At 58.3% G+C, this 98,654-nt stretch carries 85 protein-coding genes and 2 tRNA genes (1 of these 87 only partly in view); 50 read left to right on the top strand and 37 right to left on the bottom strand.

Features of this window, described 5'->3' with window-relative positions; genetic code table 11:
* On the top strand, window positions 1–109 hold a 109-nt coding region (locus tag P4L78_RS21570; protein WP_309328651.1), incomplete at its 5' end, for an IS3 family transposase.
* On the opposite strand, the gene P4L78_RS21565 is transcribed toward P4L78_RS21570, so the two are convergent.
* Entirely contained in the window at window positions 99–347 is a 249-nt protein-coding gene (locus P4L78_RS21565; RefSeq protein WP_309330641.1) for a hypothetical protein, read from the bottom strand. The two genes, P4L78_RS21570 and P4L78_RS21565, sit on opposite strands and share 11 nt — an antisense overlap.
* A gap of 235 nt (window positions 348–582) precedes the next feature.
* Window positions 583–1,005, bottom strand: coding sequence for a helix-turn-helix transcriptional regulator (locus P4L78_RS21560; RefSeq protein ID WP_309330639.1), 423 nt, complete (start codon window positions 1,003–1,005; stop codon window positions 583–585).
* Between the two features lie 346 nt (window positions 1,006–1,351).
* Here P4L78_RS21560 and dinB point away from each other — a divergent pair, with 346 nt between their 5' ends.
* Both dinB and P4L78_RS21550 read left to right on the top strand, forming a co-directional pair.
* Complete coding sequence (gene dinB / locus P4L78_RS21555) at window positions 1,352–2,407, top strand: DNA polymerase IV (protein ID WP_283147648.1); 1,056 nt, start codon at window positions 1,352–1,354, stop codon at window positions 2,405–2,407.
* A gap of 190 nt (window positions 2,408–2,597) precedes the next feature.
* Window positions 2,598–3,647, top strand: coding sequence for a porin (locus tag P4L78_RS21550; RefSeq protein WP_309330636.1), 1,050 nt, complete (start codon window positions 2,598–2,600; stop codon window positions 3,645–3,647).
* A 52-nt stretch (window positions 3,648–3,699) separates the two neighbouring features.
* Here the strand turns inward: P4L78_RS21550 and P4L78_RS21545 are convergent, their stop codons facing one another.
* A complete protein-coding gene (locus P4L78_RS21545; protein ID WP_309330634.1) occupies window positions 3,700–4,827 on the bottom strand; it encodes a YbdK family carboxylate-amine ligase in 1,128 nt (375 codons plus the stop codon).
* Window positions 4,828–4,930: 103 nt separating this feature from the next.
* Window positions 4,931–6,127, bottom strand: a complete 1,197-nt coding sequence (locus tag P4L78_RS21540; RefSeq protein ID WP_283147645.1) for a cation:proton antiporter — start codon at window positions 6,125–6,127, stop codon at window positions 4,931–4,933.
* A 404-nt stretch (window positions 6,128–6,531) separates the two neighbouring features.
* Here P4L78_RS21540 and P4L78_RS21535 point away from each other — a divergent pair, with 404 nt between their 5' ends.
* From P4L78_RS21535 to P4L78_RS21505, 7 genes are all read left to right on the top strand, one after another.
* The gene (locus P4L78_RS21535; RefSeq protein ID WP_309330631.1) at window positions 6,532–7,959 is read left to right on the top strand and encodes an ATP-binding protein; all 1,428 of its coding nucleotides are present in this window, start codon (window positions 6,532–6,534) and stop codon (window positions 7,957–7,959) included.
* Window positions 7,946–8,506: a hypothetical protein gene (locus P4L78_RS21530; RefSeq protein WP_283147643.1), complete on the top strand. Its 561-nt coding sequence runs from the start codon at window positions 7,946–7,948 to the stop codon at window positions 8,504–8,506. The genes P4L78_RS21535 and P4L78_RS21530 overlap by 14 nt, the downstream gene beginning before the upstream one ends.
* A gap of 8 nt (window positions 8,507–8,514) precedes the next feature.
* On the top strand, window positions 8,515–9,879 hold the full coding sequence (locus tag P4L78_RS21525; protein ID WP_283147642.1) for a sigma 54-interacting transcriptional regulator: 1,365 nt from the start codon (window positions 8,515–8,517) through the stop codon (window positions 9,877–9,879).
* A gap of 245 nt (window positions 9,880–10,124) precedes the next feature.
* Window positions 10,125–10,271 (top strand): hypothetical protein, encoded by a 147-nt coding sequence (locus P4L78_RS21520; protein ID WP_283147641.1) that lies wholly within the window; start codon window positions 10,125–10,127, stop codon window positions 10,269–10,271.
* A gap of 173 nt (window positions 10,272–10,444) precedes the next feature.
* Window positions 10,445–11,077, top strand: coding sequence for a 4'-phosphopantetheinyl transferase superfamily protein (locus P4L78_RS21515; protein WP_309330628.1), 633 nt, complete (start codon window positions 10,445–10,447; stop codon window positions 11,075–11,077).
* Window positions 11,074–11,769: an N-acetyltransferase gene (locus P4L78_RS21510; protein ID WP_283147639.1), complete on the top strand. Its 696-nt coding sequence runs from the start codon at window positions 11,074–11,076 to the stop codon at window positions 11,767–11,769. Before P4L78_RS21515 ends, P4L78_RS21510 begins: the two co-directional genes overlap by 4 nt.
* A gap of 574 nt (window positions 11,770–12,343) precedes the next feature.
* Window positions 12,344–12,613: a hypothetical protein gene (locus P4L78_RS21505; protein ID WP_309330626.1), complete on the top strand. Its 270-nt coding sequence runs from the start codon at window positions 12,344–12,346 to the stop codon at window positions 12,611–12,613.
* Between the two features lie 237 nt (window positions 12,614–12,850).
* Here P4L78_RS21505 and P4L78_RS21500 read toward each other — a convergent pair whose 3' ends face one another.
* On the bottom strand, window positions 12,851–14,596 hold the full coding sequence (locus tag P4L78_RS21500) for a DUF885 domain-containing protein (RefSeq protein ID WP_309330624.1): 1,746 nt from the start codon (window positions 14,594–14,596) through the stop codon (window positions 12,851–12,853).
* Between the two features lie 207 nt (window positions 14,597–14,803).
* The gene (locus tag P4L78_RS21495; protein ID WP_283147637.1) at window positions 14,804–15,280 is read right to left on the bottom strand and encodes an Lrp/AsnC family transcriptional regulator; all 477 of its coding nucleotides are present in this window, start codon (window positions 15,278–15,280) and stop codon (window positions 14,804–14,806) included.
* A gap of 146 nt (window positions 15,281–15,426) precedes the next feature.
* Between P4L78_RS21495 and phhA the strand changes: the two genes are divergently transcribed.
* From phhA to P4L78_RS21480, 3 genes are all read left to right on the top strand, one after another.
* Window positions 15,427–16,317, top strand: coding sequence for a phenylalanine 4-monooxygenase (gene phhA / locus P4L78_RS21490; RefSeq protein ID WP_309330622.1), 891 nt, complete (start codon window positions 15,427–15,429; stop codon window positions 16,315–16,317).
* Between the two features lie 35 nt (window positions 16,318–16,352).
* Window positions 16,353–16,739 carry a hypothetical protein gene (locus tag P4L78_RS21485; protein WP_309330620.1) on the top strand — a complete coding sequence of 129 codons (387 nt, stop codon included), beginning with the start codon at window positions 16,353–16,355 and terminating at the stop codon, window positions 16,737–16,739.
* 476 nt (window positions 16,740–17,215) lie between these two features.
* Window positions 17,216–17,503, top strand: coding sequence for a 4a-hydroxytetrahydrobiopterin dehydratase (locus tag P4L78_RS21480; protein WP_309330618.1), 288 nt, complete (start codon window positions 17,216–17,218; stop codon window positions 17,501–17,503).
* A gap of 33 nt (window positions 17,504–17,536) precedes the next feature.
* Here the strand turns inward: P4L78_RS21480 and P4L78_RS21475 are convergent, their stop codons facing one another.
* On the bottom strand, window positions 17,537–26,254 hold the full coding sequence (locus P4L78_RS21475; RefSeq protein ID WP_309330616.1) for a GH36-type glycosyl hydrolase domain-containing protein: 8,718 nt from the start codon (window positions 26,252–26,254) through the stop codon (window positions 17,537–17,539).
* Between the two features lie 572 nt (window positions 26,255–26,826).
* On the opposite strand from P4L78_RS21475, the gene serA reads away from it, so the two are divergent.
* Window positions 26,827–28,056 carry a phosphoglycerate dehydrogenase gene (gene serA / locus P4L78_RS21470; RefSeq protein WP_309330614.1) on the top strand — a complete coding sequence of 410 codons (1,230 nt, stop codon included), beginning with the start codon at window positions 26,827–26,829 and terminating at the stop codon, window positions 28,054–28,056.
* A gap of 151 nt (window positions 28,057–28,207) precedes the next feature.
* Here the strand turns inward: serA and P4L78_RS21465 are convergent, their stop codons facing one another.
* From P4L78_RS21465 to P4L78_RS21435, 7 genes are all read right to left on the bottom strand, one after another.
* The gene (locus P4L78_RS21465) at window positions 28,208–31,249 is read right to left on the bottom strand and encodes an FAD-binding and (Fe-S)-binding domain-containing protein (protein ID WP_309330612.1); all 3,042 of its coding nucleotides are present in this window, start codon (window positions 31,247–31,249) and stop codon (window positions 28,208–28,210) included.
* A 350-nt stretch (window positions 31,250–31,599) separates the two neighbouring features.
* Window positions 31,600–32,643 carry a DUF1338 domain-containing protein gene (locus tag P4L78_RS21460; protein ID WP_309330610.1) on the bottom strand — a complete coding sequence of 348 codons (1,044 nt, stop codon included), beginning with the start codon at window positions 32,641–32,643 and terminating at the stop codon, window positions 31,600–31,602.
* A gap of 163 nt (window positions 32,644–32,806) precedes the next feature.
* A complete protein-coding gene (gene astA, locus P4L78_RS21455) occupies window positions 32,807–33,844 on the bottom strand; it encodes an arginine N-succinyltransferase (protein WP_309330608.1) in 1,038 nt (345 codons plus the stop codon).
* Entirely contained in the window at window positions 33,841–34,893 is a 1,053-nt protein-coding gene (locus P4L78_RS21450; protein WP_283147629.1) for an arginine N-succinyltransferase, read from the bottom strand. The genes astA and P4L78_RS21450 overlap by 4 nt, the downstream gene beginning before the upstream one ends.
* A 205-nt stretch (window positions 34,894–35,098) precedes the next feature.
* On the bottom strand, window positions 35,099–36,331 hold the full coding sequence (locus P4L78_RS21445) for an aspartate aminotransferase family protein (RefSeq protein ID WP_309330606.1): 1,233 nt from the start codon (window positions 36,329–36,331) through the stop codon (window positions 35,099–35,101).
* Between the two features lie 100 nt (window positions 36,332–36,431).
* Window positions 36,432–37,418 (bottom strand): GlxA family transcriptional regulator, encoded by a 987-nt coding sequence (locus tag P4L78_RS21440; RefSeq protein ID WP_309330604.1) that lies wholly within the window; start codon window positions 37,416–37,418, stop codon window positions 36,432–36,434.
* A gap of 126 nt (window positions 37,419–37,544) precedes the next feature.
* Window positions 37,545–38,315, bottom strand: coding sequence for an ABC transporter substrate-binding protein (locus tag P4L78_RS21435; RefSeq protein ID WP_309330602.1), 771 nt, complete (start codon window positions 38,313–38,315; stop codon window positions 37,545–37,547).
* A gap of 650 nt (window positions 38,316–38,965) precedes the next feature.
* Here P4L78_RS21435 and P4L78_RS21430 point away from each other — a divergent pair.
* The gene (locus P4L78_RS21430) at window positions 38,966–39,439 is read left to right on the top strand and encodes an Lrp/AsnC family transcriptional regulator (protein ID WP_283147625.1); all 474 of its coding nucleotides are present in this window, start codon (window positions 38,966–38,968) and stop codon (window positions 39,437–39,439) included.
* 108 nt (window positions 39,440–39,547) lie between these two features.
* Here the strand turns inward: P4L78_RS21430 and P4L78_RS21425 are convergent, their stop codons facing one another.
* The 4 genes from P4L78_RS21425 to P4L78_RS21410 all read right to left on the bottom strand — a co-directional run bounded on the left by P4L78_RS21425 (window position 39,548) and on the right by P4L78_RS21410 (window position 42,527).
* Complete coding sequence (locus P4L78_RS21425; protein WP_309330600.1) at window positions 39,548–40,057, bottom strand: DUF1993 domain-containing protein; 510 nt, start codon at window positions 40,055–40,057, stop codon at window positions 39,548–39,550.
* Window positions 40,058–40,199: 142 nt separating this feature from the next.
* A complete protein-coding gene (locus P4L78_RS21420) occupies window positions 40,200–41,018 on the bottom strand; it encodes a DNA-3-methyladenine glycosylase I (RefSeq protein ID WP_309330598.1) in 819 nt (272 codons plus the stop codon).
* Window positions 41,019–41,041: 23 nt separating this feature from the next.
* Entirely contained in the window at window positions 41,042–41,359 is a 318-nt protein-coding gene (locus P4L78_RS21415; protein ID WP_283147622.1) for a hypothetical protein, read from the bottom strand.
* A 193-nt stretch (window positions 41,360–41,552) separates the two neighbouring features.
* On the bottom strand, window positions 41,553–42,527 hold the full coding sequence (locus P4L78_RS21410; RefSeq protein WP_309330596.1) for a threo-3-hydroxy-L-aspartate ammonia-lyase: 975 nt from the start codon (window positions 42,525–42,527) through the stop codon (window positions 41,553–41,555).
* 34 nt (window positions 42,528–42,561) lie between these two features.
* Between P4L78_RS21410 and P4L78_RS21405 the strand changes: the two genes are divergently transcribed.
* The gene (locus P4L78_RS21405) at window positions 42,562–42,792 is read left to right on the top strand and encodes a hypothetical protein (RefSeq protein WP_309330594.1); all 231 of its coding nucleotides are present in this window, start codon (window positions 42,562–42,564) and stop codon (window positions 42,790–42,792) included.
* A 78-nt stretch (window positions 42,793–42,870) separates the two neighbouring features.
* Here the strand turns inward: P4L78_RS21405 and P4L78_RS21400 are convergent, their stop codons facing one another.
* Complete coding sequence (locus tag P4L78_RS21400) at window positions 42,871–43,908, bottom strand: purine nucleoside permease (protein ID WP_309330592.1); 1,038 nt, start codon at window positions 43,906–43,908, stop codon at window positions 42,871–42,873.
* 427 nt (window positions 43,909–44,335) lie between these two features.
* On the opposite strand from P4L78_RS21400, the gene P4L78_RS21395 reads away from it, so the two are divergent.
* Window positions 44,336–45,016 (top strand): NAD(P)H-binding protein, encoded by a 681-nt coding sequence (locus P4L78_RS21395; protein WP_309330590.1) that lies wholly within the window; start codon window positions 44,336–44,338, stop codon window positions 45,014–45,016.
* On the opposite strand, the gene P4L78_RS21390 is transcribed toward P4L78_RS21395, so the two are convergent.
* Complete coding sequence (locus P4L78_RS21390; protein WP_309330588.1) at window positions 45,013–46,896, bottom strand: methyl-accepting chemotaxis protein; 1,884 nt, start codon at window positions 46,894–46,896, stop codon at window positions 45,013–45,015. The genes P4L78_RS21395 and P4L78_RS21390 overlap by 4 nt on opposite strands.
* A gap of 458 nt (window positions 46,897–47,354) precedes the next feature.
* On the opposite strand from P4L78_RS21390, the gene P4L78_RS21385 reads away from it, so the two are divergent.
* Entirely contained in the window at window positions 47,355–48,023 is a 669-nt protein-coding gene (locus P4L78_RS21385; RefSeq protein WP_309330586.1) for a tetratricopeptide repeat protein, read from the top strand.
* Window positions 48,024–48,066: 43 nt separating this feature from the next.
* Here P4L78_RS21385 and P4L78_RS21380 read toward each other — a convergent pair whose 3' ends face one another.
* From P4L78_RS21380 to P4L78_RS21360, 5 genes are all read right to left on the bottom strand, one after another.
* Window positions 48,067–49,677, bottom strand: coding sequence for a methyl-accepting chemotaxis protein (locus P4L78_RS21380; protein WP_309330584.1), 1,611 nt, complete (start codon window positions 49,675–49,677; stop codon window positions 48,067–48,069).
* 120 nt (window positions 49,678–49,797) lie between these two features.
* Window positions 49,798–50,955: a GNAT family N-acetyltransferase gene (locus P4L78_RS21375; RefSeq protein ID WP_309330582.1), complete on the bottom strand. Its 1,158-nt coding sequence runs from the start codon at window positions 50,953–50,955 to the stop codon at window positions 49,798–49,800.
* Window positions 50,952–51,533, bottom strand: coding sequence for a thioredoxin family protein (locus P4L78_RS21370; RefSeq protein WP_309330579.1), 582 nt, complete (start codon window positions 51,531–51,533; stop codon window positions 50,952–50,954). Before P4L78_RS21370 ends, P4L78_RS21375 begins: the two co-directional genes overlap by 4 nt.
* 121 nt (window positions 51,534–51,654) lie before the next feature.
* Window positions 51,655–52,485 carry an undecaprenyl-diphosphate phosphatase gene (locus P4L78_RS21365; RefSeq protein WP_283151432.1) on the bottom strand — a complete coding sequence of 277 codons (831 nt, stop codon included), beginning with the start codon at window positions 52,483–52,485 and terminating at the stop codon, window positions 51,655–51,657.
* 413 nt (window positions 52,486–52,898) lie between these two features.
* Window positions 52,899–53,336, bottom strand: coding sequence for a DciA family protein (locus P4L78_RS21360; protein ID WP_283147612.1), 438 nt, complete (start codon window positions 53,334–53,336; stop codon window positions 52,899–52,901).
* A 48-nt stretch (window positions 53,337–53,384) separates the two neighbouring features.
* Between P4L78_RS21360 and P4L78_RS21355 the strand changes: the two genes are divergently transcribed.
* From P4L78_RS21355 to P4L78_RS21325, 7 genes are all read left to right on the top strand, one after another.
* A complete protein-coding gene (locus P4L78_RS21355; protein ID WP_309330577.1) occupies window positions 53,385–54,284 on the top strand; it encodes a M23 family metallopeptidase in 900 nt (299 codons plus the stop codon).
* A 310-nt stretch (window positions 54,285–54,594) separates the two neighbouring features.
* Window positions 54,595–57,342 (top strand): preprotein translocase subunit SecA, encoded by a 2,748-nt coding sequence (gene secA / locus P4L78_RS21350; protein WP_283147610.1) that lies wholly within the window; start codon window positions 54,595–54,597, stop codon window positions 57,340–57,342.
* A gap of 122 nt (window positions 57,343–57,464) precedes the next feature.
* Window positions 57,465–57,540, top strand: a tRNA-Ala gene (locus tag P4L78_RS21345).
* 192 nt (window positions 57,541–57,732) lie between these two features.
* Window positions 57,733–58,971 (top strand): phage integrase central domain-containing protein, encoded by a 1,239-nt coding sequence (locus P4L78_RS21340; protein WP_309330575.1) that lies wholly within the window; start codon window positions 57,733–57,735, stop codon window positions 58,969–58,971.
* 102 nt (window positions 58,972–59,073) lie between these two features.
* On the top strand, window positions 59,074–60,150 hold the full coding sequence (locus tag P4L78_RS21335) for a hypothetical protein (RefSeq protein WP_309330573.1): 1,077 nt from the start codon (window positions 59,074–59,076) through the stop codon (window positions 60,148–60,150).
* A gap of 102 nt (window positions 60,151–60,252) precedes the next feature.
* A complete protein-coding gene (locus tag P4L78_RS21330; protein ID WP_309330571.1) occupies window positions 60,253–60,507 on the top strand; it encodes an AlpA family phage regulatory protein in 255 nt (84 codons plus the stop codon).
* Window positions 60,508–60,517: 10 nt separating this feature from the next.
* Window positions 60,518–60,856, top strand: a complete 339-nt coding sequence (locus P4L78_RS21325) for a helix-turn-helix domain-containing protein (RefSeq protein WP_309330568.1) — start codon at window positions 60,518–60,520, stop codon at window positions 60,854–60,856.
* A gap of 65 nt (window positions 60,857–60,921) precedes the next feature.
* Here P4L78_RS21325 and P4L78_RS21320 read toward each other — a convergent pair whose 3' ends face one another.
* Together P4L78_RS21320 and P4L78_RS21315 are read right to left on the bottom strand one after the other, a co-directional pair.
* The gene (locus P4L78_RS21320; RefSeq protein WP_309330565.1) at window positions 60,922–61,359 is read right to left on the bottom strand and encodes a hypothetical protein; all 438 of its coding nucleotides are present in this window, start codon (window positions 61,357–61,359) and stop codon (window positions 60,922–60,924) included.
* On the bottom strand, window positions 61,360–61,845 hold the full coding sequence (locus tag P4L78_RS21315) for an ImmA/IrrE family metallo-endopeptidase (protein WP_309330563.1): 486 nt from the start codon (window positions 61,843–61,845) through the stop codon (window positions 61,360–61,362). It lies immediately after the preceding gene.
* 69 nt (window positions 61,846–61,914) lie between these two features.
* Here P4L78_RS21315 and P4L78_RS21310 point away from each other — a divergent pair, with 69 nt between their 5' ends.
* The 8 genes from P4L78_RS21310 (at window position 61,915) to P4L78_RS21275 (ending at window position 67,977) form a co-directional block, all read left to right on the top strand.
* Window positions 61,915–62,235, top strand: a complete 321-nt coding sequence (locus P4L78_RS21310) for a hypothetical protein (RefSeq protein WP_309330561.1) — start codon at window positions 61,915–61,917, stop codon at window positions 62,233–62,235.
* Window positions 62,232–62,528, top strand: a complete 297-nt coding sequence (locus P4L78_RS21305) for a hypothetical protein (protein ID WP_309330559.1) — start codon at window positions 62,232–62,234, stop codon at window positions 62,526–62,528. The genes P4L78_RS21310 and P4L78_RS21305 overlap by 4 nt, the downstream gene beginning before the upstream one ends.
* A gap of 69 nt (window positions 62,529–62,597) precedes the next feature.
* Entirely contained in the window at window positions 62,598–65,213 is a 2,616-nt protein-coding gene (locus tag P4L78_RS21300) for a DUF3631 domain-containing protein (protein WP_309330557.1), read from the top strand.
* Window positions 65,210–65,620, top strand: a complete 411-nt coding sequence (locus P4L78_RS21295) for a hypothetical protein (RefSeq protein WP_309330555.1) — start codon at window positions 65,210–65,212, stop codon at window positions 65,618–65,620. Before P4L78_RS21300 ends, P4L78_RS21295 begins: the two co-directional genes overlap by 4 nt.
* A complete protein-coding gene (locus P4L78_RS21290) occupies window positions 65,617–66,261 on the top strand; it encodes a hypothetical protein (protein ID WP_309330554.1) in 645 nt (214 codons plus the stop codon). The genes P4L78_RS21295 and P4L78_RS21290 overlap by 4 nt, the downstream gene beginning before the upstream one ends.
* A gap of 138 nt (window positions 66,262–66,399) precedes the next feature.
* Entirely contained in the window at window positions 66,400–66,771 is a 372-nt protein-coding gene (locus P4L78_RS21285) for a hypothetical protein (RefSeq protein ID WP_309330552.1), read from the top strand.
* A gap of 171 nt (window positions 66,772–66,942) precedes the next feature.
* Window positions 66,943–67,455 carry a hypothetical protein gene (locus P4L78_RS21280; protein ID WP_309330550.1) on the top strand — a complete coding sequence of 171 codons (513 nt, stop codon included), beginning with the start codon at window positions 66,943–66,945 and terminating at the stop codon, window positions 67,453–67,455.
* A gap of 375 nt (window positions 67,456–67,830) precedes the next feature.
* The gene (locus P4L78_RS21275; protein WP_309330548.1) at window positions 67,831–67,977 is read left to right on the top strand and encodes a hypothetical protein; all 147 of its coding nucleotides are present in this window, start codon (window positions 67,831–67,833) and stop codon (window positions 67,975–67,977) included.
* Window positions 67,978–68,070: 93 nt separating this feature from the next.
* On the opposite strand, the gene yicI is transcribed toward P4L78_RS21275, so the two are convergent.
* The 8 genes from yicI to P4L78_RS21235 all read right to left on the bottom strand — a co-directional run bounded on the left by yicI (window position 68,071) and on the right by P4L78_RS21235 (window position 78,177).
* Window positions 68,071–70,392 (bottom strand): alpha-xylosidase, encoded by a 2,322-nt coding sequence (yicI, locus tag P4L78_RS21270; RefSeq protein ID WP_309330546.1) that lies wholly within the window; start codon window positions 70,390–70,392, stop codon window positions 68,071–68,073.
* Between the two features lie 97 nt (window positions 70,393–70,489).
* Window positions 70,490–71,563: a sn-glycerol-3-phosphate ABC transporter ATP-binding protein UgpC gene (locus tag P4L78_RS21265; protein ID WP_309330544.1), complete on the bottom strand. Its 1,074-nt coding sequence runs from the start codon at window positions 71,561–71,563 to the stop codon at window positions 70,490–70,492.
* A gap of 125 nt (window positions 71,564–71,688) precedes the next feature.
* A complete protein-coding gene (locus tag P4L78_RS21260; RefSeq protein WP_283147591.1) occupies window positions 71,689–72,501 on the bottom strand; it encodes a carbohydrate ABC transporter permease in 813 nt (270 codons plus the stop codon).
* A 1-nt stretch (window position 72,502) separates the two neighbouring features.
* Complete coding sequence (locus P4L78_RS21255) at window positions 72,503–73,405, bottom strand: carbohydrate ABC transporter permease (protein WP_283147590.1); 903 nt, start codon at window positions 73,403–73,405, stop codon at window positions 72,503–72,505.
* 75 nt (window positions 73,406–73,480) lie between these two features.
* Window positions 73,481–74,695: a sugar ABC transporter substrate-binding protein gene (locus P4L78_RS21250; protein WP_309330542.1), complete on the bottom strand. Its 1,215-nt coding sequence runs from the start codon at window positions 74,693–74,695 to the stop codon at window positions 73,481–73,483.
* A gap of 327 nt (window positions 74,696–75,022) precedes the next feature.
* A complete protein-coding gene (locus P4L78_RS21245) occupies window positions 75,023–76,057 on the bottom strand; it encodes a substrate-binding domain-containing protein (RefSeq protein WP_309330540.1) in 1,035 nt (344 codons plus the stop codon).
* A gap of 180 nt (window positions 76,058–76,237) precedes the next feature.
* Window positions 76,238–77,032 carry an SDR family NAD(P)-dependent oxidoreductase gene (locus P4L78_RS21240; RefSeq protein WP_283147587.1) on the bottom strand — a complete coding sequence of 265 codons (795 nt, stop codon included), beginning with the start codon at window positions 77,030–77,032 and terminating at the stop codon, window positions 76,238–76,240.
* 131 nt (window positions 77,033–77,163) lie between these two features.
* Entirely contained in the window at window positions 77,164–78,177 is a 1,014-nt protein-coding gene (locus P4L78_RS21235; protein ID WP_309330538.1) for a zinc-binding alcohol dehydrogenase family protein, read from the bottom strand.
* A gap of 171 nt (window positions 78,178–78,348) precedes the next feature.
* Here P4L78_RS21235 and P4L78_RS21230 point away from each other — a divergent pair, with 171 nt between their 5' ends.
* Both P4L78_RS21230 and P4L78_RS21225 read left to right on the top strand, forming a co-directional pair.
* Window positions 78,349–79,266 (top strand): LysR family transcriptional regulator, encoded by a 918-nt coding sequence (locus P4L78_RS21230; RefSeq protein ID WP_309330651.1) that lies wholly within the window; start codon window positions 78,349–78,351, stop codon window positions 79,264–79,266.
* 95 nt (window positions 79,267–79,361) lie between these two features.
* Window positions 79,362–79,437 (top strand) — tRNA-Lys (locus tag P4L78_RS21225).
* 200 nt (window positions 79,438–79,637) lie between these two features.
* Here the strand turns inward: P4L78_RS21225 and P4L78_RS21220 are convergent.
* Together P4L78_RS21220 and P4L78_RS21215 are read right to left on the bottom strand one after the other, a co-directional pair.
* Window positions 79,638–81,152: an EAL domain-containing protein gene (locus P4L78_RS21220; RefSeq protein ID WP_309330536.1), complete on the bottom strand. Its 1,515-nt coding sequence runs from the start codon at window positions 81,150–81,152 to the stop codon at window positions 79,638–79,640.
* A 376-nt stretch (window positions 81,153–81,528) separates the two neighbouring features.
* Window positions 81,529–82,422, bottom strand: coding sequence for a LysR family transcriptional regulator (locus tag P4L78_RS21215; RefSeq protein WP_309330534.1), 894 nt, complete (start codon window positions 82,420–82,422; stop codon window positions 81,529–81,531).
* A 109-nt stretch (window positions 82,423–82,531) separates the two neighbouring features.
* Between P4L78_RS21215 and phnD the strand changes: the two genes are divergently transcribed.
* The 15 genes from phnD to glpD form a co-directional block, all read left to right on the top strand.
* Complete coding sequence (gene phnD / locus P4L78_RS21210; RefSeq protein ID WP_309330532.1) at window positions 82,532–83,407, top strand: phosphonate ABC transporter substrate-binding protein; 876 nt, start codon at window positions 82,532–82,534, stop codon at window positions 83,405–83,407.
* Window positions 83,404–84,216, top strand: coding sequence for a phosphonate ABC transporter ATP-binding protein (gene phnC / locus P4L78_RS21205; protein WP_309330530.1), 813 nt, complete (start codon window positions 83,404–83,406; stop codon window positions 84,214–84,216). The genes phnD and phnC overlap by 4 nt, the downstream gene beginning before the upstream one ends.
* Window positions 84,213–85,022, top strand: a complete 810-nt coding sequence (gene phnE, locus P4L78_RS21200; protein WP_283147581.1) for a phosphonate ABC transporter, permease protein PhnE — start codon at window positions 84,213–84,215, stop codon at window positions 85,020–85,022. The genes phnC and phnE overlap by 4 nt, the downstream gene beginning before the upstream one ends.
* Before the next feature lie 41 nt (window positions 85,023–85,063).
* Window positions 85,064–86,170, top strand: a complete 1,107-nt coding sequence (gene psrA / locus P4L78_RS21195) for an iron-containing alcohol dehydrogenase PsrA (protein ID WP_309330528.1) — start codon at window positions 85,064–85,066, stop codon at window positions 86,168–86,170.
* A gap of 12 nt (window positions 86,171–86,182) precedes the next feature.
* Complete coding sequence (gene phnX, locus P4L78_RS21190) at window positions 86,183–87,010, top strand: phosphonoacetaldehyde hydrolase (RefSeq protein WP_309330526.1); 828 nt, start codon at window positions 86,183–86,185, stop codon at window positions 87,008–87,010.
* 179 nt (window positions 87,011–87,189) lie between these two features.
* On the top strand, window positions 87,190–89,151 hold the full coding sequence (locus P4L78_RS21185; protein WP_309330524.1) for a helicase-related protein: 1,962 nt from the start codon (window positions 87,190–87,192) through the stop codon (window positions 89,149–89,151).
* A gap of 254 nt (window positions 89,152–89,405) precedes the next feature.
* Window positions 89,406–90,446 carry an FtsH protease activity modulator HflK gene (hflK, locus tag P4L78_RS21180; RefSeq protein WP_283147577.1) on the top strand — a complete coding sequence of 347 codons (1,041 nt, stop codon included), beginning with the start codon at window positions 89,406–89,408 and terminating at the stop codon, window positions 90,444–90,446.
* Window positions 90,443–91,318 carry a protease modulator HflC gene (locus P4L78_RS21175; protein WP_309330522.1) on the top strand — a complete coding sequence of 292 codons (876 nt, stop codon included), beginning with the start codon at window positions 90,443–90,445 and terminating at the stop codon, window positions 91,316–91,318. The genes hflK and P4L78_RS21175 overlap by 4 nt, the downstream gene beginning before the upstream one ends.
* 15 nt (window positions 91,319–91,333) lie before the next feature.
* Window positions 91,334–92,587, top strand: coding sequence for a divalent metal cation transporter (locus P4L78_RS21170; protein WP_309330520.1), 1,254 nt, complete (start codon window positions 91,334–91,336; stop codon window positions 92,585–92,587).
* A gap of 30 nt (window positions 92,588–92,617) precedes the next feature.
* Entirely contained in the window at window positions 92,618–93,751 is a 1,134-nt protein-coding gene (locus P4L78_RS21165; RefSeq protein WP_309330518.1) for a YjbE family putative metal transport protein, read from the top strand.
* A 304-nt stretch (window positions 93,752–94,055) separates the two neighbouring features.
* Window positions 94,056–94,826, top strand: coding sequence for a DeoR/GlpR family DNA-binding transcription regulator (locus P4L78_RS21160; RefSeq protein WP_309330516.1), 771 nt, complete (start codon window positions 94,056–94,058; stop codon window positions 94,824–94,826).
* A gap of 450 nt (window positions 94,827–95,276) precedes the next feature.
* On the top strand, window positions 95,277–96,773 hold the full coding sequence (gene glpK / locus P4L78_RS21155) for a glycerol kinase GlpK (protein ID WP_309330514.1): 1,497 nt from the start codon (window positions 95,277–95,279) through the stop codon (window positions 96,771–96,773).
* A 58-nt stretch (window positions 96,774–96,831) separates the two neighbouring features.
* Complete coding sequence (locus P4L78_RS21150) at window positions 96,832–97,539, top strand: MIP/aquaporin family protein (RefSeq protein WP_309330512.1); 708 nt, start codon at window positions 96,832–96,834, stop codon at window positions 97,537–97,539.
* 123 nt (window positions 97,540–97,662) lie between these two features.
* On the top strand, window positions 97,663–97,929 hold the full coding sequence (locus P4L78_RS21145) for a hypothetical protein (RefSeq protein ID WP_309330510.1): 267 nt from the start codon (window positions 97,663–97,665) through the stop codon (window positions 97,927–97,929).
* A 137-nt stretch (window positions 97,930–98,066) separates the two neighbouring features.
* On the top strand, window positions 98,067–98,654 hold the beginning of the coding sequence (glpD, locus tag P4L78_RS21140; RefSeq protein ID WP_309330508.1) for a glycerol-3-phosphate dehydrogenase. Its footprint extends 945 nt past the window's final position; only the first 588 of its 1,533 coding nucleotides appear in the window; it begins with the start codon at window positions 98,067–98,069; its stop codon lies off the right edge, out of view.

The following is a 98,654-nucleotide window of genomic DNA, read 5'->3' as shown; positions in this document are numbered from 1 at the left end:
GGATGTGTTCGATTACATCCGGTTTTACAACCATCATCGCCGCCATTCGACGCTGGGGTATCTGACCCCGGCGGAATTCGAGCTGCGTAATTCAGCACTCAGTGCTTAACCCGGTGTCCGTTGAGGCCGGGCCAGACCAGGTCGCGCTCAAGTACCAGGCAGTAGTCCGCCTCTAATTGGCTCTCGAGGGCAACGGTAATACCATTTTTCCTACTCGGAAACAGGGCGGTTCGTCGCCCTCGTGTGCCCTGATGGATTTTCCTGACGCCATGGACCAGCATGGCTGTATTTGGTGTTTTGAGGAAAGCGGCTTCGGCTTGTGCGGCAATGGAAGAAGCGGTTTTCATACGGCATGTTCTCGATTTTCTAAACCGAAGGCGTGCAGCCACCCCTTCGATATCACGACCGAATTCTGAAATCTCCGGAAACAGGCATAAAAACGCCCCTCATCAGTGAAAACTCATGATCCGGAGAACTAACAAGGAGGTAAGAGGCTTGACGCGAGAGAGGTCGGTGGCGATACTGATTTTGCGCACAGAGTCGCCAGACTCTCACGGGGCAAGCCGCAAGGTTTGTCCCGTTTTACATTTGTGCCTCCGCTTTTCGTGGACTGTCCGGACTATTCTTTTGGGCGAATGAAGTTCCTGCGCGTTCGCGCATTAATCTCAGGAATCCCGTGAGCAATTTCGCTTCATCAGTGGGTAAACCGGGCAGGCATGTGCGAAGCTCTCTGAACAAATAAAACACCTCTTCAGAGCAATCAACGGGCAGTACGTAGCGCCGCTGAGACGCCTCGACAATATCCTGCAATTCATTGATCTGCGATTCAGTGAGCTGAAGCGCCAGACTTAGACGCGAGACAAATTCTGCGGTGGGCGGGCCTTTAACTCCGGCTTCAAGTGCCGACAGGTAACTTTGTTCGTAGCCAACCAGAGCCGCCAGTTCAGACTGGCGTAGCCCACTACAAGATCTGAGCTGTTGGAGATGGCGCGAAAATGGGTTCACGAGAGGTGACCAGATCGAGTAGTTAAACCTCGAAAAGCCTACTGCGAAAAATATGAGAAGTCAACTCTAAGCTATTGATGTGCAATGGTAATATAAAAAATGTATGTGCATCTTAAAGGCAAAATTCCGCCGACGGAAATGGCATAAAAATCTCGGGTTATATCGAGAGCACTTGCGGAGTTGATGAAGAGTTATGTGTCGTTTCAATGAACGTTTATGTGTCGTAAATGCAGACTTATCTGTCGCCTGACGGCGCACAGTTCAGCCAGATGAACGCCAGCCGGTTCTTGTTCCTCATATAGAACGATCGTACAATTTGCGCTTTCCCCTTTAGCGCCCGGCTGGCATGCAGCGCAAGATCATTCACATCGATTGCGATTGTTTTTACGCATCTGTCGAAATGCGCGACAACCCGGCGCTGCGCGATGTGCCGCTGGCAATTGGCGGCGCGGCGGACAAGCGCGGGGTGGTGTCGACCTGCAATTACCCGGCGCGCAAATTTGGCATTCATTCGGCCATGCCTACCGCCACGGCCATGAAGCGTTGCCCCGATCTGATTCTGCTGCCGCCGCATTTTGACAAGTACCGCGAGGCATCACGGGCGGTGCAGCGCATCTTTGCCGATTACACCGACCGCATTGAGCCGCTGTCGCTGGATGAGGCGTATCTGGATGTCACCGGCTCCACGCACTGCAAAGGCAGCGCCACGCTGATTGCGCAGGAAATCCGCCAGCGCATTGAGGCCGAAGTGGGGATTACCGCCAGCGCGGGCATCGCCGCCAACAAGTTATTGGCCAAGATTGCCAGCGACTGGAACAAACCCAACGGCCAGTTTGTGGTGCGTCCGGATCAGGTGGATGAGTTTATCCAGCCCTTGCCGGTGGCCAAATTGTGGGGCGTGGGCAAGGTCACGGCGGCGCGGATCAACAAAATGGGCGCGATGACCTGTGCTGATCTGCAGACCTGGCCGCTGGAAAAACTGGTGGCAGCGTTCGGCAAATTTGGCGGGTCATTATATAAACAGTGCCGGGGGCTGGATGAGCGGCCGGTACAGCGTGATGGCCGTCGCAAGTCTTTATCGGTGGAATACACCTACAACCAGGATTTGCCTGATCTGGCAGCCTGCATGGCCAAATTGCCCGCGCTGATAGAGGACTTCACTGAGCGCTTTGCCCGGCTGCGCGACGGCGAACCGCCGCACAAGACCTTCGTGAAAATCAAATATCACGACTTCACCCAGACCACGATGGAATGCATCTGCAGCGAACCCCGGGCGGAGATTTTTGAGCAGCTGTTAACCCAGGCGTGGCCACGCGGGCATAAAGCGGTCCGCTTGCTGGGTGTCGGGGTGCGCTTTGCCGATACGCCGTTGGCGGGGCCGGTCAATCTGACTTTGCTCTGATCACGGCCTTGATTTGGCCGCAGCCGGTTGCTGTTGCAATTACAGTACATTTTCTTCAAAAAGATACCACTCGTAAGTCAGACCCCGCCGAAACCAGCGCGCATAAGGGTTTTGCACTATCACCGGGTAATACCACTTTCCTTTTTCTGGCTGGATATTTGTACCTGGCCACAACTTGCGGAGAACACCGATGAAAACAGTGCAGATCACCCTTGCGCTCGCCGCGATGAGCCTGACCGGCGCAGCCATGGCCGACGTTACGCTCTACGGCATCATCACGGGCGACGTGGATACGGGTAATAACGGCAAGCAAGGCACCAGCGTCATTTACCAGGATGTGGGTACGCGGATTGGTTTCAAGGGCACCGATAAATGGGATGGCGGCGCCAAAACCATCTGGGAAGTGGAAAGCGGAGCGCTCACCGGCAGTAGCGGTCAGTGGGGTAGCCGGGAAGCATGGATCGGGGTGCAGGATGACACTTGGGGCACCTTGCGTTCCGGGCGCGGCAAGAGCCGTTACGATCTGATCGTGGAAGAGTTTGATACTTTTGAATCCAACGTCACCATGGCCAGTACATTCGATGACGCCACGTATGTCACTCGCAATACCGGTGCGGTGATGTACACCAGCCCGTCGCTGGGCGGGCTGACGCTGGATGGCGAATACAACTTTGTCAGCGGCGGCAATCACGATTACACAGCCATTGGCGCCGCGCACTTCAAACAGTCTGCGTTTCAACTGTACGGCGCGTATATCTTGCAAAGCCACAAGGTTCGCACCGGTCTGGCGGACGTGACCGACTTTACCGGAACGACATCGGCTGATGGCGACTTGCAGGCGTATATGCTGGGCGGGCAGTGGTATCCCACGGACAGCGCCTTTGTGGGCTTGCTCTACCAGCATGCGACGCAAGACACCACTGACCCGCGCGGCGCTTTCAAACGCGATTCCACCATGTTGATGGCCCAATACAGCGTAGGCGTGTGGACGCCTCGGGCCGGTTGGGTGCATCAGTTTGAAGGCAAATTTGATAATGGCGGCAAGATCAAAACGGCGGATCAGTTCGAGATCGGCACTGACTACAACCTGAGCAAACACTCGATCCTGTACGCGGAAGCGGCGTACATCAACAACAACGATCAGAACGGTTTTGTCACCACTTCCGGCACCACCGGCTGGACGCCAACGCAGCCGGGTAACGGCAAGGTGCTGTCGATCGGCTTGCTGGCGTTCTTCTGATCCGCTCAGTAGTTGGCGTGGCGAGCAGGCGCGATGCCGGTTCGTCACGCGATCAACCCGGCTGCGGCTGCATCCAGCGCTCGGCCTGCAGACGCACCACGTCGCTCATCGCCTGCTCACGTTGCAGTACCTCACGCAACCACTGACTGTCAGCCTGACCACCTTGTACTTCCGCCTGCAGCGCCAGCAATGCGGGTTGGCACTGCAATCGTTCCGCCTGGGGCCGCATTTGCGCCAGCGTCTGGGCGATATCGGCACCAAGTTCGCTGTGCACGCCGGTATACGGGTTAATGAAGTTCCCCTGCGCGCCAAAGCGGCAGGCCTGAAAGCGGTTGTAGGCGTATAGCTCGTAGACGTCGGGCGAGGGTTGCTGCGGTCGCTCCGTCAGATAATAACGAGCCAGACATTGCGCAAAGGCCGCCAACGCTGCGGCTTTTTCCACGGTAAGCGGGGTGTCGCAAATGCGTAGTTCCACCGTGCCGTAGCCCGGTTTGGGGCGGATATCCCAGTAAAAGTCTTTCATGCTGCCAATCACGCCAAAGCTTTTCATGCGCTCAAAAAACGCCGTGAATTCAGCCCAGCTTTGCACAAACGGCATATGCCCGGATAACGGAAAAGCGTTGATGGCGTTCAGCCGCGAGGTATGAAACGCGGTGTCTTCGCCTTGCGAGAATGGCGATGCGCCGGACAACACAATGAATTGCGGGATATGCCGCGACAACATATGCAGCAGATACACCGCGTCGTCGCCATTGGGGCAACCCAGATGCACATGCTGGCCGAACACCACAAACTGCTTGGCCAGATAGCCGTACAACTCGGACAACTGATGAAACCGTGGCATATCAAAGATGCGCTGCTCGCTCCACTGGTGAAACGCGTGCGTACCGCCGCCAGCCACCGCCAAATTGAGCTTGCCGCACTGGCGGGCGATCTCGTCGCGGATGCCGCGCAGTTCTTGTACCAGCTCGTCGTGGCGGGTGTGGATCGAGGAATTAATCTCGATCATGCTCTCGGCAATTTCGGGTTTGACGGTGTCCTTGTAAGGCGTTCTGGCCAGCAAACGCAGCAAATCCGGCGCGCCGCGGGTCAGGTTGTAGTCGCGGGTGTTAAGCACTTGCAACTCCAGTTCCACGCCCATGGATAACTGCGGGGAACTCTGGAAATCCATTTCATCCATCGATACGAGGCCTTGTCGAGTTGAGTCGCAGGGTGGATGTGTCCAGCCCTCCCCCTTCCCGGGTTTGGCTGGCATCCATGTCACTCGGTTCCGTTTATCCCGCTCAACGGGTTTCGCGTGCCAGCCGCAATGCCAGGAGTGTGACTACCGGACCAACCAGCTCCAGCAGCGCCACTGATCCCAGCACAATGCCGCGCAAGGTCATGCCGAATTCCGGATACAGCCGGGCCATATCTTCGGCCAGCACCAGCGCTGTGCCCGATACCGGTAACAGCACCAGTCCCAACCAGGCAGATTTACGCAGCCCGAGGCCACTGAACGGGCTAATCAACATGGTGCCAAGAAATTTGCCAGCAAAGCGCGCCACGGTGAAAGCCAAAGCCGCCCAGCCACCGGCCATTAACGCGGGCCAGGACAAACTGGCGCCGGCAATCACAAACAGCACAGCCAGGAACAGATAGCCGTAACGGCCAATATCCACGGCAGCGACGCGGCGATCGCGGTCCATGTTCTTGATAAACACACCCAGCACCAGCAAGGTAATCAACACAGAAAAACGCAAAACTGAGGCGAAGCCCACGGCCGCCAACACCATGCCGATCAAAATCGCCAATTGGCCGTCGCCGGTTTTGCTGGTCAGTCCCACCAGAAACAAGGTGCTGCGCGCCATCAGAAAGCCCAGCAAAATGGACCCGGCTACCAGCCACAACGGGTGCAGGATCGCCAGCTTGAGCGACGCGCCTTGATCCAGATGCAGCATGACCAGCAACATGGCCACGGTGATGAACGCGATGACGCCATTGGCGGCGATCAGGTTCATGGCTCGATCAGTCACCTGGCCTTCGGCATGTTCATCGCGGGCAATCATCCAGAACACAGCGGGCGAGGTGGAAATTCCGATCGCCGCCGCCATGCCCGAAACCAGCGGCGACAAGCCCAGATACAGCAGAGTGCCGAAAGCGAGCGCAAAGCCAAGCACACTTTCGGTGACGCAGCTGACTGCAAGCCAGCGATCTTGCCGCCACCATTTGAAGTCCAGCCGCTGACCGAACTCAAACAGCACCACGCCCAGCGCAATATCGAGCAAGGGCCGCAACTTGAGCAGCGTGGCGCTGTCGATCAAACCCAGGCCACTTTGGCCCAGCAATATACCCACCAGGGTGAACCCGGTAATGCGCGGCAAGAACTTCAGCCGCTGAACTGCGCCGCCGCCAATATATGCGACGACCAGCAAAATGCCGAAAAGAGCGACTACATTGAATTCAAAGGGAAAGGATGGCAGAAAATCCAGATCAAGCATGCCAGGCTCCACAAGTGATTTGCAGTTCGGGGCGCGGTATCCGCAGCAACCGGCCAGGCCGGGTAACGGCGGGTGCCAGCGCAATGACGCAAGGTGAACTGACTGGACTAAGGGTTGCCGCAGATACAAAGCACAAGCACTGTGCACCGGCGGCCAGAATAACGATGCTGATTGAAAATGCGTGCACTGCACGCATGCGACGAGGGTGTCCAGGTGATATGGTCTGATCCTCGTGTTCTACGATTAAACTACAAAACGATCAGAAAAGCCTCTGCCAATTCGTTACCGGCCGGAGGCCAACAGCAAGTCAGAACAGCCGGAAGCTTGTCGGGGCGGGACTTTGCGGCGCGTGGTTGCGCCATTGAAAAACTCCACACCAAGGCATACAGGCCGGAGCACTGCCCATGTTGAAGTTCTTCCCGCAATCGTTGGGATTCTGGTCGGCAACGCTGTTCCTGATTACCGTGCTGCTGCTGGGCGGCACCTCGGTGAACGCTCTGTGGATGATGGAACATCTGGGCCAGCAAAGCCGCAGCACCTCGCAAAGTGCGGCCACGCTGACCGAGCAGGCGCAGCGATTGCAAGAGCGCTCGCTGGCCATGGAACGCAGTGCGCGCCAGTTCCTGATCCTGAACGATCCGTCATTTCGCGACCGTTATATGGATGCCTGGAAAGAGGCACAAACCGCGTTACGTGCCATCAAGGTGGCTTCCGGCTCGCAGGCGCCAGTGTTTAACGAGTGGCTGGAAACCGCAGAAACTGCGGGTTCCGTGCTGGCCCGCTCTTTCGACGAAGCCCAACTGCAGCAGCACTATCTGTTTGCGCAGCTGGAGCATCTGCGCGAACTCAATGACGAGATCGTGCAGGACACGCGCAATGGCATCGCCAGTCGTAACGACTCATTCTTGCAGGAACTGGACCGCCAGCGCACCTTGCTGCTGTGGCAACTGATCACCGTAGGCGCCATCGCATTGCTGCTGATCATTGCGTGGAATCTCGGCTTTGCCCGACCACTGCGCCGGGTGGCGGCCGCCATTCATCAGCTGGGCGAGAACCGGCTGGCCGATCCGGTAGTCATTGGCGGGCCGGGCGATTTACGGCAACTGGGCGTGCAACTGGACTGGTTGCGGCGGCGCTTGTTATCTTCAGATGAAGAAAAAACCCGCGTGCTGCAGCATGTTTCGCACGAACTCAAAACGCCGCTCGCTGCATTACGCGAAGGTGTCGCCTTGCTGGACGAGGGTATCATCGGCCCGCTGGAACCACGCCAGCGCGAGATCACCGGCATCCTGCAGCAGAACGTATTAACGCTGCAGACCCGCATTGAAGATTTGCTGCGTTACCAGACCATTGCCTGGCAGGCGCGCCGACTTACTCGTGCCAGTACCGATGTGCGCACGGTGATTGAATCCGCCGTAGAAAACCAGAAACTGCAGTGGCAAGCACGCAATCTGCAAGTCACGGTGGCTGGCCCCAATGCGGTGATTACGGCCGATGCAGAAAAACTGGGTATGGTGGTCGGTAACTTGTTATCCAACGCCATCCGCTTCAGCCCGGAAAACGGCACGGTGGCTCTGTCTTGCATGCAGGCTGATGGCACCACGCTGATTGAATGCGCCGACGAAGGGCCTGGCGTGCCCATTGCAGAAATACCCCGGATTTTCGACCCGTTTTATCGCGGCGGCGGGCAGCCGCCATCGGCCACTCCTGGTCACGGCATTGGTTTATCCATTGTGCGTGAGCTGGTAGAGGCCCATGGCGGCGCGGTTGAATTACTCGCAACCGGCCCCGGCGCCCGTTTCAGGATTACGTTGCCCGATGATCATCATTAAGTCCTCCCGCTTTACCCCACTGTTGTTGTGCAGCGCACTGCTGGCCGGTTGCGCTGGCGGCTGGGGCATCCGCAAGCCGATTCCGGCTCCGGTTGCCTCTGCCCCGGCGGTGACGCCCACGCCAGCCCCGGCACCACCGCCTGACCCGATTCGCACCAGCACCGAGTTCTATCTGCAAACGCGCGCGCTGCCGCCAGCAGAACTGACCCGTCGCGCCGCAGAACTGGCCAATGGCTTGCAGACCCCGGAAACCTCGTTGAAACAAGCCATTTTGTTATCGCATACCCGTAACCCCAATGACCTGACCCGGGCGCTGGCGCTGGTCGACAACATGACGCGCACCGACAACGCGTTGCGACCGCTGGCGCAATTGCTGAGCCAGCAATGGAACGATCGCCGCAAACTGGAAGACCAACTGGATAAGCAAACCACCGCCGGCAAAGATGCCCAGCGCCGTGCCGACCAGCTTAAAACGCAGCTGGACGCGCTCAAGAACATTGAGAAAGACATGGCCGACAAAGCTTCCGCCCCGGCGCGCAAGGAATGAACAAGCCCATGGAAAAAGCCCACCTGCTGTTTGTTGACGACGACGCAGACATGTTGCGGCTGATGGCACTACGGCTGGATGCCGCAGGTTATCGCGCCACCACAGTGGCCTCGGCCGAGCAGGCTTTGGCGCAAATCGCCGTGGAATGTCCGCAACTGGTGATCAGTGACGTACGTTTGCCTGGCCAGGATGGCATGGCGCTGTTTGAAGAAATTCGCCAACGCCACCCTGGCTTGCCGGTCATCCTGCTAACCGCACACGGCACGATCCCCGATGCGGTCGAGGCCATGCAGCGCGGCGTGTTCTGCTATCTGACCAAACCGTTCGACGCCCACGTGTTGCTGGATAAAGTGGCGCAAGCGTTGAACCTGAGTTCAACCGGCGGTGGCTCGCCACAGCAAAACGACCAGAACTGGCGCAGTGGTTTGATCAGCCGCAGCCAGATCATGGAAGAGTTGCTGGGCGAAGCGCGGCTGGTGGCCGCCAGCGATGCCAGCGTGCTGATCCAGGGTGAAAGCGGCAGCGGCAAAGAGGTGCTGGCTCGCGCGCTGCATCGTGCCAGCCCACGCGGACGCGGCCCGTTTGTGGCAGTCAACTGCGGCGCCATCCCGGAACAACTGCTGGAGTCCGAACTGTTTGGCCATATCAAAGGCGCCTTTACCGGCGCGCTGGCCAACCATCGCGGGCTGTTCCAGACCGCCAATGGCGGCACCCTGCTGCTGGATGAAATTGGCGATATGCCACAGCCTTTGCAGGTCAAACTGCTGCGCGTGTTGCAGGAAAAAGCCGTGCGCCCGGTTGGCGCCAATGAGGCAGTGGCCGTGGACGTGCGCATTATCTCCGCCACGCACCGCGATCTGGATGCCGCCATCGCCCAGGGCCAATTCCGCGAGGATTTGTACTACCGGCTCAATGTGGTGTCGCTGACCCTGCCGCCGCTGTCGGCGCGGCGCGAAGACATCCCGCTGCTGGCCACGCATTTTCTGGGCCAGGTGGCAGCGCGTTACAGCAAGGCCGTTTCCGGCTATGCGCCCGACGCCATGGAGGCGCTGGTTTGCGCCGCCTGGCCGGGCAATGTGCGCCAGTTGTACAACGTGGTGGAGCAAGTGTGTGCACTCGCCACGGCTTCGATCATCCCGCTCACGCTGGTCCAGCGGGCCTTGCGGCTACCGGCGCAGGGCATTCTGAATTACAACGATGCCAAAATCCGCTTTGAGCGGGACTATCTCACTCAACTCTTGAAAGTGGCGGATGGCAACGTTACCGACGCCGCCCGCATCGCCGGGCGTAACCGCACCGAGTTCTATCGACTGCTGCAAAAACACGGGCTGAATCCGGGATTATTTCGCCAGTCCGGCGAGGGTGTCGCCTGACAGCGACAGCGCCGAAAGGCCGTGAATATGACCATTTCTGCCCTGCATTTCATAAGCGTCGCCAAATGGCGACGTTTTTTCATTTTTATACTGGCCCAATTACACCAAAATCCATGACATCAAACGCAACACATTGAAAAACAATAAGTATTTAAAGATGGCACGCCACTTGCATTAGTAGCCTTACCTCCAGATTGAGGTTGTCTTTTAAACATCCAGATTTCACATTGGAAAGGAGCTTACCGATGCAAATCCGAAAACTCATGCTTAATCTCGCACTGATTGCCGGCACTGTCATGCTCGGGTCTGTGGCTTATGCCGCAGGCACTTCCACCTCAACCACTGGCGCAGACCCGACTCCGGCGAGCGCTCCGCAAAGTTTGACGAAGTAAGCTTTATCTCCCGTGACCGACTGACCCCGAGCTGGCCTGTTGCAATAGCAGGTCAGCCCGGGTCTGACATCGGCGCTACCCCCCCCCAGCGCTGACGTAACGCCCACCCCTTGATGGGGTGGGCCTCTTTTTGTCCACGATCATGACAGTGTGCTGCGTGTAAACTGAGCGGCATGCCAGCGGTAACCCTCTTTCTTCTTGCTGATGATCCATCCATTACCGATGTCGCGCTGTCCGCCCTGCCCTGGTCGGACGATGCCGTCGCACGGATGAGTCAGATCGCCAACGTCCAACGCCGGCGCCAGTTCATGCTGGGCCGCTGCTTGCTAGCTCAGGCCGCTGGCGAACTCAGTGGCGTCGCGCTGACAGTCAACAACATCCTGGAACGGGCGCAGGCGAGCCCGATAATCGACCGCCAACCCGATCTGGCAGTATCGCTATCGCACACCGGCCCATGGCTGGGGCTGGCATTGGCGCAAAACACCCGCCTCGGACTGGATCTGGAACTGGGCCGCCCGCGCAACGTACTGGCGCTGGCGCGGCATGCTTATGCGGCAGCTGATCTGGCGTGGGTGGAACAGGCCAGCGCGACCGAACAAGCAGAACGCTTCTATCTCTTATGGACGCTGCGCGAGGCGGGTTTCAAGGGTGGTCTGCGTGAACATGTCTACGGTGAACCAGCCGCGCTGCCATTGCTGGACGACGCTTGTGCGGCGAGCGGGGTCGTTGAGCCGAATCTGTATTGGGCTGTGGTCGCGGCACACCCCATCAATGTGACCATTCGCCCTTTGGTGCTGCAGTTATGAATGCGCACGACGTCATCGTTTATCCCACAGCCAGCAGCTTGCAGCCGTTCCACTCCAGCCAGTTGCGCTACCGCCAGGCCTCGGCTGGCGATGCGACGGTATTGGCCCAATTGATCTACGCCGCTGGTGAAGCCGAGTTTGCCTATTTTCTGGGCGCTGATAGCCAGACGTGCATCGCATTTTTACAAGAAGCGCTGGAAGAACCGCTGGGCCATTTCTCCTGGCATCACCACCAGGTCGCCACGCTGGCGGACCAGCCAGTCGCGGTGATGAGCATTCAGGACGGGCGCGGTAGTTTGCTCAATGGACCCTACCTGGCCGCGCAACTCACCCGCCATTTTGGCTGGCGGCAGACTGGCGCCATCCTGCGTCGTGGCCTGGTGCTGCAACGGGAAATCCCCTCACCCGCCCGCGACCAAACCTTGATCGCCCACTGCGCGACAGTGCCGGAAATGCGCGGGCTCGGCGTGTTCTCGGCGTTATTCAGCCACGCCATGACCTGCGGACAACTCCCGGCACGTAAAGGTCAGGACATCATTCTGGATGTACTGGCGAGCAATACCCAAGCGTTTGCGCTGTATCGCCGGCTGGGGTTTGTACAGATGTCCACGCATCCGTTTGTGGCAGCCGGTGTGCCGGAGCATTTGTTTGCCAAGCGGATGCGGTTTCGGGCTACGCCTCGGAGTTGTTGAGTTCATGACGTTTACCGGGAACTTGTTGCCTGGATCCGGTGGGGCCATACCAGGCAAAGTCAGGAACGGTGGCCAATCGAGGCATTGCAACCCCGGATTCTCGCTTCGCTTCATCCGGGCTACATGCTGCAAAAGCCTGGTTGTTAGTGCCTTCGGCACGGCTTGGTTTTGATACCCGGGGTGCCGGGAGCACGTTTCTTTTTCTTGCGTCGCCAAGAAAAAGAAACCAAAAAGAAGGCGACCCCAAGCCGTCGCCCGGTCTGCGACCGGATACCCTGCGCTATGCAAGATTGCCCCGGCAGGTGCCCAGCTAGCCCGTAAACGGGCGTCGAACAGTGGGGCCCCGAAACCCCGGGCCAATCGTGCTTCGCTTGGCGACTTCAGGGGAGGAAAAACAAATCCTCTGTTGGCCGCCGATTACGATTCAATTCCTCGCCCACCATTTGTCCACCACCATTTCGTCATTCCCGGCCTAGGCGGCCCCCTTGACGGTAATCCGATGGGGCCGCCGGGGCTGTCATGGTGAACGTAGCAGCTGGATTCCCGCCTTCGCGGGAATGACGAGCTGGTTGGTATGTCAGAGGCACCCACTATTGCTGTTGCTGTTGCTGTTGCTGTTGCTGTTGCTGTTGTTGTTGTTGTTGTTGTCGTTGTTGTTGTTGTTGTTGTTGTTGTTGTTGTTGTTGTTGTTGTTGCTGTTGCTATTGCTGTTGCAACTGACCCAAGCATTCCACCCAGCAAACCACGCCGACCGAGAGTCGGAGACCCAGGCTCCGACCGACCGAGGGAACGACGGAGTCGCGCAAAAACACCAGGCAGACAGTCTGTTCGTTTCGGCTTTTGACCGTGGGCCCCGTCAGGTGCTTGCACCCGGGTCGCCTTTTGCTATCCCGCTCTGCGGGACTTTGGGACACCTTTCTTTGGCGACGCAAAGAAAGGTGTTGTGCTCCCGGGCACCCCCGGGTATCAAACGCCTTTCACATCCGTGCCGAAGGCACTAACCACACAAGCTTTCGATTTCCAAGTTACCGCCAAGCTAACAGAGGCCACGCACCTGCAGCCTCTTCCCGGGAATACCCCGTCACTTCCCCGCCACCTTCCCCTTCGCCATCAAAGCCAACTGCTCCGGCACAAACTCCTGCTCAATCGCCACCTTGAGCAAAGTCGGCGGCAACAAACCCTGGTCAACAATAAAGTCGTTGAACGCCTGCAAACTAAACCCCTTACCCAACGCCAGTTGGGTTTGCGTCAGCAGGCTGCGCAGTTGGGTGTAGCCGTAGTAATAAGCCGTCGCCTGCGCCGGGCTGGAAAAAGCATAGCGATCGATTTCCGATTGGGCAGTGGGTTCGGACATCAAAACGTCGTCCATCAACATCTGCTTGGCGCGCGCGGGGGTGATGCGACCGGTGTTGACCATGGGGTCGAGGAAAGCTCGGGCCACGCGCAGCAGGCGCGACTGCAACGAGATCAACTGCCCATCCAGCGGCATGTAGGGTTCGATCATGGCTTCGCAATACACCGCCCAGCCTTCCACGTTGGCACTGTTTTCGGCAAAGATGGCGCGGGCGATGGAAGTGCCTTTTTCCACCATCGAATCAAACTGCAACTCGTGCCCGGGGCGGGCTTCGTGGGCGGTTAGCGTCCAGGATGCGGCCTGATGGGTGTCGTCATCCATTTTGGCGTCAGACTGCGCATGCGGGTTGGTCACCGTAATCACAAATTCGCCATATTCGCCGGTATTGCCAATCAAGCGGGGCGGATTCATGAACGGCGAGCCGACACTGGCCGATTCAGCATCGGTCGCCAGCCTGATGTGGGCTTCGCGTGCTGGCAACGTCACCAGATGCTCACGACGGATGATGGCTTCAATCTGTTTCAGACGGCTTTCGTAGTGCGGCAGCATGTCGGCCGGGGCAATCTGCTGCTTTTTGAGCATGCGGATCACATCGCGGTAATCACTCGAAGGCAGGTGCTGTTCAGCGGCTATGCGCCCGGCCACGGCGTTCATCTGGCCCAGCACTTCCTGGTAATCCGCCCCGGCGCGCTGGATCAGTTCATCCGGGCCAATCGGCACGCCAACCTGCTTGAGCTCGTCGGCGTAGATGGCCGGCGGTTGTCGCGCCTCGGTACGGGCACGCGGCAACACCGCCTGGCGCGCCCACTCGGTATAGGCGTGCAGTTGTTGTTCTAGCGCGGCGTAGGGTTGCTCCCAACCCTTGACCTTGGCGTTGGTGAAGTCTTCGCGGATGCCTTTAAGCATCGCGTCGGTGTTTTCCAGTTGCTGCTTGATGTCTTCAATATATGGTCCGGTCAGACCACGCCGTTTGAGATCATCCTCAGTGCGTTCGCGCGCCAGGTCCGCCAGCGGGCGATAACCCGGCTCCAGCCCGGCATAACGATTGAGGCGGACCAGCGCTTTGGCTTGGCGTTCTGGCTTGTTGCGCGGTTCCAGCACCGCATCCAGCCCGTAGTAAACCACCTGTGCCACATTAATGAACTGCAACAGATTCTGCCGTTGCAGCAACTGTGTTTGCTCGTCGTCTTTGACCGCGCCGATCAGGATATCCAGATCCTCGCGCACTTTCGGGTCGGTTTCGACCGTCCGCTCGGCCTTGAGTTTAAGCAGCAATTTGTCGGAATCCGCCTTGCGCCGCTCGTACAGATGCGGACCCAGATCGGCCACCGCAGTATCGAACTCTTCCTGGCCATTGGCCGATGCTTGCTCCGGCGAATAACGCGCCTGGGCTTGCAACACGGGCTGTGCCAGCTCGTTACTGCGCACGACCCAGGCGGGCTGGTTAGCAACACTGAACGGGGTAACAAACATAAGCGCGAGCAATCCCGCACGAGGCCTTGTGAGCATCGACGATCTCTCTTTGGAAAGTGGTTGGGTAAGCCAGATCAAGCGCGGCACCGGGTAGGGCCAGTCGCTATGACAACGGCAAGCTGAAGACGGTAAAGCGGCGGCGGCAAGAGCGTCAACAGCGGCCGTGTTTCAAGTGCGTACAAGCTGCAGTCGGCCAAACCGGCAGAGTCAGGCCTTGCTCACTGGCATGGGCAACGGCAGTGTCGCCGTACGTTTGACCGGGTCCAGCGCCACGCTGGACTTCACGCTGCGCACGCCCGGCAGCCCGGTGAGCTTGTGCATGACAAAGCGCGACAAGGCGGGAAGATCGGGCACGATCACGCGCAGCAGGTAATCCGCATCGCCGGTAATGCCGTGGCCTTCCAGCACCTCGGGCATGGCTTGCACGGCGGCGGCAAATTCACGGATCGCCGCTTCGCCATGGCGCTCCAGAATCACGCTGACAAACGCCTGCACCGACAAGCCCAGCAGTTCGGGATCAAGCGCCACACGGTAACCGCGAATTACCCCGGTTTCTTCCATGCGCTGGATGCGTCGGCCAATTTGCGATGGCGACAACGGCACTTGCTGCGACAGGCTCTGATGCGAAGCGCGTGCGTCACGCTGCAACTCGGCCAGAATCAGGTAATCGAACTTGTCCAGCATATCCGTGCAGACTCCATGCAGATCACGCTCAATGATTGCACGAATCCTGCATTTTCTCAGCAATATCGGGCCGACTCTGCGCCAACTGCGCACCCTACCCGACTTAGACTGTATGCATAGATGCACATGCCTCGCAGGAGCCGCTCATGGACAACACCGAAGAATTCGTCGCCCCCGACGTGACCATGCGTAAAAACGCCGGGCTCACGCACGCGGCCGACTACACCATGCGCCAGCCGCTGGAACGCTACACCGAAGAAGACCACGCCACTTGGGCCAAGCTGTATGCCCGTCAGCTTGCGCTGCTGCCTTGCCGCGCCTGTGATGAGTTCATGGACGGCATCCAACAGTTGGAGGTTGATCCGTTACGCATCCCCGACTTCAAACAACTCAATCAACACCTGATGCAGGCGACCGGCTGGCAGTTGGTGGCAGTGCACGGCCTGATTCCGGGCGATATTTTCTTTGAACACCTGGCTAACCGGCGCTTTCCGGTGACCTGGTGGATTCGCGAACCGCAGAATCTGGATTACCTGCAAGAACCGGACATCTTCCATGACCTGTTTGGCCACGTGCCATTGCTGATGAACCCGGTGTTTGCCGATTACGTGCAGGCCTATGGCAAGGGCGGCGTGAAGGCCCAGGCGCTGGGCTCGCTGGATATGCTGGCGCGGCTGTACTGGTTTACCGTGGAGTTTGGCCTGATCAACACCCCCGCCGGTTTACGCATTTATGGCGCGGGGATATTGTCGAGTGGCTCCGAGTCTATGTACGCGCTGGAGAGCGACAGCCCCAACCGGTTGGGGTTCGATCTGCTGCGGATCATGAAAACGCGGTATCGCTATGATTCGTTTCAGAAAACCTACTTTGTGATCGATAATTTTGAGCAGTTGTTCAAAGCGACCGAGCCGGATTTCACGCCGTATTACGAAGAGATCGCCAACAAAGACGAGATCCCGGCTGGGGATGTGCTGGATGGGGATTTGGTGATTCATCGGGGGACGGGTGAGGGGTGGGCGTTGACGGAGGATGCGTGATTGGGTGTTGGGTGGGAGCAACCCACCATGCTGGGATGGCTACGGCTTCAAAAGCTTTTTTTGTTAGTGCCTTCGGCACGGGTTTTAAAGGCATTCGATACCCCGGGGTGCCGGGGAGCACGTTTCTCTCTTTTGCGTCGCCAAAAGAAAGAAACCAAAGAAAACGCGACCCCGCTGCCGCAAGGGGGCCCGAAGTCAAAAGCCAAAGCAAACCGTTTGTTGGCCAGGATTCTTTGCGCGGCTCTGTCGTTCCCTCGGTCGGTCGGAACCTGGGTCTACGACTCTCGGTCGGCGTGGTTTGCGGCATAACATTAGCAACAGCAACAGCAACAGCAACAGCAACAGCAACAGCAACAGCAACAGCAACAGCAACAGCAACAGCAACAGCAACAGCAACAGCAACAGCAACAGCAACAACTTAGCGCATACCAATTACACCGTCATTCCCGCGAAGGCGGGAATCCAGCGGCTACGTTCACTATGGCAGCCTAGGCGACCCGACAGGATTCCCGTCAAGGGGACCGCCGAGGTTGGGACTGACGAAATGGTGGCGGGCAAAAGCAGGCAAGAGTTGAATCGCAATCGCTGGCCAACAGACGGGGTGCGTTTCCTCCCCTGATAGGCGCCAAGCGAAGCACGATTGGCCCGGGGTTTCGGGTGACGCTTGTCCGACGCCCGTTTACGGGCTAGTTCGTCACCCGCCGGGGCAATCTTGCATAGCGCAGGGTACCCGGTTGCAAACCGGGCGACGGCTCGGGGTCGCTTTTCTTTGGGACACCTTTCTTTGGCGACGCAAAGAAAGGTGTCGTGCTCCCGGTCACCACCGGGGTATCTAATGCCTTTAACGCCGTGCCGCAGGCACTAATACACTTAGGTATTACAAGGAGCCCACATCACCATGACCAAACAACTCACCCCCGACGAACGCACCACGGCCCTGCAATCCCTGCCCGACTGGCAAACCGTCGCCAACCGCGACGCCATCACCCGCAAGTTCAACTTCAAAGACTTCAACGCCGCCTTTGGCTTCATGAGCCGGGTCGCCCTCAAAGCCGAGCAGATGAACCACCACCCGGAGTGGTTCAATGTCTACAACCGCGTAGAAGTCACCCTCACCACGCACGATGCCAACGGCTTGTCGGCACTGGATGTGGAAATGGCCCGGTTCATGGATAGCCTGGTTTAATCCAAAACCTCGCTGCCCGGGTACCGCGCCGGGCTACGACGGTGCCACGCCAGCATCTGCGGTGATACTCACCACCTGCACCTGTACTTTGTGCTCGCGCCGGTCATCCACCAACTGCAGCGCGTCGCCCTCTTGTCGCACGCCATCCAGCATCAGTACGGCAGAGTCGCCGCGTAGCACGCTGATGCGGTAGGTGGTCTCGCCAAAGCGGTAGTCCATATCAAAACCCGGCCAACCGTCTGGCAAGCAGGGCACCAGCCGCAAGGTATCGCCCTCGCGGCGCAGGCCAAGCAACGACTCCACTACCAGCCGGTACATCCAACCGGCCGAGCCGGTGTACCAGGTCCAGCCACCGCGCCCGGTATGTGGCGCCACGCCGTAGACATCGGCAGCGGCAACATACGGTTCGACCTTGTATTTCGCCACCTCCGCCGCATTGCGTGCGTGGTTTACCGGGTTGATCAGGCCCATCAACTCCCAAGCGCGTTTGGCGTCGCCCAGGTGGGCAAACGCCATGGTCGCCCAGACTGCGGCGTGGGTGTACTGGCCGCCGTTTTCGCGCACGCCTGGCACGTAGCCTTTGATATAGCCCGGTTCCAGCGTGCCTTTGTCGAATGGTGGTTCCAGCAACTGGATCAGCTTGTCTTCGCGGCGGACCAGGTTTTCGTCTAGCGACTGCATAGCCCGCTGCGCCCGCTCGCTGCCGGCCGCGCCCGACAGGACCGACCAGCTTTGCGCGATCGAATCGATGCGGCATTCATCGTTGGTGACCGTGCCCAGCAGCGTGCCGTCGTCAAACCAGGCGCGGCGATACCAGTTGCCGTCCCAGGCATGCGTTTCCAGCGAGCGCTGCAGTTGTTCCGCCTCATTGGCGCAACGTTCGGCAAAGCCGATATCGCCATGCCGCCGCGCTAGCGCGCCGTATTGATTGAGCACTTCGTACAAGAAAAAGCCCAGCCAGACGCTCTCGCCCACGCCTTTGTCACCGACCAGATTCATGCCGTCGTTCCAGTCGCCCGATCCCATCAATGGCAGATCATGCGGGCCAAAGCGCAAGCCGTGCAGAACGGCCCGAACGCCATGTTGGTACAAGGTTTCGTGCAGATCGCTCACGCCCGGCTGGTCGTACCAGGATTCTTCGTCGGGATTCAGCAAACGGCCTTGCAGATAGGGAGCTTTTTCATCGAGCACGCCGATATCACCGGTCACCTCGATATACCGGCACAGCGCCATGGGCAACCACAGATAGTCATCCGAACAGCGCGTGCGCACGCCCGCACCGGTGGGTGGATGCCACCAGTGCTGCACATCGCCTTCGGCAAACTGGCGGCTGGCGCACAGGATCAGATGCTCGCGCATGCGCTGCGGTTCAGCATGCACCAGCGCCATGGTGTCCTGAATCTGGTCACGGAATCCATAGGCGCCGCCGGACTGGTAATACCCGCTACGGCCCCACAAGCGGCATGCAAGTACCTGATAAACCAGCCAGCCATTGGCCAGCAAATTGATGGCCGGATCTGGCGTTTGCACTTGCACCGCGCCCAACGTGTGGCGCCAGTATTCGTGCACTGCATCCAGGGTATCGGCGGCCACAGTGGCACCACGCAAGCGCTGAACCAGCTCGGTGGCCTCGTTCAGATCGCGCCCCGCGCCCAGGCGGAAGGTGATTTCGCGCTCCTGACCATCCACCAGCCCGAAAGGGACCTGGATCGCGCCGCAAGGGTCCAGCGCTGCACCGACCTTGCCCGACAACCGGATGCGTTCCAGCGCAGCAGGACGAGCATGCGAGCCATTGCGTCCAATAAATTCACGCCGGTCGCAGGTCACCTCGCGCAGCGGGTCATCCACATCAAAGAAAGCGACCTGGGTACCCGAACTACTGCTGTAGCTGTTGCGGGCCAGCAGCGCTCCGTTATCGGCGGCGATTTCGGTCACTACATAGGGTGCGGTTTTTGGGCGCAGATCGCCCAGCACCCATTCCACGTAACCGGTGGCCGAGAGTTTGCGGGTGCGGCCAGATACATTGCTCACCCGCAACCTGGAGAACTTGACCGGGGCATTGAGCGCCACAAAGATCGTCAATTCGCTGCGGATGCCGTTTTCTTCATGCTCGAACACGCTGTAGCCAAAGCCATGGCGGGTGATGTATTCACCGGTACCGCGGCACGGCAATGGCGCGGGCGACCAGACCTTGCCGGTTTCTTCATCCCGCAGGTAGAACGCTTCGCCGCCGGTGTCCTGGACCGGGTCGTTATACCAGGGCGTTAACCGGAATTCATGGGCGTTGCCACGCCAGGTATAAGCCGAGCCGCTTTCCGAGATCACCGTGCCGAAATCGGCATTGGCCAGAATATTGCACCATGGCGCGGGCGTGCGCTGGTTGCCATTGGTGACAATCACATACTCACGCCCGTCTGCGGCAAAGCCACCGGTGCCGTTAAAAATGGCCAGATCGCTGGTGCCGCGCCGCGACGGGGTTTGCCCGGCGCTGTCGCTACTAACCGGGCCTGCCAGCAAGGCCGGAGGTGTGGCCAGCAAGGCGCCACGGCGGGTTACTTGATCCTGCAAACTGCCGCGACTATCGGTGATGATGATGCGCGCCACCGATTGCAACAGCGTACGGTCTTCGGGCGACATTTGCTCCCCATTGCGCACAAACACGCCGCCCGGGCGATCGGCAATATTGGCTTCGATCCCGGCAGAGATCAGCCCCATGATCTGTTCCTGCAATTGCTGGCGATAACCGGCGTGGTCTTCGTTCAGAATCACCAGATCCACGGCCAGCCCTTTCAGCCGCCAGTAAGCGTGAGCCTGCACCAGTTGCCGCACCAGTTCGATACGGCCCGGATCAGCAATGCGCAACAGCACGATCGGCAGATCGCCGGAGATGGCATAACCCCACAACCCGGACTGGCCGCGCCGGTTGTTCATCAACACGGTGACTTCGGCACGTTGCGCTGCATTGGCGTACAGCACGGCACCGGCCATGCGCCCATACAACTGGCCGTCGGCTTCATTGGCGTTGATTTGCCGCAGCAGCACCAGGTTATGGGTCCACGCCAGTTCAAACACCCGGTCAGCCAGGCGGCGATCCCGGTATTTTTCGATCAGGCCCAAGGCGCCTTCGCGGGTATCGGACATCCCCAACACCAGATCCAGCGTGACGGTGGCTTCGGGCTCCAGCGTAATGTGGTGTCGCACCGAGACAATCGGGTCCAGCACGGCGCCTTGGGTATTGGATAGATTGCCGGTCGCCGTCAGCGCAGTCGGGGCCGCCAAGGTGTTACCGCGCCCGATAAAGCGCGAGCGATCGGTTTCGCAAGAGAACTGATCGACATCCGCGCCATGCACTGCCATCAAATGCAGTAAAAATGGCCGCGGTTCGTGTTGTTCGCGCGGGCGGCGGCTGCACAGAATGGCTTGTTGTTCGGGCAGGATTTCGCTTTCCACAAACAACTTGCTGAAAGCCGGATGCGCGTTGTCTGCATTGGCCGGGGCGATCACTACTTCGGCGTAGCTGGTCACTTCCAGCACGCGTTTGCGACGCGAACGGTTGGTGATGCGCATGCGCCGCAGTTCAATATCGTCTTCCGGCGAAACCACGATTTCGCTATGCACATCGTAGCGTTGATCGTGGCGATGAAATTCAGCGTGGGCTTCGGAGAAAATCGCTTTGAAGTGTTCGCCCAGCATGCCGCATGGGCGGGCTGTGGCCGACCAGAACAAGCCACTTTCCAGATCACGCAGATAGCAAAACACGCCCAGTTGATCGAAGGTCGGGTCTTCCTGCCAGCGGGTGACCGCCATGCCTTTCCAGCGGCTGTAGCCACTCCCGGCGTTGTTGACCATGACGTGGTAACGGCTGTTGGACAACAGCTGCACCTCCGGCATCGGCGTGTCGGGCCGGTCGTATTCGCGAATCGACGCTTCTCCAGTTTCGGCCGAAACCGTGCTGTTGGCAAACTGGCCGGCGCGGGCATACACCGCTATGGTTTTCGGCACGCGTTCTTGCAACAGCAGCATGGTGGCCTGGCATTGCGCATCGGCCGCAAAGCGCCGCAGCATGGGTTGACCCAGCAGCGCATATGACAATGACAGAAAACTCATGCCCTGGTGATGCGCCATAAACGAGCGCACCAGCGCGCTACGCTGACCGCGCGGCAAACGCGAGGCGGTGTAATCAATGGCTTCGTAATAGCCAAATGCACCTTCCGCGCCCATCGCCGACAGCTTTTGCAGGTTCTGGCAGGCCGCTTGTGGTGCCACCATCAGCGCCATCACGGTGGCATATGGCGCGATCACCAAATCGTCGACGAGCCCGCGTTTGAGCCCCAAACCAGGCACGCCAAACGCGCGATATTGATAATTGAGGTGGGCATCGGTGGTGTTGTAGCCGGATTCAGAAATCCCCCACGGCACGCCACACTGTTTGCCGTATTCAATCTGCGCCCGCACGGCCGCACGGCACGTGGTATCGAGCAGCGTTTCCGGATACCCAGGCATGACCAGCATCGGCATCAGATACTCGAACATCGAGCCGCTCCACGACACCATCACCGGCTGGTTATCCACCAGCGTTAACAGGCGCCCGAGTGCGAACCAGCTTTCTTGCGGCAACTGCCCCTGGGCAATCGCCACAAAGTTGCATAAGCGATTTTCCGAGGTCAGCAAATCGTAGCGACCGCTATCGCGGCGGTTATCATCCACGTTGTAACCCACCGCCAGCAAATGCACGGACGGATCGTACAAAAAGCCGTAATCCATTTGCGCCAGACCCAGTGCCTGGACCGCCAGCGCATTCATCAACGCCAGTCGATCCCGCGCCTGGCGACTGGCTTCAATGACTTGAGCGGCCAATGGTGTCGCCATGCCCCACTCGTCCACCGCCAATGCGCCAAAGCCCGGAATATCGCGGAGCAATGGCATGGTTGCCAGCAGCGGCACTGCGGCAATTTCCGCGTCACTCCAGGTGACCCATGGCATCAGCGATTTGATGTCGTTCAGCGTGCTGAAACACTGCCGTTGCAACGAAGCCGCCGCGCGTTGCAGGTCTACAGTCTCCGGGACATCCGCAATCAGCGAGCACAACTGATCCGTCTGGCCGGTCAGCGCGGCGATGACCTTGTACACCGCAGCAGGACTGGATGGCGGAGTGACCAGCGCACTGGCGATCACGCCTTGCATGGACGTCAACACAGCCGGTGGATCGCCCTCCCAATGGATGGTGACCAGCCCCAGGCCATCGCTCAAGCCACGCCACAAGCGTGGATGCACTACCGGTTCGTCGGGCAGCGCCAGCAACCCTTGACGCAGGGTCAGCAAGTGTCCGGCCAGATTGCCACTATCGACAGTGGAAACGTAACGCGGTGCCAGTGGTTGCATGGTGCGGGTGTCGTACCAGTTGTACAGATGGCCGCGATAGCGTTCCAGCGTCAACATGGCGTTAAGCGTATTGGTGGTGCGTTCCAGCAACGAACCGCACGGCAAATAGCCAAAGTCGTAGGCGGTGAGATTGGCCAGCAGCGCCAGCCCGATATTGGTGGGCGACGTCCGGTGGGCGATGATGCCGGTCGGTACTTCCTGGAAGTTATCCGGCGGCAGCCAATGCTCGCCCGCCACCACAAAGGTCTCGAAGAACAACCAGGTTTTGCGGGCAGTCCGGTGCAGCAGGCGCGTTTGTTCGGCATCCAGTTCGGTGGCGAATGGCTGCGGCGGCTGGCTGATCCACCAGGCCAGCAACGGTGAAACCAGCCACAAACCGGCCAGCAAGGCGGCAAACAACAGCCAGCTGACGTCAATAATGGGCGCGCTGACGGCGATGACAATGGCCAGCGCCGGCCCCATCCACATGGCACGGGCAAAGGTCACCAGATCATATTTAGCCGCATTGCTGACGCTTTCAGCGGTGGACCATTCCAGTAAATGCTTGCGCGAGACATGCACCCGCCACAGGGTACGCACCACGGCGGTGGTGTTCACGGCGGCTTCATGCGGCAAGGTGGCCAAGCGCAGCGCCAGTTGGGTGGCTTGAGTCCAGATCAGATGGCTATTGGTAAACAGATGCTGGCGCCAGGTAATCTCGCCGGGTTTGCGAATCAGATCAATCAACGCGGAGAGGACCGCCGGAGCCCACAACACCAGCAGCACCGTACCTAGCCAGATGCGTGGCAACGGCAAAACCGTGGCACCCAATCCGATCAGCACCAGCAAAGCCAGCGGCACCAGGCTGCGGCGCAGATTATCCAGCAGCTTCCAGCGCGACAAACTGGTTAGCGGGTTCTTGCTGCGTACGCCGTCGGCCTGACGAACTCTGGGCCACAGCCAACTGGCCAGCTGCCAGTCGCCGCGAATCCAGCGACTGCGCCGACGCATGTCACTCAGGTAACTGGAAGGGGATGATTCATACAGCGCCACATCGCTCAGCAGGCCGGACCTGGCGTAGCAGCCTTCCAGCAAATCGTGGCTGAGAATGCGGTTTTCCGGAAAACGTCCGGCCAGCGATTGCTCGAAGGTGGCAACGTCGTAGATGCCTTTACCAATAAACGAGCCTTCACCAAACAGATCTTGATACACGTCCGAAACCGTGCGGGTATACGGGTCAATGCCCGGTTCGCTACCGCTCAGGCGGGCATAACGGCTGGGGCCATTGGCGGGTAGGCTTTCGGCCACGCGCGGCTGCAAAATGCCGTAGCCCTCGACCACGCGCTGGCGTTTTTCGTCAAAGCGCGGGTGATTGAGCGGGTGCGCCATGGTGCCGATGAACTGGCGGGCGGCGTCACGTGGCAATTGGGTATCGGTATCCAGCGTAATGACATATTTGACGTTGGACAGCACGCCGGTATGGCCGACCACCAACGAGAATTCGTCCGCTTTGCCTTCCAGCAACAAGGCGTTGAGCGCCGCCAGCTTGCCGCGTTTGCGCTCGTAACCCATCCACGCACCTTCGCTGGCATTCCAGCGGCGCGGGCGGTGAAACAGAAAGAACGTGTCACCGCGCTGGTTGGGATACTGGCTGTTGAGATCATTGATATGCGCGGTCGCCAGCGCCAGCAAGGCGGCGTCTTCGGGCAGGGTCTCGCTGGCGGCATCGGTGAAGTCGGTCAGCAAGGCAAAATGCAAATTGGGATCACGATTACCCAGAAAGCGCACTTCCAGATCATCAACCAGCGACTGCACGCCAGCGGCGCTGCCAAGCATGGCGGGCACGACGACCAGCGTGCGCAATTCCGGCGGAATACCTTTGCTGTAATCCAGGCGCGGCAAAAAGCGCGGGATCGCAATATTGGTTGCCAGCAAATTAACCAGCGCCACCGCCAACTGGCTCAAGCTGGCCAGTAGCGCGCCGCCGAGCAACGCCAGCATCCACCAGTTATGCACTCCAGCGGAGTGTGCCCGCAGCAGCATGGCGCCGGTCAACGCCCAGGTAATGAGCGTGATCGGCCCGACGTACCGGCTAACCGGCGCGCGCAGGAACCAGCGCTTAAATTGCAGGCCCAGCGACAAACGCGCCTGGCAATCGCGTTCCAGTTGATACAGCCCGCGCCCGGTCAGGTAAAAGCCGACGTGCGCGTGGCGATCTACATGGATGGGCGAATCAATCATCGGCCCATCGCTGGTGGCCGCTGCAGCCAGACCAATGGCGCGACGGGCGACGGCACTTTCCGGCATGCGGGCGCGCCGCGCGGTGCGCTCTATGGTGTGGCGGTAATCGTCACGGGTGGCGAAATCCATGTGGCCATACATGCCCGCCGGATCATTGAGCAAGGTCTGCTCAACCACGCTCAAGGTTTCGACAAACTCGCGCCAGTTGGTGGCGCCCAGCAAGCGCAGGCTGGAAATACTGTTGCTGATCGAAAGTTGATTGGCGGCTTGTTGGCGGTTCTCGGCCAGCACCATTTGTTCAATGGTCTGGCCTTGTTCAGCCAGCAGTTGTTCCATCCAGGTCAGCGGTAAAGCCAGCGCCGCGCCCTGGCCTTGCAGCCGCCGCGCCAGTTCGGCCACAAAAGTCGGCCCCATTGGCGGATCTGAACGGGCCATGTCGGCGATCAGCAAAATCAGACTTTTGGGGTCTTCTTCGGCGGCGTTGATCATCTTGCCGGCCCAGTCGTCGGCCAGATTGCGGTCGGCGCTGCCGGTAGCAATGCTGGCACTGACCCGGCGCAGATTTTCGATCAGCGCCAGCCGCAGCATGATCGGAATCGCCCACAACTCGCCCAGGGTTAACTCAGAAGCCTGTTGATACGCGGCCACGTAACGGCTCAAGCTTTCCGGGTCCCAGCGACCATCGCCGTGGGCAATGGCTTCCAGCGCAATCTCGTACACCCGCGGTTGCCCGGCCGATTCACCACCCGCCAGTCGCGGCAAGCCCCGACCATAGCCCTTGGGGAAGTGGCGTTTGGCCGTACGGATTTGCTCTTCGATCAGGTAGAAGTTATCCAGCAACCACTCACCCGCCGGGGTTAACCGGCTGGTATTGGTGGTGGTGGTGAGAATGCGGCACGCATCAATCAGAATGGCTTCGTTCTCGGCCAGACGGGCCAGCAATTTATCGGCCGGGTAACCTTCGCCAATTTTGTGCGATGCGCCAAGCGTTCTGCCGTGGCGCTCCATCTGGTCGGCGCTGAACAACTCGGCCCGCAATGGCGCCTCGGTGGCAGCGTAGTCGCGCAGGCTGTCTTCGTCGTAGCGCGGAGAAGATTTGCCCAGAATTTTGCCAGACTGGCGGAAAACAGAGTGACCGGTGAGTGCCAAGATGCATGCCTCCTTGCTGATACGCCAACATGCACTGGCAAGCCTCACCGGTGTTGGCAAGCGATTCAGAAGCTGAACACCGCACGCAGCGCACAAAACCAGACCGGCATGGCCACAAAGCTGTGGCTTGCCGGTTAGCGAAAACTGCTTTCGTGCCGCGTTGCGGTTGTGATTTATGAGTACTAAGACTGGTACGAACTGTGACTGGCGAGCGGTGAAGCGATGCTCATGGCTCTGGAACAAGCGGGGCGGGGAAAACCTTCAATTTGCCTGGTCTCAGAGGTTGAGCATGCGCAAAACGAAAGCTGTGTGTGGTCCGCTCACCATACGCCTATCCCGGTTGTCAGGGGCAATTTTCACCAGGCACTGCGGACCAGTTTGCGATGTGGTTTGCCAGGCGTCTGTCAGACGTGCAACTCTTGTGCGTCAGTGGACTCCTACTTTGCTGCAGTCGCACAAAAATATTCCCCATCCAGAGTCTGCAACTTGCGCTAGCCGGATCGTGTCCATCGCAAAACAGCTATTCTTGTAATCTGTGTAGTGCACTTTTTGCCAAACCAAGGTGATACCCGATGAGCAAAACCTCCCTCGAGAAAGACAAGATCCGCATTCTGTTGCTGGAAGGCGTGCACCAAAGCGCCATTGATGCCTTTCATGCCGCCGGTTATTCCAATATCGAGGCACTGCCTGGCGCGCTGGCACCGGATGAGCTCAAACGCAAGATTGCCGATGCGCATTTTGTCGGCATCCGCTCGCGCACCCAGCTCACGCCCGATGTACTGGCCGAGGCCAGCAAACTGGTGGCCGTGGGTTGTTTCTGCATCGGCACCAACCAGGTTGATCTGCATGCGGCGTTAGGCCAAGGCGTGGTGGTGTTCAACGCGCCGTATTCCAATACCCGTTCGGTGGCAGAGCTGGTGCTGGCCGAGGCCATCTTGTTGCTGCGCGGCGTGCCGGAGAAAAACGCCAGTTGCCATCGTGGCGGCTGGATTAAATCGGCCAGTGCTTCGTACGAAGTGCGCGGCAAGCATCTGGGTATCGTCGGTTACGGGGCGATTGGCTCGCAATTGTCCGTACTGGCAGAGGCCCTGGGCATGCGCGTATCGTTCTACGACACTGCCTCCAAATTGCCCCTGGGTAATGCGCAGCAGATCGCCAGCCTGCATACCTTGCTGGGCCAGTCGGACATCGTCACGTTGCATGTGCCGGAAACAGCCTCCACCAAAAACCTGATGGGCGCGGAACAGATTGCTGCCATGAAGCCCGGTGCAGTGCTGATCAACGCTGCTCGCGGTACGGTGGTGGATATCGAAGCGCTGGCAGCGGCGCTGGATAAAAAGCATCTGGCTGGTGCGGCCATCGATGTGTTCCCGGTAGAACCGAAAGACAACCACGAAGAATTCGCCTCACCGCTACGCGCATTCGACAACGTGATCCTGACTCCGCATATCGGCGGTTCCACGGTAGAAGCGCAAGCCAATATCGGCGTGGAAGTGGCCGAAAAGCTCATCAAGTACAGCGACAACGGCACCACCACGTCGTCGGTCAACTTCCCGGAAGTCGCCCTGCCCGCACAAGCCAGCAAACGCCGCGTGCTGCACGTGCACCAGAACGTGCCAGGCGTGATGAGCGCGGTGAACAACGTGTTTTCCGCCAGCCAGATCAACATTGCCGCGCAGTACCTGCAAACCAATAGCGAGATTGGTTATGTGGTGATCGATATTGATTCGGGGTACACCGACGAGGTGTTGAAGAAGCTCAGCAGCATTCCGGGGACGATTCGTTGCCGCGTGTTGTTCTAATAGGGCGGATGCAACCCGCCCCACCCGGGCTGCATCGCCAATGTAGGGTGGGTTAGCCGGAACGGCGTAACCCACCGTTCAAAGGGGCCAATAATGGCGATCACGCCGGCCGCTTTGATTGGTGCAATGCCCCCCGTTGGGGTATTGCACCCTATGCGCTTCGCACCGCCTGCAACAACGCCTGCAAGGGGTGTCGCAACTGCACCCCATCAATCAGCTTCACCTGGCAGCGGCAGGAATACCCCGTCGCCAGCAGCGTTTCTGGCGTCTCGGCGGCAGCAATCACCGGTGCCCAGCTCAACCCGTAGATCTGTTCGGACATCGGCCGATGTTCTGCCTCGTGACCATATGTTCCGGCCATACCGCAACAACCCACTGGTTGGGTTTTCAGGGTGACGCCAAAACGCGCAAACAACTTCTGCCAGTCGCTGGATACTGCGGGGGCATTGGTTTTTTCAGTGCAATGCGGCAGCAGAGTGTAGCTACGCTCTGCCGCCACCGTGTTTTGTGGTAGTTGATCCAGCCGCCGCACCAGCCACTCTTGCAACAGATGCACCGTCGGCGCGGCGTCTTTGCCCAGCGTTTTGGCGTATTCGGCGCGGTAGGTCAGCGTCATGGAGGGTTCCAGCCCCACCAAAGGAATCCCGGTCGCGGCCAGTGCCTGCAAGCTGGCGGCATTACGCGCGGCCACCTGCCCAAAGCGCCCCAGAAAACCATGTACATGCAGCGGTTTGCCGTTGGCCTTGAATGGTGCGAGCAAGGGGTTGAAGCCCAGCGCCTTGAGCAAGTCGAACAGGTCCAGCACCAAACCGGTTTCGAAGTAACTGGTGAAGGCGTCTTGCACGATGATCACCGACTGGCTGCGGCGGGCCTCATCCAGCGTCTGTAAAACCTGCGGTATGGCCATGGCAAAACCGCGCTTACGCAGCGCTGCGACTAGATCAACGCCACTGAGCGCCGGGCTGTGGACCATGCCCAGTCGCTGCATCACCATTTTACCGGCGCCACTGCCGATTACGCCGTTGTACAGAGCGGGCCAGCGCGCCACCAGCGGCAGCATGGTTTCCAGCGAACCGACCAGATAATCCTTGGCCGGGCGCAGATAGCGGCCGTAATACAGTTCCAGAAATTTTGAACGGAACTCCGGCACATCCACTTTCACCGGACATTGCCCGACACAGGATTTACACGCCAGGCAACCCTGCATGGCGTCCATCACTTCGTGCGAGAAATCGCTCTGCCCCTGGCGTTTACGCAGTGTGTTCCTGAGCCGCCCCAGCAGATTCGACCAACCATCATGCTGGCGTAACGCCGTGGTTTCCTGCAGCGGATCGACCCCGGCCAGCGTCATTTGCCGCAGCCATTCACGCATTAGCGAAGCTCGCCCCTTGGGCGAATGCCGCCGGTCGCGCGTGCCTTTGTAGGAAGGGCACATGGCGTCGTCCGGATCAAAATTGAAGCAGGCGCCGTTGCCGTTGCAATGCATTGCCTCATCATAGTTTTTCCGCACGGCGATGGGGATCACCCGGTCATGCTGGCCGCGTGTGGGCACGGCATCAATCTTCCACAATTCCTGCCCCGGCGGCGCAGCGATTTTGCCGGGATTGAGCTGGTTATGTGGATCGAACACCGTCTTGATCTGTTGCAGCACCGGATACAACGGGCCGAAGAACTCCGGCGCGTATTCCGAGCGCACGCCTTTACCGTGCTCGCCCCACAGCAAGCCGTGATATTTGCGGGTTAGCGCCACCACACCATCGCTAATGGTACGGATCAGTTTTTCCTGTTCCGGGTCTTTCATATCCAGCGCTGGGCGCACGTGCAGCACGCCGGCATCGACATGCCCGAACATGCCGTAGATGACGCCGTGGCTATCGAGCAGCGCGCGGAACTCGGCGATGTAATCGGCCAGGTTTTCTGGCGGCACGGCGGTGTCTTCCACAAACGGGATCGGACGTTTATCGCCCTGCAAATTGGCCAGCAAGCCGACCGACTTCTTGCGCATGCCCCACAGCCGCCCGACCGCCGCATCGCCCAACGCCACGGTATGGCCGCAACGGCCATGCTGGCGGCCATCGCGCTGCAAAATGCCGGTCACTTCGGCCAGTTTGGCTTGCAATGCGGTTTGGGCATCGGCGATAAATTCGACCAGATTAATGCCCAGCGCGGGTACATCATCGTCCGGGAAAAACTCGCTCACGCCGTGCCAGACGATATCCTGCCGCGCCAGCCCCAGTACTTTGGAATCCACCGTTTCAATCGACGATGACCCCAGCGCCATCAGCGCCGAAGCATCGCGCAAGGCCGCATCAAAACTGGTGTAACGCACATTCACCAAGGCGCTGAATTTGGGGATGGGCAGCACATTGAGTTTGATTTCAGTGACCAGACCCAGCGTGCCCTCGGCTCCGCACAGGATGGCATTCAGATCGAACAAACCGTCGGCGTTGCGAATGTGCGCCAGATCGTAGCCGGTGAGGCAACGATTAAGTTTGGGAAAGCGTTCGCGGATCAAATCGGAGTGGGTGTGCTGGATGTCATCCAGCAGCCGGTGGATCTCGCCCACCTTGTCGGCACGTTGCTTGGCCACGGCCAGATCAGCATCGTTGATTGGGGCGGAATGCCACAGCGTGCCATCCAGCAACACGGTATCCAGCGCCAGCACGTGATCGCGCGTTTTGCCGTACAGGCATGAGCCCTGACCGCTGGCATCGGTATTGACCATGCCACCGATGGTGGCGCGGTTAGAGGTGGATAATTCCGGCGCAAAAAACAATCCGTGCGGTTTGAGCGCGGCGTTGAGCTGGTCTTTGACCACGCCCGCCTCAACCCGCACCCAGCGCTCGGCGGCGTTGATTTCCAGAATGCGGTTCATATGGCGCGACACATCCACCACCACGCCATCGGTGAGCGACTGCCCGTTGGTGCCGGTACCGCCACCGCGCGGGCTGATCACCAGCTTTTGAAAGCGTGGCTCGCCTAAGAGTTTGACTAGCCGGATCAGATCATCGGTGTGTTTGGGCGTGACCACCACCTGCGGCCAGACCTGGTAGATGGAGTTGTCGGTGGCTTGCACCGTGCGATCGGCATAACTGGCGCTCAACTCCCCCTCGAACCCACGCACGCCCAGCTCGGCTACGAAATCCAGGTAGAGCGAATTGGCAATTGGGCGGTTGGCGAGACGGGGGATCATTGGTGCTCTCATAAGGGGCGCTATTCCCGGGGAGGAAGTGGCACCGGCCGGTGGTGTTGGGCAGGACGAAAGTACGTTGGTCGTTAATCGAATCATATTGCCACGTTGTGGCTGAATCGTAGACCGGATTATGGTTTGGGGCTTCTTCGTCTGGGCCTCTTGGCAAAAGCTTGAGTGCCTGCGGCACGGTGTTTACCTATCAAACGCCTTTAAACATCCGTGCCGAAGGCACTTAACAAACAGACGTTCAACACCGGCACTTCATTGAAACATTGCCACCCCGGATTCCCGCCTCCGGCTCCATCCGGGCTACAAAACCACCGCGCCGAACCCATCCAACGAACAACGCCTCAACATGCCGCCGCGGTCATCTTGAAAATCCCCTGCGCATTGCCGCTATCAAACCGCAAATCCAGCTTCTGCCAGCCGGTTTCAGCATCAACAATCACATCCCGCGAGATGAATTCATAAAACGACCCCGGCACTACCCGCTTCACCAGCGAGCCATCAACAGCTTTAAAGGTCCGCTCCACCATCGTTGCTTTGAACGCGGTCTGGCGTACAGACCCGGCGCTGGAGACTTCTACCTTGTCTTTGATCGGCAACCCCTTGGCGCGTAAAGCATCGGCCACGGCAAATACATCCTCCACGCGATCGGTGGCGTGATTAAAGCTGTTGCCCTCGGTGGCAATCCACGCCATTTCGGCGGATTCGGCCAAAAGTGTTTCGTAGGCCGCCAGGCTTGGCGTAGCGTGATGCACGCCAAAGCTGTCGACCAGCGCCGGCAGCAATTCAACCGCACCCGGAAAGCTCAGCACGCCAGTGCGGCCCAGTTGTTCCAGCAAAGCCAGATGACGGCCAGACAACGGATCTCGCGAGCTGGATACAACCTCATCCACGGCTGCCGCAAACGCAGGTGAGAATTGATCGACGTGCAGTTCGGACACAAAGAACTGCGCCACAGATTCCGGCGCGTCCACATGGCAATAAGCTCGGCCGGTCATTTTCAGGCGTGGCAGCGGATACAAGCCGGCCACGGCGAAACCCAGCGGTTCCAGGATACGTTTGAAAGCCAGTTCGCCCACCGGCAGCGAGCCAGTGTTGGCGGCAGCTACCGTACGCAGCGCACCGTGATCAAAGACCACTTTGCCACCCGCCGCGAGCTTTTCTGCCACGTAGGCTTTGCCTTCCGGCACCGCGGCCAGATTTTTGGCAAAGAGCTGCATGTTCATGGCTTGCGCGATCAGCACGCGCGGCACGCTGTCAACCGCCGGAGTCAGCAGCACAGCGTCGACGGTGATCATGTTGAACAGTTCGGCGGTTGCGGGCTCACCAATGGTGGCGGATAGCAGTTGCCAGAGCTGGCTGGTTGCGAAAGCGGCTGGGTTGGTCATTGCCTGGTCCTCAAAAACAGTTACATGAGACGGTAGTGAAGTGGCAGGTTGCCCTGCCATGCAAAATCAAATGCCCCTAACAATCTGGTTTAACCATGTAGGGTGTGCATTCATGCGCACCGCTGCAGACTCCTGAACGCGTTCGCACGCCAGCGTGCAAACCCTACGTACTGCTCGAGTTCAACGTCATGGCCCGCACGGTGCTGCCATTGGTCACACGCAGTGCCTGAGCTTGCTCGTGATCCAGTTGCAGTACGCCATCTTGCGGCGCTGTGTTAACCAGAATCACCCGGAATTCGGCGAGTTCACCATTGGCAACCAGATAACGCGGGCTGCCTTCAATGATCGCGGGCGGCGTATCGACCACCGCCACTTGCACCAGCACGCTGTCGTGCATCACCCGCAAGCTATCCACCCGGGCTTCCAGCACCGGACCGCCCTCAAAGATGTCGATATGCTGCTCGGCACGCAGGCCTTCGCTTTCCAGCAAACGGCGCGCTGGTTCGGTGTCGGCGTGGGTTTTGCCGATACAGGCGCGGGCGTCATCCGGCAGAAAATCTACGTACACCGGATAGCGCGGCATCAGTTCGGCCAGGAAAGCCTTTTTCCCCATCGCCACCAGTTGATCGGCCTCGTTGAAACCGATGCGATAAAAGTGTGCGCCCAACGCCCGCCAGAATGGCGATTCGCCGTTCTCGTCAAAATGGCCGCGCATTTCGGCACACAAGTGTTCAGAAAAACGTTGCGGAAACTGCGCCAGGAACATGAAGCGGGATTTGGACAACAACGCGCCGTTGCCGGGCAAGCGAAAAGCCGGGTCCAGAAACAGCGTGCACAGTTCCGAATAACCGGTCAGACCGTGCGACATGTGCAGCTTGTCCATGCGCGTGTACAAGCCCATTTCGCGGCTGGCGTGCACAAACGTATCCATGCGATAGGTGTAAAACGGCTGCTCCAGGCCGACAGCGACTTCCAGCCCACACACGCCCACGGCCTGGCCGGTGGCAGTGTCTTCCATCATGAATAGATAGCCCTGGTCGGCCAGCGGCGCAGTGCCTTCGACGGTGCGCTGCACGCGGTCCAGCCGCGCCGATTGCACTTCACGATCCGGTTTGAGCGTGGTCATGCCGGGGCCGGCTTTGTGGGCCAGCGCCAGCAGTGCATCCAGGTCAGTGGGGCGGCAAAGTCGCATGACGATCATTGCATTTCTCCCGCACCTGACGGCGTAAACAGCGGCACGCAACGGATGGCGTCACCGTCGTTGATTTCCAGCATGTCGGCGGCGACCTGCGGCAACACCACGGGCGCAGTGAGTGGCGTTGGCAACATCACCACCACACAGCGAAATCCTTCGGTCAGCAGATTGCTGACCAGCCACGGCGTATCCGCCGCCGCGGGCTGACCGCGCACTGCGCGATGAACCGTACTGAAGCGCACCGAATGACAAACATCAAGCGCGCCAGTCAGCACCGGCCCGGCATCGAAAATATCAACAAACTTGTCCGGCTCCAGCCCTTCGGCCAGATGGCATTCGTAATTGGGCAGCACGTCGGTATGTGGCTCGCCCATTACGCGTTGCGCGTCTTCTGACAACAGCGGCACATAGAGCGGATCAACCGGCATCATCTCGGCAATAAAGGTACGGCTGCGACCACCGGATTCGATCTCCATCTGCCGGAAATCGCGTTTGAAGAACTTGTGGCCGACGCCTTCCCAGAATGGCGAATGACCAGCGGCGTCGGTTACGCCAGGCAGCACGGCAAAGATGTCGCTGGTAAAGCGCTGGCGATGCTGCGCGGCAAACATGATCCGCGCGCGTGACAACAAATGCGCCGCCAGCGAGCCTTGCTGCTGGGCGAATTGATCAACATAAAACCCGGTCAGGCGCGTGCGGCCTGTCATTTCGTGGGACATCACCAGCGCGTGAACACGGTGATTGACCTTGAGTGCGCGTGAGGCATGCACCACGACCTCGTTGCGGAACACATAAAACGGCTCGGAAAACCCTTCCAGCGCCACCAGACTGGCAGTGCCATGCAACATGCCGGTGTCGGAGTCTTCCAGCACAAACATATAACTTTCTTCGCCCGGATATTCGACCTCACCCGCCAGCGAATCAATCGAGTGGCGTACGGCTTTTTGCAGGCGGGCGCGATCTGGCGGCAACGAATGCAGGATAGGGCCAGTGGCGCGGGCCATGCGCTCCAGCTGGTCCAGATCGGACAGCTTGCTCGGTCGAACAAACAACATGGCGGGGTGGCTCCAGTGGATTGATCTAGTTCTATTTATGTTTATATTTTGATTGTAGTGCCAGGCCGGGGACTCACCAGGCATGGCACGTAGGGCGGGTGCAACCCGCCGTTTGCCATGGCCAGCCTCTTTGTAGCCTGGATGGAGCAAAGCAGGAGTCCGGGTTAGCGGATCGCGGCGGGTTGCACCCGCCCTACACCAGCAATCACGCCGGTTGCGCAGTTTTAACCTGCTGAGTCAACTCGGCCACGGCAGTTTCAAACCGTTGCAGACCTTCAACCAGATCAGCCTGCGAAATAATCAATGACGGAGCCAGGCGTACCACGTTCACACCTGCCACCAGCGCCACCAGACCATGCCGTGCGGCTGCATTAACGAAATCCTTCGATTTGCCATGCAACGCTGGCACCAGTTCTGCACCGATCAGCAAGCCCTGGCCGCGAATGTCTTCGAAAATATGATATTTGGCATTGATTGCCTTCAGGCCATCGACCAGCCAGTCGTGACGTTGCTTCACGCCAGCCAGCGTTTCTGGCTTGCTGACCAATTCGATCACCTTGTCGGCCACCGCGCACACCAGCGGATTGCCGCCATAGGTGGAACCGTGCGTGCCCACCACAAACGATGCGGCGATTTTGCTGGTGGTGAGCATGGCGCCAATCGGCATGCCGTTACCCAGTGCTTTGGCCGAGGTCAGGATGTCTGGCGTAACGCCGTATTCCATATACGAGAACAGGGAGCCAGAGCGGCCCACGCCAATCTGCACTTCATCAAAAATCAGCAGCGCGCCGTGCTTGTCGCACAGTTCACGTAGTTTTTGCAGGTACGCCTTGTTGGCCGGCATTACGCCGCCCTCGCCTTGCACCGGCTCGACGATCACCGCACAAGTGCCCCAGTGAATGGTGGCTTCAGCGGCGGCGATATCATTGAAAGGGATATGTGCCAGGTTGCCTGGCAGCGGGCCAAAGCCTTCGGTGTATTTGGGCTGACCGCCGACCGACACAGTAAACAGTGTGCGGCCATGGAAAGCCTGTTTGCACGACACAATCTGCGTTTTGTCGGCGTTCTGGGTGGCGGCATAACGGCGTGCCAGCTTGAGCGCAGCTTCGTTGGCTTCAGCGCCAGAGTTACAGAAGAACACGCGCTCGGCAAAGGTGGTTTCGGTCAGACGCCGCGCCAAGCGCAGTGCGGGCTCATTGGTGAATGTATTGCTTAGATGCCAGAGGCGATCAACCTGTTCGTGCAGCACGGCGGTCAGTTCCGGATGCGAATGACCCAAGCTGGTCACGGCGATGCCGCAGGCAAAATCGATGTATTCCTTGCCATCCTGATCCTTCAGGCGCGAGCCTTGACCAGAAACCGGAATGAACGCAGCAGGTGCGTAGTTGGGCACCATTACTTCGTCAAAAGTCTGGCGGTTTACAGGGGCGTTGGACATACGAACTCCAGGACACAGGCATTAGGGAGAGCCCATTCTAGAGTGGGCGGGCCAGGAGATATTTCCCAAGAGCGACAACTAACTGCCTGTTTGAGACAGATCAGCCAACTTCTGGCGTGGATATGGCAAGCGCGCGGGCACTGCCAGCAAACCGTTCTTCGCGTGGCGCCATATTGAAGTGCCCGCGGTACACCGTAGAAAAATGCGCGCCGGACGAGAACCCGCACAGCAGACCGATCTGGATAATCGATTTACCGGTAGTGCGCAGCAGATGACGGGCGTGTTCCAGCCGCAATTGCAGGTAATAACGGGTAGGCGCCATATCCAGATGCTGTTTGAACAAGCGCTCCAGCTGGCGGCGCGACTGGCCGGTGAGGCGGGCGAGTTCGTCGGTGGTCAGCGGTTCTTCCAGATTGGCTTCCATCAGCATGACCGCTTCGGTCACACGCGGTTGCTTCTCGCCCAGTCGCACCATCAGTGGCACGCGCTGGCGCGCCTCGTTGGGGCGGATGCGCTCCATGCACAAGGCGCCAGCGATATCTTCAATCAGGGCATTCCCATGCTGGCGGCCAATCAGGGTCAGCAGACCATCAAGCAGCGCGGCACCACCGCCACAGGTAAACCGCTGGCGATCCAGTTCAAATACATGCTGACTGAGTAAAACGGCAGGGAAACGTTCAGCAAAGGGCACCGCATGTTGCCACTGAATGGTGGCGCGATAGCCATCGAGCAAACCGGCGCTGGCCAGCCACCAGGCGGCGGTACCCAAGCCTGCGATAAGCGGCAGATGTGGCGCCAGCCGCGCCAGTTCTGCGCAGAACAAGCGGGCGTCGGCAAAGCGCTCGACGCCATCACTGAGCAGCAAGACATGATCGCCCGGCCGAACCTGGCTCAAGTTGCCGCTGACGGGAAAGTCGACTCCCTCGGTCAGCGTCAGCGCCTGACCATCTCGCGACAAGAAACTCACCTCGTACAGCGTTTTGCCAGCCAGGCGGTTGGCCAGCGCAAACACCTGGGCAGCCGCGCCCAACGCCAGCATGGAGCATGGCGGTAGCAACACCAGAGCAATACGAGTGGGGGATGACATTGGCAAAAGCAGCGAAGCATTCGTCGGGGCGGGTCTGAACCAGACGCGAAACAGTAACGGGCCACTGGCGTAAACCAGCGGCCCGCACGCAGCAAACCCGACGCTTTGTCAGCCTATGTGTGATGCTCAGTTGTAGATATCAAAGCTGAAGTACTTGGCGGCCAGGCGCTTGTAAGTGCCGTCTTTGTGGATCTCGCCCAGTGCCTTGTTGATCTGCTCGCGCAGGTCAGTATCTTCTTTGCGCAGACCGATGGCAGTACCGTTGCCGATGGTTTTCGGATCTTCCAGATTTGGGCCAGCGAAGGCAAAACCGGCGCCGCGTGGTGTTTTCAGAAAGCCGACGTCAGCCTGGACGGCATCTTGCAAGGTGGCATCCAGACGGCCTGCTACCAGATCAGCCAGCACCAGTTCCTGGTTCTGGTACGGCACCACGGTCACGCCCTTGGATTCCCAATAGGCTTTGGCATAGGTTTCAGCGGTAGTGGCTTGTTCAACACCAATGCGTTTGCCAGCCAGTGCTTCGGGCTTGGGCTGCAGGGTCGAACCCTTTTTAGCCACCATGCGTACTGGCGCATTGAAGAGCTTGTCGGAGAAAGCAATGACTTGCTGGCGCTTTTCTGTCACTGACATCGACGACAAGATGCCGTCAAATTTGCGCGCTTGCAGGCCAGGAATCATGCCGTCAAAGTCGTTTTCAATAAACACGCATTTGGCTTTGAGCTTTTCACAGACTGCTTTGCCCAGGTCGATATCAAAGCCGATCAGGCTGCCATCGGCCTGTTTCGATTCAAATGGCGCGTAGCTGGCATCCACACCAAAACGGATGGTGGTCCAGTCTTTGGCACAAGCACCGGCCATGGCCAGGCCCAGTACCACTGCAAGGGTCAGTTTCTTCATGTTGTCTCCGTGGGGTGAAACCCGGGCAATCCCGAGCGATCCAGAACGCCGAGAGGGTAAAGCCGTCTGACAATCACGTTGCGATGTCAGGTCAGACAGCATGTGGATTGATGGTTTCAGCAAACCGGAATGACGACAATTGCGGATAGCCCGAAAGGCGGGTCGATGCTGCCGTGCAAAAACGGCCGGGAAATTGGCAACAAACGTATTGGAATCAATCAGATAAATAGTTGATTGCAACAAACAAAGTCATTGTCTGGTGCCCGTCGCTGGTCGACTTTGGCAATTAGATGTCGCATTTGCGAAATTGCCACCACGTACTTACACCCCAGCGCAGCGCTCACTGTCGCCAAAAAGGCGCAGAGCGGCGGGTTCCATCATCCCGTGAGTGTTGCGCCCGGCAGTGAGTTGGCCGACGTTCACTCTGACCCGCCATGGTAAGGCGAGCATGACACCCGATCCGCGCTGGTGGCGGGAGGGGACACTCGCAACAGACATGATGATCTGCAGGATTGCCCGGGCATGACAGTCAGAAAAATATACCGTCAGCGGCACGGAACAGGCTTTTTGATTTGGCTTGCCTTCACCAAAAATCCGGAAGAATATTCTTCATATTAATGAATAATATTTAGATTCTTCTGAAGGTGGATATGAACGCTCGAAATCATTCACTCGACCAGCACGACCGCAAGATTCTGCGAGAGCTGCAAAAGAACGCCCGGCTAAGTAATACCGAGTTGGCTGAACTGGTAGGCATGTCCAGCACCGCCTGCTGGAACCGCACGCGCCAACTGGAGGCGGAGGGTTATATCCGTGGCTACGTGGCGCTGATCGATCAGAAGAAAATGGGCTTTGCCGATATCGTGCTGGTGGAAATCACCCTGGACAGTCACGAAGACACCGCGCTGGCGCGGTTTGGCGAAGAACTGGCGGCATTGCCGGAAGTACTGGAGGCACACCTCGTCTCCGGCGAGTACGACTATCTGGTCAAACTGGCGGTGGATGGCACCGCTGGTTACGAGCGCTTTTTACGCGAAAAGCTGTACCGGATTTCCGGCATTCGCCACAGCCGGTCGATGTTTGCGTTGCGTTGTATGAAGAGTATTCCGTCGGTTCAGGTCTGATAACCCACAACCTGGCCCGACAAAACTACGGCGGGCCAGATATCGGCCCGCCGCAATCAACAAACTCATTCGCCTCAGATCAATAACCCGACCGGTGGCTCAATGGGCTCAAATCGCGCCCATGTAATCCTTCTTGCCCAGTTCCACGCCGTTGCTGCGCAGAATGTCGTAGGTGGTGGTGACGTGGAAGAAGAACTGCGGCAGGCCGTAACTGAGCAAATAAGCCTGGCCAGTGAATTTCTTCTCTTTCGGTGTGCCCGGGCGCAAGACGATCTCGCGAGTTTCACCGCCTTCAAACAGCGAAGGCTCGATGCTGCTGACAAACGCCAGCGTCTTTGCCACGCGCGCTTGCAACTCGGCGAAGGTTTGTTCGGTGTCTTCGTACGCCGGCACTTCAACATTCGCCAGGCGAGCGGATACACCCTTGGCAAAATCGCTGGCGATCTGCACTTGTTTGGACAGTGCAAACATGTCCGGGAACAATCGCGACTGCAGCAGTACGAGCGGGTCAATATTTTTTGCCGTAGCGTGGGCTTCGGCCTTGGCCAGAATGTCGTTCAGGCTACCCAGCATTTGTTTGAAAACAGGCACGGATGCGGCGTACAGCGAAATGGACATGACTTATTCCTGGTTGAATGACACGCCATTATAGGGATCAAACCGCAGCCATTTCGCGTCGCAGCAATTTCGTTTTGGCAACAATGAGATAGCTCACACCGCCGTTACCCACTGGCGGCTGGCACCAGTGAGAAGACGTGGTCTATTGCGGAACGACAAACGTAGCACGCGCGCTGATAACCTGCTGCCGGGTGATGCAGCCTTCCTGATGATCATTCACCAGACCCATGGCCTGCATCAAGGCGTACATGGTGGTGGGCCCGACAAAGCGCCAGCCGCGCTTTTTCAGATCACGGCTCAGTGCATTTGATTCGGGTGATGTGGTCATCGTGCGCAGGTAATCCGGCGTGACCAGCTCGGGACGGCTGGCGGGATGAGGCTCAAAGCGCCAGAAATAAGCGGCCAGCGAGTTTTCGGTTTCCAGCAATTTGAGCGCGCAACGCGCATTGTTGATGGTGGCTTCAATCTTGCCCCGATGCCGCACAATGCCCGCGTCGGCCAGCAAGCGCTGGATATCAGCGTCATCAAAACGCGCAATCTGTTCGATCTGGAAATTGGCGAACGCTGCACGAAAAGCTTCGCGCTTGCGCAAGATGGTGATCCAGCTCAGGCCCGACTGAAAACCCTCCAGACAGACCTTCTCGAACAGTCGCCGGTCATCATCGACCGGAAAACCCCATTCGTTATCGTGATAATGCTGGTACTGCGCCGAGGCCCCGCACCAGCTGCAACGCGCCGGTTCGATCAGGTTGGTATCGGCGGACTGCGCCAACGTAGAAGAAGAACCAGCCATCGGTGACGCGCTCCAGAAGCTATGTCGATAACGCGACATAATCCGCGCAACACAGCCGATAAAGCAATCCGCTTGTTGCGCCAGTATGCCCGGCGCGGCCATGCGCTGATCGGCGTTCCGGCTTGCAACAGACACAAAAAAGCCCGCGCAAGCGGGCTTTTCATTCACATCACAGCCTTGAGACGATTGGCTTAGTTGCTGGCAACGCGACCTGGTTGGGCGTTGATTTGCGCAGCGTAGTTTTGGGGAGCAGCAGCAGCACGTTCCCATGCCGGTACGTTGGCAGTGTCAGTTGCTGGAGTGACAGCGCGGAAAGCAAATTGGGCGCGGCCAGGTTGTTGGTTGATTTGCGCAGCAAAATTCTGCGGTGCGTTGGCAGCACGTTGCCATGCCGGTTGTTCAACTCGTTGGGCACGTTGGGCGACATTGTCACTATCTGCAGCTTGAGCAGAGAAAGCAGCACCGGCGGCAACAACAGCAAATACGAAAGAAGCAGCAAACTTGTTCATGATGGTTCTCCAGAGTTTAGGTTTGGCTGTCGTTTGTGTTTCGACATTGGAGCCCATCTTATGCCGCTAAATTACGTAGAAAAACTACAGATTCGTTGAAACAATGTTTCCTGATTATTGATAAATATCAATCATATTGATTCATTGATAATTATCAGCAGATTCTGATAAGCACTCGCTCCGAGCTACAAGGTCAGGCCGGCTCTGCCAGCAAACTGCAAAACCGGGTGAGATCGATATTGCCGCCGGTAATCAGCACGCCAACACGCTGGCCGGCCAGTGCCGACTTGAACTGCCGCACCGCCGCCAGCCCCAGGCATCCGGTCGGTTCAACCATCAACTTCATGCGAGTAGCAAAGAAGCGCATGCTTTCGATCAGTTGCGCGTCGCTCACGGTGTGGATATCGGCGACATCGCGGCGGATGATGGCAAACGGAATTTCGCCCGGCTGCTGCACCTGCGCACCGTCGGCAATGGTGTTTGGGGTTTTGATCGTCACAATGTGCCCGGCGCGCAATGACTGCTGCCCATCGTTGCCCGCCTCGGGCTCCACGCCATAAATCTGGCAAGCAGGTGCAAGCGCGCGCGCCGCCAGCGCTGAACCCGCCAGCGCCCCGCCGCCCCCCATGCCGATAAACAATGCGTCCAGAGGCCCGGTTTCTTCCAGCAACTCCTTCACCGCCGTCCCCGCTCCGGCGATCACATCCGGATGATCAAACGGTGGAATCAGCGTTAGCCCTTGCATCCGGGCGAGCTCTCGGCAGATTTGCTCGCGGTCTTCGCGATAGCGGTCATAAAACACCACTTTGCCGCCATAACCTTGGGTTGCCGCCACTTTGACCGCAGGAGCGTCCTGCGGCATGACGATAGTGGCCGGAATACCCAGCAGCTTTGCCGCCAGCGCAATACCCTGCGCGTGATTGCCCGACGAAAAACAGATCACCCCGGCGCGCCGCTGTGCATCATCAAACCGCGCCAAGGCATTGAACGCGCCGCGAATCTTGAACGCCCCCATGCGCTGCAGGTTCTCGCACTTGAAAAACACCTGCGCGCCCACTTCGGCATCCAGCTGGCTGGAAGTGAGTACCGGCGTGCGATGCACATGCCCTTCAATGCGCGCTGCGGCGGCCAGCACGTCGGCGTAGGTGGGCAAGTCAGACGGGGTCATCGGGCGTCTCCGGGATTATTGAAATACTGCGCTCATGATAGGAGGGACTTCACGGCGCGTATCGCAACAGAATGCGCAAGAGCGGGACGATACAGACAAAAAAGTGCGTGACGCGGCCCGTCGTCATCTTCACCCACTGCAGACTTGCGCTCTGCACCACGGCGGCTCACGGCAACGCCGCCACATCGCCCCCGGCGGGCACGACAGCAATTACTGGAACGAGCAACGCAAAATGGATTACCTGGTGTTTTATGCCGGGCAATAAGCTGCAGCAGTAAATCAGCGACGGCACATCTCACCAGTATCGGTGCCGTCTCGCTGCATCCCTGCAATCAACCGCGTGTCACTGCGCCGGTACCCCATCCTTCCACTGCGCCCAATCCTTGACGATGGACTGGACCAGCGGATATCCGGCCAGATACAGGTTTTGCACGGCAGGCACAAAGCCGCCTTGTTCCTGATACTTGAGCAGGTTGTCGGCATCCGAAACGCCTTCTGGCGGTCGGTCAAAGTCAGAGCCGGTGCGCAATACTGCGACGCGGTTCAGGTCAGTCAAACCGGCGGAGGCGCCGCGTTTGAGGGCTTCGTAGGTCGCGTTGTCTTCTTGCTGGGTGGTGCAATAAGTGCCTTTGCCGTCAGTCAGCAGCTTGGTCCAGTCGCGAGCGCGCTCGCCCAGTTTGGTGCCAGAGAACCAAGTGTCGCCAGCCAGCGTGTCACACTGGATAACGGCAGGCGGCTGGTTGGCCGGAGCGTAGGTGTAGCGGGCGCGAAAGGCAGCGGCTTCTTTGCTGTCGACCAGTTTGGCATCTTTGGACAGCGCCACAGCCCGTTGCAGTAACGACTCGTTCAATTGAAAGACTTCGGTTCGGTAATCCAGCGGCGGTTTTTCATCCGGGCTCTTGGTGTTGATGCCCAGATAACCGGTTTTCCAGCCCGCCGGGATTTCCCGCGCATCCAGCTCCCATTGAATGCCAAAATCCACCAGGTAGCGCGCCCATGCGGCAGAGCCTACCGTGCCTTGTTGCGGATCGATGCCCGCTATCCCGGCGATCAGAAAGTACGTTTTCCGCAGATCAAACTGGCGTGACCAAACCAGTGCAGACACGGATGCCGCCGCGTTGGCGTGGCCCATGCCGGTCGTCATCAGGCAAATACCGTCTGAAGTGCAACTCACCGCCGGGTAGTCTGGCGACAAACCGGGCACGGCCACTTTGCGATTGAACTTGAGGTGATCCCGCCAGACCTGCCCTTCCGGCCCGAACATGGAAATGATCATGACTTTAACCGGCTGTGAGTGGGTTACTGGTGCAGCCTGAACCGGGCCGAGACTGAGCAATGTGAGCGCCGCTATCAGGCTGGCACGCAATGTGAAATGGGGCATGAAGAGATCCGTCGAGCAGTTGAAAACGGAACCAGCGGCAGCTGCGCTGGTAGCCATAAAACATCGTTGCCAAGGCTAACCGGCCGGTCCAACGCTGCCAATGGCCCATGCCATATAGCGGACATCCGCCTTTTGCATGTCATCCGGGCTTTGGCAAGCCCCACGTAATGGCAGGCGCTCACCCACTTTAGTCAATGCGCCGAGACTTGCCTTGCGGAGGCAGGCTTGCAATTTGACAAGGTCATCACAATGTTTATTATTGAGCGCTTACTCAATCATAAATAACACCCGACATACAAACATGCCTGGAACTCATAGCGTGATGGGCCAGGTTTGCAATGTATTCGGCTCGTACCCACGGCGAGTTTGCGATTAGTAATCCGCGTGCGCCAGCAACTGGCCGCGCCATTTAGCAGCGAGCAAAACAATGAAAGTGATTCTATTGGGCGCCACCGGCATGGTCGGCCAGGGTGTATTGCGAGAATGCCTGCGGGACCCGGCCGTAGACAGTGTGCTGTGCGTGGGTCGCAACGCCACCGGGCAGACGCACCCCAAACTGCGCGAACTGGTAGCGGCAGATTTATACGATCTGTCCGCCTTTGCCGAGCAGCTCAGCGGTTTTGATGCCTGCTTCTTTTGCCTGGGTGTGTCGTCCGCCGGGATGGCCGAGGCGCCTTACCGCCGCATCACTTATGACCTCACGCTTGCCGTCGCGCAGTTGCTGGTGCGCCAGAACCCGGCACTCACGTTTATCTATGTTTCCGGTGCCGGAACCGACAGCAGCGAGCATGGGCGTGCAATGTGGGCACGGGTTAAAGGGGCAACCGAAAACGCGTTATTGAAATTGCCATTCCAGGCCGCTTATATGCTGCGCCCCGGGGCGATTCAGCCACTTCACGGGGTAAAGTCGAAAACCGGCTGGTATCGGGCCATCTATGTGGTGGTTGGGCCGCTGCTGACCACCCTGCGCCGGGTCTGGCCGCAATACATCACCACCACGGAACAAATGGGCCGGGTCATGCTCACACTGGCACAGCGGGGTTATCCACGGCCCGTGCTGGAAACCGTGGATATCAATCAACTCACCGTTGAGTCTGCCCCCGGCTAAATGCGGAACTTGCTGAACAGCTGGCGCAAGAAGGTCGCCAGTTCGTTCAGATGTTTGACGCTATCTGTCGCGCGTTGCAGCGAGGCATCGGTTTGCAGCATGCGACTGGTGATGTCCTCCGCACTTTGCGCCATGGCCGTGGTGGCTTGCTGCTGCTCTTTGGTCGATAGCGCAATCTCGCCCATTTTCTGCATCACACCATCCATGTTCTCGCGGATCAAGCCGATCTTGCTGGCGGCATGGTTGGATAGTTGCACGCCCCGTTTCACCACATTGTGGGTCTGTTGCATGCTGCCCACGGCGCCGTCGGTTTCCGTGCGGATCGCCTCAATCATGCCGGTAATTTCCAGCGTCGCGGCACTGGTGCGCTCGGCCAGTTTGCGTACCTCATCGGCCACCACGGCAAATCCACGGCCCTGCTCGCCCGCCCGCGCGGCCTCAATGGCGGCGTTCAGCGCCAGCAAATTGGTTTGATCGGCAATCTCTTTGATGACCCGGATAATGCCGCTGATTTCCTGCGCACGCTGGTTCAGGTGGTCCAGCAAACTGGCCAGAGATTCCACTTCCGACGCCGATTTGCCCACCTCTGCAGCGACTTCATGCACGGTGGAGGCGGACTCTCCCGACAGTGCGCCGGTACTCTTGACCAATTGATCAGCATCCGTGGCATTGTCGGCAATGTGCGAAATGCTGACGGTGATTTCCTCAATCGTGGCCGCGTTAGTGGCCGCCAGATCAGACAGTTTTTCGGAATCCGCCGCCAGCTCACGCAGCACGCTGTTGATCCCTTCCACGCCGGTGGTGAGGCTGTCACTTTGCTGCTGAATATCGCGGAACATGTCGCGCAACTGGTCGGTAAAGCGGTTGAATGCCTGCGCGGTCTGCGCAATTTCATCATCGCCGGGGATATCAATCTTGCGCGTCAGATCACCGCCGCCCTGGGCTATTTCCTGCATGGCTTGGCGCACGCGGATCAAACCCGACAGCATGTTGCGGATCAGCAAGCTGGCAATCGGCAACACCACCGCCAGCACAATCACCAGAGCGGCAATGCATAGCTCCAGCATCTGGTTCAGCGGCGCCAGAGCGGCCGATTTATCGATCACCAGCGCCAGGAACAGGTCCGATTGCTCAATCGGCTGCAGATAAAAGAACTTTTCGGCGCCACCAATATTGGCTTCATGCAGATTGCCGTCGGCAATGCTGGCGAGTTGATCGCCTGGCAAATCCTTGCTCAGGTCCGATACCGATTTGAGCACCATCCCGGCGTCGCTGTGCGCCAGGATTTTGCCGTCTTTACCCACCAGAAACGCATAACCGTCGCCGGTCAGCTTGATATTCAGCACGTCTTTGACCAGCGCCGACAGATAAACATCCCCCGCCACCACGCCTTTGAGTTGCTTGCCCGCGTCTTTGACCGGCGCGGCAAAAGACAGCGTCAGTTGCTTGGTCGAGGCATCGATATATGGCGCCGTGAGAATCAGCTTGTCGTCGCCCACCGCCTGTTTATACCAGGGCCGGCTGGTGGGGTCGTATCCGGCCGGAAGATCCAGGTTGTGACCTTGCACCATCTTCTTGTCGGTGGTGCCGAAATAGACCGAATCAAACGTGGAACTCTTTTCAGCCTGCGTCAGGATGGCTGACTCATCGCCAGTCGCCGCGCCGATCATTTCAGCCACGCCGCCGATGACACGTTGTTTGTCCTGAATCCAGTTGCGCAGCACCACGTTGTAACCGGTGCCCACCCCACGTATCTCGTTGTTCAAACCCGCCACGATCTCGGTGCGCATTTTGTAATACGCGGCCCCGGCAAGGATGGAAGTGGTGACCACGGTCAGGATCACCATAAACAGAATCAGTCTGGCACGCAGTGAACGCATGAAAGGTCCGTCCCTGAAGCGGTAATTAACCTGCATCTGCCAATGGGCCGCGCTGGCTGACCTGGAACGGCGTCATTGGCACTTGTTTTTCGAAATGGGTCTGGCAGCCCGGTCACCGTTTTCCGGCTCAGTCCAGGGCTGGTTTGAGTGTAGATGAAGGCTGTAAGGTTTGCGTAGCATGTTGCGGTTCAAGCGTATGCAGAACGCATAACCGTAAGCAAAATACAACGCCACGCCTTACTTGCAGGCTGCCCGGAGTGGCGTCACTCTCAGTTGAGCCGACGAACGGAAGCGCCCGAGACGCTGGCCACCATTCGCCTTGCCGCAGCCGTTGTCGTAACCGGCACAGTCACCGCGCCATATGCCATATATAGGGTGGCTTGAAGGCGCCGCGACGTCAGCGCAAGCACCCGTGCGCGACTAAACAGATAGTTGAATCCCGGCTACTGGATGACTCCGTGAAAAAAGTCCTGCTCCCGCTATCCGCTTTATGTCTGTTGATATTGAGCGCCCCGACTCTGGCTGCCGACCCGGCATGGCTGGCCTATGAGCGCGGTGACTATGCCAAAGCGTTACCGGCCTATCGCCAGGCCGCGCAAAAGGGCAAGCCGCTGGCCGAGTACAATTACGCGATGATGCTATGGCGGGGCGAAGGCACGGCGGTGGACAAAGACAACGGCCTGCTGTGGCTGCGCAAGGCAGCGGAGCATCATCTGGCACAGGCCCAATACGCACTTGGGTTGCTGTACGAGAATGGCGATCATTTGCCGCGCTCACAACCCGATGCCACGCAATGGTTTTTGCTGGCAGCCCGACAAGGCCACACCGCTGCCCAGACCAGCGTCGCCACACAATACTTCCTGGGACGAGGCGCGCCTAAAGATATGGTGCAAGCCGCGCGCTGGTATGAAAAAGCCGCGGAAGGTGGCGACGTGGGCGCGCAATATATCGTGGCGACCATGTATGAAAAGGGTGATGGCCAACCGCAGGATCTGGTCGAAGCGTGGCGCTGGTATCACGCAGCGGCGCTGCAGGGCGACCCGGCTGCGGCGATCCGTGCGCATGATCTGGGTGTGCGTCTGAAGCACGCCGCAGCGGCCAGCAAACCCGCCGCTAACGTGCAATAAACTTTGGTGAGACCTCCGCGCCGGAGCGCCTCACCACTTTGCATTACAGCCGGAAGCGACCCGCCGTGGTACGCAGTTCCAGCGCCAAACCTTCCAGCCGCTGCACCGAATCGCGCGCGTTGCTGACCGATGCATCTGACTCTTCCACCATATTGGCGATGCGCTCGATATGCCCGGCGATGCTGTTGCTGGCCTCGCTCTGCTCTTTGGTTGCGCCTGCCACTTCGCGGATTTTATCGAGGGTGCCCGCGGCACTCAGGCTGATCTCGCGCAACGATGTCGCCGCGCGTTCAGCCAGCGCAACGCCGGTTTCCACCTGCGCGCTCACCTGATTCATGCCGCCGACGGCTTGTTCAGTATCTCGCTGCACCGCTTCAATGGTGCGGGTGATGTCCTGGGTTGCGGTGGTGGTGCGTTCAGCCAGCTTGCGCACTTCGTCGGCTACCACAGCAAAACCACGACCTTGCTCACCCGCCCGTGCGGCTTCAATAGCGGCGTTCAGCGCCAGCAAATTGGTCTGATCGGCAATATCGCGGATCACCTTGGCGATGCCGTCAATTTCGCGGGAGCGATCGACCAGACCATGAATCTGCCCGGCGGCGCTGCCCACCTTTTGCGAAATCTGGCGGATTTCATCGGCTGCGTCATGCACCAGTTGCTCACCTTCGGTCGCCAGATGGACTGATTGCTGCGAACTACCGGCGCTGTCCCCGGCATTGCTGGACACGTGGTTGATACTGACTGTCATTTGCTCGACCGCCGCCGCCGTACTGGCGGTGAACTCGGACGATGCGCGGCTGCCTTCGCTGATCTGGTTCATCTGGCGCGTAAGTGACGTGGCCGCTTCAGCCAGGCTGCTCGCAGCACCATTAAAGCGTTGCGCCATATCACGCAGGCCGTCTTGCATGCGGCTCATGGCCCCGAGCAGGCTGTCGCTGCGCCCGTCGACCTTGATCTTGCGCGTCAAATCGCCCGCAGCAATGGCAGTGGCAATTTCGCTGGCATAACCAGGATCACCGCCAAGCTGGCCCAGAATCCGCCGCGACATGCTGATCAGCAACGCGGCCACAATCGCCAGCACTACGCAGACCACGCCTAGCATGACGCCTGCCTGTTCCCAGAAAGCGGTATCAATATCATCAATAAAGAAGCCAATGCCGATGATCCATTGCCACGGCTCAAACTTGACCACGCCATTAAGCTTGGGCAGTTCGGTCTTGGAGCCAGGGCGGGCGGTCAGGATATTCATCAGGCCGATGCGGTCTTTGGCCAGCGCATCGTTGTAGAGGTCTGAGGTGTAGCGGCCATCCGGCATCTGTGTGCCCTTGTCGATCTTGCCAACGCGGGCCGGGTTGGGGTGCACGATCATCATGTTGTCGGTGCCGCGCACAAAGAAATAAATATCCTTGAAGCGCATGTGGCCCAACGCTGTCTTGGCGCGTGCCTGCGCTTCATCGTGCGACAACTTGCCGGAAGCCTCTTCACCCTGGTAGTAGGTGACCAGCGCCACCGCTTGTTCCAGCGCAGTACTAATCTGACCTTGGCGGTCAGCCATCATGGCATGCCGCAAACTCACCAAACCCACTGCGGATACCAGTAACAAACCGGCCAAAGCAGCCCCAATGATAATCCAGACTCTGGTTTGCAACTTCATGGCAGCCTCATTAATCAGAAAACGGTTATGCAGATGGAATGGTGTGGATTGTAAGTCTACCCAGTGTTTATGACCAAAAACTGCATAAAAGTCTGACAATCGGTCTTTTTCTGACAGAGCTCAAGTTCGCCGGAACGGATGTTGGGCCGCCAGCGCTTCGGCCCATTCATCGACGGCCTGGCGCTCATTGGCCAGGAATCGCCCCACCGCATTGGCAAAGCGTGGATCGGCCAGCCAGTGGGCCGACCAGGTGGTGACCGGCATGAATCCCCGCGCCATTTTATGTTCGCCTTGCGCGCCACCCTCAAACGTATCCAGGCCGTGTTCCAGCGCAAACTCCAGGCCCTGGTAATAACACAGTTCAAAATGCAGTCCTGGCGCAAAGCCGGCGTCATCCCATTGCGCACCCCAATAGCGCCCATATAGCGCGTCCGGCCCGACCAGATCAAACGCCGCCGCCAGCGGTTGGCCGTTGCGAGAGGCAATGATCAGCAAGCAGGCGTCTGGCATTGCGGCATGAAGCTGCTTGAAGAACGCCAGATTGAGATACGGTTGGGAGTTATGTTCCAGATAGGTATTGGCGTAGCAGCGCTCAAAAAACGCCCAGTCCCGCGCGGTAATGGCCGTGCCGTGTTTGCGCACAACGTCAATTTCGCCATCCGGCCCATGCAGGGCTTTGCGGCGTTCTTGTTTGATTTTTTTGCGCTTGTCGTGATTCAGGCTCGCCAGAAAATCATCGAAGCTGTGCCACGCTGGATCACGCTGCCAGTGAAACTGGATTTGCTCGCGCAACTGCATGCCGCATTCGCCAGCAAACTGAGCCTCTGTCGGCGTGGGGAAAAGAATATGCAGCGATGAATCACCCAGCTCCCGGGTGACGCCAATCGCCGCCTCAATCAAGGCTCGCCGGTCTTCATCGTTTTCGGCCAGCAACCGCGCACCCGGCAGCGGGCTGAACGGCACCGCGCTGATCAGTTTGGGGTAGTAATCCAGGCCGTGCTGTTCGTACGCGCGGGCCCAAGCCCAGTCGAATACATACTCACCCCAGGAATGGCTTTTGCGATAAAGCGGCATGGCGCCGACCAGTTGCCCGTCGCGCCATAAGGTCAGATGACAAGGCTGCCAGCCCGCTTGCACGTCCACACTGCCGCTTTGTTCCAGTGCCTGCAAAAAAGCGTGCTGCAGCGCCGGATGCGTGCCGGCAAGCCGATTCCACGCATCGGGCTGGATATCTGCTATCTGATCGAAAACGCGCAGTTCGGTGGCCAAGCGCGTCATGCCTTGCCGAAGTAGTCGGGCTCGTTACCGGCTTTCCATTTGATATTGCAGCCCATGCCAGGAATTTGCTCCGCCAGCGGGGGCTTGCCAGCCACCAATGCATCGACCGCACGCAGGATGTCCTGACCGCTTGGCTCGCCCTGATTGGGGCGGCTGCTATCAAACTGCCCGCGATAAACCAGTTTCAGGTGCGCATCAAACAAGAAGAAGTCAGGCGTACACGCGGCACCAAAGGCTTTGGCGGCGCTTTGCGTTTCATCGTACAGATAGGGAAAGGTGTAACCCAGTTCTGCGGCAGTCTGGGCCATTTGGATCGGGCCATCGGCCGGGTAGGTATCGGCATCATTGCTGGAAATAACCAGCATCCCCACGCCCAGTTCGGCCAGTTGGGCACCCAGCGGCGCCAGCACCGGGTTGATGTGTTTTACATAAGGGCAATGATTGCAGATGAACGCCACCAGCAAGCCGCAATTACCGCCCTGGTCACCAAGGGTATACGCCACACCATTGCCGTCAGGCAGTGTGAACTCTGGCAGCGGGGTGCCCAAAGGCAGCATGGTGGAAAGGGTTCTGGCCATGGGATTCGCCTTGTTGGATCAACTGGATTGATCCTCCCATTTTAGCCGGATGTCATGACGCTGGTGGGCTACAGTTGCGTTGCAATGTGCCAGACCCACCGGCGTCATCAGGATTGCTCGGTCAAACCGACCATTGCACCAGGCCGGTCCAGGCCGTGAGCAGCACAATCAAACCAAAAGCGATGCGATACCAGGCAAAAGCGATAAAGGTGTGATTGGCAATAAAGCGCAGCAAAGCCCGTACCGCAATGAATGCGCTGATGGCCGCGGCAATGAAACCGACTGCGAAAATCCCCGCATCGCCCGCGTCCAGCACGTGACGCAGCTTCCACAGACTATAAAGAGAAGCCGCAGTCAGCGTGGGAATGCCCAGAAAGAACGAGAACTCGGTTGCCGCCTTGCGCGACAAGCCAAAAAACAGGCCACCAATAATGGTTGCGCCAGAGCGACTGGTGCCCGGAATCAGCGCCAGACATTGGGCACAACCGATCTTGAGCGCATCCATCAGCGAGATGCCATCGACGGTCTCGACGCGTACACGATGCTGGCGCTTTTCTGCCCATAAAATCAGCAAACCACCAATGATGAAAGCCAGCGCCACGGGCACCGGCTTGAACAGGTACGCCTTGATGGTGTCATTGAATAGCTTGCCCAACACAGCGGCCGGAATGAAGGCGATGATGACGCCCCACAGCAGATTGCGTTCGCTACCCGCCCGGCGGGCGCCGCTCAAGGTCTGACCGATTTTGGCGCGGTATTCCCAGACCACGGCCAGAATTGCGCCTAGCTGGATAAATATCTCGTAAACATCGCGCTTTTCTTTTTGGTCGGGCAGAAAGTCCAGCAAATTGCCAGCAATGATCAAATGGCCGGTACTGGAAATCGGCAGAAACTCGGTAATCCCTTCGACCACGCCCATGACCAGGGACTTGAACAGCAAAACGGTATCCAGCATCGATATGATTCCCGCGGTTGATTAATGTTTGTTGTAGTTGGCGGGGATTATAGAAGTGGGCAGCGGCGGTGTGGGCAAAACTTTCAGCACGCTGGCAAATCTGCGAGCGTTGTACCAGGGAACGTGAGCAACGGCGCGGGGTGCAGGATAGAAATCGGGGCTAGCCCAGTTCGGCCAAGAGGCGGCCTTCGGCCCCTGCAAAATGACCGTTCATATAAAAAAGTGAATTTTTACCAATTAGCTTGGGAACTAGATAAACAACCCCACGTCATATCTGGCGTGTGCGAGCAATTCGCGCATTTTTGCTCATCTCCTCCCTGATTAGCGGGCACCTTCTGGTGCCCCTTTTTTTGTCCGCAATTTGCGCCAGGCTAATCAGTTAACACACTAGTTAACACACTAAAAACGAGTTATAGCTTGCGGGACTGATTATTTAGCAAGTTGCGAATCGCAGCAGCCAGCTGCTGATCCTCTACAGTGTCGGCCAACTCGGTAAAAGCATCGCGCGCAGCGCCGCCCATCTTCAAGTCTTTGGCGCGTATGGGTTTTTGTTCTCTGAACGAGCCTTGCACCCGCGGCAGGATTGCGGTAGCTTCCCACCCAGCCCGCGCGAGAGCTTCCAGCAAATCTGGCGCGGCATACCGGATACGGGTGGCCGCTGCCGCGCTGTTCACACCCACAATCAAAGCCTCGCCAGACCACGCCGCGCCCAGACAGGCACGAGCGACCTCTGGCGGCAGTGCTGACTGCAGCGCTTTGAGAATCCGGTTGTATTCGCCCACACGATCGGCAACTTGCCTGAGCGCCCGGTTACGACCGATAAAACCGGTGGTGGAGCTTTTTTTCATATTTCTCGATGTTGCGATGTTTGCAAGGTCATTCAGGGAGCAGTCCCCTTGAATATTATTCTTATTTCAAACCGCTACTCCAGTGCATTACATCTGGGTATCGGTAAGATTGTTGCGCTATTTATCGGACTGACCGTGCTGACCGGCGGGCTGGGCCTGGCCATTGGCATGTCGCTGTCGGGAAGTTCGCCCAAGCAGTTGTGGCCATTAATAAAGCCGCTGCGCCAGGTCGAACTCGACGCCATGGCCGTACGCCTGGGCGAACTGCAAGCGCGGTTGATCCGTCTGGATGGTCTGGCGCAGCAAGTCGGCACCAAAGCGGGTATCGACGTCAAACCGCTCTCTTCCACCGCCCCAGTGCCACGTGGTGGTGTGCAGACCCGCGATCACGCCATGTCTGCCCGCGAATTTTTGCAGCAGCTGAGCACTACCGAAACCGATGCCAGCAATGCTTATGACCAGTTCAGCCTGGCGCAAACCGTCTTGTTGCGCCCGGCAAGTACCATTCTGCCGACGCTGGCACCGCTGACCACCGGCTTGCAGTCCTCCAGCTTTGGCTGGCGCATTGATCCGTTTACCGGGCATCAGGCTTTTCATGAAGGTCTGGATTTTGTGGGCGCAGTCGGCACCCCGATCAAGGCCGCCGGCGCAGGCACGGTGGTCTTTGCGGCCTTCCATCCGCAGTATGGTAATATGGTCGAGATCGACCACGGTAATAACTTGACCAGTCGCTACGCCCACGCCAGCAAATTGCTGGTGAAAGTCGGCGATCATGTTACTGCCGGGCAAGTGATTTCAGAAATTGGCAGCACCGGACGTTCAACGGGCGCTCATCTGCATTTTGAAATCCGCTATCGAGGCGTGGCGCAAAATCCGCTACGGTTCCTCGCGCAAAATACGCAAAACAATGTTGGTACAGTGGCAAGCACCGAGGGTCCGCACGATTAAGCGGTCAGTGGTGTGCAAATAGTGCACTAGTTACTGCGGTCAGGGCTGGAAAACCGGCCATTCGACCTTATCTTGTGCACACGCGTTATGTATCGGTGCGATACTCACGCACGGTTTTCAAGCGGCGGCCAGGGCAACCTGCCCGCCGTTCTCGTAGAATCGCTGGCAATCCCTATGCTGGTCCGGATTATCCCGGAGCCAAGTCTGGCGAGGCTGGTAGGCGGTTCTGATTAGCAAACAGGTCGGTGGCAACATTTGGCACCTGAACAACAAGACAAGCCGCTCGCGGCGAAAAATCTGGTAACAGGAAATGATCTCCAATCTGCTCAAGAAAGTCTTCGGTAGCCGTAACGACCGCCTGCTCAAGCAATACGGCGCAGTCGTGCTGAAAATCAACGCGCTGGAATCCAGATTTCAGTCGCTGTCCGATGACGAACTGCGCGGCAAGACCGCCGAGTTTCGCGAGCGGGTTGCCAAAGGCGAATCGCTGGACGATGTCCTGCCAGAAGCCTTTGCGGTCTGTCGCGAAGGCTCCAAGCGCGCCTTGGGCATGCGTCACTTTGACGTGCAGCTGATTGGTGGTCTGACCCTGCATCAGGGCAAGATTTCCGAAATGCGTACCGGTGAAGGTAAAACCCTGGTCGCTACGCTGCCTGCGTATCTGAACGCGTTGTCTGGCAACGGCGTGCACGTGGTGACGGTGAACGATTACCTGGCCCAGCGCGATGCGGCCACCATGAGCAAGTTGTATAACTTCCTTGGTTTGTCTTGTGGCGTGAATCTAGGCCAGATGGCTCATGATGAAAAACAAGCTGCCTATGCTTGCGACATCACCTACGGCACCAACAACGAATTCGGTTTTGACTACCTGCGCGACAACATGGTGTTCACCGTGGGTGAACGCGTACAGCGCACGCTCAACTACGCCATCGTCGATGAAGTGGATTCGATCCTGATCGATGAAGCGCGTACCCCGCTGATCATCTCCGGCCCGGCGGACGACAACACCGAAATGTATCTGGCAATGAACCAGGTACCGCCACAACTGGTACGCCAGGCAGAAGAAGAAGGCGAAGGCGATTTCTGGGTTGATGAAAAAGCCAATACCGTACTGCTGTCTGAAGCCGGTCACGAAAAAGTCGAGCAGATCCTCACTGGCATGAAGCTGCTGCCAGAAGGCGACAGCCTGTATTCCGCGCAGAACATCAACCTGGTTCACCACCTGTACGCTGCCCTGCGCGCGCACTCGCTGTTCCATCGTGACCAGAACTACGTGGTCATGGATGGCGAAGTCATCATCGTTGATGAGTTCACCGGCCGTTTGATGTCTGGCCGTCGCTGGTCCGAAGGCCTGCACCAGGCCGTGGAAGCCAAAGAAGGCGTTGAGATCAACCAGGAAAACCAGACCCTGGCCACGATCACACTGCAAAACTACTTCCGCATGTACGGCAAGTTGTCCGGCATGACCGGTACGGCCGATACCGAAGCCTACGAATTCCAGCAAATTTACGGGCTGGAAACCGTGATCATCCCGACCAACCGCCCGATGGTGCGTCAGGACAAGCAAGATCAGGTTTTCAAAACCGCCAACGAAAAATACAACGCCATCATCGAAGACATCAAAGACTGCGTATCGCGCGGTCAGCCTTCGCTGGTGGGTACGACCTCGATTGAGCATTCGGAAATCCTCTCCAATCTGCTCAACCAGGCCAAGATTCCGCACAACGTGCTGAACGCCAAGCAACATGCGCGTGAAGCCGAGATCGTGACACAAGCCGGTGCGCCAGCGCAGGTGACCATTGCTACCAATATGGCCGGTCGCGGTACCGATATCGTGCTGGGCGGCAGTATCGAACGCACCATCAAGGATATCGAAGCCGACGAAAGCCTGGATGCAGCGGCTCAAGAAAGCAAAATTGCCGACCTGAAAGTGTCATGGCAAAAGCTGCACGATCAAGTTGTGGCCAGCGGCGGTCTGCATATCATTGGTACCGAGCGTCACGAATCACGCCGGATCGATAACCAGTTGCGCGGCCGTTCCGGTCGCCAGGGTGACCCGGGCTCCAGCCGTTTCTACCTGAGCCTGGAAGACCCGCTGCTGCGTATTTTCGCCGGTGACCGTGTCGCGTTCGTGATGGACAAGCTCAAGATGCCGGAAGGCGAGCCGATCGAAGCCGGTATTGTCAGCCGCGCTATTGAATCCGCTCAGCGCAAGGTAGAAGGCCGCAACTTCGATATCCGCAAGCAATTGCTGGAATACGATGACGTCGCCAACGAGCAGCGCAAAGCCATCTACACACAGCGCAACGAATTGCTCGAAAGCGCAGATACCTCGGAAACCATCGCCGCCATGCGCGACAGTTTCTTCCACGATCTGTTCGAGCAATACATTCCGGCGCAAGCCATGGAAGAACAGTGGGACATTCCGGGTCTGGAAAAAGCGCTGGCAGAATTCAACATTCAGGCGCCTGTTGGCGAGTGGCTCAAGCAAGACGCCAGCATGTCGGACGAAGTGGCCAAAGAGCGTGTCGTATCACTGGCGCGTGATGCTTACGTGCAAAAAGTGGCTGATGCTGGCGAAGACACCTTCCGCCAGTTCGAACGCGCCGTACTGCTGCAACATCTGGATCAACACTGGCGTGAACATCTGTCGTCGCTGGATCACCTGCGTCAAGGTATCCATCTGCGCGGCTATGCCCAGAAGAACCCGAAGCAGGAATACAAACGTGAATCCTTTGAGTTGTTCAGCGAACTGCTGACCAGCATCAAGCGCGACGTGGTACAGATCGTCATGAACGTGCAAGTACGCTCGCAAGCCGACGTCGATGCCGTGCAGCCGCAAGCTGTACCGGATGGCGCGCTGCAGTTCCATCATGATGATCTGGCTGCTGTGCTGGCATCGGGTGACGAGGAGCAGATCAAGGCATCGCTGGCTGGCGCAGCCGCCGCAGGTGCTGCAGTTGGCGGTGCCAATCCGTTTGCCGGTGTGGGCCGCAACGACCCATGTCCATGCGGTTCCGGCAAGAAGTTCAAGCACTGCCACGGTCAGATCAGCTAAACGTTCAGCTTGTCTCGCCTCAAACAAAAAGCCCGTCATTGACGGGCTTTTTGTTGTTCATGCCATGCAGCATGCCAGGCAAACTTGACGCGCAAAATCCGGCTGGCTAGATTCAATGCGACGGGCCGATAGCTCAGCTGGGAGAGCGCCGCGTTCGCAATGCGGAGGTCGTGAGTTCGATCCTCATTCGGTCCACCAAACAGCCACTTCATACCATATCACTACATGCCTAAAGCCCTTGAAAATGCTAGATTCAAGGGCTTTTTTTGCGCCATGACGCGTCGTGCCGTATCATGAAATACCGTCACATTTGACGGTATTTGTGACGGTATTTCAAAAAAATGGAAAATACCGTCATGAAAATACCGTCATCCAGCACCAGAGGCCGCTATGCCGTTATCAGACGTTGCCATCAAGAAAGCCAAACCGGCCACCAAACCGCAGAAGATGCCAGACGCCGATGGCCTGTACCTGCTTGTGGCGGTATCCGGCGGCAAGCTGTGGCGGTATGACTACCGATTTGGGGGAAAGCGCAAAACGCTGTCTTATGGCGCATACCCTGATTTAAGTTTGGCGCGCGCCCGGGAATGCCACGGTGATGCGCGCAAGCTGCTGGCCAGCGGTGTCGATCCTGCCGCATCCAAGCAAGCCGACAAGCTGGCGCGACAAATCGCAGCAGTTAGCTCATTCGAAGCTGTGGCCCGCGAATGGTTTGCAAAGCATCAACCATCGTGGGCCAAAAGCCACTCTGAGAAGGTCATTCGGCGTCTGGAAAAAGACGTCTTCCCCTGGATGGGCAACAGACCAATATCCGAAATCACCGCCCCGGAGTTGCTCGCTACAATCCGCAGAACCGAAAGCCGTGGCGCACTGGATACCGCTCACCGTGCTTTGCAGAATTGTGGCCAGGTATTCCGCTATGCCGTCGCAACGGGGCGGGCAGAGCGTGATCCATCCGGCGACCTGCGCGGCGCACTCCCACCCGCGCGAACCAAGCACTACGCATCAATCGTGGATCCCCAAGGCGTGGCAGAGCTGTTGCGCGCAATGGATGGCTTTAAAGGTACGTTGGTCGTGCAGTGCGCGTTGAAGCTGGCACCTCTCGTATTCACGCGCCCGGGTGAGTTGCGAAAAGCAGAATGGTCAGAGATCGATCTGGAAAAAGGGGAATGGAATATTCCTGCAGAACGAATGAAGGGCTGGCTACGGAAAGGCATCACAACGCCTCACCTTGTCCCGCTCTCAAGTCAGTCGTTGGCAATACTGAAAGAGCTTCATGCGCTCACCGGGCACCGTCGCTATGTGTTTCTTGGACGCGACCCGCAAAAGCCAATGAGCGAGGCCGCGATCAATGCCGCATTGCGCCGCATGGGGTATGACACCAAAGAGGATATTACTGGCCACGGCTTCCGCGCGATGGCCCGCACAATACTGCATGAAGAACTGGACATAGAGCGGGATGTTATCGAACACCAGCTGGCCCACAGCGTGCCGGATGCCCTTGGCACTGCATATAACCGCACCAAGTTCATTAAAGACCGGCGCTCAATGATGCAGGTATGGGCCGACTACCTGGACAAACTAAAGTCTGGTGCTGATGTAATTAGCTTTCCAGCAAGAACCGCTTGAACGAGTTTGCTGCGCCTAGCCCGACGGGGCGAAAACCGGGAACCCTTGCCCGGCTGGCGTGGCATCTAAAACAGGGGATGTGCCAGCAAAGGGGGCGAGCGCATGTCAAAGATATATAAGCTGAGGGAATGGCTGACAGTGCCGGAGGCGGCAAAGCAGCTTTCTATTTCGTTTGGTGAGGAAGTAACCGAGGCGGATGTGTTGCGCCTGTCTTTGGATGGTCGTCTGCCGTTGTCGGTTTATTTCGTAAATCACGCTCAGGCAAGGGGCGGCAAGGTGATCCCTTGGGAGGAAACGGATTGGTGGCTGTTTCCAGATATGGATATCTTTTTAGGTAAGTCCGCCGAGGAGCAAGAAGCAAACAGAAAGAAAAAAATAACATCAACGGATCATAATTTTCACGCTCCCAAATTGACCGCACTTTTCGAAGAATTGCCCGCAGATGAACGAAGAAAATATACCGGGCTCATGAGGAGCGTAAATATCGACAATGAGCGATTCGTCACTTTGGCAGATGAAGTTGTCACCCTATATGGCGTGTTGGATTTACCGATGATCGGCGCGGAGACGCTTGACGTCGAGCGCCGGTTTCAGCAGCTAACAGGCGGGCCGGGCGTAGAACTGACGAATCTGGATGGTGCATTTGTTGAAGGGCAAGATGGAACAATCTGGCAGTTGCAAGAGGATTATGATGACAACGAGTATACAGATGGCTCCAATGCTTCCAAGCAAGTCCTAGAGCGATATATCGCAATCAATAAGATTAAGCCCGAACGGGCCAAGCTCCTCCATCGGAGACATGCGGAGAGACGTAAAAAATTTCTAGAAGAAAGGAAAGCACAGCCCGAACATGAGCATTTTTATCCAGCTGGCGGCTTGCCCAACGATTCCACGCTGGTCGTTCGGACCAAATCAATTTTGGCTTTCGAGCAGGCAGTTAGCGATACGCCCAAGCCATCGGAGAGGCCTATTTCTCGCCAAACGGAGAACAAGTTGCATGAGGCGGTTGCATTGCTGGCAGCAGTGAACCAAGGGAATGTTGAGGAAGCGTGGAAAAACCCGCATAAGACTGCGCAATCGCTTCTGGACGACGCTCAAAGGCTTGGCTTAGGTGAGGCAATCACACGCGAGACGCTTGGAAATTACATCAAAGCCGGAGCGGAACGACTCAAACCATAACACGCGGAACCGCGCCAACTCCGCGCGGAACCGCACAAGGGCAAGTAGCAAACAACCAAAGTAGTGCCATTCACTTCACCACAACCCACAAAGGGTCTAAGAATGGCACAGCAAACCACTCCCACCGCTCATGGTGCATCCAACGCACGGTTTCGCGAGCAATACGGCGCACTCCCGGTAACTGGGTATGTGCGCCAAGCCCAGCTAATCCCGGCAATTCTTCCCTTCTCCGCTTCCAGTCTGTGGCGCATGGTGCGCGGGGGCAAATTCCCCGCACCGGTGAAGCTTTCCGAGCGGGTAACAGCGTGGCGTGCAGAAGATGTGCGCGCCTGGATTGATTCCCGCTTGGCAGCATAAGGGGGCGGACATGAAAAAGAAAAACCGCCACCCGGTTTCCCAAAGCAGCGGCGCAATCAGCAACGCCAATTCTACGCTTCAGCCACCCATTGTCACCGGCCAATGCGCCGAAGTACTGGAGCTGATTCGCAGCAGCGGGCCGATCCTGTCCCTTGAGCTGACCGCCAATTGCGCCATTCCGGAAACCGCTGCCCGCGTGCATGATCTGCGGGCCAAGGGATTTAATGTCCAGACAGTCATTCTGCCCAGCGTGATGTTCCGTGGTCGCGAGCGCCGTAACGTCGCCCGCTACTCGCTTGGCGTTCCTGAATGGCCCGCACCCGGCTTTCTGGATGGGGAGGCCACATGAGCACGTTGGCCATGACTGAAAAAGCCTGCGTGGCAGGCTTTGGTAACTCAATTAGTCATCCGGTATCAGTGATGCTTCGAAAACAAGTAGCGGGTAATCACAAAGACCACACCAAAGCATTCCGCCAGCGTTCCCGCCATGTAAAGGTGCAGGATGTAATCGGAGAACTGCAGACACTGCACACCCACTCCAATGAAAACCAAGTTCATTACAAGCAACTGCGCAGCCAGACCGATCATCGACCACTTGGCATAGAAGCGCTTCAGTGCTGTCTCGGCGATCAAGTCGCTGGTTTGTGCGGTCTGATGATTAACCAGCGCCGTATTCATGCTACCAATCGGGGTGAGGTGCTCGGGCTGATTATCTCGACGAGTCTCATCGGCCGCCTCTGCCTGGCTAAAGGCGTCGCTCAGGCTTGGAAAATGGCCAGCCAACAGGCCGCTCTCTTTAAGAGAGTCACTGACCACAGACGCAACGTCAAGCGGCTTATTGCCCTCTGCCACTCAGCGGCACCCCAGCTTGTTAAGCCGGTAGGCCATAGACTCGGGGGATACGCCGAAGTGAAGCGCCATGAGGTAAGCAGGCTGCCCATCTTTGTGCAACCGCTTTACCTCAGAGGAGGGCATCAACAGGTTTGCGGCAAACTGGTTAGCAAAAATCTCCGCTGGATCAGTGCCCGTTGTAGATCGAGCATCCCGCAAGTCCACATAATCGTAGGCCTCGGCCGGGTCGCCATCTTGTTGGCGCTTGACGTAGTGGCCCAATTCATGCGCGCAGGTAAAACGCTTACGCGGCTTGCTGTCGCCCGCAGCGAGCATGATGATGGGGTCTTGTCCCGGTTTTTTGACCAATGCGCCCGACACTTCCTGCTCGAAACGAGCCTCAAACACCTTGACGCCAAATTGAGTAGCAATCCATGCCGGATCAACGGGAAAGCCGCGATTACCCCACACTTCGGCGAGTACACGTTCAGCAGCTTGATGTGGCATGACAGCCCCCATTGGTTTTCCTCAATAATTCTATTTGTAATACGTGGGAGCGCTAAGCGCCGCCTACAAGTGCGCGATCATATCGTCCAAGAGCACATTGTCAACGTAAACGAAGCCATTTCACTGGATACCAACACGTTCCTTTGCGTTCCAAACACCCTTGCACATCTCGATCAACTCGACCGGTTGAGCCTGACCCACTGCTATGCCAAAGGTCTGGCCATGCTGCTGGAGCTGTATTCCGACTTGCAGAACAGCGACCCCATGAACATGCCGGTATCGCTCCCCGCTGACGATGCCCGCGTGGCCGGGTTTGGTCTGCTTTACCGCCTGCTCGATGAGATCAGCGAACAGGTGCATGTACTGGGGCACGTGGAGGTGCAGCAATGAGCGCCCTTCGTTACGTTCTCACCCAGGCGCAGAAGCTGGACAGCTTGTCCGCTTCTGAATTGTCATCACTGGCAACCAACGCCGATACGGCCATCGTTAACGGCCTGATCGGGCTGCAGGCCATTGGCGATCTGGCCATGAGCTACCCCGACGATGTGGGCGGCGACCATTCCATCCTGACCGGGCTTGGTTTCTTCCTGCAGGACTACGCCAACCTACTGATCGACCTCCGCAACATCGAGATCAACGCCAACGAACTGGCCAGCCGCGCCAGACCGAGCCCGGAGGCCTGACCATGAACAATCGTTCTATCCGCTTCACTGCGGAGGCCTTTGCTCAATCTGCATTTGCCGGAGGTCGCCATGAACGCGCCCCAAACCTTTGAAACCGGAGACCGCATTCAGGCCGCGCTGGCGCATGTTGCCGCCGATGACCGGGCCGTCTGGTATCGCATGGGCATGGCCGTCAAAAGCGAACTGGGCGAAGCCGGGTTTGCATTGTGGGACAACTGGAGCCAGAGCGCCGACAGCTACAACGCCAAGAGCGCCAAAGCCGTATGGAAGGGCATCAAGGAAACGGGCGGCGTCACCATTGCCAGCCTGTTCCATGAAGCCATGCAGCACGGCTACAAGCCCGCCACGCCGTACGCGCCCCCGACACCCGAGCAGCGGGCAAGGCTCGATGCCGAACGCGCCGAAGCGCAGCGGCTGGCAGACGAGGACCAGCGCCAGCAACGTGACGCAGCCAAAGCCAAGGCCGCAAGGCTGTGGGAAACCACGTGCCCGGTACTGGCCAGCCATCCCTACGTGGTCGCCAAAGGCATCAAGCCGATGGGTGCAAAGCAGCTTCGCAACATGCTGGTATTGCCACTGCGGGTGGGTGGCGATCTGGTGAACCTGCAATTCATCGGCGAAGACGGCAACAAGCGGTTTTGTACTGGTGGCCAGGTCAAAGGTACGGCGCTGGTACTGGGCCAGCTCAAGGGTGCAAGCGAAGCACTGCTGTGCGAAGGCTGGGCCACTGGGTGCAGTTTGCATGAAGCCACCGGCCTGCCAGTAGTGGTGGGCTGGAATGCGGGGAATCTTTCCGTAGTGGCCGAACGACTGTCGAAGGTTGAAGGGCTGGCGCTGATTGTCGCGGGAGATTGCGACGCATCCGGCACAGGCCAGCAAGCCGCCATCAACGCCGCCAGAGCGCACGGCAATGCACGCTGGTGCGTTCCTTCGTTTACCGATGGGCAGCGCCAGCAGCGTACTGATGCTGGCAAAGGCGAGCCATCCGATTTCAACGACCTGCACCAGCTGGCCGGGCTGGATGCCATGCGCCAGCAGATCGGGCAGGCAATTGCACCGGATGTTGCTGACGGAGAGGAAAACGCGGTTAGGGGTGATTTAAAGGAAAATTCAATACCAGACGATGCAGATACACCATTGGCAGGCCTCCCCGACGCCAGTGACGAAGAGGCTTACCTGATCCATCTGGCCGGACTGAAACCGCTGGCCTATGCCCGTATCCGCAAGGCAGCTGGTGAGGCTTTGGGCGGCATCCCCTTGGGCATGCTCGACAAGCTGGTGGCTGCAGCACGCAAGGAGCTACTGACTGAATCCGGCAAGGCCGAAGCCAATGGCACCAGCGCGGTCTTTGACGAGGTTGAGCCATGGCCGACACGGGTCAACGGCGCGGCGGTGCTGGATGATGCCTTTGCCCTGCTGTGTCGCTATGTCATTGCCGACCGGGAAACCCTGCGCGCAGCCGCGCTCTGGTGCGCAATGACGTGGTACGCCGATTACGCCACGGTATTGCCGCTGGCGCTGATTACCGCCCCGGAGAAGGGCTGTGGCAAGTCAACGCTGCTGGCTGCGATGTCGAAGCTCTCCAAGATGGCGTTGCCAGCGTCGAACCTAACCAGTGCCGTTTTGTTTCGCGCCATAGAAAAATGGCATCCGGCCTTGTTTATCGACGAAGCCGACACCTTCATGAAGGAAAACCCCGAGCTGGTGGGTGTCATCAATTCCGGGCATACAAGGGATATGGCGTTTACGCTGCGCACCGTCGGCGACGACTACGAACCACGCAAGTTCTCGACGTGGGGACCAAAGGCCATCAGCGGGATCGGTTCTCACTCGGTGGCGGAAACGATCACCAGCCGTTCCGTTGTATTGATGATGCGGCGCAAGCTGGCTGGTGAGCAGTGCGAGAATCTGCGCCACCGCGACCCGGCCACCTTTGTCATGGTTCAGCGCCAGTTTGCCCGCTGGGCCGATGACCACGGCGAAACCTTCGCCGGTATGCGCCCCACGCTGGACGGCCTGAGCAACCGCACCGCCGACAACTGGGAGCCATTGCTGGCTCTGGCCGATCTGGCTGGCGGCGAGTGGCCACGCATTGCACGTATTGCCGCCCACAAACTCACCGGCAGCGAGGATGAAGCGCCCAGCTTCAATGAGGAGCTACTTGGCGATATCAAGGCGGTGTTTGAGCGACTGAAGGTTGACCGCATTCATTCCGCAGATCTGATCGAGGAGCTTTGCCGGGATGAGGAAGCCGCATGGGCCACCTACAACCGGGGACGGCCTGTTACCGGCAAGCAATTGTCCAGGCGTCTGAAAGATTTCGGCATCAAGTCCAGCGACCTGCGCATCGCCATCAACGTGCGCAAAGGCTACAAGCTGGAGCAGTTTGCCGATGTATTCACGCGCTACCTGCTCAAGACGGGGTCTTCTCCCGCAACATCGCTACAAGGCAATACTGGCGCGGCTTCCAGCGATATTTCCATCCGCAACACGGAGCAAAATGTTGCGGATAGAAAAACGCCACAACCAAGCACTGGTGCTGGTTGTAGCGATGTTGCGGATAGAAACCCCCAACCAGGGCATGAACGCGAAAGCGAAGCCGAAAACGACTGGCTGGCCGATTACGAGCAGGCGGAAAACGTACCCGCTGCACGTGACGATTCCGGGTGGGAGATGACGATATGAACGCCGCCCAACTGATCGACTACGCCACCAGCACCGGCCTGCTTCTCTCTGTGAAAGGCGATGTGCTGAAACTGAGCGGCAACCGGGTGGCCGCAAACGATGCGTTTATCCGTGACCTGCGCCAGCACAAAGCCGAAGTGATCGACATTCTGGTGCATCAGCCAGTACGTGCAGTGCTGCCCTATGCGCTGCATGGCGGTGGCGGTGGCCAGATCATCGATCCCGACGGCCTGCTGTCTGCCGTCACCGAACTGCACCAGCGATACGGCAAGCGCCTTGATCTGGAACACCTTGCCGCGTGGTTCGAGCAGCGCGTGACGCTGGTCTGGCCCGTTAGTGACCGCTGGCAGGTCGAGCAAGAGCGCAAAGCACTGGCGGCGCTGAAATCAATGGAGAAACGGCAATGACGAGGAAAAGCACAAAGACGGCAGTGGCCGTCAATGGCAAGGCGAAGCAGCATATGGTTGCATCGTTTCCCGAATCGACGGAAGAGGCCAAAGCAACTGCACGTCTGGCCCTACGCCCCAGCGCCAACGCTGCAGCAGTGGTACAGGAATACGCCAAGCCGTTTGGCGATCAGAGTATTGGTGCTTTGGCGGAGGCCATTGCCGCAAGCAACACAGCCTTGGCGGACGGCGACATGAAGCAGGTTGAGGCCATGCTCATGGGTCAGGCTCAGGCATTGCAGGCCATGTTCATGAATTTCTCCCGCCGGGCACTTAAACAGGAATACCAGAAAAACCTTGAATCATTTTTTGGCATGGCGCTGAAAGCACAGAACCAGTGCCGCATGACGTTGCAGACGCTTGGCGAAGTGAAGAACCCGCGTCTTGCCGTATTTGCCGGGCAGGCCAATGTCACCAGCGGGCCGCAACAGGTCATCAACGGCGCAGCACCTTCGCGCGCGCGGGAAGAAAATGCAAACCTGACGAACGAACTATTGGAGCAGGATCATGGCGAAAGGCTGGACACCCGAGCGCCGGGCACGGCAAGCGGCGTTAATCAGGCAATGGAAACCGTGGGAGAAAAGCACCGGGCCAAAGACTGAGGCGGGCAAAGAGTACAGCCGCCAGAATGCGCTAGTGCATGGCATGCGCAGCGCGGGCGAGATCGAGAACAGGAAGCGGTTCAACGCTATCATGCGCAGTGCAAGGGACTGCTTGGGGAAATTACGACGGTGAGCAAATTGAGCGAATTGGCATTTACATTCCACCTCAATGAGAACGGCGTGGAGCAGGATAAACCTCTGCTCTACCTGTGGGAAATTTATGACGCATATTCTGGCGTGCTGTTACACAGCTATGTGGGAAAAGCCAAGGGGGGCAGCAAACGCCCACTGAAGCACTATCGACGCAACGTGTTGAATCTGCTGCATGGCAGACCCTATCGAAGGGGTAAGTTCGACAAGTTCAGGGCCTCGCATCGGGCCCTCGCCGAGGCAATACTGTTAGGTCATCGGATCGTACTGAGTTTTCTGCGCAACGTAGAATTGGACGCAATCAATGCAGTTGAGCGCCAGGAAATCATAGACCGTGCGCCTGACTTGAACCAGGCTTGATTTCTGCAACCGCATCGGCTCGACAACATTGGCTAAACCTCACAAAACCTCACCTGTCGGTGTTTGTGACAAAGCCAAAGGTTAACAAGACGGTTAACAAGATGGTTAACAAGATGGTTAACACGGTAACCACGGTTATTTATCCGGAAAGAACCACTGCAGACTGGCTGGTTGCCACCGAAAACACATTCTTCGGAAACATTGGTATTAGTGCGCGAGAACAAGGTACGCAGTGAGGTACGCACCCAAACCCTGATCTGGAAACACCGCCATGTTGGTGCTGGCACTAACACAGCATCCGCGGTATCCCTTAGTGCTGACGCTGGCATCCATCAAAACGACATTGAAGCACTATCTCATCGGGAGGCGGCTGCATCCGACGTGAAGGGTGTGGTCGTGCAGAAAGCATCTGCAGTGGCCGCCAGCAAAGTTGACGAAGTAAAACCGTCTCCAGCCTCTGTTTTTGATTGGCATCTGCTGTTGATCGGTTCTGAACTGATTATCCCACCAACATTGCTCTTGTTTGCGTTGTTGAAGCGCGTGTTTGAACGAGCACCTACAAAAGAAAAACAAAAGGGCGACGACGACGAAAGTGTAAGCCCGACAACCGAGGGCCTCGGTGAAGTTATGAAAGGCGTCGGTGAGGTGCTCAAGGGGCTCACCGAGTTGATAGCGAAGAAATAGTATTAACTAAATACCGAGCCCCGCGACCGCGGGGTTTTGCTTTTCAAGACTCGCACAATAAGGTCGCAATGCTTGCTTACGCAAAAACCCTATAAATGAGGCAAGCGGGCACGTGTTGACGGTATTTTTGACGGTATCGTGGCCATTAAAAATATAAAACATAAGCAACGGCGAGGCTTACAGCCAATAGTTCGATAGCCATTCGGTCCACAGTTTTTGATTTGTAACACGAAAATACCCAAGGCATGCGCAAGCGAGCGGATAATGCGGGCCAGTGCAAGCCGTATCCAGTGACTTGATGCGTTTGCCCCCGTGAAACCGTCACGTGAAGCACACAGGCCCGCCGTGAACAAATCAAACCTTGCCCGAATCGCCATGCATCGTGCCTCTCATGTCCGCATCTGGCGCTTGCTTCAGGAAAAGAAAGCCGTTCAGGCCGCACAGTTGCCGCCCCCTCCTACCGAGCAATCCACCCAGCCCGAAGCGGATACCTTCACCATTCCCTTGCCTTGGGACCACTGATTCGTCGCTTGCGCGGTGGTGGTGTGAATGTCCAGGCGCAAAAAAGCGGCAACCGATAGGCTGCCGCTTTTTCACATTCCCGCTGGCGCCCGGTTAGAGAGCCAAGGTCAGCGGCAGCTTTGCCGCAGGAATCCTGATACGCAAACCCAGTGGCGTGCTTTCCGTCTCCAGTGCCGGGGAACTGGCCAGCGTCGGCACATTACGCAGCACCAGCGTCAGATCTTGTGCTTTGCCGGTTTGTTCCACGCTCAGGGCGTTGCCTTTCCGACTTACCTTCACGGTGTTGACCGTCGCGCCCTGCAAGTCACGCACTGTTGCCGTAGCATTGTGCCCATCTTTTAGCGCAAACAGATGCAGTTCGCTCTGCGCCGCATAATCGTAATCGGGCTGTTGATCGTTGGTGCCCAGCGCCAGCAAGGTGTTCGGGCGCACGTACAGCGGCAGGCTCAAAAAGCTGTGCTGTTCGCGGTGCCAGCGGCCACCGACAATCTCCTTGTTGCTGAACAGATGCGTCCAGCGGCCTTCTGGCGCGTAGAAGTCGACATCGCCCGCCGCATTGAATACCGGCGCCACCAACAGCGAATCACCCAGCATGTACTGGCGATCGAGATAATCACAAGTCGGATCATGCGGGAACTCCAGCATCATGGCGCGCATGGTGGGCGTGCCGGTGGTGGCTTGTACCGATGCGTCATACAGATACGGCATCAGACGCGATTTCCACTCGGTAAAGTGGCGCACCACCGCCACGGCCTCATCGTCGAACAGCCAAGGCACCCGATACGATTTGCTGCCATGCAGGCGGCTGTGGCTGGAGAGCAAACCAAACGCCGACCAGCGTTTGTAGACATCGGCGGGGGCGGTGTTCTCAAAGCCACTGATATCGTGGCTCCAGAAACCAAAGCCACTCAAGCACAGCGAAAGCCCGCCACGCAGCGTTTCCGCCATCGATTCGTAGGTAGCGCTGCAATCGCCGCCCCAGTGCACCGGCAGCTTCTGGCTACCGACTGTGCCGGAACGGGCAAACACCACCGCTTCGGCCGCGCCACGTTTTTCGACCAGTACGTCAAACACCACCTTGTTGTACAGGTAGCTGTAGTAGTTGTGCATCTTCTGCGGGTCCGAACCATCGTGGTAAACCACGTCGGTGGGGATGCGCTCGCCGAAGTCGGTCTTGAAGCAATCCACGCCCATATCCAGCAAGCGGCGCAGATGCCCGGCGTACCACTCGCACGCGGCCGGATTGGTGAAGTCGACAATCGCCTGACCGGGTTGCCATTTGTTCCACTGCCACACATCGCCGTCGGGCTTTTGCAGCAGATAACCCTTGGCTTTGCCCTCGGCAAACAGCGGTGACGGTTGCGCGATATACGGGTTGATCCACACGCAAATTTTCAGGCCACGCGCTTTCAGCCGCGCCAGCATGCCTTGCGGATCGGGGAAGGTTTCACGGTTCCACTCAAAGTTGCACCAATGGAAAGCCTTCATCCAGAAGCAGTCAAAGTGGAACACATGCAGCGGAATATTGCGTTCGGCCATACCATCAATGAAGTGATTGACCGTGGCTTCGTCGTAATCGGTAGTGAATGAAGTGGTCAGCCACAGCCCGAACGACCAGGCCGGAGGCAGTGCCGGGCGACCGGTCAGTTGTGTGTAGCGGTCCAGCACCTCTTTCGGTGTCGGGCCGTCGATCACGTAATACTCCAGCCCCTGGCCGGGCACGCTGAACTGCACCTTGGTGACCTTCTCGCTGCCCACTTCAAACGAGACGTTCTCCGGGTGATTCACAAACACGCCATAACCGCGATTGGTCAGATAAAACGGGATGTTCTTGTAGGCTTGTTCGGTGCTGGTGCCACCATCGCGGTTCCAGCTTTCCACGGTCTGGCCGTTCTTCACGAAAGCGGTGAAGCGCTCGCCGAGGCCATAGACATTCTCGCCCACGCCCAAGTCGAGGCGCTCGAACATATACGGCGCGTCTTCCTGATTGCCATCGGTAAGATGGCCGCAACCGCGAAAACCGCTACCGGTAATCCGCTGCTCACCACGCAGAAAGTCCACCGCCCAATCGCCGGTTTTGGCGATGCGCACGGTCAGCGAGCCGCTGGTCAGCGTCGCTTCGGTAGCGGTGTTGGTGATCTGCACCGGCACACGTTGGCGGTTCACTTCAAAATGCGGGCCTGTATCACGCACCCCCTGGAAATGATCGACGCGCACGCCAATGACACCGTTCTGCGGCGAGTGGATACGAAACGCGAGCAGACCCGTATCCAGCTGCGCGCCACGCCCGGAGACGTCGCGCGGGGCGGCGTAGATCAGCAGTTCATCGTCCAGCACATCCACGCTGTGGATTTGCACCGCGTACAGGATGTTCAGACCTTCGCGGATCAGCCAGTTACCGTCACTGATTTTCATGTTGGAATTCCGTTTTGTTGATGCTTGACCGGAAACGTTTCCGGTCAACAATAAAATCCGAGATACCTGGCGCTGTAGCGCACCGGAGCACCTTCGCTTAAATGGCTTTTTCGGTCTCGCGATCGAACAGATGCAAATGTTCGGTGGCGATATGCAGGTTCAACTGCTCCCCCGTCGTCACCGTGGCTTTGCCGGCATGCGCCACCAGCAACGGTTGCGCGGCCGCGCCACCGGGGCGGGCTTCGATAAAGGTCATCGAGCCGGTGGTTTCGACGTTCTCCACTGCGCAGCGCACCGCTTGCCCGGCACCTTGCAGATGCAGATGTTCTGGTCGCAAACCCAGCCACACTTTCAAACCTGGTGGCAAATCACGACCAATATCCAGCGTTTGCAGGTCTTCGGCACCAAACAACACGCTGCGGCCATCACCGCCGATTTGTGCTTCGATAAAGTTCATGGCTGGTGAACCAATAAACCCTGCCACAAACTTGTTGGCTGGTTTGTCATACAGCGCCAGCGGCTCGCCTTGTTGTTCGACGCGGCCTGCGCGCAGCACCACCACGTGATCGGCCATGGTCATGGCTTCGACCTGATCGTGCGTTACGTAAACGGAAGTGGCGTGCAAGCGCTCGTGCAATTTGCGGATTTCCGAGCGCATGTGGACGCGTAGCGCGGCATCCAGGTTGGACAATGGCTCGTCGAACAAAAACACCTTGGGATTGCGCACAATGGCGCGGCCCATCGCCACCCGCTGGCGTTGTCCGCCGGACAATTGGCGCGGCATACGCTCCAGCAAATGTGTCAGCCCCAGCGTTTCAGCCACGCCGCTAATGCTGTCTTTGATGACCTGCGGCGCGCTGCGCTTCAGGCGCAATGAATACGACATATTCTTTTCGATATTCATGTGCGGGTAGAGCGCGTAACTCTGGAACACCATCGCCACGTCACGCTTGCGCGGCGGGGTTTTGTTGACCACTTTGCCGTCAATCTTCAACGTGCCACCGGTGATTTGTTCCAGCCCGGCAATGGTGCGCAACAGCGTGGATTTACCGCAGCCCGATGGCCCGATCAGCGCCACAAAACGCCCTTCCGGCACGGCAATGGTGATGTCCTTGAGGATTTCCACCGGCCCGTAGGACTTGTTCAGATGTTCAATTTCAATGCGATTCATGATCTGTTCCGTGTGAGCGGCTCATAAAACCCTGCCGCCTGCGTTGTACTCGTTTGCCGTAGCACTTGTACTGTCTGCACTTCGTACGCCTTGTCGGCATCGTTCCACTTGGTTTTCTGAGCCGCTCACTTCAAAGCGCCAGCGGTCAGCCCAGCCACAATCCGTCGCTGCAGCAGCATGAAGGCGATCAGGATTGGCGTTACGAACACCGCGGAGTAAGTCATGATCCCGATCCAGTCGATCTTGGTGGCGCCAATAAACGCCGACAGCCCGACCGTGGCGGTCTGGTATTGGTCATCCAGAATCAGCGACCGGGCGTAGACGTACTCACCAAACGATTGCAGGAACACCAGGATTGCCGTCACCAGAATGCCGTTCACCGCCAGTGGCAAGATCACATCAAAGAAGGCGCGGGCGGGAGAGGCGCCATCCACCAGTGCGGCGTCGCGCAGTTCACGCGGAATCTGCACAAAGCTGGCGCGGCACAGCACGATGTAGAACGGCAACGTTTTGGTGATCTGCGCAATCACCACTGCCAGGCGTGGGGTTTCCAGCAGACCGAGTCCTTTGAAAGCGGTGAAGATCGGCGTCACCATCAGGCTCGATGGCAGCGCCTGTAGCACCAACACGGCGAAAATCGCCAGGCTGGTCCAGCGGTTTTGTACGCTAGCCAGCGCATACGCTGCACCAGTACCGACAAACACCGTCACTGCCGTGGTGCCGCAGGCGATGATGAACGAGTTCCACAAGAACTTGCCCATACCGCGCTCGGTAAACACCTGCCAGATATGCGATTCGGCGTGGGCGGGCCAGAAGGTAGGCGGGGACTGGAACATCTCGGCCGCGCTTTTGAACACGGTGATGTACATCCAGTACAGCGGAAAAAGATAGACCGCGGTGACGATGAGCGCGATCACAAACAAGACATAGCGCTTCATCTCACACCATCCGTTCATTGCGCGTGGAGCGCACGTAAAACACCGCCACGATCAGCACCAGAATCATCATCAGCGTGGCTACGGCCGAACCAGCCGACACTTCGAAGGTCTGGAACGACAACTGCCATGACCAGTACTGTGCCACTTGCGACGAATTGGCCGGGCCGCCTTGGGTAAGCGCGGCGATCAGGTCGAACTGTTGCATGGTCATGATTGCGCCCAGCGAGATCACCGCGCCCAGCGTGGCTTTCATCATGGGCAGCGTGATGCCAAAGAAGCGTTGCAAGGCGTTGGCGCCATCCAGTTCCGCAGCTTCGTACAAGTCGCCGGGAATCGCCGCCAGACCGACTGACAGCAGCAGCATATTGAACGGCACGCCCAGCCAGACGTTGGCGATGATCACCGCGTAGATCGAATACGCCGGGTCGGACAGCCAGAAGATGCGGTCATGCAAAATGCCGGAGCGCATCAGCAAGTCATTGAGCACACCGAAATCGCCGGCGAACAGCAGTTTCCAGATCACCCCAACCACCAGCCCGGGCATGATCCAGCCCGCCAGAAACAGGCCGCGCATAAAGGTGGCGAAGGGGAAGTCTTGCAGAAACAGCAGCGCCAGCAGAAAGCCGATGACCACTTGCAGCGCCAGCGACAAACCGACAAACAGCAGCGTGTTTACCAGTACCTGGCGCGCTTCAGGACGGCTGAAGATATCGTGATAATTGGCCAGCCCGGCAAACGGGCGCAGCAGCGTGGCTGGCTCCATCAAGTCCACTTGCTGGAACGACAACACAATGTTGTACAGCAGTGGCAAGCCGGCAAAGACCAGCAGATACGCCAGCGCAAATACCGCCAGCGTGATCTCGAAGCCGCTCTCTTTGGGAAAGCGGGCAAATAACTTGTTCATGGGTTGCCCCGTAAAGCCTGGAAATGCGAATCGGGCGGCGGCGTACATCCGCCGCCGCCCGCAGAGGTGAAACGCTTACTTCTTGATCGATTGCACAGTCTGGTAGGCCGCATCCATCGCTTTCTTCGGATCAGCCTGATGCGTCAACACCGACTGAACAGCGGTGGAGATCGCCTTGGAGACCTTCGGCCATTCCGGATTCGGGCCACGTGGACGGGCATATTGCATTTGCTCGTTGAACGTCTTGTACGCATCCGGCCATTTCGGGTCTTTGGTCACCGTGTCTTTGGACGGTGGCAGCATGCCGAATTCGTTCCAGTTACGGCCACGCTGGCTGTACATGTATTCCAGGAACTCAAACGCCACTTGCGGGTTCTTGGCGGTGCGCAAAATGGCATGATTCTGTTCGCCCAGCGCCGAAGCCTTGGTACCACCGGCCTTTTCGGTTGGCAGCAACGCTACGCGCCATTTGAACTTGGCGCCTTTCTCGACAGCCATCAGTTCCCACGGGCCGTTGATATCCATGGCCGCATTGCCGTTGATAAAGGTAGCGGCCGCTTCAGACTGGCGATGGCTCAGCGTGTCCGGCGAAGCCAGTTTGTCGTCCAGCAGTTTTTGCCAGAACGCAGCGGCGCGGGCAGCGCCCGGATTGTTCAGCTTGTCCCAATCGGCGCCAGTAGCCTGAATGAACGGCAGAAACTGGAATACGCCTTCTTCGTCACCCACTGCCGAGAACGCCAGGCCGTAGATGTTCTTTTGCGCGTTGGTCAGTTTCTTGGCGTAGGCATACAGCTCTTCCCACGTTTGTGGCGGCTTGTTCGGGTCCAGCCCGGCAGCCTTGAACTGGTCTTCGTTGTAGTACAGCGCCAAGGTGTTGGTACCGCGAGGAATCGCGTAGACCTTGCCGTTCCAGCTGGCGTTTTTCAGCGGGCCGGGGAAGATCTGTTTGACGTCGATCACTTTGGATTTGGCCAGATACGGGGTCAGATCCAGCAGCGCATTGCGGGCGGCAAACATGGCGGTGTTCGGGTTATCGACCGGGATTACATCGGGGCCATTGCCCGACATCACCGCACGCATTGCTTCGTCGTTCAGGGCCGAGAATCCGACCTTGCGCACTTGCAGTTGTACATCCGGGTGCAGCTTGGCGAATTCGCGCGCCATTTTTTCGGTGTAGTTGTCTGGCTCATCCACCGCCCATACCGACAGGCTGGCGGCGAGCGCTGCCGCGTTAGCCAGCGTGAATGCCAGACCCAGTGCCGTACACACGGCACGCATGTTCTTTTTCATAGCCCCTCCAGTTGCTGCAAAGTCGCGGATGGCGAAACCGGGTTCGCCTGCTGGGTCGGTGTCAGTCCACCGGTCATGAATATGCTGTTGTCTTGCGCGCCATTCCGGCAGCGAGTAAAGCTGCTATTGAATCGCTTGTAATTTTCCGGAACAAGTTACGGAAACGTTTCCGAAATGGTGCGGCGATTCTTGACCTCGCACCAAAAGCTGTCAAGCAAGCAAGTGAAAAACAGAATCGGGATTGTGGAAAAACAGAAGTGCAGCGGTGATTAGCAACAAAACGACAGCCAGCAAAATCCGCGTTCGCCTCTCGCCGGATACGCTGTTTCAGTGGCCTGCTCCGCCATCGCTATCGCGTGCCCGCAAATCCAGCGGCCACACGCTTTGCCGAGGTTCCGTGCCATAAATTTCAGCAAACTGCGGCCATTGCGACAGCAACACCTTGGCCATGCGCACGCCCAAAGCCTGGGCATCCACCGTAAAACCACTCAACCTTGGCGACAGGTATTCCGGCACATCCCCCGCCAGTACGCCGCCAAACACGGCCAGATCGCGCCCCGGCGTTTTGCCCAATTCATTGAGTTTGCGATAGGCGCCAATGGCCATGCTATCGCTCTGGAACATGATCGCCGTCGGCGGCTGCGGCAATGCCAGCAGGGTTTCGGTGATGCGATAACCGCCGCGCTCAGACAGTTCATCAACCTGGACGAAATCCGGCAGCAGTGGCAATCCCGCCCTGGCCATTTCAGTTTGCCAGGCTTGCAGATACAGATGCGCCTGCATGGCGTCTTTACCGGGTACGCCAATGGCAATGCACTGATGCCCCAATCCGGTGAGATGGCTGACGGCGGTTTTTGCGGCAGCGGCAAAATCCAGATCGATCCAGGCGTGGTCACCACCGGATTCGCTACGGCCGAAGGCCACAAACGGGAAACGACGCCCGGCCACGTAATCAATGCGTTCATCATGGCGGCGCGTGCCGGCCAGAATCACGCCATCCACGTGATGTCGTTCCACAATGCGCCGCAAACGCACGAACTCTTCTTCGTAAGATTTGCTGCCGTACATAACCAGATCCATACCATGCATGGCCAGCACAGATTGCAAACCATCGGCCAGACGCATGAACAGCGCCAGCGTGTAGTTCTCTTCTTCCAGCCGGGCGGGCAGCATCAAACCAATGGTGTTCAGCCGCCCTTTGCGCAGGCTTTCGGCGGCGCGATTAGGCGCATAACCGTGACGGGCCGCTGCCTCGCGCACACGTTCGCGGGTTTTCTCGCTCACTTCGTCACTGTCGTTCAGAGCACGGGAGATGGTGGAAACGGATAGATTCAGCTCGCTGGCGAGCTTGCGGATGCCCATATTGGACTGGTCCTTTGGCGTGCAGATACATGCGGGTTATTTGGCCGCAAGCGTAGCCGGACCGGTCGGCGTTAACAAGCCGCCCTGAGCCGAGCGGACAAGCCGGGAACAAATACGGCGCAATTACCTTACAGGCAACGCGCCGCAATTTGCATTCTTCATGACCCCCATCAAGCCTGATCAGGCGATAGAGCGCACCACTCCGCCATCGACCTTCAGCGCCGCGCCGTTGGTGGCAGAAGCCTGCGTGGAGCACACATACACCACCATATTGGCGACTTCTTCCACCGTAGCCAGGCGCTTGAGCAGCGATGTCGGTCGATGCGTAGCAATGAAATCACGCTCAACCTGCTCTTGCGGGACGCCTTGTTCTTTGGCGATTTCACCAAAAAAGTTGCCCACGCCATCTGAGCGTGTCGGGCCGGGCAGTACCGCGTTCACAGTCACGCCTGTGCCCGCAGTCAATTCGGCCATGCCACGCGATACCGCCAGTTGTGCGGTTTTACTGACGCCGTAATGGATCATCTCTGCCGGAATGTTCAAACCGGATTCGCTGGAGATAAACACCACGCGGCCCCAGTTGGCTTTGAGCAAACGCGGCAAGTAATGGCGCGACAGCCGAATCCCGCTCATAACATTCACATCAAGCATGGTTTGCCAGTGTTCGTCGGTGATCTCGGCAAACTCCCGCGGTTCGAAAATCCCGGCGTTGTTCACCAGGATATCCACATCCGGATAGGCGGCGATGATGGCTTGCGCGCCCGCCGCTGTACCCAGATCAGACGCGATCACGCTGAGCGTAGCTTTCGGAAAAGCCGCAGCAATACTCTGGCGTGCTTTCTCCAGTTTGGCCGCATCACGTCCATGCAAAACGACGGAGGCGCCAGCTTCGGCCAGCCCACGCGCAATCGCCAAACCAATGCCGGATGACGAACCTGTGACCAGTGCGGTTTTACCTGTCAAATCGATATGCATAGCAAACTTGCTCCTGAGTGTGGCAAAGCCAGAATCAATCAAACCCCAAATGTGCCGCCCGGACAAAGGTAGCCGCCGGGCCAGCAAACCCTCGAATAACCTGAGCACTACATCAGGCCGAAGCCATCAGATCAAAACCCTTCAAGCACAATCTTGCCGCGCGCCTTGTTACTTTCCAGCAAGGCATGCGCCTTTTTCAGATTGGCGGCATTGATGGTGCCAAAATGCTCGGCCAGCGTCGTGCGAATCACCCCGGCATCGATCAGATCCGCCAGGCGGGTCAGCAACTGATGCTGCTTGATCTGATCAGCAGTGGCAAACATCGAGCGCGTAAACATGAACTCCCAGTGCAGCGAAATACTCTTGCGCTTGAGCGGGCGCGCATCCAGTTGTGCCGGGTCATCAATCAGCGCCAGCTTGCCTTGCGGGGCTAGCGCCTCGACGATCTGCGCATAGTGCGCCTCGGTCTGGTTCAGGCTCGCCACGTACTCCACCTGAGCAACGCCAATGCGCTTGAGTTCCTCGGTGAGCGGCTTGGTGTGGTCGATCACGTGATGCGCGCCCAGCTCTTTTACCCAAGCCTGGGTTTCTGGCCGCGAAGCGGTGCCGATCACGGTTAGCCCGGTCAATTGCCGCGCCAGCTGCACCATGATCGAACCCACGCCACCCGCAGCGCCGATCACCAGCAATGCGTTACCACTCGGCGCAGCGTTATCCAGCACCTGCAGGCGATCAAACAGCAATTCCCAAGCCGTGATAGCCGTCAGTGGCAGCGCCGCAGCATGGGCGAAATCCAGCGATTGCGGCATGCGGCCCGCAATGCGCTCATCCACCAAATGCAGTTCGCTGTTGGTGCCGGGCCGGGTCAATGAACCGGCGTACCACACGCGATCCCCCGGCTTGAACAAACTGACCCTGCTGCCCACTGCACGCACCACGCCAGCGGCGTCCCAGCCAATGACCTTGGCCTCACCGGCCGTTGGCGCCACCCCGCCGCGAATTTTGACGTCCACCGGGTTTACCGAGATCGCCTTCACCTCAACCAGCAAGTCGTACTCGCCCGGCGTCGGGTCTGGCAGGGTCAGGTCGATCAGTGACTCAGGGTGATCAATGGCCTGGTTCTGGTAATAGCCTACTGCTTTCATGATGTTTCTCCGGAACGTTGTAAAGGTGCTGACTGGCAGGGCAATGCCACTGCCACATGCGAATCGAATGAGCGCATCTTGACCCTGTTACGGCAGCTGAAAAACAGGCTAAGATCAGATGCAGTTTCAATTTATTTTTGAAAATAGCCAAAATGAGGGCCTTAAATCTTGGTGCGAATTGAAGATTTACTGGTGTTTGTACGGGCGGCAGAAAACGGCAGCTTTTCCGCCGCCGCGCGCGAACTTGATCTCACTCCCGCCGTCGCCAGCGCCGCGCTCAAACGGCTTGAGGCCGAATTGCAAACGCGGCTGTTTGTGCGATCCACCCGTAGTTTGCGCCTGACCAGTGACGGCGAACGCTATCTGGAGCACGCCCGCAGCGCGCTGACCGCACTCGAAGCGGGCCGCGATGCCATCGCCCAGGACAAACAACGTATCTCCGGCACCTTGAGCATCTCCATGCCCTCCGACCTGGGCCGCAATTTGCTGACAGGCTGGCTGGATGACTTCCAGCGTGAACATCCCGCGGTGGGCTTCCAGATTCGCATCAGCGACCGCCTCGCCGATTTTTACCGGCAACCGGTCGATATCGCCCTGCGTTATGGCGCACCAGAAGACTCCAGCCTGGTGGCGTTGCCGCTGGAACCCACAAATCGCCGCGTGCTGGTGGCGTCACCCGACTATCTGGTTCGCCACCCGGCCCCACAAACTCCCGCGCAACTGCGTCAGCACAATTGTCTGCGTTTTCTGCTCAGCGACACCGTGCACGAACGTTGGCGCTTCAGCCAGGGCGATACGGATTACACAGTGGCGGTACATGGCGACCGGGTGAGCGACGATGGCGAAGTGGTGCGCCGCTGGGTGCTGGCCGGGCTGGGCATTGCCTACAAATCGAAGCTGGATGTGTTGCCCGATTTGCAACTCGGTCGGCTGCAATTGTTGCTGCCGCAATATCAGGGCGAAGCTGCCCCCATGTACCTGCTCTGCGCCCACCGCCTCACGTTATCGCCCACCGTCATTCGCCTGCGTGAATACCTGCAAAGCCGGTTTGCCCGGTACATCCAGATTGCGAATCCAGCCGCCCTTTAAGCCCGCAAACTGGCGGTTTTGCTGCTGCGCCCAAAAAATATCCACAGCAAAGTGTTGACGCCCCGACAATTCTTAGGCAGAATGCGCGGCTCGTTGGGTCGTTAGCTCAGTTGGTAGAGCAGCGGACTTTTAATCCGTTTGTCGCAGGTTCGAATCCCGCACGACCCACCAGAAAATTCAGGAGGCTAGCTCGCAAGGGCTGGCCTCTTTTGCATTCTGCAATGCATTTTCAAACCTGATCTCCACGCAAACCGTCGCTCCCAAGCACAACCGGCCATGGCAATGATTGTATTTCCTGGAGAAATCGACCCATCGCTATCGGCCAGCCGCAACCATCCTTGCATTGAGAAACCGGTTTGCCAATTCGGCTTTTACGGCGCAGTTGCAGACTGGAAACTCTGAAAAGCCTTCGCATCCAGCGCGCGCGCAAACAGCCATCCCTGGCCATATTGCACTGCGCGAGCCTTCAGATAAGCGTGCTGCTCTGCGGTCTCTATGCCTTCTGCCACGATGTTCAGGTTCAGATCCTGAGCCATTGCGATAACGTGTTCGGTGATGTCTGCGGTTGCCGTCGCTTTGCCAATGGCGTCAACAAACATCTTGTCGACCTTCAGGCCAGCGAGCGGCAATTCTGATAAATAGGCCAGGCTGGAATAACCCGTACCAAAGTCATCGATATAGATAGCAAAACCGGCGTGGTGCAGGCGGTTGAGCGCATCTAGCGAAACGGGATCATTAACGCAGGCACTTTCGGTAATTTCCACCCATATCTGTTCGGGCCGGATACCCGTTTGCGCCACCATGCCGGTCAATTTGCCGACCACGTCGCTTTGCTGCAGGTCTGATGCAGCGAAATTCACCGAAATATGCAGAGATGGATTGGCGACAAGAAACGCGCCCTGGTCGCGTGCGATTTGAGCCAGTACCACGTCCGTGATCTGCGGCAATAGTCCAAGGCTCTCGGCCATCGGGATGAAAGTTGCCGGGCTGACGGTTACGTTCTCTGCCGTGCACCAGCGTACCAGGGCCTCCGCGCCGCTACATCTGCCGGTATCCAGCTCAATAATGGGTTGGTACTGCACAAAGAATTGTTTGCGCCGGAGCGCTTCGAGCAAGGTGGCTCTGGGCCCCTGCCATTTGCGGGCCCAGCGCAGTACCAGCCAGCTAGCCAGCAAGCTCATGGCCAGAGCGAAGGGCATGCAGATATAAAGCAGCTTTTGCCATGCCTGCTGGAACGGCATCACCGGCTCATAGATCACCACTGCCATTGCCATCTGTTTCGAGCGCACAACCCGGAATATGCGGCCCTCCACTGTCTGTTTATCCAGTTTGCCGGCGAGCGCCTGTTTCAATATTTCCGGGTCGGCATGTGGCCATCTGGCAATGGCCTGGCCGTTGGCGGTGTCGACCACACCCAGCTGGATTGTGTTATCGAGCGGAACGATATCTACATAGAAACGCGGATCAACGATGACCAGATGCTGTCGGTCTCGCAATGCTACAAACCTGGAGTCCAGTCCGGCAGCAACATCGGCGGCATTGGCCAGCCCCTTGCCGACCTCTGCGACGTGAGAGGTACAGACGAGGGTAGAACCTTGCAGATACGCCACTTCACGCACGTAGCGATATTTGCGCTCGATCTCGCGCAGAGCATGCAGATGCGCCTCGCCACAATAGGGACCACTTGTAGCGTTGGCCTCGGCCAGAGCGTTTTGCGCCTCGCCCGCGACCATTTCCGCACGCAGCAATACGCGGCCGGAAAACTCGTCAATGCGGTGCAGAAAGGCTTGCTGGGCGATGCCGTAGGAGACCAGCGCAATCAGCAGCGCAGGCGCACAAAAACCGGTGGCGATCGCCACCGGCATGTACCAGGGCCGAAGTTTCATTATGAGCGGAACCTTTGTGGTGCCGCTATAGCTGGAGCCTGATCATAGGCCCGAGTCCGGGCGCGCTTTCCATTTGGTGAGGCAGAGCAGATGCAATGGGCTAGATACAGGCCACCAATTTGGCCAAAGCGGGCAAGATGGATGACTGCTTGGGCGCAAGTTTCAGCGGTGTGTATTCGTCGCTGACGGTCTCTGACGATCTCTGACGTTTCGGGCTTTCTGCATGAAAAAACCGTACAACCCCGCTGCCTTATGCCTTTTGCATTGGACTGATTTTGCCCGGCATACCGTTTTGTATGATGGGCATTAATTGACAGCGGCAGCTTGTTTTATTGCCGCACTGATCGTTGATGAGTATCAAATATCGCAGCGCACATTACGTGCTAGTCAGCTCCACCTGCCTTTTCGGCTCGCCGGACAATGCCTGCTCAAAGAACGACGAAATCAGCAAGCTGTGTCGCCGCTCAGCCAGGCAATAAACATAGGTTTCGGTGTGGACCGGGTCGCCCTCGATCCGCACGACACGGATATCCGGGTGCGCAATGAATTCGGCCTCGGACACCGTACCCAAACCCAAGCCACGGATAACGGCTTCACGCAGCGCCTCGCGACTGCCAATCTCCATCGACATATGGGGTTTGACGCCCGCTTGCTGCAGCGCCAGATCAAGCGCGGCGCGGGTAGTTGAGCCTTTTTCCCGGCGCAGCAAGGGTTGCTGGTGCAACTCGGCCAGCGAAATGCTGCCGCGATGGGCAAACGGATGCGCCACATTGGCAAACAACACCACGCGATGACGAGCGTAACTGTGAATGGCAAAGCGCGGATCATCATGCTGACCGGCCAGCACCGCGATATCGGTGATGTAGTTTTCCAGATCAGCCAGCACCGCAGCGGAATTACCGATGCGGATCGATATCTCGATATCGGGATATTGGCGCCGGTATGCATCAACCATCTCGATCACATGAAACGGCCCCACCGCGCCCAGCTTTAACTGACCGCGAGTGAGCCTGCCTGAATCGTGCAGCAGGTTGTACGCATCGGTTTCCAGCGAAGCCAGTTGCTGGGCGAATGGCAGCAGTTGCTGGCCAACTTCAGACAATTGCAGCCGCCGGCCATGGCGCACAAACAACTCCACATTGTGTTGTTTTTCCAGCGCCTGCACTTGTGCCGTCAGCGTGGGCTGGCTCAGCCCCAAAGCGCGGGCACCGGCGCTGAAGCTGCCGTAGCGCGCCACCGCGAGGAAGGCGCGGAACCGGGCAGTGCTCATGTATAGATTCCTTCTATAGTTTGCTGGGCAAAGACATGTTGAACCGCTCAGATGACTGTCACATTACGTCGTTAATCTCTGCGGCATTCTCCCTGTCACGAGGTTTGCCATGAAACGCATGTCGTCTTTGCTGTCCGCGCTCTGTCTGGCGGTGTTGCCGCTGCTTGTTGCTACCCCGGCCCAAGCCGAACCTAAAACCACGCTCACCATCGGCCTGATTCCATCCGAAGACTCCCAAGCCATGGTTGAAAGCAGCAAACAAGTCCTGGAAAGTCTGCATCAGCAAACCGGTCTGACCATCAAGCCGTTTGTGGCAACCGACTACAACGGCGTGATTGAGGCACTGCGCTCAGGCAAGCTGGATGTCGCTTATCTGGGGCCGTTCTCTTACGCGCTGGCCAACCAGGTGGCTGATGCCGAAGCATTTGCGGTTGCGGTCACCAAGAAAAACAACTCCAGTGCGTACCACAGCCTGATCATCGTGCGCAAAGAGTCGGATATCAGCTCGCTGGCGCAACTGAAGGGCCATACCTTCGCTTTTGTTGATCCAAGCTCCACCTCGGGCCACTTGTTCCCCAAAGCCGCTTTGCAGAAAGCGGGTTATGACACAGACAAACTGTTCTCGCGCACTGTGTTCTCGGGCTCGCACGACGCCAGCATCCTGGCTGTGGCGAACAAAAAGGTCGATGCCGCTGCGGTGGCTGACCGGATTCTCGCCTCTGCCATCGCTCGTGGCATCGTGAAGCAAGATGACTTCAAGGTGGTGTGGACTTCCAGCCCGATCCCGGAATCGCCGATGGTCTGGCGTAAAGATCTGGACCCGGCCACCAAAGAAAAACTGAGCAAGGCTTTTGCCAATATCAAAGACCTGCCATGGGGCGACCAAGGCATGCTGGCGGGCTTTCAGCCGACCAACGATGCCGCCTATGACATCATTCGCGAAACCGCCAAGGTGCTCGATCTTGATTTGCGGAAAATGAAATGATTCACGTACGCCAACTCACCAAATCCTGGGGTGACAACCTGGTTCTGCGCGGCATCGATCTGGATGTCGCACCGGGAGAATTCGTGGTTATCCTGGGGCAGTCGGGCGCGGGCAAATCGACACTGCTGCGCTGTATGAACCGGCTGGTGACGGCGGACTCGGGCGAACTGGAAGTCACCGGGCTGGATGCCAACCAGCCTGGCACCACCCGTGCTTTGCGTCGCCAGGTGGCGATGATTTTCCAGCACCATCACCTGGTTCTGCGTTTGTCGGTCCTCAAAAACGTGCTGACTGGCCGCTTGGGCGCGCTGCCGACGTTCACCTCAATACTTCAGTTGTTCAAGCGTGAAGACGTCGCTCTGGCTCATGAGTGTTTACGCCGGGTTGGTCTGGCCGCCAAAGCCACGGCTCGCGCCAGTTCGCTTTCTGGCGGGCAAATGCAGCGCGTGGGGATTGCCCGCGCCCTGGCCCAGCAGCCGCGGGTGATTCTGGCCGATGAACCGGTGGCCAGTCTTGATCCGCACAGCGCACGCATGGTGTTGCAATACCTGCGCGATGCCACGCGGGAACTAGGCATCACCGTGGTGTGCAACCTGCATCAGGTGGAATACGCCCGCGAATTTGGCGACCGCATTGTGGGTCTGGCGCAGGGCCGGATCGTGTTCGACAGCAGCGAAGGTGCGCTGACCGAGGCGGACTTGCAGCGCATCTATCCGGGCCAGGATGCATCAGCCCCGGCAACAGCCCCGGTGAGTCTCACTCCCGCGACCGCAATCACACACGCCGTGGGCCTGGAGGTACTGCAATGAGCACGTTCAAGCATCAATGGCTGGTCAGCGGGCCTAAAAACTCCGCGCAATGGTTGAGCCTGGGCGCCGCGATGGTCATCGGCATTGTGGTGCTGCAATGGAGCGCCGCCGGTGCGCAACTGAGCTGGAGTGATCTGGCTGGCGGCCTGCCGCAAATTGCCGATTTTATCGGCCGCACCATACCGCCAGACTGGAAGATATTGCCCCGGCTGATCGGCCCGGCGCTGGAAACCTTCCAGATCGCGCTGTGGGGCACAGTCTTCGGCGTGATCTTTGCCGTGCCGCTGTCTTTGCTGGCAGCACGCAATCTGCATATGCCGTGGCTGCTGTATCAGGGCGCGCGGCAATTGTTCAACCTGATCCGCAGTATCAACGAGCTCATTCTGGCGCTGATTTTTGTCTCCGCCGTCGGCCTCGGGCCATTTCCCGGCGTGCTGGCTCTGGCGCTGCATGGCGTGGGGATGCTGGGCAAATTCTTTGCTGAAAGCATCGAAGAAATCGACCAGGGCCCGATCGAGGCACTGGAAGCCACCGGCGCCCGGCCACTACAAGTGATCGTATTTGGCGTGATACCACAAGTCATCACCGCCTGGATCGCCGTGATTCTGTACCGCTTTGAAGTCAACCTGCGTTCGGCCACCGTGCTGGGCATGGTCGGCGCGGGCGGGCTGGGTTTCGAGTTGCTGAGCAGCCTCAAGCTCTTCAAATACCCGCAGTCGGCCACCTGCATCATCGTTATCGCCGTCATGGTGATTGCGGCGGATGCCATTTCATCGCGCTTGCGCCGGGCCATCCAGCGCGGCTAATGCGCTGGCGCCCACCAGAAAAACAAAACGGAATTTACCCCATGTGGCACTACCAGAACCCTGTCGATATCCACGCCGGGCGCGGAGCGCTGGACGGACTGTCCGCGCTGCTCGGCAACCGCCGCGCAATCCTGATCACTTTTCCCGAAGCCGCCTCTCTGGGCATTAACCAGCGGCTGGCCGATTTGCTGGGCGAGCGTTTGCTGGCCATCGAGTCCGACGTACAACCCAACCCGGACGTGAGCTGGCTCAGGCCGATGTACCAGCGCGTGTGGCAGCACTATGCCGATGCCGATTGCATCATTGCGCTGGGCGGCGGCAGCGTGATCGATTGCGCCAAGGCCATGCTGGCACCCACACCATCGCGCACCTTTGACGAACTGCTTACCCTGCTCACCAGCACCGATAGCAGCGCGCCATTGCGCGGGCAAGCCAAAACGCTGATCGCCATTCCGACCACCGCAGGCACCGGCAGTGAAGTAACACCGTGGGCCACCATCTGGGATCAGCAAGCGGCGCGCAAATACTCCTTGCACCAGCCGTGGTCGTGGCCCGAAGCCGCCATTATCGATGCCGACCTGATGGTGACTCTCCCCCGCGCCAGTACGCTGGCCAGTGGCCTTGATGCACTGTCGCATGCACTGGAATCGCTATGGAATATCCACCGCAACCCGGTATCCGCCACCCTGGCCGTGACGGCAGCCCGCGAAATCATCGCCACCTTGCCGCGTCTGTTGGCTAACCTGGATGACGTCACCCTGCGCGAACGCATGGCGGTGGCAGCACTCCAGGCCGGGCTGGCGTTCTCCAATACGCGCACAGCGCTGGCGCACTCGCTGTCTTATGACATCACCCTGCAGCAAGGCGTGGCCCATGGCATTGCGTGCTCCTTCAGCTTGCCCCGCATCATGGAAATGGCCGTGGGCGCCGATGCCGAACTGGACGCCCTGCTGCTGCGGATTTTTGATGCAACCAGCGCGGGCAATGCCGTCCAGCATTTGCGCGATTTTCTGGAAAACCTGGGCGTGAGTACCGACCCCGCCGACTATGGTCTGGCCGAAGCCGACTGGGATGGCCGGATCGACCAGGCACTGCAAGGCCCGCGTGGCCGCAATTTCATCATTCCCGGCGACAAACATCCCAACTGAAGGTCATCAATCATGAACGTGCATTTTGAGAACAAACCCGCCGTGCAGGCGGCCATCTTTGACTGGGCAGGTACGCTGGTCGATTTCGGCTCGCTCGCTCCTACCCAGATTTTTGTCGAAGTTTTTGCCCAGTTTGGCATCCAGATCAGTCTGGAACAGGCGCGGGGCCCGATGGGTTTATCCAAGTGGCAGCACATCAGCGCGCTGCTGGCCGAGCCGGCCATTCAGCAACAATGGCAAGACAAGGTGGGCAATCCGTCGACCAACGCCGATATCGACGCCATGTACCGGCGCTTCATGCCGCTGCAATTGACCCGGGTTGGCGACTATTCGGCACCGATTGCCGGCGTTCCGGAGGTACTGACCTGGTTGCGCAACGCAGGTATCAAGATTGGCTCATGCTCCGGTTATCCACGCGAAGTGCTGAATGTGGTGCTGGCAAATGCCATTCCGGCGGGAGTCTCGCCAGACTATGCCGTGGCCGGGGATGAACTGCCCGCCGGTGGCCGCCCAGGCCCGTATATGGCGCTGGCCAACGTCCTGGCACTGGCGGTGAGTGACGTGCGCCAATGCATCAAGATTGATGACACCACTCCCGGCATTGAAGAAGGCCGTAACGCGGGCATGTGGTGCGTGGGCGTGACCGTTTCGGGCAACGAGGTGGGTTATTCGCTCGCCGAAATGGCCGGGGCGACACCAGAGCAAATCGCCCGGCGTAAAGCCATTGCCAGCGAACGGCTGCTGGGTGCCGGGGCGCATTACGTGATTGATTCGGTGGCAGACTTGCCAGAAATCGTCATGGCCATTGATGCACGAATCAAGGCGGGCGAAACGCCCTGAGTAGCAAGTCGGTCCGGTCAGTTCATCTGCAGAATTCCAAAGCCCAGCCTTACCGTTGGGCTTCGGGTTTTTTCCAGGCCCGGTAACGCGGATTTTGCGACGCAATGTCATGCAAATCCCGCGACGCAGCAAACTGCACCTACAATTCGGTCATGTCTTTTTTGCACCGGCCCGAACTTATGACCGATACCCTGCTTGAAACGCCCGAAACCTCGGCCCTGAACGATTACCTGCAGGCGCACCAGGCCACTCTGGTGACTACCGAAGGTAGTTACGCGGTGTCAGTGCATGGCGAGATTGTGGTGAACAAGCGGGTGGTGCCTTATCACCTGGTGCCGGATGAAGGCTTTCTGGGCAAGACCAACAAGTGGCGCAAGCTAGGCACGGCAGAGCGCCTGGCCCTGCTGCAAGAGCGTTGGAACACTGCCGCGCGCGAAAAGCTAGAGCAACAACTGCTGCAGTGCGCACTGGGAATCGCCAAAATCTCCCAAGAATACGAACTGGATCCCAGCAGTGCCTATAACGCGTTCCAGGCCAAGTACGAACTGGCACGCATGCGCTGCAAACTGGCGGTGGAGCGGATTGAATCGTTACTCGGCACCGGCGTAGCTACGCGCCAAGCCGCCAAAACGCATGATGCGATCAATCTTTCGCTGTACCCGGAATCGTTCACGCTGGCGCAGCAGATGAAACGCCATTTCATTGCGGTGCTGGGGCCGACCAATTCCGGCAAAACCCACCAGGCGATGGAACATCTGGCACTGGCCAAATCCGGTGTTTATCTGGCGCCGCTGCGTTTGCTGGCTCTGGAAAACTACCACCGCCTGCTTGACGCCGGGGTTGCGGTCAGCCTGATTACCGGCGAGCAACGCAAACTGCACCCGGACGCCACGCATGTGGCCAGCACGGTGGAAATGCTCAACCCCAACCGGGCGATTGATGTGGCGGTGATTGATGAAATCCAGCTGCTGGATGATCCGGATCGCGGCGCGGCGTGGACTGCCGCGGTATGTGGTGTCCCGGCCAGCACGGTGTATCTGCTGGGCGCGCTGGAGGCTGAAGAAGCCATTGAATCGCTAGTCAAACGTGTGGGCGGCACGCTGGAAGTACGCAAGCTGCAACGCAAGTCTCCGCTGGAAATGGAGCGCCAGCCGCTGGGCTCGCTCAAAAACCTGCACCCGGGCGACGTGCTGATTGCATTCTCGCGCCGCGAAGTGCTGAACTGGCGCGATCAGGCCATCGAGCAAGGCTTTGCGGTATCGGCCATTTACGGCAATTTGTCGCCCGAGGTGCGCCAGGCGCAGGCCGAACGCTTTATTGAAGGCGAAACCACCATTGTGGTCGGCACCGATGCCATCGGCATGGGCCTGAACACGCCTGCACGCCGCGTGATCTTTACCACGGCCAACAAGTGGGATGGTTATTCCGAAGGCATGATCAGCGCCTCGCTGGCCAAACAGATTGCAGGTCGCGCCGGGCGGTTTGGCGAGCATGAAACCGGTTTTGTGGCCGGGCTGGATGCGCAAACGCACAAAGCCATCACCATGCTGCTCAAGCAAAAGCCAGAGCCGCTGCCCGCCACCGGCTTCTTTGTCGCGCCCAATCTGGATTACCTGCAGCAAATCTCCGCCGCCAGCGGCCAGACCAAGCTGCAGCCGTTGCTGGAACTGTTTACCAAGCACATCAACGTCCACGACGAATTCTTCCTGCCCGCCAATCTGACTGATCAGTTGGAAAAAGCCAAATGGCTGGATGTGTTGCCGCTGTCGCTGGCGGAGCGCTTCACCTTCAGCCTGTGCCCGATCTCGACCAAAATCCCCATGCTCGAACGCGCCCTGAAAGACTGGGCCGCCTGTCGCGCCAACAAAAAGGCTGCTCCGCTGCTGCGCATGGAAGGCCTGGGCGGACGCAATGAGCTGCAATATCTGGAAGACACCTGCAAGCTGTACTCCGCCTACGCCTGGCTCGGCTATCGCATGCCAGACACCTTCCCCAGCGGTGAAATGGCGCAATCGCTGATGCAATCGACTTCGGAAGAAATCGACAAGCTGCTGCAAGTACAGAACACGCGGCATCGGCATGGCAAAAAACCCGCCAAGCCGGTGCGCCGTGGCGCTAGCGGACCGAATCGGCGGCGATAAACGCAACAGACGCGCGTGCAAAGTGCGTGCGTCTGTCGATGTTGCAACTCGCCGTGCGCTCGTTGCCTTTGCCCCAAATCAAATAAACCCGCCAAATACCGCGTCCGCGGTAAACCAGACACATCCCGCCCCGTTAAACGAGATCGGCTGCGAATCGTCAGACTCGCGCCGCTATCGGCAAGCGACTTCAGCCGCTATCGGCAAGCGACTTCAGCCGCTACCCAAAGTATCAGCCCCAGCAACGGAACCCGATAATGCCCAGCGCAATGCCTCCCGACACAGACGCGGCCGCCACACCATGGCTCGCCGCACGCTGGCAGCATGTGGATTACTTTTTGCGTTTGCTCGGTCTGCAAGGCAAAGGGTTCGCGCTGATTGCGGGGCTGGTGTTGCTGGGCTGGCTGGCCAGTGGCATCTACAAAGTGCAACCCAGCGAGCAAGGCGTGGTACTGCAGTTTGGGCGCTGGGTGCAAACCACGGATTCCGGCCTGCACTACCACCTGCCGTGGCCCATTGAAACGGTGATGCTGCCCGAGGTCACGCAGATTAACCAGATTCATCTAGGCAACCAGGTTGACGGCCCGCAGGCCTCGGTGGTTGATCCGCGAGAGAAACAAATGCTGACCGGCGACGAGAACATCGTTGAGGCCGATTGCACGGTGTTCTGGCGCATCAAAGATGCCGGGCAGTTTCTGTTCAGCGTGAACATGCCGGAAGCCGCCTTGCGCGTCACTGCTGAAAGCGCGCTGCGTGAGGTGATCTCCCGCACGCCAATCCAGGCCGCCATGTCCAACCGTCGCCAGCAGATCGCCGAAGAAACGCTCACGGTGTTGCAAACTTTGCTGGACCAGGAAAAGGCCGGGATTCTGGTGACTCAGGTACAGCTGGAACGGGTTGACCCACCCGCCGCCGTCATTGACGCTTTCAACGATGTGCAGCGCGCCCGCGCCGATCAGGAACGCGCCCGCAACGAGGCCCAAGCCTACGCCAACGACATCATTCCCCGTGCCCATGGCGACGCCGCTCGCATTGAACAGGAAGCCGAAGGCTACAAAGCGCAGGTGGTGAATCTGGCGCAAGGCGAGGCGCAACGCTTTGACTCGGTGTACCAGAGTTACATTCAAGCCAAAGATGTCACTGCCTGGCGTTTGTACCTGGAAAGCATGGATGAAATGCTCAAGAAGGCCAGCAAAGTGGTGGTGGATGCTACCGGCAAAAGCGGCAATGGCGTAATGCCGTGGCTGCAGTTGCAGGATAAGCCCAAAGCGGCGACCGGCAAGGAGGCACACCCATGAACCGCCGTTTGCGTCCCTTGCTGATTGTCGGCGGCATCGCCCTGATTTGGCTGTTGTCATCCAGTTTGTACACCTTGAATGAGGGCCAGAAAGCGCTGGTCATCCGCCTGGGCGCGCCGCTCACAGTGGATGAGCATCCAAGCCTGAAATTCAAGATGCCGCTGATCGATACTGTCATGTTCTATGACACCCGCGCCCAAACGCTGGCGCCGCCGCCGGAGCAGATCATTCTGGGCGATGAAAAGCGGCTGGAAGTCGAAACCTACACGCGTTATCGCATTGTGAATCCGCTGGTGTTTTACCGCGCTTTACGTACCCCGGACCAAGCCAATGCCCAGCTGGCGCAGATGGTCAGTTCGTCTTTGCGGCGGGCTTTGGGCAAGGTGCCGCTCAAAACGCTGCTATCCATCCAGCGCGACGAGATCGTGATGCAGGTCCAGCAAGAAGTGGCCGAACGCTCACGGCCGCTGGGGCTGGAAGTCACCGAAGTGCGGCTGCATCGGGCCGATTTGCCACTGGAAACCAGTCAGGCCATTTACGACCGCATGAAGTCCGAGCGCCAGCAAGAGGCCAAACAGTTGCGTGCACAGGGCGCGGAATGGGGCCAGCAGATTCAGGCCCACGCCGATGCCGAACGCACGGTGATTCTGTCTGAGGCGCAACGCCAGAGCGTGATTACCCACGGTCAGGCCGATGCCGAGGCCAACCGTATTCTTGGCCTGGCCTTCAGCAAAGACCCCAAATTCTACAAGTTCTACCGCGCCTTGCAGACCTACAAGCAATCACTGGCCGATTCCAGTCCAACGCTGGTGCTGTCGCCAGACTCGGCCATGATGCGCTATCTGAAAGCCGGGCCTGATGCCAAGCCGTAACGGCTGCGGCTTTCGATGATGGATAACGCAATTCCTCCCGCCACGCTGGTACGACTCAAGCGCTTGGCCACGGTGATCGGCCCCGGTCTGGTGGTGATGCTGGCCGACACCGATGCCGGCAGCATGATTACCGCCGCGCAAAGTGGTGCGCAGTGGGGTTATCGCCTGTTGCTGCTGCAAGCCTTGCTGATCCCGCTGTTGTTCATGGTGCAGGAACTCACCGTGCGCCTGGCCTTGGGCACCGGCAAAGGTTACGGCGAGCTGATTTTGCAGCGCTTTGGCCGGGCCATCGCCGTGCTGGCGATGACCACTCTGGTGATCAGTTGCTTTGGTGCCTTGATCACCCAGATGAGCGGGCTGGCGGGCGTGGGGCAATTGTTCGGGCTGCAACCGTGGCAAACCGTGACGGTGATCGGGCTGCTGATCTTTGCCATGGTCTGTACGGGCTCCTATCACTCGGTTGAACGCATCGCCATTTTTCTGGGCATCTTTGAACTGGCGTTTTTGCTAGTGGCCTGGAAAGCCCAGCCCGATTGGGCGCAAATGGGCCGTCAGGTATTGCATATACCGCTACACAACCCGGGTTACCTGTATCTGGTCGCCGCCAATCTGGGCACCAGCGTGATGCCGTGGACCGTGTTCTACCAGCAATCTGCCCTCATCGATAAAGGGCTGGGGCTGTCACACCTGAAGCTGGCGCGGATCGACACTTTTCTGGGCGCCATCCTGTGTCAGGTGATCACCGCCGCCGTGCTGATCGCCACTGCCGCCGCGTTTGGTCACGAAGGCGCCGGTGTGCCGCTGGATAGCGTCCCGCAAATTGCCCAAGCCTTTACCCGTGTGTTGGGGCCAGACACCGGCCGCATTCTGTTTGCCATGGCGCTGAGCGGCGGCGCGCTGGTTGCCACCATTGTGGTGTGCCTGAGTGCAGCATGGGCGCTGGGCGAAGTCTTTGGCATGCGCCACACCCTGGCCCAACATCCGCGTGAAGCACCGTGGTTTTACGGCGCGTTTGGCTTCATGTTGCTAGCGGGCGGGGTACTGGTGGCTTCGGGTGTCAATTTGATCAAGCTATCGATTGCCACCGGCGTGATCAACGCCATTTTGTTGCCGGTAGTGCTGGGTTTGCTGTACTGGCTGGCCCGCAAAGAGTTGCCGCAACGCTACCAGCTGAAGGGAACCTATGCCGTGGTGATTGCTATCCTTTTTGGCGTTACGGCGTTGTTTGGTTTGTATGCAGGCCTTGCCGGTGCATGGGGATCGCCATGACTTTAAGTTTGCTTTGCAAAGGGAGCCCGCATGGGGACTGACAGCGTGTTGATGGCGCTCGGGCTGAGCATCCAGGTGTTCTTTCTTGATCTGATCCTCAGCGGTGACAACGCCCTGGTCATTGCGCTGGCCTGCCGCAACGTGGCCGCACCTTTACGCGCCCGCGCCGTGTTAATTGGCACCGGGGTGGCGGTAATCCTGCGCACTTTGCTGACCACCGTGGTCGGCTACGTGCTGATGATTCCGCTGTTAAAGCTGGTAGGCGCGGTACTGTTGCTGGTGATCGCAATCAAGCTACTTCTGGATAGCGATGACAACGCCGCAGACAAGGGCGGCGAGGACGCCAGCAGCACCCAGACCTCACTGGCCAGCGCCGTAGTCACCGTAGTGGTGGCCGATCTGGTGCTCAGCCTGGACAACGTGGTGGCGCTCGGGGCCGTGGCGCAAGGCAGCGTTTGGCTGCTGGTATTGGGCTTACTGGGTAGCGTGCCGCTACTGATGTACGGCAGTTTGTTCATTGGCCGCTGGCTGGACGAAAACCCGTGGCTGGTGCCCGGCGGCAGTATGTTGCTGGGCTGGATCGCCGGGCGCATTGCGGTATCCGACCCATTGGTAGCTGATTGGGTAAACAGCCAGGCACCCGCATTGAAGTTGGTCGTACCGGCGATATGCGTGATATTTGTTTTGCTGGAAAGCCGCATCATTCGCCAGCAAAGCCGGGTACTCGTGCGCCCGGCGCCGCTTCGTAACCGGGAACCCGTTACTGCAAATATCCTGCCCACGGGACCTGCACTTATTGCCGCCGCGCCTGTGTCAGCCCCTGCCATCTCCCCCAAGGCAGTCGTAGCCGTGGCCGCTGCTGTGCCCACACAAACCCCGCTTGCTGAAGACCTGGCAAGGTCGGCACGAGAGCTTGCAACCACGCAACCCACCACCGAACCCGAACTACTCGACCGCCCCGCGCTTATTCGCCCGGACGATCCGGTCAATGTATCGCCGCTTTGGTCCATAGGCCTGAAAGTGCTGTTTGTGCTGGCGGGCATTATTGGTGTGATCTGTCTGGGCTGGTTGTTCTATCACCTGTTTATCGTCGGCACCATGCCGCCACCGTCGGGGCATCCCGTGGTTACGGGGGCACTGGCAGCGTTAGCCAGACTTGGTTAGGCGGCTGCGCGCCCTTTCTCTCTCTTGGTAATAGCGCCAAGGAGAAAATGGGGGCTGTCCGGTCGCTGCTATTGCTGCCGCCGTGGGTAGTTACCACTGCATTGGATTTCCGCCAAGGGACTACCGAAGTCGAGAATAACGGCGTGATTGGCAGGCCCTCGCTTTATCCCGTAACTGTTGCCTGGCATGTAAACGCCACCTTCCCGCTCAAGACACCCTCATCGCGGCCCCCGCAGTCGGTGTAATATCTCCCGGTTTGCCGCAAACGCAGCAAACCCTCCCCCTCGGGCAACAAGGCATTGGAATGATCCTGAATCAGCGGCAGCAAGAACTTCTGGACTGGGTCCAGCGTGACGGTCATGTCAGTGTGGAGAAGCTGGCATCGCATTTCAGCGTGACGCACCAGACCATCCGGCGCGATATCAACCAGTTGGCTGATGCGCGTTTGCTGCAACGCGTGCACGGTGGGGCCAGTGCTCATTCAAGTGTCGAGAACGTGGCCTACAATACCCGCCAGGTGATGTTCAGCAGCGAGAAACAACGTATTGCCCGGCTGGTGGCTCAGCACATTCCCAATCATGCCTCGATGTTTATCAACCTTGGCACCACCACCGAAGAAGTCGCCAAGGCGCTGAGTCATCACGTGGGTTTGCGGGTGATTACCAACAACCTGAATGTGGCGGCCATGATGTGCAGCTACGCCGATTGCGAGGTCATCGTCGCCGGCGGCGTCATGCGCCCGCGCGATCGCGGCATTATCGGCGAAGCCACCATCGAGTTCATTCGCAAGTTCCGGGTGGATTACGCGATTCTGGGCATATCCAGCATTGAGAGTGACGGCACGCTGCGTGATTTTGATCTGCGCGAGGTACGCACATCCGAGGCGATTATCGAGCATTCGCGCAATGTGTTTCTGGTGGCCGATCACTCCAAATTTGGACGGCCAGCCATGGTGCAATTGGGGCATTTGTCGCAGGTCACCGCCTTGTTCACCGATGCGCCGCTGCCAGATGAGATGACCAGCGTCCTCGCCGAAACCGGCACTGAGCTTTACATCGCCGACCAAAGCCACTGACCTGCAGGCTGAAACCACCCGCACCAATCCACGCCGCAGACTGAGGCATTCAAGTTGCATCAAAACAGACCGCCTGTCGGGATTACGCAACAACCTGGTGCGCCTTTTTCCGACATAAACCGGTCTTTTTGTTTCGCTGCAGCATTCTGACAAAACCTTTATGCATCAATGTAGTCACTCGTAATGACACTACATTTTTGCCATCCAAGCTGACCCATGCCGAGCTTTTGAATTTTTCCTGGCGGGTTGATAGCACCTTTCGTTTTCCAAAATATTCGAATAATGTTCTGTTTGTGTTGCATTTTTCGCAATAACCGCACAAATCGAAAATAAACGAACAATCCCGCGTCGCACCACCTGGTGCGATCTGAACGTCGCGGGATATTGCCCCTGCGGCACGGTCGCGGCACAGTGATCGGCTCGCAACCCGTCAATTGGAGAGTTGAAGAGATGCAAAAGCAATTTATCCTCGCGCTGGATCAAGGCACTACCAGCTCACGCGCCATCGTGTTTGATCGCGCGGGCAATATCGTATCGCTGGCGCAGAAGGAATTCCACCAGCACTACCCGCAGGCGGGCTGGGTTGAACACGACCCGCTGGAAATCTGGGGCACGCAGGCTGGCGTAGCGGCTGAAGCCGTGGCGTCCGTTGGCCTGGAAAGCAGCCAGATTGCCGCCATCGGTATTACCAACCAGCGTGAAACCACCATTGTCTGGGATCGCGAAACCGGCCACCCGGTGTACAACGCGATTGTCTGGCAGGACCGCCGCACCGCCAGCTACTGCGATTCGCTCAAGCGCGATGTGCTAGAGCAAATGATCCGCGAGAAAACCGGGCTGCCAATTGACGCGTATTTCTCCGGTTCCAAAATCAAATGGATACTCGATAACGTTCCCGGCGCCCGCAGCCGTGCCGAGCAAGGCAAACTGGCCTTTGGTACCGTCGACTCCTGGCTGGTGTGGAACTTCACCCATGGCCGCGAGCACGTAACCGATGTGTCCAACGCCTCGCGCACCATGCTGTTCAATATCAACACACTGCAGTGGGATGACGAACTGCTCAAGCTGCTGGATATTCCGCACAGCATGCTGCCGCAAGTGCGTTCTTCCAGCGAGGTCTACGGCCACACCGCCGACAACCTGTTTGGTGGCGCGATTCCGATTGCCGGGATCGCGGGCGATCAGCAATCCGCGTTGTTCGGCCAGCAATGCACGCGGCCAGGCATGGTCAAAAACACCTACGGTACCGGTTGCTTCTTGATGATGAACACCGGCAACAAGCCGATTACCTCGCGCAACAACCTGTTGAGCACCGTGGCATGGCAAGTGAAGGGCGAAGTGCAATACGCGCTGGAAGGCAGCATTTTCAGTGGCGGCGCGGTGGTGAAATGGCTGCGCGATGGCTTGGGCATTATCCGCACTTCGTCTGAGGTCGATAGCCTGGCGCGCAGCGTGCCAGATAGCGATGGTCTGTATCTGGTGCCCGCGTTTGCCGGTCTGGGTGCGCCGCACTGGAATCAAGACGCACGCGGTTCGATGTTTGGCGCCACGCTGGGTACTACCGGCGGCCATGTCGCTCGCGCCGCGCTGGAAAGCATCGCCTACCAGACCATGGACGTGCTCAAGGCCATGGAAGCTGACGCCGGTATCACCATGCCCGAACTGCGCGTTGACGGCGGTGCCACGGTGAATGATCTGCTGATGCAATTTCAGTCGGACATCCTTGGTATCAATGTGGTGCGGCCGAAGATCACCGAAACTACCGCGCTCGGTGCGGCGTACCTGGCTGGTCTGGCGGTGGGTTACTGGAATGATGTGGAAGACGTGCAGGGTCAGTGGCAACTGGATCAGCGCTTTACCCAGCAATTGCCGCAAGCCGAGGTCGATCGCCGCGTTGCCGGTTGGCAGCGCGCCATCAAAGCCACCATTGCGTGGTCGGCATCCTGATCAAGCCCTGATCACCTGAGCGGCATTGCCCCTTTCCCATCATTGCGGAACTCTGGATATGAATCCCCTCTTTGCTGAATTTATCGGCACCACCTTGCTCGTCTTGCTGGGCAACGGCGTGGTTGCCAACGTCATTCTGAACAAAACCAAGGGTCAAAACGGCGGCCTGATCGTGATTGCCTTCGGCTGGGCCATGGCGGTGTTTGTTGCCGTATTTTGTGTGGCCTCGTTCAGCGGCGCGCACCTGAACCCGGCGGTCACGCTGGCTCTGGCGGTCGCGGGCAAGTTTGCCTGGGCGCAAGTGCCGGGCTACGTGGCGGCACAAATGCTCGGCGGCATGACCGGCGCTTTTCTGGTCTGGTTCATGTATCGCAAGCATTTTGAACACACCGATTGTGCCGATACCAAACTGGCGGTGTTCTGCACCGGCCCGGCCATCCGTAGCTTGCCCGGCAATCTGGCCTCCGAAATCATCGCCACCTTTGTGCTGGTGTTTGCCGTGCTGCATATGGTGTCGCCCAAGGTTTCACTCGGCGCCATGGATGCACTGCCGGTCGGTTTGCTGGTGCTGGGGATTGGCGTATCGCTGGGTGGCACCACCGGCTACGCGATGAGCCCGGCGCGCGATCTTGGCCCTCGTATCATGCACGCGCTGCTGCCGATTCCCGGTAAACGCGATAGCGACTGGTCATATTCCTGGGTACCAGTGGTGGGCTCGTTAATTGGTGGCGCGTTGGCCGCAGGCTTGTTTTTGAGCCAGACGTAAAAGTTGATTGATCCCTACAGGAATGGGTGGCGGCAAAGCAGGCTCAACCCGCTTGGCCGCCATCCGTTCCTGTTTCATCAATAACCTAACCCGGATGGAACGCAGTGGGAATCCAGGGTGGCAATGCCTCAATGGACCACGGTGTCTGAAATTGCGGATACCGCTCCCCGGATTCACGCTGACGCTCCATCCGGGCGACAAAACCTCGCCCGGCCCAATGGTCGCAATGCCATTCGCCCACAATTGGCGATCATCCCCCGGCCACTAACTCCCCTCGTTCCGCAAGCACTGATCCCCGCAAAACCCTCGTGCGCCCTGCTTTCGTTTTATGTTCATTTTTTGGCAGATAAATCAAAATACCACAATAAAACAACATTTTTAGAACATTAAATGTTGTTTTATTATCTTAAAATGTCTAGAATTTGTTTCATACGAACAAATACAGAACACCGAATCGAACATGGTTTTGTAGTTGAAAGCCGGATCGGTTGGCTGATTTTCTGGTCAAAGTACAAAGGTGAAACACGTTGGACAAGCTGATGTATGACTTGCTGGTGATTGGCGGTGGCATCAATGGCGCCGGAATTGCGCGAGATGCGGCTGGGCGCGGGTTATCGGTGCTGTTGTGTGAGAAAGATGATCTGGCTTCGCACACCTCCTCTGCCAGTACCAAATTGATCCACGGTGGTTTGCGCTATCTGGAACATTACGAATTTGGCTTGGTCCGCAAAGCGCTGCAGGAGCGCGAGGTGCTGCTGCGCGCTGCACCACACATAATCTGGCCATTGCGTTTTGTCATGCCACACGCGGCAGACCAACGCCCGGAATGGATGATCCGCACCGGCTTGTTTTTGTATGACTACCTGGCCAAACGCGAATTGCTACCCGGCGCGCAGACAATCTCCTTTGCCAAACATCCATCAGGCGTGCCACTCAAGCCGGGCTTCAAACGCGGGTTTGCCTATTCGGATGGCTGGGTGCAAGACGCCCGGCTGGTGGTGCTGAACGCCATGGACGCCCACGAACATGGTGCCACCATCATGACTCGCACGGCGGTGACTGGCGCACGGCGTGAGGCCAAGTCCTGGCGCATTGAGCTGCATCATGCCGATGGC

The sequence above is a fragment of the Silvimonas sp. genome (genome assembly GCF_031291215.1).
Lineage (GTDB): Bacteria > Pseudomonadota > Gammaproteobacteria > Burkholderiales > Chitinibacteraceae > Silvimonas > Silvimonas soli.
The sequence above is the reverse complement of the archived record's forward strand: the minus strand, read 5'-3'. Positions and strand labels throughout refer to the sequence as shown.

Bases quoted from the DNA above. Each gene is read 5' to 3' on its own strand.
- P4L78_RS21290 (WP_309330554.1), top strand. From the start codon at position 65,617: ATGACGAGGAAAAGCACAAAGACGGCAGTGGCCGTCAATGGCAAGGCG.
- P4L78_RS21550 (WP_309330636.1), top strand. From the start codon at position 2,598: ATGAAAACAGTGCAGATCACCCTTGCGCTCGCCGCGATGAGCCTGACC.
- P4L78_RS21375 (WP_309330582.1), bottom strand. From the start codon at position 50,955: ATGACGCGCTTGGCCACCGAACTGCGCGTTTTCGATCAGATAGCAGAT.
- P4L78_RS21565 (WP_309330641.1), bottom strand. From the start codon at position 347: ATGAAAACCGCTTCTTCCATTGCCGCACAAGCCGAAGCCGCTTTCCTC.
- P4L78_RS21520 (WP_283147641.1), top strand. From the start codon at position 10,125: ATGCAAATCCGAAAACTCATGCTTAATCTCGCACTGATTGCCGGCACT.
- phnD (WP_309330532.1), top strand. From the start codon at position 82,532: ATGAAACGCATGTCGTCTTTGCTGTCCGCGCTCTGTCTGGCGGTGTTG.
- secA (WP_283147610.1), top strand. From the start codon at position 54,595: ATGATCTCCAATCTGCTCAAGAAAGTCTTCGGTAGCCGTAACGACCGC.
- P4L78_RS21435 (WP_309330602.1), bottom strand. From the start codon at position 38,315: ATGAAGAAACTGACCCTTGCAGTGGTACTGGGCCTGGCCATGGCCGGT.
- P4L78_RS21335 (WP_309330573.1), top strand. From the start codon at position 59,074: ATGTCAAAGATATATAAGCTGAGGGAATGGCTGACAGTGCCGGAGGCG.
- P4L78_RS21145 (WP_309330510.1), top strand. From the start codon at position 97,663: ATGCCTCAATGGACCACGGTGTCTGAAATTGCGGATACCGCTCCCCGG.
- P4L78_RS21260 (WP_283147591.1), bottom strand. From the start codon at position 72,501: ATGAAGCGCTATGTCTTGTTTGTGATCGCGCTCATCGTCACCGCGGTC.
- P4L78_RS21245 (WP_309330540.1), bottom strand. From the start codon at position 76,057: ATGGGCATCCGCAAGCTCGCCAGCGAGCTGAATCTATCCGTTTCCACC.
- P4L78_RS21465 (WP_309330612.1), bottom strand. From the start codon at position 31,249: ATGATCCCCCGTCTCGCCAACCGCCCAATTGCCAATTCGCTCTACCTG.
- P4L78_RS21380 (WP_309330584.1), bottom strand. From the start codon at position 49,677: ATGAAGTTGCAAACCAGAGTCTGGATTATCATTGGGGCTGCTTTGGCC.
- P4L78_RS21250 (WP_309330542.1), bottom strand. From the start codon at position 74,695: ATGAAAAAGAACATGCGTGCCGTGTGTACGGCACTGGGTCTGGCATTC.
- P4L78_RS21160 (WP_309330516.1), top strand. From the start codon at position 94,056: ATGATCCTGAATCAGCGGCAGCAAGAACTTCTGGACTGGGTCCAGCGT.
- P4L78_RS21340 (WP_309330575.1), top strand. From the start codon at position 57,733: ATGCCGTTATCAGACGTTGCCATCAAGAAAGCCAAACCGGCCACCAAA.
- P4L78_RS21405 (WP_309330594.1), top strand. From the start codon at position 42,562: ATGATAGGAGGGACTTCACGGCGCGTATCGCAACAGAATGCGCAAGAG.
- P4L78_RS21495 (WP_283147637.1), bottom strand. From the start codon at position 15,280: ATGCTGGACAAGTTCGATTACCTGATTCTGGCCGAGTTGCAGCGTGAC.
- P4L78_RS21370 (WP_309330579.1), bottom strand. From the start codon at position 51,533: ATGGCCAGAACCCTTTCCACCATGCTGCCTTTGGGCACCCCGCTGCCA.
- P4L78_RS21255 (WP_283147590.1), bottom strand. From the start codon at position 73,405: ATGAACAAGTTATTTGCCCGCTTTCCCAAAGAGAGCGGCTTCGAGATC.
- hflK (WP_283147577.1), top strand. From the start codon at position 89,406: ATGCCCAGCGCAATGCCTCCCGACACAGACGCGGCCGCCACACCATGG.
- P4L78_RS21265 (WP_309330544.1), bottom strand. From the start codon at position 71,563: ATGAATCGCATTGAAATTGAACATCTGAACAAGTCCTACGGGCCGGTG.
- P4L78_RS21150 (WP_309330512.1), top strand. From the start codon at position 96,832: ATGAATCCCCTCTTTGCTGAATTTATCGGCACCACCTTGCTCGTCTTG.
- P4L78_RS21450 (WP_283147629.1), bottom strand. From the start codon at position 34,893: ATGTTGTTTGTTCGACCGAGCAAGCTGTCCGATCTGGACCAGCTGGAG.
- P4L78_RS21460 (WP_309330610.1), bottom strand. From the start codon at position 32,643: ATGACCAACCCAGCCGCTTTCGCAACCAGCCAGCTCTGGCAACTGCTA.
- P4L78_RS21525 (WP_283147642.1), top strand. From the start codon at position 8,515: ATGGAAAAAGCCCACCTGCTGTTTGTTGACGACGACGCAGACATGTTG.
- P4L78_RS21480 (WP_309330618.1), top strand. From the start codon at position 17,216: ATGACCAAACAACTCACCCCCGACGAACGCACCACGGCCCTGCAATCC.
- P4L78_RS21325 (WP_309330568.1), top strand. From the start codon at position 60,518: ATGAAAAAGAAAAACCGCCACCCGGTTTCCCAAAGCAGCGGCGCAATC.
- P4L78_RS21165 (WP_309330518.1), top strand. From the start codon at position 92,618: ATGGGGACTGACAGCGTGTTGATGGCGCTCGGGCTGAGCATCCAGGTG.
- P4L78_RS21400 (WP_309330592.1), bottom strand. From the start codon at position 43,908: ATGCCCCATTTCACATTGCGTGCCAGCCTGATAGCGGCGCTCACATTG.
- P4L78_RS21510 (WP_283147639.1), top strand. From the start codon at position 11,074: ATGAATGCGCACGACGTCATCGTTTATCCCACAGCCAGCAGCTTGCAG.
- phhA (WP_309330622.1), top strand. From the start codon at position 15,427: ATGGACAACACCGAAGAATTCGTCGCCCCCGACGTGACCATGCGTAAA.
- P4L78_RS21360 (WP_283147612.1), bottom strand. From the start codon at position 53,336: ATGAAAAAAAGCTCCACCACCGGTTTTATCGGTCGTAACCGGGCGCTC.
- P4L78_RS21220 (WP_309330536.1), bottom strand. From the start codon at position 81,152: ATGAAACTTCGGCCCTGGTACATGCCGGTGGCGATCGCCACCGGTTTT.
- phnC (WP_309330530.1), top strand. From the start codon at position 83,404: ATGATTCACGTACGCCAACTCACCAAATCCTGGGGTGACAACCTGGTT.
- P4L78_RS21240 (WP_283147587.1), bottom strand. From the start codon at position 77,032: ATGCATATCGATTTGACAGGTAAAACCGCACTGGTCACAGGTTCGTCA.
- dinB (WP_283147648.1), top strand. From the start codon at position 1,352: ATGCAGCGCAAGATCATTCACATCGATTGCGATTGTTTTTACGCATCT.
- P4L78_RS21410 (WP_309330596.1), bottom strand. From the start codon at position 42,527: ATGACCCCGTCTGACTTGCCCACCTACGCCGACGTGCTGGCCGCCGCA.
- P4L78_RS21330 (WP_309330571.1), top strand. From the start codon at position 60,253: ATGGCACAGCAAACCACTCCCACCGCTCATGGTGCATCCAACGCACGG.
- P4L78_RS21305 (WP_309330559.1), top strand. From the start codon at position 62,232: ATGAGCGCCCTTCGTTACGTTCTCACCCAGGCGCAGAAGCTGGACAGC.
- P4L78_RS21415 (WP_283147622.1), bottom strand. From the start codon at position 41,359: ATGAACAAGTTTGCTGCTTCTTTCGTATTTGCTGTTGTTGCCGCCGGT.
- P4L78_RS21215 (WP_309330534.1), bottom strand. From the start codon at position 82,422: ATGAGCACTGCCCGGTTCCGCGCCTTCCTCGCGGTGGCGCGCTACGGC.
- P4L78_RS21540 (WP_283147645.1), bottom strand. From the start codon at position 6,127: ATGCTTGATCTGGATTTTCTGCCATCCTTTCCCTTTGAATTCAATGTA.
- phnE (WP_283147581.1), top strand. From the start codon at position 84,213: ATGAGCACGTTCAAGCATCAATGGCTGGTCAGCGGGCCTAAAAACTCC.
- glpK (WP_309330514.1), top strand. From the start codon at position 95,277: ATGCAAAAGCAATTTATCCTCGCGCTGGATCAAGGCACTACCAGCTCA.
- serA (WP_309330614.1), top strand. From the start codon at position 26,827: ATGAGCAAAACCTCCCTCGAGAAAGACAAGATCCGCATTCTGTTGCTG.
- P4L78_RS21275 (WP_309330548.1), top strand. From the start codon at position 67,831: ATGCATCGTGCCTCTCATGTCCGCATCTGGCGCTTGCTTCAGGAAAAG.
- psrA (WP_309330528.1), top strand. From the start codon at position 85,064: ATGTGGCACTACCAGAACCCTGTCGATATCCACGCCGGGCGCGGAGCG.
- P4L78_RS21515 (WP_309330628.1), top strand. From the start codon at position 10,445: ATGCCAGCGGTAACCCTCTTTCTTCTTGCTGATGATCCATCCATTACC.
- P4L78_RS21425 (WP_309330600.1), bottom strand. From the start codon at position 40,057: ATGTCCATTTCGCTGTACGCCGCATCCGTGCCTGTTTTCAAACAAATG.
- P4L78_RS21505 (WP_309330626.1), top strand. From the start codon at position 12,344: ATGTCAGAGGCACCCACTATTGCTGTTGCTGTTGCTGTTGCTGTTGCT.
- P4L78_RS21295 (WP_309330555.1), top strand. From the start codon at position 65,210: ATGAACGCCGCCCAACTGATCGACTACGCCACCAGCACCGGCCTGCTT.
- P4L78_RS21535 (WP_309330631.1), top strand. From the start codon at position 6,532: ATGTTGAAGTTCTTCCCGCAATCGTTGGGATTCTGGTCGGCAACGCTG.
- P4L78_RS21430 (WP_283147625.1), top strand. From the start codon at position 38,966: ATGAACGCTCGAAATCATTCACTCGACCAGCACGACCGCAAGATTCTG.
- yicI (WP_309330546.1), bottom strand. From the start codon at position 70,392: ATGAAAATCAGTGACGGTAACTGGCTGATCCGCGAAGGTCTGAACATC.
- P4L78_RS21445 (WP_309330606.1), bottom strand. From the start codon at position 36,331: ATGTCCAACGCCCCTGTAAACCGCCAGACTTTTGACGAAGTAATGGTG.
- phnX (WP_309330526.1), top strand. From the start codon at position 86,183: ATGAACGTGCATTTTGAGAACAAACCCGCCGTGCAGGCGGCCATCTTT.
- P4L78_RS21185 (WP_309330524.1), top strand. From the start codon at position 87,190: ATGACCGATACCCTGCTTGAAACGCCCGAAACCTCGGCCCTGAACGAT.
- astA (WP_309330608.1), bottom strand. From the start codon at position 33,844: ATGATCGTCATGCGACTTTGCCGCCCCACTGACCTGGATGCACTGCTG.
- P4L78_RS21175 (WP_309330522.1), top strand. From the start codon at position 90,443: ATGAACCGCCGTTTGCGTCCCTTGCTGATTGTCGGCGGCATCGCCCTG.
- P4L78_RS21395 (WP_309330590.1), top strand. From the start codon at position 44,336: ATGAAAGTGATTCTATTGGGCGCCACCGGCATGGTCGGCCAGGGTGTA.
- P4L78_RS21545 (WP_309330634.1), bottom strand. From the start codon at position 4,827: ATGGATGAAATGGATTTCCAGAGTTCCCCGCAGTTATCCATGGGCGTG.
- P4L78_RS21315 (WP_309330563.1), bottom strand. From the start codon at position 61,845: ATGCCACATCAAGCTGCTGAACGTGTACTCGCCGAAGTGTGGGGTAAT.
- P4L78_RS21390 (WP_309330588.1), bottom strand. From the start codon at position 46,896: ATGCGTTCACTGCGTGCCAGACTGATTCTGTTTATGGTGATCCTGACC.
- P4L78_RS21530 (WP_283147643.1), top strand. From the start codon at position 7,946: ATGATCATCATTAAGTCCTCCCGCTTTACCCCACTGTTGTTGTGCAGC.
- P4L78_RS21500 (WP_309330624.1), bottom strand. From the start codon at position 14,596: ATGTTTGTTACCCCGTTCAGTGTTGCTAACCAGCCCGCCTGGGTCGTG.
- P4L78_RS21300 (WP_309330557.1), top strand. From the start codon at position 62,598: ATGAACGCGCCCCAAACCTTTGAAACCGGAGACCGCATTCAGGCCGCG.
- P4L78_RS21485 (WP_309330620.1), top strand. From the start codon at position 16,353: ATGGCTACGGCTTCAAAAGCTTTTTTTGTTAGTGCCTTCGGCACGGGT.
- P4L78_RS21235 (WP_309330538.1), bottom strand. From the start codon at position 78,177: ATGAAAGCAGTAGGCTATTACCAGAACCAGGCCATTGATCACCCTGAG.
- P4L78_RS21440 (WP_309330604.1), bottom strand. From the start codon at position 37,418: ATGTCATCCCCCACTCGTATTGCTCTGGTGTTGCTACCGCCATGCTCC.
- P4L78_RS21170 (WP_309330520.1), top strand. From the start codon at position 91,334: ATGATGGATAACGCAATTCCTCCCGCCACGCTGGTACGACTCAAGCGC.